Below are 115,343 nucleotides of genomic sequence, written 5' to 3' on the forward strand. Positions count from 1 at the left end.
CGGTGTCGTCGGTGACCGCGAGCGCGAGGTCCGCCACGGTCTGGCGCAGGAAGATGTCCTTGGAGGTCAACTTCATCCCGGCCTGCCGCGCCCGCGACACCACCTGCATGCTCAGGATCGAGTCGCCGCCCAGCGCGAAGAAGTTGTCCCGCGCGCCGACCCGGTCGACCCCGAGCACCTCGGCCCAGATGGCGGCCAGGTCCGCCGCGATCCCGGCGGCCGGGGCGACGTACCCGGCGTCGGTGAACGTCGGCGCGGGCAGCGCCCGGCGGTCCACCTTGCCGCTGGAGGTCATCGGGATGCTCTCCAGCGACACGAAGGCCGACGGCACCAGGTAGTCCGGCAGCCGGTCCTTGAGCCAGCCGGCCGGGTCGGTCGCGGTGCCCTCCGAGAACCTGGGCCCCACGGTGTAGGCGACGAGCCGGTTGTGCCCGTTGTGCTCCCGCGCCACCACGACGGCCTGCTCGACGTCCGGGTGCTGCTGCAACGCGGCCTCGACCTCGCCCAGCTCGATCCGGAAGCCGCGGATCTTGACCTGGTCGTCGTCCCGCCCGAGGTAGTCGAGCCGGTCGCCGACCCACCGCACGCGGTCGCCGGTGCGGTACATCCGGGAACCGGGCTCGCCGAACGGGTCGGCCAGGAACCGGGAGGCGGTCAGGCCCGGCCGGTTCAGGTAGCCGCGGGCCACCTGGGCGCCGGCGAGGTAGAGCCCGCCGGGCACACCGGTCGGCGTGGGCTGGAGGTTGTCGTCCAGCACGTGCGCGACGAGGTTGTCCAGCGGCCGGCCGATCAGCGGCCGGTCGCCGACCACGGGCGTGGAGACGGCGTCGACCGCGGTTTCGGTGGGGCCGTAGAAGTTGTACGCGCGGGTGGGCGCGTCGGCCAGCTCCTGCCACAGCGAATCGGGCAGGGCTTCGCCGCCCAGCATCAGGATCTTGGGCTTGTGCTCGCCGTCGAGCAGCCCGGCGGGCAGCAGTTGCCGCACGTAGGACGGCGTCAGGTCGAGGAAGTCGATCCGGTGCTCGCGCACGTAGTCCACCAGCGCGGTGGGCTCCAGCCGCACGTCGTCGGCCAGCACGTGCAGCTCGTGCCCGTCCGCCATGAGCAGCGGACCCTCCCACGACGTGTCGAACGAGAACACCGCCGAGAGCGCCACGCGCAACGGTTCACCGGCGAAGTCGTGGCGGTGGTTGTGCAGCAGGTTCACCAGTTGCCGGTGTTCCACGACGACGCCCTTGGGCCGGCCGGTGGAGCCGGAGGTGTAGATCACGTAGGCCGCGTGGTCCGGGCGGAGGTGAACACCGGGCCGGGTGTCCGGGTAGCCGGCCAGGTCCGGCCACTCGTCGAGGACCAGGGCCGGTTCGGCGTCGCGCAACAGGAAGTCCACGCGGTCGCGCGGCAGGTCCCGGTCGATCGGCAGGTACACCGCGCCGGCCTTGTGCACGGCCAGGATCGCCACGACCACGGCGGCCGAACGCGGCAGCATCACCGCGACCGTACGTTCCGGGCCCGCGCCCTGGGCGAGGAGGTGGTGGGCCAGGCGGTTCGCCTGCGCGTCCACCTCCGCGTAGGTCAGGCGCGTGTCGTCGTGCACCAGCGCGGTCGCGTCCGGCGTGCGGGCGGCCTGGGCCTCGAACAGCGCCGGGAACGTGGTGTCCGGCACGGCTCGCCGCACGCCGTGGCCGTCCGGCTCGTCACCGAGAACCAGCGGGATCGCCGCCGTCGGCCGGTCCGGGTCGGCGGTGACCGCGTCCAGCAGCGCCACCAGGTGCCGGGCCAGCCGGTCGACGGTGCCCGCGTCGAACAGGTCGGTGCTGTACTCGACCGCGCCGAGCAGCTCGCCGTCCGCCTCGCCGAACTCGAAGGTGAGGTCGCAGGTCGCCGTGGACAGCGGCAGCGGCAGTTCGACCGCCCGCAGGCCGGGCAGCTCCGGCAGGTCGGTCCCGGCGTTCTGCACCAGGACCATCACGTCGAACAGGGCGTTGCGGCTCGGGTCGCGGTCCGGGCGGACCGCCTCCACGACCCGCTCGAACGGCACGTCCTGGTGGGCGAGCCCGTCCCGCACGGTCGTGCGGACCTCGCCCAGGAACTCGGCGAACGTCCGCTGAGTGTCCACAGTGGACCGCAGGACGACGGTGTTGACGAACAGGCCGACCACGTCGTCCAGCTCGGCCCGACCCCGGCCGGACACGGCGGTGCCGACCGCGATGTCGTCCTGCCCGGTGTAGCGGGCGAGCAGCACCTGGCAGGCCGCGACGAGCGTGGTGAACAGCGTGTCACCTTGTCGCCGCGCCAGGTCGCGCAGCGCGTCGGCGACCTCGGCCGGCACCGTGAACGAGTGCATCGCGCCCGCCCCGGTCCGCACGGCCGGACGTGGCCGGTCGGTCGGCAGTTCCAGCGGTGGCACGTCGGCCAGCCGCTCCGACCAGTAGTCGATCGGCGGATCCTGCCGCCACGCGGTGAAGTCGACGTACTGCACGGCCAACGGCGGCAGGTCGCCACCGGAGTAGAGCGCCGCGAGGTCGCGCATCAGCACACCGGTCGACCAGCCGTCGGTGATGATGTGGTGCAGGGTCAGGACGAACACGTGGTCGTCCTCGGCGACCCGCACCAGCCGCGCCCGCAGGAGCGGACCGCGCCGCAGGTCGAACGGCGTGCCGGCCTCCTGGCGCAGCACCGCCTCCCACGGGCCGTGCTCGACCGCCAGCGCGACGGCGAAGGGTGCGTTGACCACCTGCACGTCCTGGTCGAACGTGGTCCGCAGCGACTCGTGCCGGTCGATCAGGCCGCTCACCGCGCGCCGCAACGCCTCGACGTCCAGCGGTCCGTGCAGCCGCAGCGCGGTCGGCGTGACATATTCCGTGCCGCCGGGCTCGAACTGGTCGAGGAACCACAGCCGGCGCTGCGCCGGGGACTGCGGCCACGCGGCGGAGTCCCGTGCCACCGCCGGGATCGCCTCGACCGGCGACTCCCCGGAGATCGCGGTGGCCAGCCCCGCCACCGTTGGGTGCTGAAACAGCGCCCGGGGCGACAACTGCGCGCCGAAGGCCGCGCGCAGCCGTGACGTCACGTTGATGCTGAGGATGGAATCGCCGCCCAGCGCGAAGAAGTTGTCGTCCGCGCCGACCCTGGGCAGGCCCAGCACCTCGGCCCACACCTCGGCCACGGTCCGTTCCGCGTCGGTGCGCGGCGCGGTGAACCCGCCCGTGAACTCCGGTTCGGGCAGCGCGCGGCGGTCCACCTTGCCGCTGGGGGACAACGGGAAGGCGTCCAGCTCCACCACCGCCGACGGCACCAGGTAGTCCGGCAGCGCCGCACCCAGCACGGTCCGCGGGTCGCTGTGCGGAGTACCGGTGACGTAACCGATCAGCCGGTTGTCGCGCACCACGACGACGGAGTCCCGCACGCCCGGCACGGCCCGCAGCGCGGCCTCCACCTCGCCCGGCTCGATCCGGAAGCCCCGGATCTTGACCTGGTCGTCCGCCCGGCCCAGGTACTCCAGCCGCCCGTCGACCCACCGGACGCGGTCACCGGTGCGGTACATGCGCCGGCCGGCCGCGCCGAACGGGTCGGGCAGGAACCGTTGCGCGGTGAGGCCCGCGCGCCCCAGGTAGCCGCGAGCCACCTGGGCGCCGGCCACGAACAGCTCGCCGACCACACCCGGCGGCACCGGCCGCAGGTCGCCGTCGAGCACGTACGCCTGGACGTTGTGCAGCGGTCGGCCGATCATCGGCTGCCCACCGGTGATCTCGGTGGACACCGCGTCGACCGTGGTCTCGGTCGGGCCGTAGTAGTTGAAGGCCGCCACCGAGGAGTCCGCGAGGTGCCGCCACAGCGCGGCGTCGACCGCCTCGCCGCCGACGAGCACCTGGCGGACGCCGGAGTCCAGCAGCCCGGCGGTGATCAGCCGGTGCGCGTAGGACGGCGTGAGGTCGACGGTGCCGATGCCGTGCGCGGTGAGGTAGTCGACCAGCGCGGCCGGGTCGAGCCGCAGCTCGTCGTCGATGACGTGCAGTTCGCTGCCGGCGGCCAGGAACAGCAGCCCTTCCCACGACGTGTCGAACGAGAACGTGGCGGTGACGGCGAACTTGGTCGGCGCGGCCATGAGGTCGTGCCGGTTGGCGTAGAACAGGTTCGCCAGTTGGCCGTGCTCGACCACGACGCCCTTGGGCCGGCCGGTGGAGCCGGAGGTGTAGATCACGTACGCCGCGTGCTCCGGCCGCAGGGCGACCGGGGGAGCGGTGTCCGGGAACCCGGTCAGGTCGGGCAGTTCGGTGAGCACCAACGCCGGTCGGGCGTCGGCCAACAGGAAGTCGATCCGGTCGGCCGGCAGCTCCGGGTCGACCGGCAGGTAGACCGCACCGGCCTTGAGCACGGCCAGGACCGCCACGACCAGGTCGGCACCGCGCGACAGCCGCACGGCGACCGTGCGCTCCGGACCCGCGCCCGCACCGACCAGGTGGTGCGCCAGCCGGTTCGCGCGGGCGTCGAGCTGGGCGAACGTCGCGGACTCGCCGTGGAACACCAACGCGGTCGCGTCCGGCGTCCGGCGCGCTTGCTCGGCGAACACCTGCGGGTAGAGCACGTCCGGGGTGTCGAGCGCGGTCTCGTTCCACGCCACCAGGACCCGGTTCTCGTCCTGCGCCGAGAGCCACGGCAGGTCGGCGATCCGGGCGCCGGTGTCCCGGGCGATCGCCGTGACCAGGTCGCCCAGCCAGCCGGCCAGGCGTTCGGCGGTGGCCCGGTCGAACAGGTCCGGGTCGTAGCCCAGTTCGAGGTTGAGCCGGTCGGTGACCGACGCGGTGAGGGTGAGCGGCAGGGTGGTGTTGTCCACCGCGTCGATCTCGACCACCTGCGGCCCGTCACCGGCCTGGTCGAACGGGTAGTTCTCGAACACGATCACGCTGTCGAACAGCCTGGTGCCGACCCACGACTGGATCTCGGCCAGCGACGTGTGGTCGTAGCGGCGCGCTTCGCCCTGTGCCGCCTGGAGATCCCGCAGCCACGCCCCGACCTCGGCGGCCGTGTCGACCGAAACCCTGGTGGGGACGGTGTTGATGAGCATCCCGACCATGGACTCCACGCCCGGCAGCTCGGCCGGGCGGCCGGACACGGTGCTGCCGAACACGACATCGCGTTCGCCGGACACCCTGGCCAGCAACATCGCCCACGCACCCTGCACGACCGTGTTGACGGTCAGGCCCGCGCGCTGTGGCGCGTCACCGAGGTCGGCGGAGATCCGCACGGACTCGGAAGCCTCGGCCCGGTGCGCCTCGGCCGGCGACCGGTCGAAGGGCAGCGGCGTCGGGCCGTCGATGTCGGACAGCGCGGTGCGCCAGTAGGTTTCGGTGTCCTCCTGGTCGGCCAGCCAGCGCAGGTAGTCGCGGAACGGCCGGCGGGCGGGCAACCGCGCGGGCTGCCCGGTCGTGATGGCCCGGTAGTGCTCCAGCACCTCGCTGAACACCTGGCCGGTGCTCCAGCCGTCGAGGATCACGTGGTGCGACGACCAGACCAGTTCGACCCGGTCCTCCGCCAGCGGCGTGACGCGCACGGTCAGCAGCGGCGCGACCCCGAGGTCCAGTTCGCCGTCCGAGCTGAGCGTGACCTTGCGGTGCACGACCTGCACCGGCTCCGCGACACCGTCCCAGACGATGCTGCTGCGCAGGACGGGCGTCCGGTCCACGACCCGTTGCCACGCCTCGAAGAGCGCGTCCGCGTCGGAGACGCCGTCGAGCACGAGCCGCATCCGGTCGACGTACGCGCCGGGCTCGACCAGGCTGTGGAACACCATGCCCGCCTGCAACGGCGTGAGCCGGTAGACGTCCTCGACGTCCGGCCCGGCGATCCGGTCCACCTGGTCCTGGGTGAGCCGGGCCAGCGGGAAGTCCGACGGCGTGTGGCCGCCGGCGTCCGGCGACGCGCAGTGCGCCACGATCTCGCGCAGCGCGTCCAGCATCCGCTCGGCCAACCGCCGCACGGTCTCGCCGTCGTGCACGTTCGGGGAGTACTCCCAGGTCAGTTGGAGTTCCCCGTGCTCCACCAGGCCCGTGACGTCGAGCAGGTGGCTGCGGTTCTGGTCGGGGGCGAGGTCGTCGCCGGCCGCGTCCTGGCGCGCGCGGTAGAACCCGCCGTCCGCGACCTCGAACCGGCCGTGGTAGTTGAACGAGATGGGCGGCAGTCCGCCACCGACGTCCAGCGCCTCGTAGCTCAACCCTCTGTGCGGCACCGCCCGCAGGGCTTCCTTGACGGCCTTGAGCGTGCCGCCCCACTCGTCGGAGGTCGGCAGCACGACCGGGAACTGCGTGGTGAACCAGCCGACCGTGCGGGACACGTCGGCGTCGAACAGCTCTTCACGCCCGTGGCCCTCCAGGGCGACGGCGACGGCGTCACGTCCGGTCCACTCGGCCAGCACCCGCCCCAACGCGCTCAGCAGCACGTCGTTGACCTGGGTCCGGTACACCGGCGGGACCTGGTGCAGCAGGGCGTCGGTCGTCTCGCGGTCGAGCCGCACCGACACGACCTGGGCCGACTCGGCGGTGTTGGGCCCGTCGCCGTCGACCGGAAGCGCGACCGCTCCGGGAAGTGCGCGCCAGTGCGGCAAGGCGTCGTCCAACGCGCCGGACCGCACGTGCTCGGCCAACCGGTGCGCCCACTGCGTGAACGACGTCCCGACCGGCTCCAGCGCGACGCCCCGGTACGCCTTCTCCAGGTCCTCCAACAGGATTCGCCACGAGACGCCGTCCACCGCCAAGTGGTGCACGGTCAGCAGCAGCTTCGGCTGTCCGCCGGGGAAGAACACGCCGCGCAGCAACGGCCCGTCGGTGATGTCCAGGGCCTGCCGTGCGGTGACAGCCTCACTGTCTACATCGGACCCGACGGTGAGGACGTCGTCCTCGACCGGGGCCACGTCCTGCGTCCACCGGCCGTCGACCTGGCGGAACCGCAACCGCAGCGCGTCGTGGTGGGTGACGACGGTCCGCAGCGCCGCCCGCAGCACCGACTCCTCGACCTCGGGCTCCAGCTCGACCAGCAGGGTCATCGTGAAGTGCGCCAACGGCCCGTGCTCGGCGAAGAACCACCGCTGGATCGGCGTGAGCGGCGCGGGGCCGGTGAACACCCGAGCCGGTGCGGCCTCCGGGGTGTTCGCCGACACGAGCGCCAGCTCGGCGACGGTCTGGTGCCGGAACACGTCGCGCGAGGTGAGCCGGAACCCCGCCTGCCGCGCCCGCGACACCAGCTGGATGGACAGGATCGAGTCGCCGCCCAGCGTGAAGAAGTTGTCGTGCACGCCGACCCGATCCGCGCCGAGCACCTCGGCCCAGATCCGCGCCAGCTCCGCCTCGGCGGGGCTGGACGGCGCGACGAAGTCCTCGTCCCCCTTGACCTGAGGGGCGGGCAGGGCGGCCCGGTCGAGCTTCCCGTTGGGGGTCAGCGGGATCCGGTCCAGCTCCACGAACGCGGCCGGCACCTGGTAGTCCGGCAGCAGCCGGCGCAGGTGCTCGCGCAGCTCGACCGGACCGGCCGTGACGACGTAGCCGACCAGCCGGGTGTGCCCGTTGTCGGTGCGCGCGACGACCGCGGCCTCCGCCACGTCGGGGTGGCTCAGCAGCGCGGCCTCGACCTCGCCCGGCTCGATCCGGAACCCGCGGATCTTGACCTGGTCGTCGGTCCGGCCCAGGTACTCGACCTGGTCGCCGACCCACCGCACCCGGTCGCCGGTGCGGTACATGCGCGATCCCGGCGGACCGAACGGGTCGGCCAGGAACCGGGACGCGGTCAGGCCGGGCCGGTTCAGGTAGCCGCGGGCGACCTGCGCCCCGGCGACGAACAGCTCACCGGGCACGCCGACCGGCTGCGGCTGGAGGTTGGCGTCGAGCACGTACAGCGCCAGGTTGCGCAGCGGTCGGCCGATGACCGGCCGGTCGCCGGTGACCGGGGTGGAGGCCGCGTCGACGGTGGTCTCGGTAGGGCCGTAGAAGTTGTAGGCCCGGGTGGGCGCGTCGGCCAGCTCCCGCCACAGCGCCGCGCCGAGCGCCTCGCCGCCCACCATCAGGAACTTGGGCTTGTGCGGGCCGTCGAGCAGCCCGGCGGGCAGCAGCTGCTGGACGTAGGACGGCGTCAGGTCGACGTAGTCGATGCGGTGGTCCTGGACGTACCGGACCAGCGCGCCGGGCTCCAGCCGCACCTCGTCGGTGAGCACGTGCAGCTCGTGGCCGTCGGCCATGAGCACCAGGCACTCCCACGACGTGTCGAACGAGAACACCGCGGTCAACGCCACGCGCAGGTGACCGGACGCGAAGTCGTCGCGGTGGTTGTGCAGCAGGTTGGCCAGGTGGCGGTGCTCGACCACCACGCCCTTGGGCTTTCCGGTGGAGCCGGAGGTGTAGATCACGTAGGCCGCGTGGTCGGAGCGGAGCGCGACCTCGGGCGGGGTCGACGGCAGTCCGTCGGTGTCCACCGGGCCGTCGAGCACCCGCACCGCACCGGAATCGCCGATCAGGTGCGCCCTGCGCGACTCCGGCAACGACGGGTCGACCGGCAGGTACACCGCGCCGGCCGTCATCACGCCCAGGATCGCCACCACCGCGTCCACGCCGCGGGGCAACGAGATCGCCACCACCTGCTCGGGCGCGACGCCGTCCGCGACCAGCCGCCGGGCCAGCCGGTTCGCCCGTGCCTCGACCTCGGCGAAGGTGAGCCGGACGCCGTCGCAGACCACGGCGGTCGCGTCGGGCGTGCGGGCGGCCTGCGCGCGGAACAGCGCGGGGAAGGTGGTGTCCGGCACGTCCAACGCGATCCCGTGCGCGTCCGGCTCGTCACCGAGCAGCAGCGAGACCTCGGCCAGCGGCCGGCGCGGTTCGGCGACCACCCGGGCCAGCAGGATCTGCAGGTGGCGGCCGAACCGGTCGACGGTCTCCGGGTCGAACAGGTCGGTCGCGTACTCGACCAGGGCGTGGATGCCGTCGCCGGTCTCGGTGAAGTCGAGGCTCAGGTCGAAGTTGGCCCGCCGCCGGGTGAGCGGGTGCTCCGACACCGCCAGGCCGGGCAGCTCGGGCAGGTCGCCGCCCACGTTCTGCATCGCCACCATGACGTCGAACAGCGGCGAACGGCTCGGGTCGCGTCGCGCGCCGACGGCTTCCACGACCCGGTCGAACGGCACGTCGTCGTGCGCGAACGCGTCCAGCGCGTCGGTCTTGGTCGACTCCAGCAGCTCCTCGAACGTCCGCGAGGTGTCCACAGCGGACCGCACGACGACGGTGCCGACGAAGAACCCGACGAGTCCTTGCAACTCCGGGCGGGCCCGCCCGCTGGTCACCGTGCCCAGGGCGATGTCGTCCTGCCCGGTGTAGCGGGCCAGCAGGGCCTGGCACGCGGTGAGCAGCGCGGTGAACAGCGTGGTCTCGTGGTCGCGGGCCAGTTGCGCGAGTCGGCCGGCCAACCCGGCGGGCACGGTGAACTCGTGCGTCGCGCCGGCGGTGGTCCGTTCGGCGGGACGCGGCCGGTCGGTCGGCAGCTCCAGCGGCTGGACGCCGGTCAGCCGGTCGCGCCAGTACTCCACCTTCACCGGCTGCTCGCGCTGCCACACCGCGAAATCGGCGTACTGCAACACCGGCAGAGGTAAGGTCTCGCCCCGGTAGAGCGCGCCGAGCTCGGCACCCAGCAGGCCCAGCGACCAGCCGTCGACCACGATGTGGTGCGAGGTCAACAGCAGCACGTGGTCGTCGTCGGCCACCCGCACCAGGACGGCGCGGAACAGCGGCCCGTGCGCCAGGTCGAACGGCCGCTCGACCTCGGCGCGCAGTGCGCCGTCCAAGTCGTCGGCGTCCACGACGGGAACTTCCAGCCGCAGGTCGTCGTGCACGACCTGCACGGGCTGCCCGTCGACCTCGGTGAAGGTCGTGCGCAGCGACTCGTGCCGCTGCACCAGCCCGCGCAGCGCGTCGGTCAGGCGCGTCAGGTCGGGCACGCCGCGCAGCCGCAGCGCCAGGGCGCTGTTGTACTCGGTGTCACCGGGCTGGAACTGGTCGAGGAACCACAGCCGCTGCTGGCCCGGGGACAGCGGCAGCGGCCCGGTGCGCGGCACGGCGGGGATCGTCTCGGCGGGCGCGGCGTTCCCGGCCAGGCGGGAGCGCAGGCGGTCGCGCAGGTGGGCGGGAAGCGCGGAGATGCGGCTTTCCTTGGAGGTGGTCATGGTTCACGCTTCCCGGTCGATGAGGGCTTCGAGGTCGGCCAGCACCAGGTCCTCGACCAGGTCGGCGAGACAGGACACGGTGCGGGCGGTCAGCACGTCCCGCGGGGACAGCTCGACGGCGAACGCCGCCTTGGTCCGGGACGTGATGCGCAGGCTGCGGATCGAGTCGCCGCCCAGCGCGAAGAAGCTGTCCTCGACACCGACCCGGTCGACGTCGAGTTCGTCGGCCCAGATGGCCGCGATGGCCTCTTCGGTCTCCGTGCGGGGGGCGACGTACTCGGTGGAGGTGACCGCGTCGCGCTCGGGCGCGGGGAGCGCGACGCGGTCCAACTTGCCGTTGGCGTTGAGCGGCAGACGATCCAGTGCCACGAACGCCGTAGGAACCATGTGTTCGGGCAGCGCACTCGAAGCGTGACCGCGCAGTTCCGATACCTGCACGTCCCCGTTCGGCACGTAGTACGCCACCAAACGCTGTTCCTGCTCCAGCACAACGACCTGGGCGACGGCAGGATGCGCACCCAGGACGGTTTCGATTTCGCCGAGTTCGATCCGGAAGCCGCGGATCTTCACCTGCTGGTCCGCCCGGCCCAGGTAGTGCAGCTTCCCGTTGAGCCATTTGCCGAGGTCGCCGGTCCGGTACATGCGAGTACCCGCTGTGCCGTAAGGGTTTGCGAGGAACCGCGAGGCGGTGAGCCCCGGCCGGTCGAGGTAGCCCCGGGCCAGGCCCGGCCCGGCCACGTACAGCTCACCGGTCACACCCGGCGGTACCGGTTCGAGGTCGTCGTCGAGCACGTAGACGCGGAGGTCGGGGATGGGTTCGCCGATACTTCCGTCGGCCTCGGTGTAGGTGACGTGGACGGTGGTCTCGGTGATGCCGTACATGTTGATGAGGGCGCCGCTGCCCTGCCAGTCCTTGACCTTGTGCAGGTCAAGGGCCTCGCCGCCGAAGATCACGTACCGCGGGTCGGGCTGCTCGGGCACCAGTTGGTAGAACGCGGAGGGGGTCTGGTTGAGCACGGTGACGCCTTCGTCGCGCAGCAACCGGGCGAACTCGGCGGGCGATCGGGAGATCTCGTACGGCACGACGACGAGTCGTCCGCCGTGCAGCAGCGGGCCCCACAGCTCCCAGACGGAGAAGTCGAAGGCGTAGCTGTGGAACAGCGTCCAGACGTCGTTCTCGCCGAACCCGAACCAGTGACTGGTCGCCGAGAACAGCCGAATGACGTTGCCGTGCGGGATGACGACGCCCTTGGGCCTGCCGGTCGACCCTGAGGTGTAGATCACATAGGCCGCGTTGTCCGGCGTCAGCCGCACGTCCGGCGCCACCACCGGACATCCGGACACATCGGGCATCGCGTCGAGCACGGCCACGGGCTTCGCGTCCGCGATGGTGCCCGCGATCCGGTCGGCCGGGTATGCCGGGTCGATCGGCAGGTACGCCGCCCCCGCCTTCAGCACGGCCAGCACCGCCACGACCAGGTCGGCGCTGCGCGGCAGCACCAGCGCCACGAACCGCTCCGGCCCCGCGCCCAGCCCGACCAAGTGGTGCGCCAGCTGGTTCGCGCGCTCGTCCACCTGGCGGTACGTCAGGGAAACGCCCTCGAACGTGACCGCGGCGGCGTCCGGCGTCCGGGCCGCCTGGGCGGCGAACAGCTCGGGGATGGTCGAGGACGGCTCGCCGGCCGCCTGCCCGTTCCACTCGACCAGCACCTGCCGGCGCTCGGCCTCGGACAGCCACGGCACCCGCGCCACCGGCCGGTCCGGGTCGGCGACCAGGCCGACCAGCAGCGTCGTGAGCCGCTCGCCCAACCGGGCCACGGTGTCCGCGTCGAACATCGCCGGCTCGTAGCCGAGCAGCACGCCCAGCCGGTCCGCCGGGTAGACGGTGGCGCTGAGCGGGAAGCTGGTCATCTCGACCGCCTCCAGCTCCCGCAGGCCCATCCCGTCGGCGAGGTCGGCCGGGTAGTTCTCGAAGATCACCGCGCTGTCGAACAGCCCGGTGCCCGCCTCGACCCCGCTCCACGCCTGGAGGCTGGTCAGCGGGACGTGCTCGAACCGGCGCGATTCCGCCTGCGCCGCCTGGAGGTCGCGCAACCAGTCGGCGACCGGCCGCGCGCCGTCGACCTGGACCCGCACCGGCAGCGTGTTGATGAAGATGCCGGTGATGGCGTCCACGCCGGGCAGGTCCGGCGGCCGGCCGGAGACCGTCGCGCCGAAGCACACGTCACGCTGCCCGGACGACCTGGCCAGCAACAACGCCCACGCACCCTGCACGATCGCGCTGGGCGTGACCCGGTGCGCGCGGGCGAACTCGTAGAGCCGCGCCGAGTCCGCCTCGGTCAGCTCCACCGAGAGGCGGGCCGACGACGTCGCGGAGCCGGTGCCCGGCCGGTCGGCGGGCAGCGGCGTGGGGGAGTCGAACGAGCCGAGCACCTGCCGCCAGTGCCGTTCCGCCGCCTGGTCGTCCTGCGCCGCCAGCCACGCCACGTAGTCCCGGAACGGCCGCCGCTCGGCGGGCTCGCCCAGCACGTCGGACAGCACCTGGAACACGCTCCAGCCGTCCAGCAGCACGTGGTGGAAGGTCCACAGCACCCGCACCGACTCCGCCGACAGCCGCACGATCGCGACCCGCATCAGCGGCGCGACCCCGAGGTCGATCCCGGCCGCCTTGTCCTGCGCCAGCAACGCGGTCAGCCGCGCGGCCCGCTCGGTCTCGTCCAGCCCGCTCCAGTCGAGGAACGTGAACGGCACCTCGGCGCGCTCGTGCACGACCTGCAACGGCTCGCGAACGTCCTCCCACAGCACGGAACTGCGCAACACCGGCGTCCGGTCCACGACCCGTTGCCACGCCGCCGCGAACGCCCCGGAGTCCGGCACGCCGTCCACCACGAAGGTGGTCTGCTGGAAGTACACGCCCTGCTCGCCCAGGCCGTGGAACACCATGCCGGCCTGCATCGGCGTCAACGGGTAGGCGTCCTCGCCGGTGATCCGGTCGACCTGCTCCTGGGTGAGCCGCGCCAGCGGGAAGTCCGAGGGCGTCCGCCCGCCCGCGCCCGGCTCCGCGCAGTGCGCCAGGATCGCCCGCAACGCCACCGCGAACGCCTCGGCGAGCCGCTCGACCGTGGCGTCGTCGTGCACGGCGGAGCTGTAGTACCAGGAGAACTCCAACCGGTCGTCCTGCACCTTGCCGACGACGTCGAGCAGGTGCGGGCGCGGCATGTCCGGGTCCGCCAGCAGGTCGAGGTCCCGCTGACCGGTGAACCGCCCCAGGTAGTTGAAGCTCACCGCCGGGTCGCACCCCGGGCCGTCCGCCAGGTAGCGCAGCGCCCCGTACCCGACGCCGCGCCCCGGAACGGCCCGCAACTGCTCCTTGATCGACTTCAACGCCGAACCCCAGTCGCGCGGAACCTCCAGCGCCACCGGGAAGACCGTGGTGAACCAGCCGACCGTGCGGGACAGGTCGACGTCGTCGAACAGCTCCTCGCGCCCGTGCCCCTCCAGGTCGACCAGCACCCGGTCCCGACCGGTCCAGTCCGCCAGCACGCGCCCCAGCGCGGTCAGCAGGACGTCGTTGACCTGCGTGTGGTAGACCTCCGGCACGTCACGCAGCAGCGCCGAGGTCTCCGCCTCGGTCAACCGCACGCCCACCTCACGCGTCGTGGCGAACGTGTTCGCCCCGTCCCGGTCGACCGGGACCCCGTCACCGGACACCGCCGACCAGTAGGGCAGCTCGTCAGCGAACCCCCCAGCCACCGCGTGACCGTGCAACCTCCGAGCCCAGTCCCGGAAAGAGGTGGTCTTGGGTCCGATGTGGACCGGCGATCCCTCCACCACCTGCCGATAAGCCGTCATCAGATCCTCGGACAGGATCCGCCACGACACCCCGTCCACCACCAAGTGGTGCGCCACCAGCAGAACCGACCGCGCACCGAGCACCTCGGCCCGCAGCAACGGCTTCCCGTACCCGACCGCCTCGTTGAACTGCCGATCACCGTCGAACCGCATCCGCAACGCGTCGTGGTGGGCGATCAACGCCTCGACCGCCACCTTCACCGCGCCGACGTCCAAGTCACTGTCGAAGTCCACGACCAACGTCTGGTCGAACAACGTGGATCCGGTGCCCACGAACCACTTCTGGATCGGCGTGAGCGGGGCGTCGCCGGTGACCGCTCCCTGGTCCGTGACCGGCGGCAGGTCCCGCCGCACGTGCGGAGCCAGCGCCGCGATCGTCTGGTGGGCGAAGATGTCCCGCGAGGTCAGCACCAACCCGGCCTGCCGGGCCCGCGTGACGACCTGGATACCCAGGATCGAGTCCCCGCCCAGCGCGAAGAAGTTGTCCCGCACCCCGACCCGCGCCGCACCCAGGACCTCGGCGAAGATGCCGGCCAGCGTGGCCTCCACCGGCGTGCGCGGCGCGACGTAGACCCGAGGCTCCTCCGGCGGGGCGGGCAGATTGTCCCGGTCGAGCCGGGCCAGCCCCACGAACGTCGTGGGCACGCTGTGGGCCGGCAGCACCTGAGCCAGGAAGCCCTGCAACGCGGCGGGGTTCACCTCCGGCGTCACGTACGCCACCAGCCGCCGGTCGGTCGCCACGACCGCCGCGTCGGTCACCTCGTGGTGCCGCCGCAGTGCCTCCTCGACGGCCTTCGGGTCGACCCGCACGCCGCGCACCCGGACCGTGTCGTCCGGCGGGAAGTCCAACGCCACCAGCCGCCGCAACTCGCGATCGGGGTCCTCGACGACGTCGTGCAGCAACGTCTCCAGGTCGTCCGCCAGCACCTCGACCGTCGAGAGGTCGAACAGGTCGGTGTTGTACTCGATCGTCAGGGCCAGCGAGTCATCACGCGGCCAGAACTCCACCACCAGGTCGAACCGCGCGTTCGGGCGCGGCAGGTCGTGCTCGGCCACCACGAGATCGCCGAACCGGCCGTCGCGCACCAACGGCGGCTGCAACGCCACGACAGCCTGCACCAACGGCGTGCGGCTGGGGTCCGGGTCCACGCCGACCTCCGCCACCACCCGGTCGAACGGCACGTCGTCGTGCGCGAACGCCTCCAGCACGGTGTCCCGGACGTGGTCCAGGAACCCGGTGAACGGCAACTCGGGGTCGACCCACGACCGCAGCACCAGCGTGCGCACGAAGAAACCGACCGCGCGCTCCAGATCCGCGTGGTCCCGCCCGGACGTCACCGTGCCCAGCACGATGTCCCGCTGCCGGCTGCGTGCCGACAACAACACCTGCACCGCGGCCGTCAAGGTCATGAACAGGGTGGCGTCGTGCGCCCGCCCGACTCCGGCCAACCGCGCGACCAGGTCGGCCCGCAGCGGCCGCCGCAACACCGCTCCCGCCGAACTCCGCAACGCCGGCCGAGGCCGATCGGTCCGCAGGTCCAGCGCCTCCAGGCCGGCCAGCTTCGTCCGCCAGTACGCCACGTCCCCGACCGGTCGAGCCGCGTCCCACACCGCGAAGTCGGGGTACTGCGCCGTGACCGAGGGAGGCTCCTCCCCGGCGTACAGCGCGGCCAGCTCCTCCACCAGCACCCCGACAGACCAACCATCGGTCACGATGTGGTGCTGCACCAGCACCAGGACATGCTCATCGGACCCCGAAGCCGTCAGCACGGCCCGCGTCAACGGCCCTTGCCGAAGGTCGAACGGCACCGCCAGGTCCTGCGCGTCCCCGACAACCAACGGTATGGATCCCTGTGCCGCGACAACCTGCACCGGCACACCGTCCACGACGTCGAACGTCGTCCGCAGCGCGTCGTGCCGCTGTGCCAACGCATCCAACGCCCCGGCCAACCGAGGCACGTCCAGCGCCCCGGTCAACCGCAACCCGACAGCCGTGTTCTGCTCCGCCGTGCCGTCCAACGAGAACAACCGACGTTGCGCCGGCGACAACGGCAACGCCTGCCCGCGCGGCACCCGAGGTATCGGCGAGTGCACGGGCAGCGCCAGCGCCAACGCCTCCACCGTCCGGTGCTGGAACATCGCCCGCACCGGCAACCCGCCGAGGCGTCCCAACGCCCGCACGGCCAGGATGGAATCCCCGCCCAGCGCGAAGAAGTCGTCCTGCGCGCCGACGTGCTCGACACCGAGCACGTCCGCCCACACCTCGGCGACCCGCCGCTCCTCCTCGGTGCGAGGCGCGACGAAGTCCTCCGGAACCTCGCCCACGACCGGAGCCGGCAACGCCGCCCGGTCCAGCTTCCCGTTGGGTGTCAACGGGAACGCGTCGAGCTCGACGAACGCCGACGGCACCAGGTAGTCGGGCAGCGTGGCCGCCAGGCCCTCCCGCAACCCGTCCGTCGACCCCACCACGTACGCGACCAGCCGCTTCGGCTCGTCCCGGGGCACCACCACGACCTGGCGCACACCGGGGAACCCCGCCAGCACCGCCTCGATCTCGCCCGGCTCCACCCGGAACCCGCGGATCTTGACCTGGTGGTCGGCCCGCCCGACGAAGTCCATCGTGCCGTCCGCCGACCGCCGCACCACGTCGCCGGTCCGGTACATCCGCGACCCGGGCGGCCCGTACGGGTCCGCCACGAACCGCGACGCCGTCAACCCCGGCCGCCCCAGGTACCCGCGGGCCAACCCGAGCCCGGTGACGTACAACTCGCCCTCGTCGCACGCCGTGAGGTCCGCGTCCAACACGCGGACCACCGTGCCCGGGATCGCCTTCCCGATCGGCGGCGACGCCCCGCCGGGAACCAGCGCCTCGCTCCACGACGTGACCACGGTCGACTCGGTCGGCCCGTAGGCGTTGATCATCCGTCGCCCCGGCGCCCACTGCTCCACCAGGTCCGCCGAGCACGCGTCGCCGCCGACGATCAACGTCCGGAAGCGGGGCAGGGCCCGCCGCGGCACCGTGGCCAGCGCGACCGGCGGGATCAGCGCGTGGGTCACGCCGAACTCCTCGATCACGTCCGCGAGCTGGTCGCCCAGCAGCGGCCCCTCCGGCGGGACGACCAACGCGGCCCCGGCGGGCAGCGCCATGCACAGCTCCAGCACCGACGCGTCGAAGCTGGGGGAGGAGAACTGGAGCACCCGGTCACCGGGCCGCACGTCGAAGTGCAGCACCTCCGCCGCCGAGAACGCCGGCAGCCCCCGGTGCGTGACCACGACCCCCTTCGGCCGCCCCGTCGAGCCGGACGTGTAGATCACGTACGCCGGCTGGTCGGCGGAGATCTCCACCCCCGGGTCGACGTCCGGCCACCCGCCCACGTCGACCGGCCCGTCGATCACCAGCAGCGGCTGGGCGTCGTCGACCATGAACGAGATCCGCTCCGCCGGGTAGGCGGGATCGACCGGCAGGTAGGCCGCGCCGGTCTTGAGCACCGCGAGCCGCGCCACGACGTTGTCCACCGAGCGCGGCAGGGCGACCGCGACCACCTGTTCCGCGCGGGCGCCCTTCGCGATGAGCAGGTGGGCGAGCCGGTTGGCCCGCGCCTCCAGTTCGCTGTAGGTGACCGTCTCCGTCGCGGAGACGATCGCCGGCGCGTCAGGTGAGCACGCGACCCGCGCGCTCACCAGTCTCGGCAGGTTTTGGGCAGACGTCATCGCGAGCAGAGCCTTTCCTGGGTTGGTGCCGGGCCGCCGCTTACCCGCGACGAAGGACGTTCAAACGTGATTCTTCAGACCATTTCCGGGACCCGTCGGCGGGCCAGCCGGCCACCGATCTGGATCCACTGGATGCCGCCCCCGCGGGGGTCCCGCAGGAAACGGCCGGTCTGACTGGTGTCGCCGGTGTCGGAATCCCGCATCGCGAACACCAGCCCGTCGAACATCGACAGGTCCGCGAACGGCTCGCCGTCCACCGTGAGCTTGAGCACTTCCCGCTCCGTGGGCTGCACCGAATACTCGACATCACCGTTGACGAAGCTCCCGGTGCAGTCCTCCGGCGGCGTGATCGGGTCCCGCAGGGTGCCCAGCCCGTCGTAATCGCCGACCGGCAGACCGGCCTCCGCGAATTCCGGCACCAGGTCCCGCCACAAGGCGAACCCGCTGCTCCCGTTGGTGGTGAGCGCCACCACGGTGCCGTCCTCGGGATTGATCCGGAGGTGGCAGGAGGTGCCGTCGGCGGTGCCGTCGTGGCCGACCCAGGCCACCCCGTCGCGTTCGTAGAGCGCGAGCCCCAGCCCCCAGCCGTCGGCCATCCCGAAGGGTTCGGCGTGCCGTACGGGGGTCCGCATCAGCGCCAGGTCCGCCTCGTCCACGAGGTGCGGTGGCGTGCCCGCCAGCATGCGGCCGAACGTCACCAGGTCGGTGGCGCTGGCGGCGAGCGCGCCGGCCGGCGCGTCGACGAGTTCGAGCGACTGGCGCACCGGGACGACCCGGCGCTGCGGCAGGTTGACCGCGTGCCCGCTGACCACGCCGCGGTCCGCCTCGGGCCCCACGGTGAAGTGCGGGCGCAACCCCAACGGGCGCAGCAGGACCGCGTCCACGGCTTCCCACCAGGACATTCCCGTCGCCACCTCGATCAGGTGGCCGACCAGGACGTAGCCGATGTTGGAGTAGGAGAAGCCCGCGCCGGGGCTGTGCAGCGGGACCAGCGTGCGGCCCGCCTCCAGCGCGTGACGGCGCAGCGAGGTGGTGCGGACGTCGTCCGGGTCGGACGGGAGCCCGCCCGTGTGGCTGAGCAGGTGGCGCAGCGTCAGCGGGTGTTCGACGTCGGGCAGGGGGGTGTCGAGGTCGAGGTCTCCGTCCGAGACGAGGGTCATGGCGACGGTCGCGGTGAACGTCTTGGTGATCGAGCCGATCGGCACGGCCGCGTCCGCGGGCAGGCCGACCGAGGTCGTCCAGAGGCCGGCACCGGGTCGGTGGACGGCCAGCTGCGCGCCGGGCACGAGGTGGTCGCGCACGAGTCCGGCTAATCGTCGCGCGAGGTGATCGGTATCCATCGAAGGTCCTTTACAGGAATGAGCCCATTCGGCTTCGATCCAAGTTGACGGCCGTTCCAGGATCATCGCGACCGCCAAACGGAGCATCTGCGGAATATAGATTCCCCGGTTTGTCGAGACGTAACCACGCGTTCTTGGATTGATCTCCGCGGTTCACTCGAACGGCCTGGTTTGGACCAGTCAGTTCCGTAATGAGGGGACGTTTGCGAGGATTATTCGCACTCGCCTGGCATGGAGTTCTGTCAACGGGTAATCTGACCACAGGGTAACCCGCCGAAGGCTATTCAACCCAGCCCGGGGGTATTTCCGAAGATATCTCCAAGATCCCGTAACCAAAGCTCCACGGCCTCGTTTGCCGGATGTCAGCCGTGCTCCCGCGAAGTGACCCGCCGGTAGTGCCGAGCGGCCCGCACCCGGTTCCCGCAACCGGGCGAGCACCATTCACGTCGAGGGTGGTCCTTCACGAAGTAGAGGACGCACCCCGGCGCGTAGCAGGCCCGCAGCAGCGACCGCCGCTCCCCGCCGAACAGCTCGACGCCCTCCGCGGCGATCGCCGCCAACACCCGGACGACCCCCGGCGCGGCACTGGCGGTGCGTCGAACAAGCTCCCCGCCCACCACCTCAAGCTGCGGCCAAGCCGCCGTCTGCCGCACGGCCGCGTTCACCTCGGCGACCGCCCGCGCAAGATCACGGTCGCCCGAAACGTCCCGAGTGTCTTCCGTCACGACTCCGGCAAGATCCCGCAACGCCCGCCGCAACCCCCGAAACGCCTCAAGATCACACTCACCCACGTGGCCAACATCACCGCCAGCCACACCGGTCTCCCCGGCAACACCGGTTTCCTCGGCCGTGTCCCTCGCCAGGCCGACCCGAGAAGCTTCACCACCACGGCCACCTTCGCCCACCCGGCGGGCCTCACCACCACCGTCAACCCCATCGCCCCTGCCGACCCCGCCGCCACCTTCAGCCCCGCCGCCGGCGAGGTCGGCGGTGGCGACGCCGTCACCTTCAGCCCCGCCCGCACCTCGAAGCCACGCGACAAGACCGTCCACAGACGACAGGTCATCGTGCACACCTGACCGGTCCGCCCAGATGGTGTTCATGAGTCGGACGGGACGAGGCTCGTTGGGCGACACATCTAACGCTAACACGCACTTGCATCCGTTAGCATGTGGTTCTAACGTCAAAACCACTACTCAACCGTGAGAAGGATGCCGACGTGACCCCGGTCCCACCGTTCGACGAAGACTCCGCCCGCCGCAAGGTCCGGGCGGCGCAGGACGCCTGGAACACCCGAGACCCGCACCGCGTGGCGGCGGCGTACACAGAGGACTCCTTGTGGCGCAACAGATCCGAGTTCGTGACCGGCCGTCAGGAGATCATCGCCTTCCTCGCCCGCAAGTGGGAGCGCGAACACGAGTACGTTCTCCGCAAGTCACTCTGGGCTTGGACGCCCAACAGGATCGCCGTCCGCTTCCAGTACGAGTGGCACGACGACGAAAGCCAGTGGTGGCGCAGTTACGGCAATGAGAACTGGGAGTTCGCCGAGAACGGCCTCATGCGCCGTCGGGAAGCCAGCATCAACGACGTCAAGATCGCCGAAGCCGATCGCCGAATCGATCCGAACTCAACCCACGACCTACCGCTCGAATAGCACCGACTCGTCCCACTCAATACCCCTGCCGCGTCGTGTCATCCCCGTATGGCCCGCGCGCAGCGAACCGCGCTTGAGCAGTGAGTGCAAGCACGCCTTTCGCTTGCACTCACTGCTCAAGGGTGGTTGTCTTCAGACCGGGCCGTACGGGGATGACACGACGCCCACCGCACCAGTCATCCTTGGCGGCTCGCCCGTCCGGCGAGGACTCTTTTAGCTTGTTTCCGCAGGTCACCCCGCCCGCTGCCTTGCCCAGCCCGGCCGCCGGCCCCCGATCACCATTATCCCACGCACCACCGACAATTCGGCCGCCCACTCACACCCACACCACACCACACCGCACCACACCATACCCACACAACTATCACGCGTGAACGCGCATCCGTCAGTCGCGCTGAACCTTCAAGTGCAGCGATTCCATTCGCGCATCCAATTCCGCCGCGATAGCCGCCGTGTTGGTGAGTTCGTCCACAAATCCGGCTGGCACCTGATCGTCGTACTTGTAGTACAGCTTGTGCTCCAGCGTGGCCCAGAAGTCCATGGCTATGGTTCTCAACTGGACTTCCACCTTCACCTGCTCCACCCGGTCCGACAGGAACACCGGGATTCGCACGATCAGGTGCAGGCTCCGGTACCCGTTCGGTTTGGGTGTGGCGATGTAGTCCTTCGTCTTCAGGATCTCCACGTCGCTCTGCCGCGCCAGCATGTCCCGCACCCGGTACACGTCGGTCACGAACGGGCAGACCACTCGGACGCCGGCGACGTCGTCCAGGTGCTCCGCCGCCAACGCCAGGTCGGCCGGCAAACCCTTGCGGCGCAACTTGTCCAGGATCGCGTCGGGTCGCTTGACCCGTTGCGTGACGTGCTCGATCGGGTCGTGCCGGTGGACGAGGTCGAACTCCTCGCTGAGGATCCGGAGCTTCGTCATCAGCTCTTCGACCGCGAACTTGTAGACCAGGAGGGACCGCCGCAGCAGGTCATCCGCGACGCCGATGTCCATGATCCCCAGAATACCGGCCCCGGGCTCCGCTACGATGCAGGTCGTGAACACCCACTGGCACGTCGTTCTCCCGCCGCCCGCGGCCTGACGGGCGCACCTGCGGCCTCGTCGGCGGCACCTCGCACAACCAGCTCCTTGAACAGCTACCGAGAGGCATCCCGGGCACAGCTCCCGAACAGCCTCACGTAGCAGCTCTCCGAGCGACCTTGCGTAGCAGCTGCCCGAGCATGCCCTGCGGAGCGGCTCCGCCGAGCGGTACTCAAGGTTGTTCACCCGACCTGTTCCGTCGAGCTGCCCACCTCACCGCCCCGTGCGCCCGTTCGCGACCTCGTCACTTCCGCGAACGGAGAACCGTACCCGTGTCATCCGCTGTCGTACGAACACGTCTCGCCCAAGGCCCGCTCCCGATCCTCGCCGCCTGCTTCCTGTGGGGCACCACCGGCACGGTCAGTTCGCTCGCCCCGTCGTCCGCTCCCGCTTCAGCGGTCGGCGCGGCAGGTCTGGTGATCGGCGGCCTTCTGCTCTTCCTCACCGCCCGTGGCACTCGCGACGTGCTGCGCACCGCCGACCGTCGGCTACTTCTCCTGGGTGCCGTCACCGTGGCGGGTTACGCGCTCGCGTTCTACCCGGCCGTGGCACGTACCGGGGTCGCGGTCGCGACCACGGTGGCGCTGGCCACCGCGCCGATCGTGCTCGGCATCAAGACCCGCCCGCTGGTCACGCTCACCGCCGTCACCGGGTGCGCGGTCCTCGTGCTCGGCGGGGGCGATGCGCACGTCGATCTCGTCGGGGTGGCGTTGGCGCTGGTGGCGGGATTGTCCTATGCCGCCTACTCGGTGATTTGCGCGCACCTGATCGCCTTGGGACACCCGTCACGGGCCGTCGTGGGCACCGTCTTCGGCGGGGCTTCCGTGATCACCCTGCCGGTACTTCTCCTGCTCGGCGTTTCCTGGCTCGGCACCTACGGCGGTTGGGCCGTCGTCCTGCACCTGTCGGTGTTCACGACGTTCGTCGCCTACCTGCTGTTCGGCCACGGCCTGCGCCACACGACCGCCGCTTCGGCAACCACGCTCACCCTCGCCGAACCCGCCGTCGCCGCAGTGCTCGGCGTGCTCGTCCTGCACGAACGGCTACCGCTCGTCTCCTGGTGCGGCATGGCCTTGCTCGGCGTCGCGCTCCTCACCCTCGCCCGACGCTGAGCCCCGCCCCCAACCCGACGCCTCACACCCCACGTCTCACGCCCCACGTCTCACGCCCCGCCCCACCTCGCGACACCGCGGTCGAGCGGCGTCCCGGCACCTAGTCGGGCCGCCGCTCCTTCGCCCCGCCCAACCCGTACAAGATGCGCTGGATGATCTCCGGATCCACGTCCGGCTCGTCGCCGAGCTTCTCCGCCGCCGGCGAGCGGCGCGGCTCGCGTCGGGGGAGGGGCACCGCCGCGGCGCTCATGCCGGACGGCAACGTCAGCTCGCACCACACCAGCCGCCCACCGGCGGTCAGGTCGACCAGCCCGGCCCGGCCTCCGGCCAGTTCCGGCGGCAGCGCCACGCGGTAGCCCTCGACCTCGACCACCAGGTGGCTGCCGCTCAACCGCAGCCGCACCAGCAGGAGTCCGGGCGCACGCGGGTCCGCCACGTCGACCGCCGCGCCGACGAGCCGCCGCACGGTCTGCGCGGCCTCGTCCTGCATCCCGCGCAGCCGCCACTCGGTCAGGGAGAAGCGCACGAACATGTCCGCGACGTTGACCGCTGTGGGCAACGCGACGAGTCGAAGGTCGTCGACCTGCTCGGTCTGGGCGTTCACACCGGTCCCTCCTCGCCTGCGTCCGGCGCGTGTCGCGTCGGATAGTGCCATGAGTACAGCCCTTGTCACCCACGTGGTCTAGACCCCGTAAGCGGACCGTGTCCGGATCGAGTCACCTTGCTCCGGTCTCGACCTGCGACTCACGTCCTAGTACGGGGCTCGTGGGTCAACGGTTCACAGCTAGTCACGGCGGTGACCGGAAAAGTACCGAAATGCTAGGCCGAAGGGAATCTCAAGTTCCACCCGATCCAGGTACCACCCCACCCCGCACCACCCACCATCCCGCACCACCCACCACCGCACCGCGAGAGGCGTCCTCGCCCAACGCCGCACAGCACTCGTCCCCCAACACCGCGCAGCACTCAACCCTCAACGCCGCGCAGCGCGCGCCACCCCACCAGCCCACGCCCCACCAGCCCACCCCGCAGCTCACGAACCCGCCGCCCGCCGCCCCCAACCCCACGAACCGCCTGCCACACAACCGAGGAAGCGCCCGCAGCCCGACGACAGGAACGCGAAGAGGGCCCGCCGGTCAGTCGGCGGGCCCTCTCGTCGGTGCTCCTCAGGCCTGGAGCGCGGCCTCGATCTCCAGCAGGATCGTGATCTTGTCGCCGACCGCGGCACCCGCCGCGCCGCCGGTCACGCCGAACTCCTTGCGGCTGATCTCGGTGCTGGCGGAGAAGCCCGCGACCTTGGCGCCCTCGAAGCCGTCGCCGAAGCCGTTGAGCTCCAGCTCCAGCGTCACGGCCTTGGTGACGCCGCGCAGGGACAGCTCACCGTCGACGAGGAAGCCCTCGCCGTTGGCGCGCACCGCGGACGAGGTGAAGGTCAGCTCGGGGAACTTCTCGACGTCGAGGAAGTCCTCGCCCTTGACGTGGGCGTCGCGCGACTCGTTCTTGGTGTTGATGGACGCGGTGGAGATCTTCGCGTTCACCGTCGACTCCAGCGGGTTCTCCGCGGTCACGATGGTGCCCTCGAACGTGTCGAAGTGGCCGCGGACCTTGGAGACGCCCAGGTGGCGGACGACGAAGGAGACGTCGGAGTGCACCGGGTCGATGGCCCAGGTGCCCACGAGGTAGCCGGGGATCTGCGCAGTCTGCGAGGTCATGGTGTCCTTCTCGATCGGTCTGGTTGAACTCTCAACCGAACATAGCGCATCCTGGTTGAACTCTCAACAACGCCCGTATGATGGGAGCATGAGCGACGTGCGGTGGCTGAGCGCCGATGAGCAGCAGGTATGGCGTGGGTTCAGGACCGCCGTGACCAAGTTCACCGAGCACCTGGACCGGCAGTTGCAGCGGGACTCGGGGATGCCCATGGCGTACTACGAGATCCTCGTCGCACTGTCCGAAGCGCCCGAGCGCTCGCTCCGGATGAGCGAGCTGGCCCTGAACTGCCACTCGTCACGGAGCAGACTCTCCCACGCGGTGGCCAAGCTGGAGAAGGAGGGCTGGGTGGAACGCCGGGCGTGCGCGTCCGACCGGCGCGGCTCCGTCGCCCGGCTGACCGACCGCGGCTTCGCCGTGCTGGAGGCCGCCGCCCCGGGGCACGTCACCGCCGTGCGGGAGCAGCTGTTCGACGTGCTGACCCCCGCGCAACTGGCCTCCCTCGACGAGATCAGCCGCGCCATGGAGAACGGTTTGCAGACCGAGTGCGCCCAGGTGCGTGCCGAACTCGATGAATTCTGAACGGCCCGCGAAAACCGAATCGCGTTCCGCCTGCACAATCACACTCCTGCCCGACGCGACCTCCTCACGTCCCTCGCGCACCACCTGACACCCCGGCTGAACCCCTCCGGACCGCCCGACCCCCGGGATCCGAACGTCCCACGTCCGGGCCTGGTCACAGGCTCGGAGGTAACCCGACCGGGGAGGTGTGCGGTCCGATGTGGACGCATCCGGCCGAGGGGCCGTTGGGCCGAGCGGAGCATGTTGCCGGCTCTCGCCGGAAATGTCGTACCACCGCGTTAACATCCGCGCCGTGGGGTTGAAGCTGGGTGGAATTGCGCGCCGGGTGATCGGCACGGGTCGACGTGAGTCGGCCAGTTTCGGCGCGGCCGTGCTGGGTGTGCTGCTGTTGGCCGGAGCCGCTTTCGGTCAGGGCATCGCGCGCACCGCCGTCGACGTGACCGACGGCCTGACGTGGCTCAACGACGACCAGCGCGGCGAGGTCGTCCAGGTCAACCCGAGCTCCGGCACACCTCAGACCAGGCTCCAGGTCAGCGGCGGCGACGCCCAGCTGGAGATCGCGCAGTCCGACGACAAGCTGATCGTGCTGGACCGGCGCACCGGCCAGATCACCGTGGTCGACCTGGCGACGCTGCTGGCAAGCGGCCGCCGGCAGGCCCCGCCCGGGTCGACCGCCAAGGTCCTCATCGTCGGCGACCGCGTGTTCGTGATCGACCGCGCCGCCGGCACCGTGCACAACGCCGACCCGGTGACGCTGGCCGACATCGGTGACGCGTGGCGGGTCGGCCAACCGCTGGCCGACGTCGTCGCCGACGACAACGGCGTGGTGTGGGCCGTCGACCACGGCGGCAACCTGCACGCCCTGGAGTGGAGCGACGAGGACAACAGGTTCCGCGAGCGCTCGAACCGGCCCGTGCCCGGCGCGGGCCCGCGCACCGCGCTGGTTCCGCACGAGCGCGGCGTGACGCTGCTCGGCCTGGAGGGCGGCGTCGTCGTCCGCGACGGCACGAACCGCGACCTCACCGCCAACACCTCCTCCCTCTCCGGCGAGGTCCTCGCCGCGCAGACCAGCCCGACCGGCCTCACCCCGGCCGCCGTGCCGGACGCCGGGACCGTCGTGCTGGTGTCCGACAACGAGGTGATCCGCGTCGACATGGGCCGGTTCTCCTGCTCGCGGCCGGGCCGGCCCGCCGTGTTCCGCGACCGCGTCTACGTGCCGTGCCGCGGCGGCGGCAAGGTCGTCGTGCTCGACCGCTCCGGCGGGCGCGGCGCGGAGGACGTGCGAACCTCCAACACCGGCGACCCGGAACTGGTCTTCGACGACGGCAAGCTGTTCATCAACACCCCCGGCGCGGACTCCGGCGTGATCGTCGACTCCGACGGCCGCACCCGCAGCGTGCAGGTCCGCAGCCCCGACCTGCCGGTCACCGACCCGGACCGCACGCCGATCCCGACCGTGCCCAGCCCGCCGCCGCCGCGCCCGGACCCGACCACCCGGGACACCCCGCGCGGCGGCCCGAACGGCGCCGGCCCGACCACCACCACCACCGACGCGCCGGTCACCACGCCCAGCGCCGGGCAGACCGGGGTCGCGCCGGGCCGTCCGCCCGGTGTCACGGTCAGCCAGGCCGCCAACAGCGGCAGCGAGGTCGCCGTCCGGGTGACGTGGGGCGCGGCCGCCGACAACGGCGAGCGGATCGACGGCTACTCGGTCACCGCGACCGGGGCGTTCAGCGGCGGCACCAAGACCTCGCAGGTCGCGGGCACGTCGACGGACCTCACGCTGCCCTGCGCCGGCACGTCGTTCTGCACCAGCGGCCGGGTGGACGTCTCCGTCACCGCCTACAACAAGCTGGGTGCGGGCGAGGCGGGCACCGGCACGTTGACCGTGCGGCCACCGGTCGTCGCCCCGACCACCACCACGACGACGGTCCCGCCGGTCGTGCCGCCGACGACCACGACCACCACCGTCCCGCCGGTGATCCCACCGACGACGACCACCACCACGACGACCACACCGCCCCCGCCGAGCCTGCCGACGGCCGGCGCGGTGGTGATCACCGGCCTCACGCAGAACGGCGACATGTTCTCCCGCCAGGTCACCATGGCCCCGCCGCCGGACTGGGCGAACCACAACGGGTCGTGCGAGGTCGTCAACCTGACGTTCGGCGGCTCGGAGGCCATCGCCTGCAACGCCACCTCGGCGACGATCTACGTGGACGTGGGCATGAACCAGATCGTGGTGCGCGCGCACGCGGCCGGCGGCGGTGCCTCGGTCGACTCGAACGTCCGCTCCACCCGGGTCATCGACCGCGAGCCGTGCCCCGGTGGCACGATCTGCCAACCGCGCCGCCTGCCGTCCCAGGAAGCACCCCTCGTGGGCGGCGGCATCGGCCTGCTCGCCACCGCGTGGCTGCTCCGCATCCGCAACCGGCGCAGGCGCGCATGACCTCCGCGCAGCGCAACCAACCCGCGCCGCAGACGGCCCCACCCGGCCGGATCCTCGACGCACCGGGTCCGCGACACAACCAGATCTGCGACCCAACCGGATCCGCGATGCAATCGGATCTGCGACGCAACCGGATCCGCGACGCGAACGGATCTGCGGGCGAAGAGGCGAATCTCCGGTGGAACGGCCGACAAGGCGTTTCGGCGGCCGTACGTCGGCGGCGTGCGGTCGGATCGGGTGACTGAGGGGTACGGCGAACAGTGACGACAACGGCAGTTCCGGCCATCGGCGAGGATGAGATCGCCGCCTTCCGCGCCCTGCACGGCAAGCTCGGCGACGCGGTCGAGGCCGCCGTGCGCGGCAAGCGCGGTGTGGTCGACCTCGTTCTCGTGTCCATGTTCGCCGGGGGTCACGTGCTGCTCGAAGACGTGCCCGGCACCGGGAAGACGACCTTGGCGCGTGCCGTCGCCGGGGCGCTGGGCGGGGTGTCCCGGCGGGTCCAGTTCACCCCCGACCTGCTGCCCTCGGACGTCACCGGCACGTCCGTCTACGACCCGCAGACCGGCGAGGTCCGGTTCCGGCCGGGTCCGGTCTTCGCCAACATCGTGCTCGCCGACGAGATCAACCGCGCCGCCGCCAAGACCCAGTCCGCGCTGCTCGAGGTGATGGAGGAGCGCACCGTCACCGTGGACGGCGTCGCGCACGCCGTGCCCGCGCCGTTCCTCGTCGTCGCCACCCAGAACCCGATCGACCTGGACGGCACCTACCGGCTGCCCGAGGCGCAGCTGGACCGGTTCATGCTGCGCACGTCCATCGGCTACCCGACCGCCGAGCACGAGCTGGACGTGTTGCGGCCGGGCAGCGGCGCGGGGTTCGTCGGCGCGGTGCCGACCGTGTCCAACCCGCACGTGGTCGCCGAGTACGGCCGCCGGCTCCAGTCGCTGCACGTGGCCGAGCCGATCCTGCGCTACATCGGCGAGCTGGGCACGGCGTCGCGCTCGGACGACCGGCTGCGGCTCGGTGCGAGCACGCGCGGGCTCAAGGCGCTGGTGCGCTGCGTGCAGGTGTACGCGGCGGCGCAGGGCCGGCACTTCGTCGTCCCCGGTGACGTGCAGGCGCTGGTCGTGCCGGTGCTGGCGCACCGCCTGGTGCTGACCCGCGAGGCCCAGCTGGCCGGCACCACCACCGAAGAGGTGCTGGCGGACGTCCTGTCGGGCGTCGCGGTGCCCCGACCGTCCGCGCGATGACCAGCGCCGGGCCTGCTCGCCCCGCGACGACCAGCGCCGGGCCGGCCGTTCCCGCGACGACCAGCGCCGCGTCTGCTGTCCCCGGGACGACCAGCGCCCGGCTCACCGCCCGCGCGACGACCAGGGTCCGGCTCACCGCTCGCGGTCTGGGTGCGGTCCTGGTCGGGGTGCCGTTGGTGGCGTTCGGGCTGTGGTGGAGCTACCCCGGTCTCGCGGCCCTGGGGCTGGCGCTGGTCGCGCTCGCCCTGGCCGGCGTGCTGTCCGTGCTCTCCCGCGCGCAGGTCAGTCCGAAGCGGACGGTCCGGCCCCGGACCGTGCAGCGGCTCGGCACGTGCACCGGGACGATCGAGCTCACCGGCACCAGCCGGCGGTTCCCGGTGCTGTTCGACGCGACCGACGAGGTGGCCGGGAACGTCGTGGCGGTCGACATCCCGCCGCTGCACCCCGGCCAGAGCACGAAGGTCGAGTATCCCATCCCCACCCACACCCGAGGTCTGCTCCGGGTCGGCCCGCTCACGCTGAGCAGGCGTGGCCTGGCCGGTCTCGCGCACGCCCGCACGGTCGTCGGCGACGTCGTGGACGTGCGGGTCGTGCCGCGCGTGCTGCCGGTGCGCGGCCTGCCCGGCGGGGTTCGGCGCGGTCACGTCGGCGCGGACGAGCGGGTCGAGCGCGGCGGCACGGACCTGGTGGGGCTGCGCGAGTACGTGCCCGGCGACGACCTGCGCCGGCTGCACTGGGCGACCTCCGCCCGCACCGGCACGCTGATGATCCGCGAGGACGCCGACCCGGCCCGCCCGCACCTGGCCGTGGTGCTGGACGACCACGCCGACGGCTACCCCGACCCGAAGGACTTCGAGGACGCCGTCGAGGTGGCGGCGTCCCTGGTGACGGTGGCGATCGCCGAGGGGCACCCGGTGCGGCTGCTGTCCGCGTCCGGCTCGGTGGACGTCGAGCTGCCGCCGGGCGCGGTCGACGCCGACGCGTCCGCCGTGCTCGCCGCCCTCGCCGACCTGACAGCCGCGCCCCAACGTCCCGCCGTGCCGCGCCCGGTGCCGATCCGCGACCTCGACGTGGTCGCGGTGGTGGGCGGGGCCGGTTCGGACCTGTCGGCGTTGACGTTGGAGGCCGGGCGCGCGTCGGTCGGCGTGGTGCTGGCCGTCGACCCGTTGCCGGACGTGCCGATCTCCGCCATCGGCACCGTGCTCGTGCTGCGCGCGCCGAAGGCCGAGGCGCTGCTGTCGGCGTGGAACACGGCGGTGTCCCGGTGACGGCGCGGCTGAGCTGGTCGGCTCGGCTGAGTTGGACGGCGCGGCTGTCCTGGTCGGCACTGCTGATCGTGGTGGCCGCGATCCACCTCGGGGCGGGCTGGCAGGGGTGGTTGCCGTCGGTGGTGTTCGCGCTGTCGGCGCTGGTGGCGTTCGCGTGCGCGCCGCTGCTGCGGTGGTCGAAGGTGCCGACCGGGCTGGCGTTGTTCGGCGTGCTCGTGCTCGCGCTGACCGCCGGGTACTGGGTGGCCCGCGACACCGCCGAGTCCGCCGACCCGACCGCCGTGCTGCTCGACCTGGTGCCGCGCGTGCTGACCGCCGCACGGCCCGCGCCCGCCACCCCCGAACTGCTCGTGCCGGGTGCGCTGCTGACCTTCGCGGTCGCGTTCGCGGTGGCCGTTTCCGTTGCCGGCAGAGGACGTTCGCTGCTGGCCCCGGTGATCGGCACGGCCCTGCTCTACACCGGCACCGCGCTGCTCACGGCCGGCGGCGCGGACCGGAACGGCCTGGTCGCCGTCGGCCTGGTCGCGCTGATCGCGCTGGGCTGGCTGCTGGTCGACCGGCTCGAAGCCGGCGGCCGGGTGCTGCTCGGCCTGCCCGCCGTGCCGGTCGCGGTGGTGGCGCTGCTGGCGGCGCTGCTGCCCGCGACCGACGCGTTCGAGCCGCGCGAACTGGTCGAGCCGCCGGTGACCGACCTCGGTGTGGCCAGTCCGCTGCCGCAGCTCGCGTCGTGGGCGAACCTCGGCGACGTGGAGCTGTTCCGGCTCAAGGGGCCGGAGCGGGCGGTGCGGCTGGTCGCGCTGTCGGACTACTCGGGCGCGGCGTGGCGCGCGGCATCGCTGTACGGGCCACTGGGCGCGGTCGCCGCACCGGACCTGCCGCCGGGCAAGCGGGTCGAGGAGGCCGAGATCGAGGTGACGATCGGCGAGCTGGGCGGGAGCTGGGTGCCCACGGTCGGCCGACCCACGTCGGTCACGCTGGACCGGGCCGTGGTCGACCCGAACTCCGGTTCGCTGGTGCTGCCCGACGCGCTGACCCCGGGCCTGACCTACCGGTCGCGCGGCGTGGTCGACGTGCCCGACGACAACGACCTGCTCGCCGCCACCGTGCCCACCGACGGCCGGTCGCGCCGCTATCTCGCGCTGCCCGGCCTGCCGTACTCGCTGGCCGAGTACGCGCGGCAGATCGCGCGGAACGCCCGCACGCCCTACGAACGCGCGGTCGCCATCGAGCAGGTCGTGAAGACCGGCCGCACGCCCGACGCGCAGGCCCCGGTGGGCTCGTCCTACGCTCGGCTGGAGCGGTTCCTGTTCGGCAACCCCGGCGAGCCGGGGGCCAACGCCGGCACCGCCGAGCAGTTCGCGTCGGCGTTCGCCGTGCTGGGCCGGGCCGTGGGCCTGCCGACCCGGGTCGTGGTCGGCTTCCAGCCCGCGTCGGGCGAGGAACGGGTGGTGCGCGCCGCCGACGCCACCGCGTGGCCCGAGGTGTACTTCGACGGCTGGGGCTGGGTGCCCTTCGACCCGGTGACCGGCACGTCGTCGGGCGGGTCGAGCGCCGCCGCGAAGCGCGAGGTGCTCGACCGGCTGGCGTCCATCACGGCCACCCCGACCACCGCCCTGTCCGCACCGCCGCCGTTCGTGCCGCCGACCGACGTCCCGCAGGCGCAGGCCACGGCGCAGTCGTCGCGGCAGTGGGTGGGGCTGCTGGCGTTGGCCGCGATCCCGTTGCTGGTGGTGCTCCTGCTGGGCGCGCTGCGCGCGGGCCGCCGAGTGCGGCTGCGCCGGGCGGGCGCCGCCGGGGCGTGGGACCACGTCCTGGACCTGCTCCTGCTCTCCGGCCGCGCCCCGCGCCGGGACCGGACCGCCCCCGACATCGCCCGCGACCTGGCCCTGGCACCCGCGATCCGGCTGGCGGACCTCGCCGACCGCTCCGCGTTCGCCCCCGAGCGCGGCGGCGTCTTCCGCCGCCCACCACCGGGCAGCACCGCGACGCTCGACCAAGCCGACGAAGCCTGGCACCTGGCCCGAGAGGTACGCGCCGGCCTCCGCAAGGTCGTCCCATGGCACCGCCGCCTGTTCTGGCCCATCGACCCCCGCCCCCTGTGGCGCCGCTGACCTCCCCGCCCCGCTCGCTCCCCGCCCCGCTCCTCCCGACGCACACGCTCCACCGCTCACTGATTGCCGCACGCACGCACGCGCTGCGCCCGCTCGGCGATGCCCGCCGGCTCCGCCGTCGTGCTGGACCGGGCACTCGCATCACGTCAGGGCTGGATCAGCCAGGGTCACGGCGTGCCGCTCAGGTGAGCGGTGGAGGGTGGGTCAGCGGTTGCGGACGGCGCAGGCCGGGGTGGAGGCACCGCGTTTGCCGTCGCCGTTCACGCTGAACGCGAGGACCTGGTAGCAGTACTCGCGGGCTTGCGGGTCCAGTCCGGTGACCGTGTGCCGGGTGACCCCGGCGACCACCGTCACCACCGGGTCGTGCTTGCCGCCCGTCACGTCCATCAGCACGAACTGGGCCTGCCCGTCGGTCGGGTCGGTCCAGAGCACGTCGATGCTGGAACCGTTGTCCTCCAACCGGTTCAGCGTCGGGGCGAAGGTCGGGTCGATGCCCGGGTCCTCGGCCGCCGTCACGCCGGTGGTCACGCCGGTCGTCACGATCGGGGCGGTGGTCGTCGTGGTGGGGAGTGTCGCGGTCGTGCCGCCGCGGTCCTGGGTAGCCCACAGGGCGCCCGCCGCCACCGCCGACACCACGGCGATCGCCGAGAAGACCAGCGCACGGGGGTTGCGGCGGTGCTTCGGCGGTGGTTCGGGCAGGGTGACCAGCGGCGGCGCGGGTGGCGGCAGCACCGGGCGGGGCCGGGCGTCGTGCCGGACGGTCAGGTCCGCCAGGTCCTCGGTCCAGCTGCGCACCGGCTCCGGCGCGACCTCCGCGGGCTCGGCCGGCGCGGGCTCGGCCGGCGGGCGCGGGCCGAAGTCCGGGATCGCTGTCGGGCCCTCCGGGATCTGCTCCCGCACCTCCCGGCGCACCGCCGCGGTGTGGTCCGGGTCGACGCCCGCCTGCGGTGTCCACGTCGGCACCGCCGCCAGCGCGGCCCGCAGCGCGGCGGCGTCCGGGAACCGGTCCTCACGTGCCTTGGCCAGGCACTTCACGATGATCGCGATCAGCTCCGGCGGCACGTCCCGGCGCAGCAGCGACCTCGGCGCGGCCGACCGCACGCGTCCCAGGTAGCCGAGCATGGTGTCCTGCTCGGGCGTCGAGGACGCGAACGGCGGCTGCCCGTCGAGCAGGGTGAACAGCGTCGAGCCCAGCGACCACAGGTCGTCCGACGCCGCCGGCGGGTGCCCCTCGACCATCTGCGGCGCGGCGTGCCGGTAGCTGACCAGTTGCAGCGACGCCGAGTGCCCGGCGTCCGCGCCGCGCGCGATGCCGAAGTCGGCCAGCACGTAGGACGTCGGCAGCACCAGGATGTTCTGCGGCTTCACGTCCCGGTGCAGGATGCCCTGGCCGTGCGCGAACGCCAGCGCGTCGGCCACCGCGATGCCCGCGGCGATCACGTCGGCGACCGGCAGCGGGCCGCGCTCCCGGAGCCGGTCGTGCAGCGAGCCCAGGTCGTAGTACTCCATCACGATGCACGGCCGGCCGGCGACCGAGCCGGTGTCCAGCACGGTCACGACGTGCGGGTGCTGGCGGCCCAGCCGGACGGTGATCTCCAGCTCCCGGCGGAACCGGGCGAGGGTGTCCGGGTCGGTCACGTCGAGGACCTTCACCGCGACGTCGCGCCCGAGGCCGTCCTGGCTCGCCCGGTACACGGTGCCCTCCCCGCCGTGCGCGACCAGCCGGAAGTCGCTGTAGCCGGGCAGCGAGATCGTCGGAGCCGTGGCGGCGGAGGGCTTCGGTGCCCAGGCCTGGAGGTCGTCGGACGGGTCCACCCGCGGATCCTATCCGGCGGGCCGGCGCGGGATCGACACCTCCGAATGGGGGTGGTGCGGCGCGGCTCACCGCCCCAGGCTCGGGTGATGAGCTTCCGCGACGCCCGTGACCTGCTCCTGCGCCACGCGACGGACTACGCCGCCGCGCGCGAGGCGTTCACCTGGCCCGAACTCGACGAGTTCAACTGGGCGCTGGACTGGTTCGACGTGATCGCGCGGGACAACGACCGGATCGCGCTGTGGATCGTGGAGGAGGACGGGTCCGAGGGGCGCTGGACGTTCGCGGACCTGGCCCGCCGCTCGGACCAGGTGGCGAACTGGTTGCGGGACAACGGGGTGCGCCGGGGCGACCGGGTCGTGCTGATGCTGGGCAACCAGGTCGAGCTGTGGGAGGTGCTGCTGGCCGCGATGAAGCTCGGCGCGGTGGTCATCCCGGCCACCACGCTGCTGGGGCCGGTCGACCTGCGCGACCGGGTCGGGCGCGGGGGAGCGCGGCACGTGGTGACGGGGTCGGCGGACGCGCCGAAGTTCGTCGACGTGCCCGGCTCGTACACCCGGATCGCGGTCGGCGGCCGGGTCTCCGGCTGGCTCGACCACGCGGACTCCGCTGCCGCGTCGGCGCAGTTCACGCCCGACGGTGTCACGCGCGGTTCGGACACGTTGTTGCTGTACTTCACCTCTGGCACGACCGCGCGACCGAAGCTGGTCGAGCACACGCACGTGTCGTACCCGGTCGGGCACCTGTCCACGATGTACTGGATCGGCTTGGAACCGGGCGACGTGCACCTCAACATCTCGTCGCCGGGGTGGGCGAAGCACGCGTGGAGCAACGTGTTCGCGCCGTGGAACGCCGAGGCGACGGTGTTCGTGCACAACTACACCCGGTTCGACCCGGCGCGGCTGATGTCCGAGATGGACCGTTGCGGTGTCACCAGCTTCTGCGCGCCGCCGACCGTGTGGCGGATGCTGATCCAGGCCGACCTGACCGCGTTGCGCACGCCGCCGCGCAAGGTGGTCGGCGCGGGCGAGCCGCTCAACCCCGAGGTGATCGAGCGGGTCCGCGCGGCGTGGGGGGTGACGATCCGGGACGGGTTCGGCCAGACCGAGACCACCGTGCAGATCGCCAACACCCCGGGCCAGCCGGTGAAACCGGGCTCGATGGGCCGCCCCGCGCCGGGCTACCCGGTGGTGCTGGTCGACCCGGTGACCGGGGAGCCGGGCGCGGAGGGCGAGATCTGCCTGGACCTCGCGCACCGGCCGCTGGGCCTGATGGTCGGCTACCACGGCGACGCCGAGCGGACCGCCGAGGTGATGCGCGACGGCTACTACCACACCGGTGACGTCGGGTCGGTGGACGAGGACGGGTACCTGACCTACGTGGGACGCACCGACGACGTGTTCAAGGCATCGGACTACCGGATCTCGCCGTTCGAGCTGGAGAGCGTGCTGCTGGAGCACGAGGCGGTGGCCGAGGCGGCGGTGGTGCCCGCCCCGGACCCGCTCCGGCTGGCCGTGCCGAAGGCGTACGTGGTGCTCGCGGCCGGGTTCGAGCCGGGGGAGGAGACGGCGCTGGCGATCCTGCGGCACGCGCGCGAGAACCTGGCCCCGTACAAGCGGATCCGCCGGCTGGAGTTCGCGGAGCTGCCGAAGACGATCTCCGGCAAGATCCGCCGGGTCGAGCTGCGCGGCCGGGAGACCGGCGAACGCCCGGCCGGCGAGTACCGCGACGAGGACTTCCCGGCCTTGCGCCACCCCTGACCCCCACCCCCTCACCGCTCCACCGCCCCCGCTCCGCCTCGCCGCTCCACTGCCCGGCGCTCCACTGCCCGGCGCTCCACCTCGGCGCTCCACCGCTCGGCGGCGGCCTCGCCGGTTCCGCTCGGCGGTTCCGGCGGCGGCCTCACCGGTCCCCACGTTCGCTGTTCGACGCCGCCGGCGGGACTAGCGGCGGACTAGCGGTCCTCGCCGGTGGTCTGGTCGCCGCGCCACGCGGCGAGACCGGGTTCGGTGGGGCGGGTGCCGGGGAAGGCGTCGGCGAGCACGCGGGCGTAGCGGCGGCCGTCGGGGGTGGTCAGGTCCGGTGGGCGCAGCCACGGGGCGAGGTGCACCCGGGTGCCGGTCGCCTCGCCGCCGACGACCAGGACGTCCGGCGCGTCCGGCACGATCGCCCGGCCGCCGCGCGCGGCCTCGTCGCGGACCGCCGCCGCCGCTTCCGCCGACCGCGTCGACGTGTCGGCGACCAACGAGAACTCCCGGGGCAGCGCGGAAACCTGTGCCCGCAGCGCGCGGGCGTCGGTGTCGGTCAACCGGGGCCACGGCGGTTCTGCTTTGCCTGCCAGCAGGGCGGCCAGGGCGGCGTCGGCGTACTCGGTGCCGTCCGGGCCCCGGACGTCCGGCCCGGTCCACGGGTCGCTGCCGGGGTTCACCGGCACGGTCGCGCGGGCGCCGTCACGGCCCAGCCACAGCGAGCCCCGGCCCGGGTCGAGCCACACCAGCGCCCACCGGCCGGACGCGCCGGGCCGCTCTTCGGCGCTCACCAGGGCGTTCTCGGCGTTGCCGACGCGCAGCGGGGCGTCCGGCACGCGCACCACGTTCCAGCCCGGCCGGTGCGGGGCGACCAGGACGTCCACCGGTTCGCCGGCCACGGCGACCCTGGTCAGCATCGGGCCGGACGGCGGCGTGGCCAGGTGGCCGGCCAGCGTCACCTGGGCCAGGCCGGCGAGCAGCGCCACGGCCAGTCCCGCGCCCACCACCCGCACGACGACGGTGGGCGGGCACAGCGCGGCCCACCCGACCCCCGCGAATCCGGCCATCAGCACGAGGTGCGCCCCGGACAGCGGCGGTCCGGCGAACCACAGCGCGGTGGCCACCGCGGCGAGCACGACGGCGGCCAGCACGGCGTGGGCGAGCACCGGGATCTTCTCGCGCAGCAACGGGGGTGCCAGCAGGGCCGCGATCAGCGCGACCGCCGCCGGGCCGGGCAGCCACGTCGCGTCGGCGACCAGCAGCGCGACCACGCCACCGGCCGCCGCGACGGCGGTGACGACGCGCCGGGTCAGCGCGCCGCCGGAGGTGAACGGGCGGGCCAGGGCCCAGCCCGCCACGATCGTCACCGTGATCAGCAGCAGCAGCCGCAGGATCGTGAACCCGAGCGGCAGGGCTACCGTTCCGTGCTCGTGCACGGCGTCACGCCGCGGTCGGGACCGCGCACGTGCACCGCATCTGCTCGCGTTCGGCCGGCGTGGGGCGCAGGTGCATCACCATCGCGACCACCATCGGCACGAACACCACGAAGTTGTAGAACAGGTGCAGTTCCACGCGTGGCACGATGAGCTGGATGACGCTGGTCGGCACCGGGCGGCCGAGCAGGTTGGCGCCGGTGGACGACTGGACGATCAGCAGCAGGTGCTCGATGTGGTGCCAGAACTGCAATCCCAGCGCGACGCCCCACCACGTGCGGGACCGACCGGTGAAGCCCTTGCGGAGGGCGAACAGCCCCACCAGCATCACCAGCGCGAAGCCGTAGTGCAGGACCTCGGAGCTGATCAGCCAGGGGAACGGGATGCCGAGCACGCCCCGGGACTGGGGCGCCGGCCACCCCAGCACGTAGATCTGCACGGCTTGGGCGATGTGCTCGGCCCAGTGCGCGATGACGACGAACATGAACGAGTACAGCGCCGCTTTGTGCCAACGGGTGTTGAGCCCGTCCAGCAGGCCGGTCGTGCCGCCCACGGCGTGCGATCGGACTCCGGTGTGTGCCACAGATCCTCCCGTGTGTCCGGCGGGTGGGTTTCCGGGTCCGAGCATAACGGTGTTACGGCTGGATTTGGCCCTGGCCGGGGCACAACTGCGGCACTGCGCACGAACCAAGAAACCGTCACGCACGAACCGAGAAAATTTCACGCAGGAACCGAGAAGCCGTCACGCACGAACCGAGGAAACCTCACGCGTGAGCCGGGATGCCGGCCCGCGACCGCTCCGCGTCAGACGGGTTCGGGGAGCGGGAACAGCCGGAGGAACCGCTCCACCCGCGTCCGGTCGCCGGTGACCGAGACCTCGGCCGCCGCCTCGGCGTCGGTCAGCACGCCGTCGTTCCACAGCAGTTCGGCCAGCGTCCGCGGGGTGGTGGCCAGCACGGCGTCCGGGGCCTCGGGCTCGGCGCGCCGGACGTGCAGGCCGTCGGCGAACCGCACGTGGAACCGGTCGTCGCCCAAGCGCACGGCCAGGTCCGCGGTGAACCCGGCGGCGATGTCCGGCCGGTACAGGGTCTTCACCGCCAGCATCACCGAATCGGGGCCCAGGTCCCCGTCGCGCGGCAGGCCGGGGGACCGCGCGCCCCACCGGCCCAGCGCGATGACCATGGGTTCCAGCCCGTAGCCCCACGGCGTCAACTCGTAGACCCGCGCGGAGGACGGCGGCGCGAGCTTGCGGCGGCACAGGACGCCCGACTCCTCCAGTTCGCGCAGTCGCAGGGACAGCACGTTCGGGCTCGCCCCGGGCAGCCCGGCGCGCAGGTCGGTGAACCGCTTGGGGCCGAACAGCAGCTCGCGCACGACCAGCAGTGCCCACCGCTCGCCCACGACGTCCAGGGCGTGTGCCATCGCGCAACGGTCGTGGTACTTGCGCTTGGTCACCATCGACTCACCCTACCCGCGGAAGTACGGAATTCTTATCTTCAGGTTGCCGGTGAGGACTTGTCCCCCGACCCCTGCGGCGATGACGTGTTCGGGGCCATCCCACGTCGCCCTTGACCCAGCGGACCCCGGCCCCGCCGCCGAAGCTTGCGGACGGGACTGCCCGGCTCATCCGCGCGGTGTGCCCACCCGGACGGGCGCGCGCAGCCGGGTGGCCAGCAGCGCGCCCAGGAACACCGATCCGGCCACGACGAGCAGCGCGGGCCGGGCCGCGCCGAGGAACGCCGCCTCGAACGCCTCGTCACGTGCGCCGAAGCCTGTCACGAGCGCCGACCGCACGTCCCGCGCGGGGTCGCCGTCGCGCAGCGCGTCGGCCAGCCGGTTCTGCAGCACCGCGCCGACGACCGCCGCGCCCAGCGCCGCCCCGATCTGCCGGGCGGTGGTGAGCACCCCCGACGCCGCCCCGGTGTGCTCCGGCGCCACCCCGCGCATCGCCTCGGTCGTGGTCGGCGCGATCGCCAGGCCCATGCCGACGCCGACCGCCGCCATCGGCGCCAGGAACGCGCCGGAGGACGCGTCGGCGCCCGGCAGGAACGCCACCCCGAGCACGCCGAGCCCGTAGACCGACAGGCCGACGACCAGCGGGACCCGCCCGCCGAGCCGGTCGGCCAGCCGCCCGCCGAGCGGGGCCACCGCGCTGAGCGCCACCGTCCACGGCAGCGCCGTCACCCCGGACACCAGCGGGCTCATGCCGAGCAGGACCTGGGTCTCCAGCACGAACACGAGCAGCAGCCCGTACAGCGAGAACGACGTGAGCAGCGTGATCAGCACCGGGACGCGGTAGCCGGGGTCGCGCACCAGCGCCGGCGGCACGAGCGGCTCCGGCCGGCCCCGCTCCCACCGCACGAACGCGACCGCGAGCACGACGCCCAGCGCGAGCACCCCGGGCACGGTCACCGGCCCGGCGATCGTGCCCCACTCGTGCCGTTGCCCCTCGACCAGCCCGAACACCAGGGCCACCAGCGCGGCGGTGGCGAGCACGACGCCCACCACGTCGAACCGGTGCGGCCGAGCGGTCCGCCGCTCCGGCACGAACCGCACCGCCAGGTACGCGCCGAGCAGCCCGAGCGGCACGTTGAGGTAGAACACCGACGGCCAGCCGAACTCGGTGACCAGCAGCCCGCCCAGGGTCGGCCCGCACACCGCCGCGACCCCGGCCACCGCCGTGAACACGCCGAACGCCGCCCCGCGCCGGTCGGCCGGGAACACCGCCGAGATCAGCACCAGCGCCTGCGGTGTCAGCGCCGCCGCGCCGACGCCCTGCACGACCCGGGCCGCCACCAGCACGCCGGGCGTCCCGGACAGTCCGCACAGGACGGACGCGGCGGTGAAGACGAGCAGCCCCGCGACGAACACCGCGCGCGGCCCGACCACATCGCCGACCCGGCCGAAGACGACCAGCAGCGCCGCGAACGCCAGCAGGTAGCCGTTGAGCACCCAGACCACGTCGTCCAGGCCCGCGCCGAGGTCGGCCATGATGTCCGGCGCGGCGGTGTTGACGATCGTGGTGTCCAGCAGGATCAGGAAGTTCGCCAGGCACAGCACCGCCAGCGCCCGCCACGCGGCGCGCACCTCAGACCGCCGCGGTCCGCGCGGTCAGGGCGGTCACCCGGCGCGCGGCGGTGAACGCCGCCCAGCCGGCCAGGTCCACCAGCGCCGCGTCGTCGCCGCCGAACGCCGCCACGGCCGCGTCGTCCACCTGGTACGAGGCGAACGCGACGAGCAGCGCCAGCACCGTGCCCGGCCGCTCGTCGGCGGGCAGCCCGGACACCGCCTCCCGCGCCCAGTCCCGGCCCAGGCCGGGCGGCGCCCCGTCCCACCCGGCGATCCGCGCGGCCACGAGGTCCCGCGCCTCCTCGGACAGCACCCGCGCGCCGGCCGCGTCGAACGCCGCCGCGGTCCGGCCGAGCGCGTCCCCCACCGCGGGGTCGTTGCCGGCCCAGTCGAGGTCGGGCGGCAGCGGGGCGGCCGGCAGCAGGTCCAGTGCCGCGCCGCGCGGGTACTCGCGGCGCGCTCCGGCGGCCATGAAGCGCCCGAGCAGCTGTTCGGCGAACGCGGGCGCGCCGGCGGGCAGCGGCGAGTCGTCCAAGAACACGTTCACCACCCGGTTGAGGTAGTGGAACGCGAGCACGACGCCGAGCAGCTCGGGGGTCTGCTCCTCCGGGATCGGCCGGTCGTCACCCGAGCGCCCGGCGGCCGGGTGCGCCGCCAACCGGTCCGCCCACGCCTCGACGGCGGCGAACGACCCGCCGAGCCGGTCCAGGGTGGCCTGGTGGACGGTCACGCAGTACGGGCAGGTGTTCTGCCGTGAGACGGCGGCGGCCACGGCCTCCTTGGTGGCCCGCGACGCCGATCCGGACGCGATCAGCGTCTCGCGCAACAGGACCCAGCACGCGGTGAGCGCGGTCGGCGAGGGGGAGTGCAGCGCGACGGGCGCGGCGAGCATCCCGAAGTCGGCTTCCGCCTGCCGGTAGACGGCGGCGACCGGTCCTCGCGCGGCGTGCGGCGGGACGGGGGTGACGTACCGGATCGACTTGAGGGATCGGCGGAGCGCGGTGCGGACGATGCCCATGGGGACTCCCGGGTTGCGTGCGCCGGTGAACGGCGTGACGGGTGGGTTTCTTCACGCAACTCGTGGCTACCACGGGCCGGCGCCCGGTCGCACGCACGACGGCCGGAGCTGCTCCATACCCCGCACGCTTGAAGTGGTCGGGGGAGCGGTGGGCGCGGTCGATCGTGAACTACGCGCACGACCGAGGCAGGCCGCAGAGGGCTGTCGACCGGGCGGGGCGTCCCCGCCCGGTCCGGCGCGCCGGGTCAGACGCCGAGCGCCTTCTCGGCCAGCCTGGTGCCCTCGACCCGGGCGGCGATCTTGGCGAACGCGACGTCCCGGGAGGTCGACGTGTCGTCGGCGAACGGCGAGAACCCGCAGTCGTCGCAGGTGCCCAGCGACTCGACCGGGACGAACTCGACGGCCTCCAGCACCCGGTCGCGCACCTCCTCCGGGGTCTCCACGCGCGGGTCGATCGGGTCGGTCACGCCGATGAACAGCCGTCGCTCCTCGGGCAGCGAGTCCTTGATGACGCCCAGCACCCGGCGGCGGTCCGGCTCGCCGGCCAGCTGCACGTAGAACGAGCCGGCGCGCAGCGTGAACAGGTCGGGCAGCAGGTCGGCGTAGTCCACGTCGGCGCTGTGCGTGGCGTCCCAGTCGCCGCCGGGGCAGGTGTGCACGCCGATCCGGGCGCGCTCCTGCTCCGAGAACCGGTCCAGGACCTGGTTGTTCACCGCGATCAGGTCGTGCAGCACGCCCTTGGAGGGGTCGAGCTTGAGCGACAGCCGGGCTTCGGTGAAGTCGAGCTGCACGCTGTGCGCGCCGCCGTCCAGGCAGGTCCGGATGTCGGCCTCGGCCTCGTCGAGCAGGTCGGCCAGGAACCGCTCGCGGGGGTAGCCGTCGATGCCGTCCTGCGGGTAGAGCAGGCTCAGCGCGGACGGCGCGATCACCGCCTGCTTGACCGCCGCCGACGTGTGCCCTCGCGCCGCTCGCAGGTGGTCCGCGGCGTGCGCGGCGTACCGGAACGGGCCGCTGGTCAGTCGCGGCAACTGCCGGGTGTGGCCGTCGGAGAACGGCACCACCAGGCCGTCCGGGGCGAGGTCGGCGATGCCGGAGACCGGGTAGGTGAGGAAGCTCGGCTTGGCCTGCTCGCCGTCGGTGACCACCGGCGAGCCGGTGGCCTCGAACCGGCGGACGGTGTCCGCCACGGCCCGGTCGGTCAGCGCTCCCAGCGCGTCGGCGTCGATGGTCCCGGCGGCGAAGTCGTGCTGGGCCTGGATCAATTCCGCAGGACGGGGAATGCTGCCGATGGGCTCGGTCGGAATGGTCATGGTTCTCCCCTGGAACGAGTGTCGGGCAGGGTCGGCTGCTAGGCGACGCGGGGTGGAACAGTAGGGCGATGATCAGCGCGGGGCGTACCGGCTGAATGGTGAAGCGGGTCCGCCGAAAAGGGGACACCCGTTTCAACACAGCGTTACCCGACGTCGTTGGCGCACGCCGTCGGGCCACTGCCCGGCGACGCGGTCAGCGCACTCCGCGAGGGCGGAACTGGATGCTGATCCGGGGGCCCGCCGGCCGGGCGGTCTTGGGCACGGCGTGCTCCCACGTGCGCTGGCAGGACCCGCCCATGACGACCAGGTCGCCGTGGCCCAGCGCGTACCGGACGGTCGCGCCGCCGCCGCGCGGCCGCAGCGCGAGAGCGCGCGGCGCGCCCACCGACAGGATCGCCACCATCGTGTCCTCGGCGGAGCCGCGACCGATCGTGTCGCCGTGCCAGGCGACGCTGTCCCGGCCGTCGCGGTAGTGGCACAGGCCCGCCGTGCGGAACGGCTCGCCCAGCTCGTCCGCGTACCACCGGCTCAGCGCGTCGCGGGCGTCGGTGAGCACCGGGTGGGGCAGGGGTGTGCCCTCGCCGTAGAAGCACAGCAGGCGCGGCACGTCGACCACGCGCTCGTACATCTGCCGGCGCTCGCCCCGCCAGGGGACGCCGGTCGCCAGGTGCCGGAACAGCTCGTCCGCGCCGGTGAGCCAGCCGGGCAGCACGTCGATCCACGCGCTGCCGTCCAGCGCGGTGCGGCGGACACCGGTCAGCGGGCGCAGGCCGAGGGGCTCCGCGCCGCCGTCGAACAGCGACACCTGCATGACGCGAAGCCTAGCCGAGGTCGAACACATGTTCGACCGCAGCGAGCACTATTCCTTCAGTGCATACTGAAGATCAGCCCGGCCGGTGGTCCGGCCGACGATCACGCGTCCGGTTCGGGCTTACGCCGACGGCCGCCCGTGCGGACCGGCTTGGCCGGGTCCTCCACGGGTTCCGCGGCGGCGGTCTTCGCCTCGGGTTTCACCGGTTGGTCGGCGAGCAGGATGGCAGCCAGCTCGTCGTAGATCGGTGTGCTGCTCATGGGCGGTCACGTACCCCTTTCAAGCGAAAGCTACACGCGCCTGCGAACAGGGGAACGGCCAGGGTTGGCAAACGGATCAACGCCTGCCGGAATTCGCCGGCCCCGGATCGACCAGCGCGGAGGGTAATGGTTCCACAACGGACGGAGCACGCGCGGCAGTGCACCCCATTTCGGGGTCGGCGTGTCGCGCACCGACCCGGGCCGTCCCAGGTGGGCGGGGTCGGACGGGCTGTTCCGATGAGCCCGCACCGGCCGCGCCGCACCCGCCGCCGGCCGTCCCGGGCATGCCGATCCGTTCGTAGTGGAACGATCCCTGACAAGGCGACCGCGGAGGGGTGCGGCGGTGTTAAGTTGGGGAAAGGTCCCGAGGTGGGCCGGAGTGCGAAGGAGCCTGGGATGCCGACCGTGCGCCGACCTGCCGCGCAGACCCGTGAGCACGTGCTCGCGATCGCGCACGACCTCTTCTACTGGAACGGCATCCGGGCGGTCGGGGTGGACCGGATCGCGGCCGAGGCGGCGATCGCGCCGACCACCCTCTACCGGCTGTTCGCCTCCAAGGACGACCTGGTCGCCGCCTACCTGGAGCGGGCCGACGAGCGCCACCGGTCGTGGTTCCTGCGGGCGTCGGCCGACGACGGGCGGGGCGTGCGGGAGCGGATCCTGGCGGTGTTCGACGAGCTGGTGGTGCAGGTGCAGCCGGAGCGGTCGCGCGGGTGCCCGTTCCTGATGGCGCTGGCCGAGTTCCCCGACCCGGCGCTGCCCGCGCACCGCAACGCGATCGCCACCAAGGCGTGGGTGCACGGCCAGTTCACCCGATTGGCGCAGGAGTTGGCCGAGACCGGCGGGGTGGCGGACGCGGAGGCGCTGGGCGCGGAACTCGCGCTGGTCATGGAGGGTGTGTACGCCACCGTCCAGTCGATGGGGGTCGGTGGTCCGGCGCGCCGGTCGCGCGCGTTGGTGGAGTTGCTGCTCGCCGGCTGACCCGGCTTACCGGTACCGTCCGGCGGCGGGTGAGCCGACACACACGACACTTGCACTTCCGATAGATGGATGTCCTAGTAATCTGAGGACAGTTCCGCGATGCCGAAGGAGCCGTCGTGTCCGCTGCTGCACCGTTGCACGTTCCCGCGCACCCGGTCCGCTTCGTCACGGCCGCCAGCCTGTTCGACGGCCACGACGCGGCGATCAACATCATGCGCCGCATCCTCCAGTCGCAGGGCGCGGAGGTCGTCCACCTGGGTCACAACCGCTCGGTGCGCGAGGTCGTCGCCGCCGCCGTGCAGGAGGACGTCCAGGGCATCGCCATCAGCGCCTACCAGGGCGGGCACGTCGAGTACTTCAGCTACCTGGTGGAGCTGCTCGCCGAGCGCGGCGCGGAGCACATCAAGGTCTTCGGCGGCGGTGGCGGCGTCATCGTGCCGGAGGAGATCGAGCTGCTGCACTCGCGCGGCGTGGCGCGGATCTTCTCCCCGGCCGACGGCCAGCAGCTCGGCCTGGCCCGGATGATCAACTCGATGATCGAGACGTGCGACCACGACCTGGCCGCCGACACCCCGTCGTCCTGGGACGGCCTGTTCGCGGGCTCCGAGGACGTGCTGGCGCGGGCGATCACGCTGATCGAGGCCGGCCGGCTGCCCGCCGACCTCAAGACCCGGCTGGAGCAGGCCGCCCGGCCGGTGCCCGTGCTGGGCATCACCGGCACCGGCGGCTCCGGCAAGTCCTCGCTGACCGACGAGCTGGTCCGCCGGTTCCGGCTGGACCAGGAGGACAAGCTCCGGATCGCGGTGCTGGCCATCGACCCGACCCGGCGGCGCGGCGGTGGCGCGCTGCTCGGCGACCGGATCCGGATGAACTGCCTGGAGGGCGACCGGGTGTTCTTCCGCTCGCTGGCCACCCGGCGCGCGGGCAGCGAGGTGCCCGACGGCCTGTCCGACGCGATCCTGGCGTGCAAGGCGGCCGGCTTCGACCTCGTCGTGGTGGAGACGCCCGGCATCGGCCAGGGCGACGCGGCCATCGTGCCGTTCGTCGACCACTCGCTGTACGTGATGACGCCGGAGTTCGGCGCCGCGTCGCAGCTGGAGAAGATCGACATGCTCGACTTCGCCGACGCGGTGGCGATCAACAAGTTCGAGCGCCGGGGCGCGGAGGACGCGCGCCGCGACGTGGCCCGCCAGCTGGTGCGCAACCGCGAGGCGTTCGGCGTCTCGTGGGAGCAGATGCCGGTCTTCGGCACGTCCGCGGCGACGTTCAACGACGACGGCGTGACGGCCCTGTACCAGCACCTGCGCGACGAGTTGGTGCGGCGCGGGCTGGAGGTGTCGCCGGGGGCGCTGCTGCCGGTGTCCGGCAAGGTGTCCACCGCCGCGTCGACCGTGGTGCCGGCGTCCAAGGCCCGGTACCTGGCGGAGATCGCGGAGACCGTGCGCGGCTACCACCGGGCCACCGAGACCCACGTGGACGCCGTGCGCCGGGCCGCGCACCTGCGGGCCGCGCGCGACGAGCTGGCCGCGGCCGGGCACGACACGGAGCCGATCTCGGACCTGCTGGCCAAGGCCGAGAAGCACGTGGACGGGGTGTCCGCGGAGCTGCTGGAGGCGTGGCCGAAGGTGGTCGAGGACTACAGCGGCGACGAGCTGGTGGTCCGGGTGCGGGACAAGGAGATCCACACCCGGCTGACCCGGGAGACGTTGTCGGGCAACAAGGTCCGTCGGGTGGCGCTGCCGCGCTACGACGACGAGGGCACGCTGCTGCGGTTCCTGCGCAAGGAGAACCTGCCGGGCTACTTCCCGTACACGGCGGGCGTGTTCCCGTTCAAGCGGGACGGCGAGGACCCGGCCCGGATGTTCGCCGGCGAGGGCGACGCGTTCCGCACCAACCGCCGGTTCAAGTACCTGTCCAAGGGCTCGGAGGCGACCCGGCTGTCCACGGCGTTCGACTCGGTGACGCTCTACGGCCGTGACCCCGACACCCCGCCGGACGTCTACGGCAAGATCGGCACGTCCGGCGTGTCCATCGCGACCCTGGACGACATGAAGGCGCTCTACGACGGCTTCGAGCTGACCGCGCCCACCACGTCGGTGTCGATGACCATCAACGGTCCCGCGCCGACCATCCTGGCGTTCTTCCTCAACACGGTGGTCGACCAGCGGATCGACGCGTTCCGCGCGGCCGAGGGCCGGGAGCCGACCGCGGAGGAGGAGGCGCGGCTCAAGGCGTGGGCGCTGGCGAACGTGCGCGGCACGGTGCAGGCCGACATCCTCAAGGAGGACCAGGGCCAGAACACCTGCATCTTCTCCACCGAGTTCTCGCTGCGGATGATGGCCGACATCCAGGAGTGGTTCATCCAGCAGAAGGTCCGCAACTTCTACTCGGTGTCGATCTCCGGCTACCACATCGCCGAGGCCGGCGCGAACCCCATCAGCCAGCTCGCGTTCACCCTGGCCAACGGGTTCACCTACGTCGAGTCGTACCTGGCGCGCGGCATGTCGGTCGACGACTTCGCGCCGAACCTGTCGTTCTTCTTCTCCAACGGGATGGACGCCGAGTACAGCGTGATCGGCCGGGTGGCGCGGCGGATCTGGGCGGTGGCGATGCGCGAGCGCTACGGCGCGAACGACCGCTCGCAGAAGTTCAAGTACCACGTGCAGACCTCGGGCCGTTCGCTGCACGCGCAGGAGATGGACTTCAACGACATCCGCACCACGCTCCAGGCGTTGTGCGCGCTGTACGACAACTGCAACTCCCTGCACACCAACGCCTACGACGAGGCGATCACCACGCCGACCGAGTCGTCGGTGCGCCGGGCGATGGCCATCCAGCTCATCATCAACAAGGAGTGGGGCCTGTCGTCGAACGAGAACCCGTTGCAGGGCTCGTTCGTCATCGACGAGTTGACCGACCTGGTCGAGGAGGCCGTGCTGCTGGAGTTCGACCGGCTCTCCGAGCGCGGCGGTGTGCTGGGCGCGATGGAGACCGGCTACCAGCGCGGCCGGATCCAGGACGAGTCGATGCTCTACGAGCAGCGCAAGCACGACGGCTCGCTGCCGCTGATCGGCGTGAACACGTTCCTGCCGGACAGCGGCGAGCGCGAGCACGTGACGATCGAGCTGGCGCGCGCGACCGAGGACGAGAAGCGCTCGCAGGTCGACCGGACCCGCGCGTTCGCCGCCGCGCACGCCGAGCAGGCCGAGCCCGCGCTGCGCCGGCTCAAGGAGGCCGCGCAGACCGGTGAGAACGTGTTCGCGGTGCTCATGGACGCGGCCCGGGTGTGCACGCTGGGCCAGGTCACCGAGGCGTTCTTCGAGGTGGGCGGGCAGTACCGGCGCAACGTGTGAGCCCGCGGTGTGAGCCCGCTTCGCGTTGCCGGCCGGCGTCGATCCGGTATTCGCGCCGTCCGGCAACGGAACCGGCGGGGCGGGCCCGCGTCGAGGTCCAGGGGGAGCGCGGCGTGGCGAGACCGGTCATGGTGTTCCGGCGGATCGCCGTGGGCGTCCTCCTGCTGGTGATCCCGGTCGGCGCGATCTTCTTCGTGGCCAAGGGGCGCATGAGCTACCTGGCGTCGGAGGGCACGACCGTGCGGGAGTACCTCCGGGCGATCGGGTCGGGCAAGCCGGCGCAGGCGTGCGCGATGCCGGCGGAACAGGCGCGGATCAAGCTGATGGCCGAGCGCAAGCCGACACCTGCGGCGCCGACCGTGGAGGGCGACCGGGAGCGGATCGTGGACTGGGGTCTGGACTCGGTGATGTTCGAGTGAGGCGTCACAGGTAGACGGCGACCGGCACGACGGCCAACTCCCGTCGTTCCGCGTTCCACCCGTTGACCCTGCCGAGGCACCGCGCCTTGAAGACCCCGGACGGCAGGTCGATGCCGCGCAGCGACTCCACCGCGCACGACACCCGGACCTTCGCGGCGTCGTCGGGGTCGTCCGGGTCGCCGAACGGCGCGAGCAGCACCACCGTGTCCCGACCGCGCACGTCGACCCGGAACCGGCCCCGGATCGAGACGTAGGAGTCCAGTTCGCTCAGCGCGACGGGCTCGTCAGCCTTCCGACCCCCGGTGACCTCCTGCCGGACCAGGTCGACCTCCGTCACCCGGCCGACCACATCCGCGTGGAGCTTGTCGTCCAGGTAGACGACCAGGCCGTCGGCCCGGTCGCGGCGTCGCCGCCACAGGCGTACCGCCGGCAGCGCCAACGAGACGAGCAGGAGCGCGGCGGTCGCCGTCCACAGGACCATCCACGGCCACCAAACGCTCCACCACAGAGCCGGGTCAACCCCCACCGGAACCCCCGCAGTCGCCCACGACCCTGACCATCTCCCGAAACACGTCCGGCTCCGGCAGCACGGCGAACCGGTCGTCGCGAACGGCGTCCGGTCGGGCGACGCCCTGCTCGTCCCGCGCCTGGTCGAACAGGCCGTCCGCCGGCGGGTAGGCGCGGTAGCCGGACCTGGCGGCGGCGCGCAGCAGTTCCGGGTCGGAGACCAGCAGGTCGCCCAGCCTCTCCGCCTCGGGGGTGAGGGCCGTGTAGGTCTGCCGCAGGCGCAGCGGGGTCCTCGGGTAGACGAGGGCGACGCTGCCGAAGGGGTTGGCGAAGTACCGGTGCTCCGAGGTCACCACCAGGGGCGACTCGTCGCTCAGCGGGACGGCCGGTGCGGGCGTGCCCTGCTGCTGGACCAGCGGTTTCAGCCGGGTCGCGATGGACCGGGCATCCTCGAGGGTGGCCGGCACCGAGCCGACCGCGAACGCGGCCAGGCCCAGGTAGCCGGCGGCTGTGCCCGACCGGCACACGTCAGCGGTTCCCACCGCCACGGAACGGGCGTCGTCGGGCGTCACGCCGAGGTCGTTCCACGTCGGCTTCCGGGCGAGGAGGTCGAGGAACCGCTGCACGTCGAGGCTGTAGAACTGGGGGTTCTCCTGGGGGTGTCGCGACACCCGCGCTCGCGAGCGCCGCCACGTGCTCATGGCGTCCGGCGACCACGAGGAGGCTGTAGAACGGTTCGTAGCTCTTGCTGCTGCGGCCCGCGGATTCGAGCTGACTGCGGAGGGCGTCGGTGGAGAGGGCGCCGGTGGTCATCACGAACGCCGCCGAGTCGAGGTCGACCGGGGACTCGGTGCGGTCGCCGGCCTGGGTGATGCGGACGCTGAACCCGCGCCGGAGCAGGATGCGCTGGACCTCCGGGTTGTCGAAGTAGCCGGTCTGGGCCGCTCCGGCGAGCACGATCGTCTGCCGGAACGGCAGTGCCACGTTCTGCGACACGAGCAGGGTGATCGTCCCGACCAACGCGATCGCCGACGTGATCAGGTGGGCCACGGGCAGGAGTCGGCGTCGTCGGCGCAGGACGGTCAGGCGGGGTTCGTCGGTGCGGACCCGTTGCGCCGGGGGTTCGGTGGGCAGGCCGACCACCTCCGCGGCGTTGGACAGGCCGTTCTCGATCAACTTCGCGACGGTGTGCAGCGCGTAGCCCAGGGACTCGGGGTCGGCGGCGTCGTCGGAGCGCACGGGGAGGCGTTCGCCGAAGCTGAAGTACGCCACGTACGGCAGCTTGGTGCGTTCCAGGATCTGCCGGGGACGAATGCCCCTGGGCAGCCAGTCCTGGTAGAACGGCTCGAACCGGTCGGCGAAGATCTCCAGCCACTCCTGGGCCGAGCGGCGTTCGGTGCGGCCGTCGAAGCGGGCCGGGAGGGGCAGCACGACCAGCGGCGGGCGGTCGTAGTCGAGGGCTTGGCGGCCGGCCTGGGCGCGGTGCATCACGTCCACCACGCCGTCCACGCTCTGGTGGTTGGCGGTGAACACCGGGACGACGATGTCGGGCAGGGTGATCGTGCAGACGCCGCCGGTGTCGGTGATCCCGGTGCGGCTGTCGACCAGGACGAAGTCGTACTCCGCCGACCAGTCCGCGCGCAGCCGCTCGAAGAACTCACCGCCGCCCGCCCGGAAGAACTCGCCCCAGTCGAAGCCGAGCACGCGCGCCGGGTAGTCGCGGTCCTGGTTGCCGCCGGCCAGCAGCGACAGGTTCCGCTCGATCGGCACGACGTGGTCGCGCCAGTCCGGGCCGCCCGGTTCGGCGGACTCGGCCAGCAGCAGGTCGATCAGGCCGGTGCGGGGCGGTTCGGGGGTGATCTCCTCGAAGTACCTGGCCAGACCCGGCGCTTCCAGGTCGAAGTCGACCGCGAGCACCCGGTGGCCGGCGCGGGCCAGCACGACGGCGATGTTGGCCAGCGCCATGGTGCGGCCGGTGCCGCCCTTGTACGAGTAGAACGTGACGATCATCCGGTCAGCCCCAGGCTGGGCGGGCCGGCCGGCGGGTTGCGCCGGTGGAACAGGCCGGTGAACTCGTCGATCGCCAGGTCGCGCCACGCCGGGTCGTGCTCCGGGGCGCGCTCGATCGCCTGCCGGACGTCGCCCGCCAGCTTCATCACCTTGTCCGAGAGCAGCTCCGCCTTCGGGCTGCCGGCGGCGATCCACGGGCTGGCGCAGTCCTGTAGCGGGAACTGCTGGATCTCGCCGAGCAGGACCGGGAAGTCCTTGCCGTCGTGGATCACCACGGCGAGCACCAGCGGCAGCGGGTCGTTAAGCCGGCTGACCGCGTTGCGGCGGGCCAGCATGTGGCCGAGCTCGGCCTTGCACCAGTCGCTGGCGAAGTACTCCCGCGACCACAGGCACACCATGACCTTGGACGACGAGACGCCCGCCGCCAGCCGCTGCGGCCACGCCGCGCCGGTCTCCAGCACGTCGGCGTCGTAGAAGATCCTCGGCTCCTGGCCGAGTTCGGCGGCCAGCCAGTGGTCGAACTTCGGCAGGAAGTGCCGGCGCACGAACTCCGGCCACTCCTTCATCCGCCGGTAGCTCAGGAACACGTCGAACTCGTAGGCCACTCATCCACCCGGTGGCTGTGTCCGGGCGATCACCGCCCGTTGATCGGGAGCGCCAGAATAGCCACGGGACGGGTGTCGCGGGCCGCAATTCGCGGAAGGTGAGCGCCCGTCGCACGGGGGAGCGCCCGTCGCACGGGGGAGCGCCCGTCGTTCGCGGGTCGCGTGCAACCCGCACGGGTGGGTTCACGTCACGAGATCGTGGTCCAGGGGAGGAGGGCGCGTGATCGTCGTGCCTCGGTACGAGCCGGACCCGGGACCGCGTGCGCTGGCCCGTCGGCTGGCGGCGCTGGCGTCGGCGGGCGTGCCGGTGCGCTGCCCGGTGTGGTTGGGGCTGCGCGAGCCCGGCCCCTGGTCGTCGCGGCTGGCCGAGGTCACCCACACCATCGCCCGGCACTACGCGGACGGCACCGGAGACGCGCTGCCCCGCTTCAACACCAACCCGTACCCGGCGACCCGGGTGTTCGCGGCGGCCGGTCACGGCCGGGTGGACGCGCTGGGCCCCGACATGGCGGCCTTCCCTCCCGACCTGGCCGCGCCGCTGTGGTGGCGGGTGCTGGACCGGGTGCGGGCCGGGCACGACCCGGTGGTCGCGGCCGACCTGCTGCTGCGGCTGGGCTACCAGCGGCACGCCGCAGACGTGCTCGATCCGGCGGGGTTCGCCGGGTTCACGCCGGGCCGCGCGGTCAAGCAGCTGGCCGTGCTGTTCTGGTCACGGCCGTCGTCGGCCGAGGTGGAGGCGGCGGCGCTGGCCGGCGCGCGCTCCGGGCTGCCCGCCGGCGAGCGGCACGCGCTGGCGCTGTTCGTGCTGGTCCGCCACGGCCGCCGAGGCGCGGACACGCCCGCGCTGCGCGAGGCCGCCGCGATCGTCGAGGCCACCGCGCCCGACGAGCCGCTGGCCCGGCAGGCGCACTACCGGGCGCTCGCGTTCGTGCCGTTCCTGCGCGGCGACGTGGCGGGCACGTGGGACCTGCTCGACCGGGCGCTGGCGTGTCAGCGGTCGGTCCGCCCGGACACCGCGCTCGACCGCCTGGCTCGGGACGACTACGCCTACCCGCTGCACGAGACGATCGCCCGGACCCACCTGCGGACCGGGCACGCCGACCGGGCGGTGGACGCGACGGGGGAACTGGTCGCGCTCAGCCCCCGGGACTCCCGCACGTGGGCGATCCGGGGTGACGCGCTGCTCGCCGCCGACCGCCCGGACGAGGCCGCGGACGCGTTCGGCGAGGGGATCGCGCTGGGCGGGCTCCCCGCGGCGCGGGCGGCGTTCTACCGGGGCTGGGCGCTGGCCCGGCTCGGCCGCGCCGACGAGGCCGCCGAGTCCTACCGGCTGTCGCAGCGGATCGACCCGACCGCGCCCGCCGTCGCCGAAGCCCTCGCACACCCGTGACCCGCTGGTCCGCCTATGTGCCCGTGATCCCCTGGTCCGCCCACTCACCCGTGGCGCCCAGGTCCGACCACGCGCCCGTGCCCCGCCGGCCCGTCCACCTGGCCGGTCGTCGCCGCGCTGTCCGCCGACGGGCGCGGCCGGCACCGGGGGACGGGAGTCCGGGTGCTCGACCTGCCGGTGTGGTCAGGCGTTGGCGCGGGCCGCGTTGCGCAAAGCCACGGCGGCCCGTTCGAGGCTGCCCAGCACGCCCTGCGGCAACTCGTGGTGGCGGCCGACGACCTCCTGGACCATCACCTGCATCGGCGCGGACTCCTCGGCCTCGACCACCGCCAGCACCTTGAACGCCGTGCCCGGCGGGAACACCACCCGCTCCTGCACCAGGCTGCCGAACGAGTCCACCACGTTCACCTGCCGCCCGGTCACCGACCAGATCACGAACTCGACCCGGCCGTCCAGCGGCACCGTCGGCCCGGCGACCGTGCTCAGCAGCCCGTGCTCGACCAGCACGTCGCCGGTGCGCAACGAGCGCGCCTCGCCCCAGCACACCGTCACGCCCTGGTGCACCGGCAGCCGCCGCAACCCGGACACGACCCCCGCCGCATACGGCCACAGCCGGCCCAGCCGCCCCGAGCGCAGCGCCTCGACCACGACCTCCTCGTCCTGCTGGAGGCACGCCGACACCGCCGCCAGGTCGGTCACCACCGCCTCGAACGCCTCCGGGTCCTCCGGGCGCTCCTCGATGTGCCGGCACGCCACCGCCGCGTGCTCGCCGTACCGGTCGCCGAGCATCCGGCGCAGCGCGTCACGCTCCGGCTCGGTGCTGCGGTGCTCCGGCGGCACGACCTCCTCGCCGGACGCCTCGCCCCACACCGGGGCGGGCGGGGGCGGCAGCGGGCCGTCCAGGCTCAGCGGCACCGGGTCGCCGTCACCGGTCGCCGGCGTGGTCGCCTCGTCCTCGGCCACCGGCGGGCGGGGCAGCGGCGCCGGGTCGCAGAACACCACCTTGAGCAGTCGCCGCACCTCCGGCTCCAGCCGTTCGACCAGCGACGCGCCCGCCACCGCGACCGCGCCCGCGGTGGTCTTGCCGGGCGTGCCCACGGTCAGCCGGGCCCACTCCGGGTCGACCGGCAGCGCCCGGACCTCGGGGCCGTTGTCCTCCGCGTCGCGCACCCACAGACCGGACGGCACGACCTCCAGCACCACCCCGCCGCCCAGGTCGAACACCCCCGGCCCGCGTTCCACCAGGCCCGGCACCGGCACGCGGTAGCCCGACACCGCCGGCACGCCGTCCGCCCGGTACCCGACCTCGGTCACGTAAGGCCGCCACGTCTGCTGCCCGCGCGGGTTGACCGCCACGACCGCCGCGCCGTTGCGCAGCGAGCCCACCGGCAACCCGGTGTAGAGGGCGATCGGCTCGCCCATCTGGTCGGCGACCGCCTGGCCCTGGTGCTCGCCGCCGTACCAGACCAGCCGCACCCGCGACCGGGCCGCCGACGGCAGCCCACCGAGCAGCCGGCACACCTCGTCGACCGGGATCGGCGGCTGGCCCGGACCGCCGACCACGACGGTCAGCACGTTGTCCCGGCACGGCAGCCCCACGATCGGCCGGGCGTCCGGCGCGGCGGGGTCGAACGGCGCCCGCTGCGCGCGCAGCCACAGCCCGGCCGGGATCGGCTCGGACACGCCCACGTCGCCGGTCGGCCACGGCGAGTTCGGGTCCACGGCCTCCCAGTGCGGCACCGGGAACCGCCGGCCCATCGGCATCGGCGACCCGCCGGGCACGAACCGCAGCCAGCACCCGTACCCGCCGGTGCCCACCACGAACGCCGCGCCGGGCACCGTGGTCACCGCGCCGTCCGCCGCGACCACCTCGGCGCCGAGCTGCTCGGTCAGCCACTGGGCGGGTGCGGTCGGCCGCATCGTGCCCGCGTGCGAGGTCATCAGCCGGACCGGCCCGCGCCCCTGCAGCGCCGCCGCCACGGCCGGCCAGAACGCCGCCTCGTCACCGGGCGGGAAGTCCACCACGACCACCGTCCGCCCCCGGTCCACCGGCAGACCGCGGGCCAGGTTGGTCGCGGCCGGGCCTGGTCCGGACGGCGGCCCCACGACCAGCGTGGCCCCGGCGAACGAGGCCGAGAACTGCGCCGGCGCGGGCACGGGTTCGCGCTCGACCGGGAGCGGCTCGGGCGGTGGGGCCGCCACCACAGGCTCCTTCGGCACGGCTGCGGCACGTCGGAACATCACGGCGCCCGATCACCTCCATGCAGACTGCGCGGAACGCCCGCACTCTACGCGGAACGGGGGTGGGTGCGGCCAGGCACGAACAACCCGACCTCGGGATACGCCCGCCCCCGTGTGGCCCCCGCCACCTCGCACACCCCCGCCACCGCGCCGCACCCGCCCGCAGTTGTCCACCGCCGGCCCGACGGCGCTCGGCCTCGGCCGCACTTGCCCCCGACCCGGCGGTGGTCCGCCAGCGGGCCTGTCCGCAACGCCCGCCCCGCTGCGCCCGCCCCGCTGCGCCCGCACCGCCTGTCCCTGCCAACCCGGCCGACCCCGCGCGGCGCTCGCTGTCCCGCTCGCCCTCCGGGTCCGCCGTTGCTCCTATCGCGACCGTCGGCGGTCGACCGGACCACCGGCCCCGCCGGTCCGGTCCACAGTGGACTTTCAGGCCAAGCGCGACGCCCGCAGCGAAGCCCCGACGAGCGCGCCGAACACCACGTGGTCCGCCCACTGCGGTCCGCGCGGCAAGGCCCGCACCGCCGGGAACAGGCGGCCGAGCACCACCAGGTCCAGCCAGGCGATCGCCGCGCCCGCCACCGCACCGCCCGCCGCGCCCAGCGGCCGACGCCGGTCGACGGCCGCCAGGGCGCAGGTCCAGACCGCCGACACGCCCACGTGGGCCAGAACACCCCGGACGACTCCGGGCGCGCCCAGGAGGGTTCCCGCGGCCCTGGTCGCCGCCAACGCGTCACGGCCGGTCAACAGCGCGTGTACGGTCGAAGGCGCGCCGCCGAGCACGGCTGCGCGAAACCAGGTCCGCACCAGTCCCATGACGCGATCCTCCGCCGTCTGGTCGGCACATTGTCGGACCCGGAAGTTACCCTGCTCTACCGTGAACCGCTTCAAGCACGCCAAGACCTGGGGAGAACGACCCGGTGACCGCTGAGATCCTTTACGGGGCCGACGACCTGACCCACCTGGAAGGTCTGGAAGCGGTTCGCAAGCGCCCCGGCATGTACATCGGGTCCACCGACAGCCGGGGGATCAACCACCTGTTCACCGAGGTGGTGGACAACTCGACCGACGAGGGCGTGGCCGGGTACGCCACCAAGATCGTGGTCACCCTGCACGCCGACGGCAGCGTCCAGGTCGACGACGACGGCCGCGGCATCCCGACCGGCACGCACGCCAAGTCCGGGCTCTCCGGTGTCGAACTGGTGCTGACCCGGCTGCACGCGGGCGGCAAGTTCGGCGGTTCCGGCTACAAGACCTCCGGCGGGCTGCACGGCGTCGGCGCGTCCGCGGTCAACGCGCTGTCGCACCGCTACGACGTGACGGTGATGCGCGAGGGCAAGAAGCACGAGATGTCCTTCGCGCACGGCGTGCCCGGCGTCTTCGACGGCCCCGGCCCGATGGCGGCGTTCACCCGCGAGTCCGGCCTGCGCGTCACCGGCCGCACCAAGCGCACCGGCACGTCCACCCGCTACTGGTACGACGCCCGCTACTTCGAGAACGGCGCGAAGCTCGACGTCGAGGCGGTCCGCGCCAAGCTGCGCAACACCGCGTTCCTGGTGCCCGGCGTGACCTACGTGCTGCGCGACGCCACCGGGAGCGCGATCGCCGAGGAGACCTTCCACTACCCCGGCGGCCTGGCCGACATGGTCGACTTCCTGGCTCCGGCCAACGACAAACCGGTGTCCGGCACGCTGCTGATCAACGGCACCGGCATCTACCACGAGAACGCGGCCGACGAGAACGGCGTGATGCGCTCCAAGGTTGAGCGCCAGGCCGAGGTCGAGATCGCGCTGCGCTGGGGCACCGGCTACGAGCGCACCGTGGAGTGCTTCACCAACACGATCCGCAACGTGCACGGCGGCACCCACCGCCGCGGCTTCGAACGGGCCGCGCTCAAGGCCGTGCAGGAGGCGATCGCGAAGACCCGCGGCCTGCTCAAGCCCAAGGAGGACCCGCCCACCCTGGAGGACGTGCTGGAGGGCATGACCGCGGTGGTGCACGTCCGCATCCCGGAGCCGCAGTTCACCTCCCAGACCAAGGACGAGCTCTCCACGGCCGGCATCACCAAGGTCGCGCTCGGCGTGGTCGAGAAGCACATCAAGGCCTGGACCGAGGACCGCCGCACCAAGTCCGAGGCGAAGGTCGTCCTGCAGAAGGTCGTGGACGCCTCCCGCGTCCGGCTGACCCAGAAGCAGCAGAAGGACGCCGCCCGTCGCAAGACCGCGCTCGAAGGCGCGGCCATGCCGCCCAAACTGGTCGACTGCCGCACCACGGGCGTGGCGCGCAGCGAGCTGTTCCTCGTGGAGGGCGACAGCGCCCTCGGCTGCTTCACGGGCGACACGCGGGTCGCGCTCGCGTCCGGCGGGTCGATGTCGTTCGCAGACCTGGCCGCCGACTGGCAGCGCGGGGTCCGGCACTTCGGGTACACCACCGACCGCGCCGGCCGCGTGGTGGTCGCGCCGCTGGTGGAGCCGCGCCTCACCAAGCGCGACGCCGCGCTGGTGCGGGTGACCCTGGACGACGGCCAGTCGGTCCGGTGCACGCCCGACCACCTGTTCCGGCTGCGTGACGGCTCCTACCGCCGGGCCGACCTGCTCCAGCCCGGCGACTCCCTGATGCCGCTGCACCGGTCGCTGTCCTCGAAGGCCGCGGGCGACAAGCTCGAAGGCCACGAGCGGGTCTGGCTGAACGACCGTGCCGAGTGGGTCTACCCGCACCACCTGGCGGACGCGCACAACCTCCGGCACGGGCTCGACGACGCCGCGAACGGATCCGTCCGCCACCACGTCGACGTCGACAAGCACAACGACCCGCGCAACCTGCGCCGGATGACGTGGAACGACCACGCGGCGCTGCACGCGTCGATGATGGGCGAGCACGTCCACGCGGGCTACCGGGCCTGGCGCGGTGCCGGTGGCCCGGAGTTCGAGTCCGCGATGATGTCCGCCCAGTGGCGGGACCAGGGGTTCCGGCAGGTCTGCCTGGCCGGACTGGCCGAGCGCAACGCTGACCCGGCCTTCCGGCGGCGTGTCGAGCAGGGCTTCCAGGACTGGTACGGCTCACTGGGCGACGACGAGCGGGCCGAATACGCCGACCGGGTGCGGCAGCGGCAGGCCGACTACCGGGCCGACGCCGGGCATCGGGCCGAGGCCGCCGAGCGCGTGCGGATCTTCTTCGCCGATCCGGCCCGCCGCGCCGAAGGGCGGGACCGGTCGCCGGCCCAGTGGCCGGAGCCCGATCTGCCCGTCTGGCGTTCGCGGGTGACGACCGGGCAGTGCGCCGACCCGGCGGAGTGGGACCGGCAGCGCGCCGCCGTCGTCGCCTGGCACCGGGAGAACCCGGAGTTCGGCCGGCGGCACGCCCCGCAGATGAAGATCCGGGTGCTCGACGCCGACCCGGGGCAGCCGGCCAAGGCGCAGGCGGGCCGGGCGCCCTACGTGGCGTCCGTGCCGCGTGCCGAGCGCGTCGCGCAGCAGAACGAAGGCTCCCGCGTCGCCGCTCTCCAGCGGCTCGCACCGTTCCTGGCGCTGGACGACACCGTGCTCGCCGACGCCTGCGAAGCCGAGCGCCTGCGCAACGCCCGCACCGGGCTGCGGTTCGACCGGCCGCTGACCGCGTTCGACGGCGACGTGGGCCGGCTGCGCGAGGCGGCGGCCGACGTCGACCGCACCGTGGCGTCCGTGGAGCCGCTGCCCGACACCGCCGACGTCTTCGACCTCACGGTGGACGGCTACCACAACTTCGCGCTGGAAGCCGGTGTGTTCGTCCACAACAGCGCGCGCATGGCCAGGGTCTCGGAGTACCAGGCGCTGCTGCCGCTGCGCGGCAAGATCCTCAACGTGCAGAAGGCCAGTCTCGCCGACACCCTGCGCAACGCCGAGATCGCCTCCATCGTGCAGGTGCTCGGCGCGGGTACCGGGCGGACCTTCGACCTGGCCACGATGCGCTACGGCCGGGTGATCCTGATGGCCGACGCGGACGTGGACGGCTCGCACATCCGGACCCTGCTGATCACGCTGTTCGCCAAGTACATGCGGCCGGTGATCGAGGACGGCCGGCTCTACGCCGCGATGCCGCCGTTGCACAAGGTGGTCACCAAGGGGCGCAACCCGGAGACCCACTTCACCTTCACCCAGCGGGAGATGGAGAAGACGGTCGCCCGGCTGGAGAAGGCGGGCAAGACCATCGTCAAGCCGGTGCCCCGGTTCAAGGGGTTGGGCGAGATGGACGCCGAGGAGCTGTGGGACACCACGATGAACCCGGCGACCCGGTCCGTCCGGCGCATCACCATGCACGACGCGGAGGCCGCGGAGGCCGCGTTGGAGCTGCTGATGGGCGAGAAGGTGGAGCCGCGCCGGGCGTGGCTCGTCGAATCGGCCGCCCGGGTCGACCAGTCCGCGATCGACGTCTGAACGCAGGAGAGACTCCAGTGGCACGCCGCAAGACCCCCACGACCAGGGTCGACCCGTCCGCCTTCGACCGCGCGGGCGCGCAGGTGTTCGACAACTCGCTGACCACCGAGATCGAGGACTCCTACCTGGAGTACGCGTACTCGGTGATCCACTCGCGGGCGCTGCCGGACGCGCGCGACGGCCTCAAGCCGGTGCACCGCCGCATCCTGTTCTCGATGAACGAGCAGGGCCACCGCCCGAACAGCCCGTACGTCAAGTCCTCCCGGGTGGTCGGCGACTGCTTCGTGCGCGGCGCGCTGGTGTCCACGCCGGACGGCCTGCGCCCGATCGAGCGGATCGAGGTCGGCGACCGGGTGCTGGACGGCGCGGGCCGCCCGGTTCCGGTCGTCGAGACCTACCGCAACCCGGTGTCCGAGCTGGTCCGGGTGACCTGGGCGAACGGCGACGCGATCCGGGTGACGCCCGGCCAGCGCTTCCGCACCGGCCCGGACGAGTGGACCGACGCCCGGGACCTGGCGGGCCGGCACACCGTGGCCTACGGCGCGGACCGGCACGCGACCCTGGTCGCCGACGGCGGCGACGTCGAGGCGTACGTGCTGGGCCTGGTGGCCGCGGCGGGCGTGGTCGAGGACGGCCGGGTGCGGTTGACGCTGACCGACGCCGAGCCGCTGGACAGCGCGCACGGGTGGGCGATTGAGCGCGACCTCACGGTGTCGCGCGACAAGTACGAGGCCGACGGCGTGGACCACCACGTGCTCACCTTCGCCCCGGACGCCGCGCTGGCCGCCGCGACCACCCGCACCCCGGTGCCGGTGCTGTCCGCGCGCGCCCGCTGGACCCCGTTCCTGGCGGGCTTGTTCGACGCGGCCGGGCACGTCCACGACGGCCGCGAGATCGGCTTCGCCGACCTCGGCGACGAGGTGTACGCGGTGCTGGCGGACGCGGGCCTGCGCGCGGAGCGGTCGGTCGACGGCCTGTGGGTCGCGGGCCGGCACGCGTCGGCGCTGGCGGCGGCGCTGCTGCGGTGGACCAAGACCCGGCACGAGCAGCTGGTGGAGGTGATCCGCAGCGCCCGCGCGGAGGACCCGGCCGAGCCGACGTCGCGCTGCGCGGTGGTGTCGGTCGAGCCGGTGGAGCCGGCGGAGACCTTCGACATCCAGGTCGGCACCGACGAGCACGCGTTCGTGGTGGCGGGCCAGGTCGTGCACAACTGCATGGGCAAGTACCACCCGCACGGCGACACCGCGATCTACGACGCGATGGTCCGGCTGGCCCAGGACTTCTCGCTCAACGCCCCGCTGGTCGACGGCCACGGCAACTTCGGCTCCCCGGACGACGGCCCGGCCGCGAGCCGCTACTGCGTCGTGGGCGACACCCGGATCCGCCTCGCGGACGGCGCGAGCCCGCGGATCGCGGACCTGGTGGCACTGCCCGCCGACGCGGAGGCCGACGCGGACTTCGAGGTCCTCGACAAGGACGGCAAGTCCGTCCAGGTCGACAAGGTGTTCAACTCGGGCGTCCACCCAACGATCCGGATGACCACGAAGTCGGGTTTCTCGCTCCGCGGCAGCGAGAACCACCTAATGCTGTGCCTGGAAGCGCCGATGGGCGTGCCGCTGTTCCAGTGGCGCCGGCTCGACGAGCTGCGACCCGGTGCGGTCGTCGCGGTCGCCCGCAACGCGTGGTCCCAGGTGGTCCCGACCGCGCGCGAGCACATGGTGGGCGTGCTCGCCGGGGCGTGGGTCTCACAGGGGTTCGCGAACGAGACCCGAGCGGGGTTCAACACCACCGACGAGCAGTTCTTCACCGAGGTCCTGCACGCCTACGACCAGGTCGTGGGTGGCCACCGGTACGTCGCCGAACGGCACACCCGGCAGGCCCGCGAGCTCATCCGCGAACTTGACGTCCAGGAGTGCGCGGGTGGCATGGACGCGTTCCGGGCGAGTCCGCTCGCCGAGTTCATCGGCCACCAGGCCCGGGACAAGTTCGTGCCCGAGTTCGTCTGGAACGGCGGGTGGGGCGTCAAGCGGGCGTTCCTGATGGCCGCGTTCGAGGGCGACGGCGGGTGCCGGGAGGCCGACAACTCCTGCACCGTCGAGTACTCGACCTACAGCGAGGTCCTCGCCGGTCAGGTGCAGGAGCTGCTCGCCGAGTTCGGCGTGATCGCGGTCCACCGCTCCTCCCGGCGACCGAACGGGTCGGTCGAGCACCGGCTGGTGGTGTCCGGCCTGCGCGACGTCCGGGCGTTCGCGGAGCGGGTCGGCTTCTTGAAGACGAAGCAGGCGGAGCTGTCCGCGCTGCTCGGGCACGCCCCGCTCAACGCCCATCGGCCCAGCTCCGACCACGTGCCGTTCGTGGCCGACTACGTGCGTGGCGCGCTCGACTTCGACCGGCGCGGCAGCGGGCGGAAGTGGCTGACGACGCACGACTTCGACCGCGTGGAGCGGTGGGAGACCGACCGCCTGCGGATCATCGACCGGATCAGCGACACCGAGGTCCTCGCGACGATCCTGCCGATCATGGACTCGGGTTACCGGTTCGAGGCGGTGTCGGCGGTGGCGGCCGACGAGCCGGCGGAGGTCTACTCGGTCCGGGTGCGGTCCCAGGACCACTCGTTCCTGGCCGGCGGCTTCGTCAACCACAACACCGAGGCGCGCATGTCGCCGGCGGCGATGTTGCTGGTCGGGGAGTTGGACGAGGACACGGTCGACTTCCGGCCGAACTACGACGGGTCGTTGCAGGAGCCCTCGGTGCTGCCCGCGTCGTTCCCGAACCTGCTGGTCAACGGGACGTCGGGGATCGCGGTCGGGATGGCGACGAACATGATCCCGCACAACCTGGGCGAGGTCGTCGCGGCGGCGCGGTGGTTGGTGACGCACCCGGAGGCGTCGCTGGACAAGCTGATGGAGTTCATCCCCGGCCCGGACCTGCCGACCGGGGGCGTGCTGCTCGGCCTGGACGAGGTGCGCAAGGCCTACGAGACCGGTCGCGGCGTGGTGCGGATGCGGGCCAAGGTGGAGACCGGGCTGCTGGAGGGCAGCCGGGGGCGGCAGGCGATCACGATCACCGAGCTGCCCTACGGCGTCGGGCCGGAGAAGATCATCGAGAAGATCACCGACGAGGTGACCAAGTCCAAGCGGCTGACCGGGATCTCCGACGTCAAGGACCTCACCGACCGGGAGAACGGCGTCCGGGTGGTCATCGAGTGCAAGGTGGGGGTCAACCCGCAGGCGCTGCTGGCCGACCTGTACCGGCTGACGCCGATGGAGCAGTCCTTCGGGATCAACAACCTGGTGCTGGTCGGCGGCCAGCCGCAGACGCTGGGCCTCAAGCGGCTGCTGGAGGTGTTCCTGGCGCACCGGTACGAGGTGGTCACCCGCCGCACCCGCTACCGGCGGCGCAAGCGCGAGGACCGGCTGCACCTGGTCGAGGGCCTGCTCAAGGCACTGCTCGACATCGACAAGGTGATCAAGCTGATCCGGGGCAGCGAGAACGCGCAGGCCGCCAAGGAGGGCCTGATGAAGTCGTTCGCGCTCTCCGAGGTGCAGGCCACCTACATCCTGGACACGCCGCTGCGCCGGCTGACCCGCTACGACGCGATCGAGCTGGAGGCCGAGCAGGAGCGGCTGCGCGGCGAGATCGCCGAGCTGTCGAAGATCCTCGACGACGACCGCGAGCTGAAGAAGGTCGTGTCCGGGGAGCTGGCGAAGGTGGCCAAGGACCTCCAGCAGGAGCGCCGCACGGTGCTGCTGGACGGCGACCTCAAGGAGGTGCTGGCCGCCTCGAAGCCGGCCGGGCCGCTGGAGGTGGCCGACGACCCGTGCCAGGTGGTGCTCTCGGCGACCGGGCTGGTGGCGCGCACGGCGGCGGAGTCGGAGGAGGCCTCGGAGGCCCGCCGGCGCAACGGGCGGGTCAAGCACGACGCCGTGGCGGCGACGGTGCACACGACGGCGCGCGGCCAGGTCCTGCTGGTGACCAACCGGGGGCGGGCGTTCAAGACCGACGTGCTGCCGCTGCCGGTGTTGCCGGAGCAGAGCGGGACGGTGTCGCTCAGCGGCGGCATGGCGGCCAGTGAGCTGGTCGGCCTGGACAAGGGGGAGCGGGTGGTCGGCATCGCCCCGCTGTCGGACACCGGCTCGCCGGGGTTGGCGCTGGGCACGCGGCAGGGCGTGGTGAAGGTGTGCGCGCCGGAGTGGCCGGTGCGGTCGGACGAGTTCGAGGTGATCACCCTCAAGGAGGGTGACGAGGTGGTCGGCGCGTCCTGGCTGGGCAGCGCCGAGGAGACGTTGGTGTTCGTGTCGTCGGAGGCGTCGCTGCTGCGCTACAGCGCGTCGCTGGTCCGGCCGCAGGGGCTGCGCGGCGGCGGCATGGCGGGGATCACCCTGCCGGGCGAGGCGCACGCGGTGTTCTTCGGCGCGGTGCGGACCGACGACGACGAGCACGGCGAGCCGATGGTGGTGACCTCGACGGGGCAGAGCGTGAAGGTGACGCCGTTCGCGGAGTACCCGGCGAAGGGCCGGGCGACCGGCGGGGTGCGCGCGCACCGGTTCCTCAAGGGCGAGACCGGGTTGGCGCTGGCGTGGGTCGGCCCGCGGCCGGCGGGCGCGGCGGACAACGGGTCGCCGGTGGAGCTGCCGGAGGTGGACGCGCGCCGGGACGGCTCGGGCCACGCCCACCCGGGCCCGGACGTGGTGGGTCACCTGGTCGAACGAGGCTGACCGGCGTCGAACGAGGCTGACCGGCGAGCGAGGCCGACCGGCGTCGAGCGGGCCGGTCCGCGAGGTGGTGCCGAACGCCCTTCTCCCGTGCGGGAGGAGGGCGTTCGTCGTGTCCACCGGATGGCGGTGGGTGCCCGAGGTGACGTCCACCGGATGGCGGTGGGTGATCGGTGGGGCGTCCACCGGATGGCGGTGTGCGATCCCCCGTTTCGGGCTTGATAACGACTCTCATATTCAGTAAGTATGGCACCCTCACCCGCACGAGTGAAGGGCGCCCATGATCACCGCAGGATTGGCCTCGGTCACCTTCCGGGGCAGGCCGGTCGACCACGTCGTCGGTCTCGCCGCCGACGCCGGGTTGGGGGTGGTCGAGTGGGCCGGTGACGCCCACGTCCCGCCCGGCGACCTCACCGGCGCGGCCCGCGCCGCCCGGCTGTGCCGGGACCGCGGGCTGGCCGTCGGCACCTACGGCTCCTACTACAAGCCCGGCCACAGCGACCCGGCCGACTTCGGGCCCGTGCTGGCCGCCGCCGAAGCCCTGGGCGCGCCCCGGATCCGGGTCTGGGCGGGCGTGAAGGCCTCCGCCGACGTCGCGCCGGCCGAGCGCGGGGCGATCACCGACGACCTGCGCCGCTGCGTCGAGCTGGCCGCCGCGCGCGGCCTGGCGGTCACCGCCGAGCACCACGTCTGTTCGCTGACCGACGAGCTCGGCTCGGCCGTGCGGCTGCTGGCCGAGGTCGACCTGGTCGCGCACTGGCAGCCGCGCGAGTCGCCGGACGTCGCGGTGTGCCTGAGCGAGGTCGCCGCGCTGCTGCCCCGGCTGGCCGCCGTGCACGCGTTCTCGTGGGGTGCGGACGGGTTCACCGAGCGGCTGCCGCTGGCCGCCCGCGCCGACCTCTGGCAGCCGGTGCTCGCGGTGCTGGCCCAGGACGGGCGCGACCGCGACGTGCTGCTGGAGTTCGTGCCCGACGACTCGCCCGAGGCGTTCCACCGCGACGCCGCCACCCTGCTGTCCTGGCTGGAGAACGCCCGATGACCAAGCTCGTCCCCGTCGCCCTCGCCGCCGTCGCGCTGCTCGGCGCGTGCACGCCGGCACCCGCCGCCCAGGAACCCGCGAAGGCCACCGAGGTGGTGCGCACCGCCGCGCCGCTGGAGAACGCGCTGAGCGTCACCGACCCGCACGGGCAGCGGATCACGCTGACCAAGCCCGCCGAGCGGATCGTCTGCCTCAACGGCCTGTGCGACGACATCGCCGCCGACCTCGGCCTGACCCCGGTCGGCACCACCAACCCGGTGCTGATCAGCCACCCCGCCCTGCTCGGTGACGCGGGCAAGGCCGTCCCGGTGGTGCCCGGCACGTTCGGCGGCGAGGACGTCGAGGCGATCGCCGGGTTCAGGCCCGACCTGGTGATCGGCCTGCCCGGCGTGCACGACGCGCTGCGGCCCGCCATCGAGAAGTTCGCCCCGCTGTGGACGGCCGAGCCCGCCACCTGGGAGGAGTCCGTCGGCTACCTGCGGGCGCTGGGGTCGCTGACCGGGCGCGCCGACCGGGCCGTCCGGGCGGAGGAGGAGTTCCGGGGCCGGCTCGCCGACGCGGTCGCCCGCAGCCACGCCGGTCCCCAGGCGGCCAGGAAGGTGCTGCTGATGTACGGCAGCGTCGACGCGATCGGCGTCGACACCACCACCTCGCTCAAGGGGCACCTGCTCGGGCAGTTGTTCGACTACCCGTTCCCGGCCAAGGGGACCGATGTCGACACCGCGAGCAACTACAGCGTCGAGGAGCTCCTCGCCCGGCAGCCCGACGTCGTTTTCGTGTACTCACTGCTGTTCTCCGCCGACGACAAGACCTTGAGCAGCCAGTTGGGCGACAACCCGGTGTGGCAGCAGATCCCGGCCGTGCGGCAGCAGCGGGTGTTCGAGATGCACGCCAAGCTGTGGGGTTCCGGGCGCGGGCTGCGCAGCCTCGCGGCGGTGGTGGACGAAGCTCTCGCCAAGGTCCCCGCTTGAGGCTGCTCGCGGCTGTCGCCGTGGTGGCCGTCCTCGGCTCGCTGATGCTGGGGCAGCCGGTCGTGCTGTTCACCGGCACCGAGTTGGAGCACGTCGTCGTCTGGCAGCTCCGCGCACCCCGGCTGTTGCTCGGCGCGGTCGCCGGCGCGTGCCTGGGGACCGCGGGCCTGCTGTTGCAGGAGTCGCTGCGCAACCCGTTGGCGGTGCCGGAGCTGCTGGGCGTGTCCAGCGGCGCGGCGGCGGCCGTGGGGACGAGCGTCGCGTTCGGGATCGCGCTGCCCTTCGCGCCGCTCACCCCGGCGTTGCTCGGCGCGGCGGTCGGCGGCGGTCTGACGTTGCTGGCGGTGCGCGGTGCGACGGGGCCGGCGGCCGTGCTGCTGATCGGGGCGGCGGTCGGGTCGGCGTGCCAGGCGGTGATGCTGGCCGCCACCGCGATGACCGACTCGCGGGAGCAGGGCGTGCTGGTGCGCTACCTGCTCGGGTCGCTGACCGGTACGACGTGGCGCACCCTCGGTCCGGTCGCGGTGGGCCTGGCGCTGGCCGTGCCGGCGGTGCTGTTCGTGCTGCCCCGGGTGCGGGTGCTGCGACTGGGCGACGACGAGGCGATGTCGGCGGGCCTGCGTCCCGGCCGGGTCCGGATGGCCGTGCTCGGGGTGGCGTCGCTGCTGGTCGCCGTGGTGGTCGGGCCGGCCGGTCCGGTGGCCTGGGTGGGGTTCTTCGCACCCCGCCTGGCCGCCCGGCTCGGCCGGCCCTCGCTCGCGGTGACGGCGCTGGTCGGTGCTGTCGTGGTGGTGGTCGCCGACCTCGTCGCGCGGACCGCGCTGCACCCGGTCGAGCTGCCGGTGGGCGGGCTGACCGCGCTCGCGGCGGTCGCGGTCGGGCTGCTGGTGCGGAGGCGCGCGTGAACCGCGTCGGTCGCCGGCTCGGCGGCCTGGTCGCGGTCGTGGTGGTGTGCGCGTTGGCCCAGGTCAGCGTCGGCTCGACGGGGGCCACGCTCGGCGCGCTGTTCGGCGAGGACTGGCACGCCCGGATGGTCGTGCTGGAGCTGCGGGCGCCGCGCGTGCTCGTCGGGCTGTGCGCGGGCGCGTGCCTGGGCGTGGCCGGGACGATCCTCCAGTCCGCGATCCGCAACCAGCTCGCGTCGCCGGAGATCACCGGCGTCGGCTCGGGAGCGGTGCTCGGCGCGGTGCTGGCGACCGTGGCCGGCGCGTCCCAGCCGGTGCCGATGGCCGCCGCCGCGCTGGTCGGCGGGGTGCTCGGCGGTGGTGTGCTGTGGGTGGTGGCCGGTCGGTCCGGTGACGTCGCGGTGCGCGGCGTGGTCGTGTCGGCGGTGCTGGTCGGGACCACGCTCGTGCTGCTGACCGCGCGGCCCCAATTGGCGGGCGCGGTGTCGCGGTGGCTGCTCGGGTCGCTGGTCGGCCGCACGTGGGAGCACCTCGCGCCGCTGTGGCCGGTGCTGCTGGTGGTCCTGGTGGCCGCGACGCTGCTCGGCGGCGTGCTCGACGTGCTCGCCGTGGACGACGACCACGCGCACGCGGTCGGCCTGGCGGTCGTGCCGTGGCGCAGCGGGGTGCTGGTCCTGGCGGCGCTGGCGACGTCGGCGGCGGTGGCGGCGATGGGCGCGACCGCGTTCGTCGGCCTGCTCGCGCCGCACCTGGCGCGCCGGCTGGTCGGCGCGGTCCACCGCGACGCGGTGCCGGCCGCCGCGCTGACCGGAGCGGCGTCGGTCGCGGCGGCGGACACGGTGGGGCAGTTGGCGCACGTGCCGGCGGGAGCGATCACGGCGTTGCTCGGCGCGGGTGTGCTGATCGTGGTGGCGCGGAGAACAGGAGGGATCGGGTGACACCACTGCTGTCCCCGCTGCGCGCCGAGGGCGTGCGCGTGCGGTTCGGCGACAACGAGGTGCTCAAGGGCGTGGACCTGGCCGTGGGGGCGGGGGAGTGGCTGAGCCTGCTGGGGCAGAACGGCAGCGGCAAGACGACGTTGCTGCGCGTGCTGGCGGGCCTGCTCGAACCGTCCCGCGGTGCCGTGCTGCTCGACGGCGGACCGCTCGAAGCGTTGTCGCGCCGGGACATCGCGCGCCGGATCGCGTTGCTGCCGCAGACGACCCCGTACGTCCACGGGCTCACCGTGCGCCAGTTCGTGCGCCAGGGTCGTTACGCGGCAAGGGGTCCGCTGGGGATGCTCGGCGAGTCCGACGACGAGCAGGTGCGGGCGGCGTTGCGGGACACCGGGGTCGCGGAGTGGGCGGACACGCCGCTGGAACGGCTGTCCGGCGGTCAGCGCCAGCGCGTCCGGCTGGCCCTCGCGCTGGCCCAGGACGCGCCGGTGCTGCTGCTCGACGAGCCCACGACGTTCCTGGACATCCGGCACCAGATCGACGTGCTGAACCTCGTACGGGCGCTGCAGCGGGAGCGCGGGCTGACCGTCGTGGCGGTGCTGCACGACCTCGCGCAGGCCGCGCGGTACTCGGATCGTGTTGTGGCGCTTCGGGAAGGTGTCGTGCACGCGGACGGCGCGCCGTCCGAAGTGGTCGACGCGGCGTTGCTGCGCGAGGTCTACGGCGTCGCCGGCGAAGTGCTGTGGATCACCACCAACGGGGTATTGAAAATGGTTGTCGTTCCAGATTAGGTTGGTGGAGGTCGATCCGACCGCAACCCACGAATGAGAGGAACGTCCCATGGAGCAGGTCTTCGTGAGCGTCGAGGCCGAGCGCGAGCTGCCGCACAACTCCGCCAGCCACAGCAACGCCCTGGTGGAGAACCCGTTCGACGGCGGCGACGACGAGTGACCCACTCCGGGGCCGCCGTCCGGCGGCGGCCCCGGACCCCTTCCCGGCCCTGGAGGACCGCGTGGAAACCCTGAAGCCCGGCACGGCGCTGTTCACCGGACCGTCCGGCGCGGTCCTGCGGGACGCGGCCGGCGAGCTGTTCGCCGTCGCGCTGTCCGACGAGGCGGTCGGCGGCGTCCGCGCGGCCCTGACCCGGGCCGACGCGCCGGTCCCGCCGGAGCTCTCGGCGTTCGACCGCGCCGGGCACCTGGGCCGGCGGGCGAGCTGGCCGGTCGACCGGCGCACGGTCGCCGTGCTCGCCGGGCCCGGCGCCGCCTTGGTCGACGCGCTGCGCCTGGCCGGCGCGAACCCGGTTGTGCTGCCGGGGGAAACCGGTCTGGACGAGCTGCTGGAGCGGCGCCCGGCGGCGGTCTGCGGGTGGCACGACGGCCCGGCCCCCGACCGGTGGCTCGACCTCGACCCGCTGGCCGGGCATGGCATCGGCTGGCAGCGGATCAGCCGCGAGGGCCGGCACGTGCTGCTGGAGCCGATCGGCGTGTCCCACCGGGACGTCCGCGCCCGCCGGCTCGCCGCTGCCGGCTCCGGCCACCGCCACCTGCGGGCCTACTGGGCCGGGGAGAACGCCGTGCTCGGCGACGAGACCCCGGACCCGGCCGAGCTCCTGCTGGTCGCCGCGCTCGCCGTGAAGGACCTCGCCCGGTGGGCCGCCGACCTGCCGGTCACCCGCAACTCGCTGACCCCGGACGCGATCCCGGCGCACCGCCGGCTGCGCGTCCTCGACCTGGACACCGGCGCGCTGGCCGACCACCCGGTGCTCCCGGTGCCCGCCAGTGCCCCGTGAGTTCACCGTGGCGGGGTTGGCGCACACCCTCGTCGCGGCCGACCCGGACGCCCCGCTGGTGCTCATCCGCACCCCCTACGGGCGGCACCACCACCTCGCCGAGGCCGAGGCGTGGCGGCGGCGCGGGTTCTCCTGCGTCGTCGGCGACGTGCGCGGCCGGCACGGCTCGGCCGGCCGCTTCCGGCCCTACCGGGACGAGGCCGACGACGGCGCGACGGTCGTGGACGCGGTGCGGCGGCTGGGTTTCCGCCGGATCATCACGGCCGGCGCGTCCTACGCGGCGTACTGCGCGGTGACCGCCGCCATCGTCGCGCCGGACGCCGTGGTCGGCGTGCTGGCCGCCGTCCCCGCGCTCGGGCTGGGCGAGACCGCCCGCGAACCCGGCGGCGCGGCCCGGCTGGCCTGCCGGGTCGGCTGGTGGGGCGAGCACGCGGCCACCGCCGTGTCCGCCGACCTCGCCGCGACCCCGGTGGTCGACCTGGTGACCGGCTGGGACGACCTGTGGACCGCGCCCGAGCGCACCGGCGAACTCTGGGACGCGTTGCCCCGCTTGAGGATGCCGCTGCTCGCGGTCGGCGGTCTGCACGACCCGTTCGCCGCCGACACCGAACGGCTGGCGCGCGGCTGGGGCGGACCCACCCGGCTCGTCCTGGGTCCGTGGGCGCACGCGCTCGACGCCGCCGAACCCGGCGCGGCCCTGGCCGGCCGGCGGATCGGCGCGCTCTACCTGGCGTGGGCCAGGGCGTTGGACAACCTGAAGGGGGACAAGGTCTTCTACGCCGTCGACGGCTGGCGGCGGCAGACCGCGTCGGCCGTCCCGGTCGACCTGGAGGTGGTCCGGGCCGAGTTCCGCGCCGACCCGGCCCGCCCGTTCCGGTCGGTGCCGCCGGGCGCGCCGATCACCGACGACCCGAGCGGCGTGCTGCTCACCCCGCCGCTGCCCGGCGGCGAACTGCGCGGCGCGGCCACCGTGCTGCTCGACGCGGTGGCCGACGTGCCCGACGCGGACTGGGTGGTCCGGCTGTCCCACGACGGGATCCACCTCGCGCACGCGGTCACCCGGGTCCGGCACCGGCCCGGCGTGCCCCGGCGGGTCGTGCTCGACCTCCCGCCGGTCGGCCGGTCGCTGCCCGAGGGCACCCGGCTGCGGCTGGAGGTCGCCGGGCACCACTTCCCCCGGCACGCCCGCAACCCGCACACCGGCGAGGACCCCGTGCGGGCCGCCGCGCTGCACCCCAGCCACCGGGCCGTGCGGCACGCCCGCGCCCGGATCCCCTGGCACCCCACCGGTTCCGGCGAGGTCCGGGCCGCCGACCTACCCGAGGAGATTGCATCGTGACCGCGCCGCTGCTGGTGGACCCGCTGACCGGGATCGTGCGCAGGCTGGTCGACGTCGAGGCGGTGCCCGGCGCGCCGCGCCGCTACCGGGCCGTCACCGCCGAGGTGGCCGACGCCCGGCGGCTGGGCGCGTGGCCCGCCGACCGGGTCAGCCTGGGCACGACCTTCGGCGACGTGGACGCGGCCCGCGCGGCGGCGGTCGGCGAGGCCGTCGAGCGCTACTGCGGCAACCGGGTCGCGCCTGGCCTGCGCAGGGCGAGCGCCGATGAACTGAAAGCGGCCGGAATCCCGCATTTCGGCCCGGCCGACCTGCCGTTCTTCACCGCCCGGCAACACGCCACCCGGGGTTTCCCGTATCGACCGTTCACCGGTGATGTGCCGATCGCGTGGGTGGAAGGCGAGGAATCAGGTGAAATATGCCTCCTTCCCGCTTCGTGGGCGTATCTGAACTACCACTCCGGCGAACGCAGAACCGAACCCCGGCTGCACCACCTGAACTACGCCGGTATCGCCACCGGCGTCAGCACCGAGGACGCGTTCACCCGCGCCCTGCTCGAACTCGTCGAGCGCGACGCCCTGGAGCGGTGGTGGCACCTGGGCGCGCCGACGACCGGCATCGCCGTGGACGACGTCCCCGGCCTGGCCGCCGAACTCGCCGACTGCCCGCTGGAGGTGCACCTGGTGGAACTGCCCACCGAGCACCCGGTGTCGTGCGTCGGCGCGGTCGTGGTGGACCGGACCACCGGCATCGTCGCCGGCGGGGGAGCGGCCCGGTTCGACCCCGTCGAGGCGTGCACCAAGGCCGTGCTGGAGGCCGTGCACACCTGGATCTTCACCCAGGGCCTGCTGGAGGCCGACGGGTGGGTGTTCCGCTCGATCGAGGCCGGGATCCTCGCGCGCGGCCTGTACCTGCCGCACCGCGCCGACCGGCGCTACCGCGACGACGCAGGCGCCGAGTACGCCGAGGTGCGCGACCTGGGCGCGCAGGTGCAGGTCTGGCTGGACCCCCGGGTGCAGGCGGAGTTGTTGCCCCGCTTCACCCGGCCCGAGCGGATGACGAGACCGCAAACGCGCGGAGATCTCCCCGCGCTGCGCGAAAGCCTGGCGGGCAACCGGATCGCGACGGTCGACCTGACCACCGAGGACGTCGCCGAGGCCGGCCTGCGGGTGGTGCGGGTGTGCGCGACCGGTCTGGTGCCCAACGCGCCCGCCGCGTTCCGCTACCTGGGCCTGCCGCGCTGGGGCGACCCGGCGTCGGTGCTGCTCGACCCGCCGCCGTTCCTGTGATCACCCTGCCCGAGCCGGAGGAACCGGCGATGACGCTGGCGGAGGCGTTGCTGTCCCGCCGGTCGCGCTACTCCTATGGGCCGTTGAGCCGACTGGAGCTGGGTTCGCTGCTGCACTACGCGGTCGGCGTGCAGCGCCGCGTCCACGCGGACGTCCCGGGCGTCCAGCACGTCCTGGGCACCAACCCCACCGCCGGCGGCCTGCCGTCGCTGCGCGTCCACGTCGTGCTGGACGGCGACGTCTTCGAGTACCTGCGCGAGCCGCACGCGTTGTGCCCGACCGGAACCACCGACCTGGCCGGGGTGTTCGCCCAGGAGGAGTTCGCCCGCCGGGCCCGCGCCGTGATCGTCCTAACCGGACGGATGGGGCCGGGGCTGGCGAAATACGGTCCTCGGCATTACCGCACCGCGCACCTGGACGCGGGCGTCGCGGTGCAGAACCTGTACCTGGTGGCGACCGCCCTGGGGCTGAGCTGCTGCGCCGTCGCCGGATTCGCCGACGACGCGGTGAAAGCCCTTGTCAGGGGTGGAGAACAGGACGTGGCGCTGGCCCTGTTCGTGGTCGGCGGATCGATCCCACCGGCATCCGGGCATAAGAAGTGTCCATAAGGCCATTCCCCCCGAACGATCCGCGCAATACCGTTGTGCGGGCAGCAAGGGGGAGTTGCTATGGACACAGCGAGAACGGACACATTCGCCGGGGCCTTACGGGCCGCCATCGCGGAGCGCGGGCTGGGACTGGAACGCATCCGCGAGCACCTCGCGCAGCACGGGGTGAAGGTCAGCCTGGCGACGTTGAGCTACTGGCAGTCGGGCCGCAGCAGGCCCGAACGCCGCTCGTCACTGGCCGCCATCGGCCACCTGGAGGAGATCCTCGCCCTGCCCACCGGCTACCTGGCCGGTCTGCTGGGCCCGCCCCGGCCGCGCGGCCGGTGGCTCAAGCGGGTACCCGACCAGCCGGTCCCGATCAGCACGCTCTGGTCGGACCCGGACGAGGTGGACTGGGCCATCCGGCAGGTCGACACGAGCTGGGACGCCCGGCTGACCAGGCTGAGCCAGCACGACTTCGTCACCGTCGGCCCGGATCGCGGTGAGCGCGGCATCCGGTCGCGGCACGTGCTGCGGGCGGAGGCGGACGGCGCGGACCGCTGGGTGGTCGTCGTGCACGTCGACGAGCGCGACCGGCCGCTGCCGCTGCTGCGCCCGTTGCGGCACTGCACGGTGGGCCGGTTGGTCGCCCAGCCCGCCGCCGGGCTGGTGGTCGCCGAGCTGCTGTTCGACCGGGCGCTGCGGTACGGCGACAGCATCGTCATCGAGCACGAACTGGTGAACCGGCCGCCGTACCCGGTCGCCACCGAGTGCGGGCGGAAATTCCGGCTGCCGGTGCGCGAATACGTGTTGGAGGTCGCGTTCGACCCGTTGGCCCGGCCGGTGGAATGCAAGTCGTACCGAAATACCGGCGGCCCGGACGAGGACGTTCGGCCGGTGGAAATGGACGCCGGCGGGTCGTTGCTCGGGGTCGCGCTCGATTTCGGTCCGGGCGGCTACGGATTCCGCTGGAAATGGCCTAGCCCGCATCACCGGAGCTAGCCGCGCGGCGCAGCGTCGGGGTCGCCCAGGCCAGGGCGACCCCGACCAGCAGCACGCCGGTGCCGGCCGCCAGCCCGGCGCGCGGCCCGGCGAGCACCGCCGCCGCGCCCGCGAGCGCCGCGCCCGCGGGCTGCCCGAGACCCCACGAGAGCATCCGGGCCGTCGTGTTCACCCGGGACCGGAGTTCGGGCGGGCACATCCGCTGGCGGTAGGTGATGGAGTTGAGCACGACGGTGGAGTGCGCCGCGCCCCAGGCGATCGCGCCCAGGCAGGCCGGCACCCAATGCGTGCTCAGCAGCACCGAACCCGCGCACAGCAACGACACCGGCAGCCCGCCCAGCGCGAGCCGTGCCCCGCCCCACCGCTCGGTGAGCGCGGGCAGCAGCCGGGAGGCGAGCCACGCGCCCGCGCCCCAGCAGCCGAACAGCACCGCCAAGCGCAGGTCCCCGGACGGGGCGACGCCGAGCACCCGGTCCGCCCACGGGACCATCATCGCCACCCAGGCGCCGGCGGCGGCCGAGTGCGTCGCGCCGACCAGGGTCAGCGTGCGGATGATGCTGTGCTGCCACAGGAAGCGCAACCCGGTGCCGATGTCGCCGGCGACGGTGGTGGAGTCGGTGCGCGGGGTGGACAGCGCGCCCCGGATCGCCCGGACCAGCATCGCCGACCCGGCGGCGGTCACCGCGTTGACGGCGAGCAGGGTGGCCGGGGCCACGACCGTGACCGCCGCGCCGGCCAGCGCGGGCAGGACGGTTTCCAGGATCGTGCTGCGGCCGAACAGCTTGGCGTAGGCGGAGGTGATGTTCTCCTTGCCCACCAACGAAGGCAGCGCGCCGAAGTTGGCGGCGTCGAAGAACGCGAACGCGCTCTGCACCAGGAACGCCACCACCACGACGTGCAGGGCGGTCAGCGCGTCGAGCCACCACGCCACCGGGACGGTCACCATCGCGACCGCCACCACGACGTCCATCGCCACCATCAACCGCTGCCGGTCCACCCGGTCGGCGACCGCGCCGGCGAGGAGCCCGAACACCAGGTACGGCAACGCTTCCGCCATCGCGACGGCCGCCGTCCACGCGGTGGAGCCGGTGAGCTGGTAGACCAGCACCGGCAGCGCGACGACCGCGACGATGCTGCCGGCCACGGACAGCAGCCGGGCGTTCAGGTAGCGCCGAAAATCGCGCGCGGGCGCGTCGAGGGTCACGGTCACCACATCATGCTAATGAATGCCATGTTCATCTAACAACCCGCCCCGTCCCGCACCGACCCTCGTCCAGCCCAGACCTGCGCCACGTGGCGTTGGCGGACCAGGTCGCTGCGGGCGATCACCCCGCACTGGCAGCGCAGCCGGCCGGTCCACCGGATTCGAGGGGATGGCCGGCACGCGCGTGCCGGTCGGGAACCCTTCCACGGCAAGGCGTCCGCCGGTCGCGAGGCCCACCCGGACGGTGCCGGGCGGGCCTCTGCGGTCACGGGCGGTGGAGGAGCTGCTCGAACGGCACCACGTCGGCGAACTCGTCGGCGGGCCTGGCGGGCGCACGGCCCGCCAGCACGCCGGCGAGTTCGGCCGCCGCGCGGTCGACGCGGTCGGACAGGCCCTGCGGCGAGCCCCAGTCGGCGGACGCCGCGTAGACCGCGGTCGGCACCACGGCCGCCCGCAGGTAGGCGAACAGCGGGCGCAGCGCGAAGTCCAGCACCAGGGAGTGCCGCTCGGTGCCGCCGGTCGCGCCGATCAGCACCGGCTTGCCGACCAGCGAGTCCGGCTCCAGCACGTCGAAGAACGACTTGAACAGGCCGCTGTAGGACGCGTTGAACGTCGGCGTGACGGCGACCAGCGCGTCCGCGCCGACCACGTCGTCCACGATCGCCTTCAACCGGGCGCTGGGGAACCCGGCGACGAGGTTGTCGGCGATGTCCCGCGCCACGTCGCGCAGGTGCACCGACCGCACGGTGACCGGCGCGAGCGCGCCGACCCCGGCGGCGAGCCGGTCGGCCAGCAGGTGGCTGGACGACGGCTCGCCGAGACCGGCGGACACCACGGCGAGCGTGGTCATCGCACGGCCGCCGTGAGCAGCGAGCCGTGGGTCGGCGCGTCCGGCACGTCGGCCGGGCGGCCCTCGGCGAACTCGGCCCGCAGCACGGGCACGATCTCGCCCAGGTGGTCGAGCTGCTCCAGCACGGTCTTGAGCGGCAGGCCGGCGTGGTCCACCAGGAACAGCTGGCGCTGGTAGTCGCCGAAGTGCTCGCGGAAGGTCAGCGTCTTGTCGATGACCTCCTGCGGGCTGCCGACGGTCAGCGGGGTCTGGTCGGTGAACTGCTCCAGCGACGGGCCGTGGCCGTAGACGGGGGCGTTGTCGAAGTACGGGCGGAACTCGCGCACGGCGTCCTGCGAGTTGGGCCGGATGAACGCCTGACCGCCCAGGCCGACGATCGCCTGACTGGCCGTGCCGTGCCCGTAGTGCTCGAAGCGCTCGCGATAGAGGGTGATCAGCCGCATGAAGTGCTCCTTGGGCCAGAAGATGTGGTTCGCGAAGAACCCGTCGCCGTAGTAGGCGGCCTGCTCGGCGATCTCCGGGCTGCGGATGGAGCCGTGCCAGACGAACGGCGGCACACCGTCGAGCGGGCGCGGCGTCGAGGTGAAGGACTGCAACGGCGTGCGGTGCTTGCCCTCCCAGTCGACGACGTCCTCCCGCCACAACCGGTGCAGCAGGTGGTAGTTCTCGATCGCCAGGTCGATGCCGTCGCGGATGTCCTTGCCGAACCACGGGTACACGGGTCCGGTGTTCCCTCGGCCCATGATCAGGTCGACCCGGCCGTCGGCCAGGTGCTGGAGCATCGCGAAGTCCTCGGCGATCTTGACCGGGTCGTTCGTGGTGATCAGCGTGGTCGCGGTGGACAGGATCAGCCGCTCGGTGCGCGCGGCGACGTACCCGAGCATCGTGGTGGGCGAGGAGGGCACGAACGGCGGGTTGTGGTGCTCGCCGGTGGCGAACACGTCCAGCCCGACCTCCTCGGCCTTGAGCGCGATCGCGACCATCGCCTTGATCCGCTCGGCCTCGGTCGGCGTCCGCCCCGTGGTGGGGTCGGGCGTGACGTCCCCGACGGTGAAGACCCCGAACTGCATAGCCGCTCCTCGATCCAAGTAGTTGCGAGTTCAACTACCTGTCCCAACAGTACCCCAGCCGGGTCTATTCCGCCGTTGCCGGGTGGCGCGGCCCACGCCACGGCGGGGTCGGGCACCAGGGGCGGGGCAGAGGGGCGATCCGGTCCGGCGCGCCGCCGCCATCGTCGCGCTGCTGCGCTGACCGGCGCGGGCGTGCCCCGGCTGCGGGCACCCGTCCGGCAGGCTCCGCACTGGTGCGTGCGCCGCCTGTTCCGCGGCGCGCTCGCCTGCGTGACCCTCGCTTCCGGCACCGGGCGCTCCATCCCATGGACCATCGCCCTGCTCGGTCGCGGGGTCTCCGTCGACGACGCACCCGCGACCCTGCGGTGCCTCGCCGACGGACCCGACTGGCCCGCCCGACGCACCGCGCTGCACCGCATCGCCCACCACTTCGACACCCACGGCAGCCCGATCGACCACGCCCGCCGCCGCACCCTCGACTACACCACCCCGCTGCCCGCCCCACGCTGGAACACCCTCGCCGCCCGCACCGGGATCCGCCGCCCGCCGACTACGCCTCCGCCACCGCCGACCACCGCAATGCCGTCGTTTCTGACCCGGTCCCTGCAGTTGTCGCGGCAGAGCACCGATCCGCTGGGGGAGGCACACGGACGACTTCCCGGCAGGGCGGCCCTGTGTCACAGCCGATCGGCTGCTTGCAACGGCTCGCAGCGCACCATCCTCGTGACGCGGCCGCTGATGGGGCAGACGTTGGTGCGTTCGGAACCGATGATCGCGCCTCGCGCTGCCCGACGCCGGATCGCACGCCTCGACCTGGTTCTTGATCCCACCGTGCGCTACATCGGCCTGGGGCGTGCCCGTACCGAGCCTTCTGGCCGTCCCGACGACGACTTCGGGAAGGGCACGCGCGAATACCGGCACTGGTGGATCGTGCGGGCGCTGGCGCAACCAGTACTGCCCCAGCCGAAACGACCACCGCCCCATCCTGATCGACCCGTACTTCGCCGGTCCGGAGGACAAGCCGTTGCTGGGCGGCGGGCGCGTGAACGTCCTGCGCCGATCACACCACTCCCTCCGCTCGACCACCGACCTCGAAGTTCGCGCCGACGTGCGGTTGACCGCGTCGGAGAGCGGGTCGTCGTGCGGGGCACGGTGCTCCCGGTGTGACGGGTCAGCAGCGTTGTGACGTCGTCGGGGCCGCCGCTTGACATCGTTTGTAATACAAACCATACTGGGTTTAGTTGGTAATACAAAGTATCGCTACGTGCCCGGAAGGTCCCCATGCGACGAAGTATCGGAACCAAACTGGCCGCTGCCGCGGCCCTGGCAGCCATGCTGGGTTCGACGGTCAGCTCACCTCTGGCAGGAGCCGACGACAGGAACCCCGCACCCGCGGGGACGGTTGTCGCCAGCGGGATCCCGGCACTGGTGGATCCGGCCGCGGATCTCGGCGCCAAGACGCCGGGTCCGGAGGACGACTGGGCCGACTCGATCTACTTCACCAGTCGAGTGAACTCCGGGGGTCACGACATCGGCCTGCTGGTGCACACCGTGCGCATCCCGAAGGGGCCGGGCAACCTGCTGCTGTTCTCCGTTCACGACGCGACCACCGGCTGGTACAAGAGCCACGCCACCAGGGTCGACGCCGGGGACTACGCCTGGAGCACGACGGGCCTCGACATCACGGCGCCCGGTCTCAGGTGGACAGGGGACGCGCAGCGGATGTCCGTCTCCCTCGACGTGCCGTGGGGCTCCCTCGACGTCGTGCTTCAAGCGCGTGGACCGGCCCTGAACTACGGCGGCACCGGAGCGTTCTCCCTCTTCGGCCAGACCAACTACGAGTTCGCCCTTCCCGACCTGCGGACGACCGGCACCCTCACCCTCGACGGGCGCTCCCGGCAGATCACCGGCCAGTCCTGGCTGGACCGTCAGTGGGGGCCGACCGACGGGGCACCGGGCAATCACTGGAGCTGGATGAACCTCAACATGCCCAACGGTGATGCGGTGGCCATCTGGGACGCCGTCCGCGCCGACGGTGACACGCACACCTGGGCAACGGTTCTGCGCAAGGACGGCTCCTACGAGGTGGCATCCGTCGTGCCGCTCGCTGACGACGCGAGTGAGCACTGGACCAGCCCCACGACCGGACAGAGGTACCCGACCCGGTGGATCGTCAGCATCCCGGCGTTGAAGACCCGTCTCACGGTGCGAGTCACCGGCAACCCGGGGCAGGAGATCCTCCTCGGCGGCAACGGGCGTCTGGAGGCCACCGCCGCGTTCGAAGGCACCTACCACGGCACCAAAGTCGCCGGTAGGAACTTCGTCGAGATGTTCGGCGACTGGCACTCCTGAATCTCCAGCGGCGCCGGGTGTTCTCTGCTGTAGCCGACAGGCGGCAGGGGCCGCCCGGCGTCGCCGGCTGTGTTGCGCACCGGCCAGCCTGAACAGGCCTGATAGGAGCTTGGTCCGGAGCCGTTCATCAAGACCATGTCCTACATGGTGGCTTTGAGGAAACGCTTCCAACAGGGCAGGGCCGCAGCCAAGCCCAGGAAGGCCAGGTAGTTGAAGGGATGCCGTTCGTAGCAGGGCGAGAGGCGGCGGTAGCCGGTCAGCCAGGACATGGTGCGTTCGATGGCCCAACGGTGACGACCCAGGCGTTGGGAGGACTCGACGCCCTTGCGGGCGATACGGACTCCGATCCGCTTGCCGCGTAGCCATCGCCGCAGCTCGGCGGTGCCGTATGCCTTGTCGACGTGCAGTTTGCGAGGCTTGCCGTGACGGCTGCGGACGGGATCGTGCCGCGAGAGCAGACCCGCCACCATCGGCTTCAGACCGTCGGCGTCAACGACGTTGCCACGTGAGATGCCGACCACGAGCGGCATTCCCGAACGGTCCGACAGGACATGCAACTCGTACCCGCCTTGCCCCGGTCCACAGGACTCGGACCCGTGTGCCCGCCCCCTTTTCGCCCTCACGTGCGCGGTGTCCAGCAGCACGCGGGACAGATCGACCAGCCCCGCTCCGGTCATTCTCGCCGGCACCGCGCGATGCAGACGGGCCCACACCCCCGCCCCGGCCCAGATCGCGAACCGGCGATGCACCGTCGGTGTCGGCGGCCGTGTCGGCGACGAAGGGGTTGCCGTGGACCATCGGCGTGTCGTTGACCCAGAAGCTGTGCAGGTCCCACTCCTCGGCCGGCACGGAGAGGTCCTCGACACCGGGTTGTGCTCGGGTCGCGGGCAGCGGTGGTTCAGCGGCTGCCGAGTTCTCCCTTGGCGAACCCGTGTTCGCGTGCCGTGAGCACAGTGGCGAGTGCGGGGACGAGCAGTGCGAGCGCGACCCAACTCAGCCATGACGCGTCCGATCCGCTGAGGACGATGCCTCCGATGATGCCACCACCGGCGATTCCGACGTTCCACCCGGTGGTGAGGAGCGCTTGGGCGACGTCGCCGGCGTCGCCTGCCGCTTCGGCGACTGCGGTCTGCAACAGGGTGGAGGTGCCGCCGAACGCGAGCCCCCAGAGCGCTGCGCCGGCGTAGACGAGCGCAGGCGCGCCGGAGAAGGCGCCGAGCAGCAGCGTGCATGTCGCGAAGAGCGCACACGCGAGGATCATGAGGAGGCGCAGGTGCCGGTGGACGAGCGCTCCGGCGATCCAGATGCTCACCAGCGACACCAGGCCGAACGTGAGCAGCACGGCGTCGACCTGACCTGCCATGCCGAGCGGCGTGAGGAACGGGGCGATGTAGGTGTAGAGGATGCTGTGGGCGAGCACGAACGTGAGGGTCACGAGGAGCACGGGCGCCACGCCGGGAATGCGGAAGGTGCGGGCGAGCGGGAGCCGTGAGCCCTTGGGCTGTCCGGGGAAGTTCGGCACCGCCGCGATGACCCACGCGATCAACGCGAGCGTGAGGACGGTCATGATCCCGAACGCGTACCGCCATTCGACGAGCTTGGCCGTGAGCGCCGCAGCGGGAACTCCGACGGACAGCGCGACGATCGCGCCCGCCATCGCGATCGCCATTGCCTTGCCGCGCTGATGTGAGGGAACCATCCGTACCGCGTAACCGGCCAGCAACGCCCAGAGCAACCCGCCGACGATGCCGCCGAGGAACCGGGCGGCCAGCGTGAGCGCGAAGCTCTCGGAGAGCGCGGTGACGGTGTTGACGATCGCGAAGCCCGCGATCGCCACCAGCAGCAGGTGTCGGCGCGGCCAGCCGATCGTCGCCTTGGTGAGCGGGATCGCGGCGAGGATCGCGCCGATCGCGAAGACGGTGACGCTCTGCCCGGCAGCGGTCTCGCTCACGCCCAGGTCTCGGCTCATCTCGGGAAGCACCCCGGCGGGCATCGTCTCGGTCAGGAGCGTGATGAACCCGGTGGTGGCCAAGGCCAGAAGACCCGCCAGCGGGAGCCGGGCGTTCGTCATCGAGCGAGGTGGCAGGGCATCTGATCGTGTCATAGCCTTATCATCGATGGGTGACATCAGTGTGAAGGTCAACTCGGCGTCTGCCGAGTCGCAGAACGCCGGCCACACCAGGGCGAGGAGAGGGACATGCGGATCGGTGAGCTGTCGACGCGCACGGGGACTCCGATGAGGTTGCTGCGCTACTACGAGGAGCAGGAGCTCATCGAGTCGAATCGACTGCCCAACGGATACCGGGACTACGAGGAGTACGTCGTCGACCGGGTTCTCCAGGTGCGGGGCCTGCTCGACGTAGGGCTGCCCACACGGATCATCAAGCAGATCCTGCCCTGCCTGAACACCCCACGCACGATCCACATGCCCTACGTCACGCCGGACATGATCGCAACGCTCGAACGCGAACGCGATCGCATGGCCGAGAAAATCGAATGCCTCACCAAGAACCACCGAGCCATCACCAACTACCTCGACGCCGTACGCCGCAATATCCGAGCCTCATAATCGACGTCGGGTCCGCTGGGCCTGTTGCCGGTCGAATTTGAGACCCCACGTGTAGGGTCTCACCGCTGATGACATCTCGATCTTCTGCGAACTACGGTTTTCCGGCTGTCTCACGGCGATGTCATCACGATCAGTCTCAAGAACGTGGCATCTCCTCGCGCAGTCTGGACGGCCGGGCGTTGCAGATGTTGGCGGACTTCCGCCGCACGTACTGGTACAGACGCGTGTTCCAGTGTCGCGTGTTCGTGCAGGTTGCCGGCGTGTCTGATCGGGCTGACCGGCTTGCTTCGGGGCGGCGTTTCTGCGCCGGCTGGGCCGGTCGGATCGCTTGAGGGTGCTGTGCGCGTTCGCTGGTCGGCTTGTCCGGAGGAGGTGGCACACCTACCGGTGGCAGGCGTCCAGAAGACGGTGCCCGGCCGGGGTCACTCGATGGGGTGGAGCGGTCCGGGTGCGGGGTGGGGATAGGGGAGCGACCGTCGGGGCTGGTGGCGTCCGGCCACCCGGAACCACGACGAAGGGGAATCTCCCTTCTGCGCCCGATGCGCCGAGCGGCCGTGGCCGTGTCCGTGCTCGCCCTTGCTCCGATTTGGTGACGGCTCCTTCCGCGAGTGCCGCCGAGGACATACCGAAGACCGTGCGCGATCACGATGCTCCACAGCTACACGCAGGGCTTCTGCGTCGACAGCGACCGGCAGGGCAACGTGTACGCGAAACCCTGCGACTCCCACAACGACCACCACCAGTGGCAGTGGTGGAACGAGGGAGACAACACCTTCATGCTCATCAGCCAGGGCACCTGGAAATGTCTGGCCGCGAAGGAAGGCTCGTCGGGCAGCGACGGCGACGTCGAGACCGTCACGTGCTACAACCACGAAAACGTGCGCAGGCCCCGGACCCTCTGGCAGGTCGACACCGACCGGTACTCCCTCCGCCTCAGGAACACCGAGTCGGAACCGGGCACCTTCCTGGCCGCCAGGCCGGACCAGGCCGACGGGGTCGGCGTGGGCTGGTTCACCCGGGAAACCGGCTGGAATGCCACTCCGGTTCCGGATCCGGACCGCGTGACCCGCACGACGGGATGACAGGAGTGCGTGTCGGTCCTCTCGTGCGCCCGCTCATTCGGATCGTGGGCGCCGTGAGGTATCGGACCGACACCGAGTAGACCCGTCCTGCCAGCAGGCGGGACGGCGGCGGTGCGCGATGCGCGTAGGTTCGACCGGCATGAACCCCGTCGGACGTTGATCTGTGCGCATGCTGCCGGAAGGCCGCTCAGGTGCGTCGTGGTGGCGGGCGTAGCCGGCGAGCGCGTCCGGATCGAGTGCCCAGGTCTCCAGGAGTACCGGCACGACCTCGACCACGTCGCAAGAGCTACTCGGCCTGCCGTCCGCGCACGACGGCCTTCATCTCCTCCAGCGTCACCGCCGCAGGGTTGGTGCCTCGACGCTGGATCTGCTCGGCCTTGGCCGGCATCCGGTAATACGAACCCGGGCCACGAGGTTCGCGGTAGGCGATGTGCCGCCACTTGCCCAGCAGCTCCCGTACCGGGGCCAGGTCCTTGGCCCGCTTCGCCTCGTCCAGGGCGAGGTCCCACTCGCGGTCGAACTCGGCGGTCAGCATCGGCGTCAGGCACGCCCGGATCGCCAGCGGCTCCGCGGCAGGTGCCACGGGCGGTTGGTCGAGGACAGGCATCAGGTGCATGGCCACTGCCGAGATCAAATATCACTTGCCCTGCGGTGTGGCCTGCAACTGGAACGCTGGGGGTCTCTCGGAACTGAAACAGCCGGTTGATCAGCTCCGCGCGCTCCCACCCGGCGTAGCGTGGGTTGCGCAGGATAGTGGTCACGGTCTCGGCGGTCCAACGGCGCCGCGTGCGGTGGGCGTTGCGTTCGGGGTCGTGTTGGGCAGGGCATGGGGTGCGTCGCTGGTTGTGGATCTCGACCAGGTCCTCGATGCTGCGTCCGGCCAGGCGTTCGGCGAACAGCCACCGCACGGTCGGCGCGGTCCGACAGCGCGCATGACGCGGTCTTGCCCGGCAGCGGCAGCACCCCAGCTTGTGCAGCTCCTCCAGTCGCTTGTGCGCCCGTCTCGACGATTTCCCAGGGATGGGAGGGCCGTATTTCCGTGTGCTGACATCGCTCGCTATGGCGTTCCTGATCGGCCCGACGATGACGTCGATCAAGTGGATTACCTCCACCGGCGAAACGGAACGACTCACGGCGCGTTGAGCCGGCGCCACCGAGTCCTCGGACGACAGGCTTCTCTCATGTCACCGCCTACTGGTCATCCGAGACTCCGGAGCTGGCATCATCGTGCACCTACTCGTCGCGGTTTACGAGGTGAGTGCGCACCTCCACAGGCGGATACCAAGCGTCGGCGTCGTCGCCAACGTCCGGACCTCGGCAAATGCGGACGTTCCAAAATGCGCACTGCATTGAGGCGGCGGGCGCGAGTCGATGCCAGGCGGCACGACGTCCTGTCGGAGGCGGCGGTCCGTGTCACGGTCGTGGACTGGCCCATGTGGGGTGGCGTTTTAGTGGAGGTGTGGTGTGATCTTCGGTCATGGTCGGAGGAAGTCGTTCGGGCCCGGTGATGATGAAGGCCGAGGTGTTGCCTGCTCGCGCGGCCTACCTCATCCGTGAGGGCAGCGTGGACGGGTTGCGTCGGGTGGTCAGGGAAGCGTCGACCCGGTGGGGTGGTGTAGCCGAGCCGGTCGTGCCGGTGCGCCCGGATGGTGAGGTCGATGGGTGGTGGCGGCAGGTGGTGGCCACTTCTGCCGTCGAGGGGTTGGTGGATGTCGATGCGGGCACGGACCGGGCCCGTCGTGTGTCGGAGTCGTTCGGCCTGCCCGTGACCACGCTGGCCGACATCGACCGTTCGGGGCCGACGCGGTTTACCGTCCACCCTTTGTCGTTGAACGATCGGGGCGGCCCCGATGGACAGGCACCTGTTGTGTGTTGTGTGGACGGACCGTTGTGGCAGGCGGTTCTCGCTGGAGACTTCACCGCTGAACATGAGCAGGAGCACGGCGACTTGATCGGCCATCGGCGGCCGCGGACCGGGGACGAGGTCGCCCGCGCTGCTTTGTGGGGCGGGACGTTCCTGGATCGCACGGGTGACAGCTTCGGCGAGAACCATGCCGCGGGCGCATGGCCTGTGCCTGCGCTCGTCTGGGTGGTGGGTGAGGACGAGTTCCGCGACTGCTTGTGGTTCTGGAACATGAGAGCGTTGAGTTCCAGGCGATTCGAGCCGTGTCCGATGGTGCTGGTGCCGGCCGCGGGGGTGGAGCATTGGGTGGGCTTCGGTCGCGACCTGGCCGGGCAACTGTCGCGGCTCGACGAGTTCGCGCCGGACGTGGTTGTCAGCAGCGTCTCGGTACCGGAGGACGTGCTGCACGGGTTGGCCGAGCACGTGCTGGAGCTGCACCCGACCGGCGAGAAGTTGCGGACCGGGGTCAGCTCGTCCGCCAAGCCGCGAGTCCCGCCGTTCACCTATCGGGTGAACCTCGAAATCCGGGACCTGTTGATCTTTTCTCGGCGCTACGGACAGGTCGAGGAACGGGAAGTGTTCGCCACCGACGGGCGCGTCCAGTTGCGAACTCCCTCGCCGGTGGCCTTCAACGGAGCTGGTCGGGTCCTTCTCCGTCTGACCAGTCCGCTTTTCGATGGCCTGCCCGTCCGGGACGTCCTGGCCGGAAAGATCGTCGACAACGCCGTCTGGCGCGACCGCTCGGTACAGATTGCCACGAACACGATGGGCGTCCACCCGTTGAACCTCGCCGTCCCCTCGCTGGGAGACGCCACGGACGTGCTCATCGGAGAGAAGACATCGACCTGGGGTCTGTCGGAGAAGGGCAGGCTCGCCGCAGCCTTGACCGACGGAACGGACCTGTCGGTGCTGCTGCGGCCGACCGTGTACGAGGCCGTCGTCCACTTGACCACCCCACGGGCCACCGCCTACCGGCGTGAGATGGAGAAGATGCGTTCGAACGGCATGTCCGACGAGGAGATCGACGAGTTCGCCGCACGGTGGGGCGGACGCGGCGAACGTCGCTACGACAGCGCAGCCGGGCTGGTGGAACGGATCGGCCAACTAGCGGTGGACCCCGTCGACGCCCTGGAAACGCTGTGTTCCATCGGCTGGGCCGAACGTGGATTCGAGGCAGATTGCGCCCGCTGCGGGGTACGCAGCTTCGTCCCCCTCCCCGCTGCGGAGACAGCGGCCAAGTGCCCCGGCTGCCGGGCGACCGCGACCTACACCAAGACCACATACAGCGTCGCTCTTCACTACCGACTCAACACTCTTGTCGACAGGGCCAGCGACCAGGGAGTGGTGCCGCACCTGTTGGTCATCGCCGCGCTGACCCGGCGCTCCGCGCAAACCCACCTACTCGGCGGAGCCCTGGCCACGTTCCACGATGGCACCAACCGGGAGATCGACGTTGTCGGAATTCACGACCAGCGCTACATCGCAGGTGAAGTGAAGTCGAAGGCCCGCGACTTCACCTCTGAACAACTCGATCGGGACTTCGACACCAGCGCCCGCCTCGGCGTCGACACCCACCTGATCGCCGCCGTCGACACCATCCCAACCGACCTCGAACTGTCCGCGCACGCGCGGGCACAGGCGGCTGGACTGGACCTCATCAACCTCTCGAAGGAACAGCTTCGCCCCACCCAATGACCCGATCCCGGGATGCCCATACGGACCATCGGGCACAGCTGCATCGGATCCCTGCCGCAGTCACCGACAGCGGGCGGGACCGCTCATCGGCAGAAGCGGGCGTTCGTCTTCTTTGCCGGGTGGAGGATGTGGGCGTGGAACGTTTCCAGGACGACGACGCCGGATACGAGCGGTGGTTGGCCGGTCATTCCGACCTGTACGTGCTCAACACGACCCGCAACCCCACGCCGGGCTACCTGAAGCTGCACCGGGCCACCTGCCGGACGATCGCGGGAGCCCCGGCGCGCGGCGACCGGTGGACCGGGGAGTACATCAAGTTCTGCGGGCCGAAAGCCGAGCTGGAACGGTTCGCCCGGACCCACGTCGGCGGCGAGGCATCACCCTGCGGCCTCTGCCATCGACCGGCGAAGGGCAGTCCGCGTTCGTAGATCGCCGGCCCGTGGTGACAGACGGCACGGTCGCCGTGTTGCCGGCAGGGAAACGGACGTTCCGAACGCGCGGCTCGCGGCAGAAGTGTGTGTTTGGTGGTGTGGCTGTCCGTCTGTCAGGTGTAGGTGGTCGAGGCCTGGTGAGAAACCGGTGACGTGGTCGGGTGTGCCGTGGTGCGGTCGGGTCGGGGTGAATCGGCCTTCGGTGACGGCCACGTCGTACGAGCCGCCGATCGGGTACTCCGTGAGGATTCCGGTGACGTGGTGGCGGGCGGCCCAGGCGAGCCCCTCCGCGCGGGTGGTGAACACGCCTGCCGCGAAACGTGCGCGATCATCGTGGAAGATCCAGATCGTCGGTCGTGCCACGGTGTCGTGACGACGCGTTCCCTCGTCGCGGTCCCTCACCACGTCGTTGTACCCGAGCACCCGCATCGCGACGGAAGCGGGTGTTCCTGGTGTCGGGCCTGCGGCGGGGGAGTCGGTGCGGCCGCGGGTTCTCCTGGTTCGTGTTCGTGTCGCGCACGAAAAGGACGAAGGGCCCGCGCGGCGACCAGTCGGTACCGCCGGGCTCGGACTGGAAGCCGTTCCTGCCGGCCGCGGTGATCCTGGTCGTGAGGTACCGGGTGCCCTGGGTGAACGCCTTGCCCTCCACCGAGTGGGTGCCGCCGGTACCGTTCTTGGGTGCTCACCCGCCTCACCCACGAAGCCGAGCCCGGGTCGTATCGCAACCACCGCAGTCCGAGCACGGCGGCGCGCGTCAGCTCGGGAAGAGCCAGGCGCTGGTGATCACCGAGGAGTCCCGGATCTCGTCCCACACGGCGGCGTTCTGGTTGAGCCGCGTGGTCACGCTCGCCTCCTGGTCGTTGGCCGGGCGGATGGCGGACGTGGCGGTGCACCAGATGTTGATCTCGTCGCCCCGGAGGTCCTGCTCGTTGAACAGCGGGCCGCCGAACAGCCGGTTCTCGTCCGGATGGGCCCGGAACGGCTGCGTCCGCTGTTTGTCCGTCATGTGGTGTTGTGCGATGTCCCGCAGGTGACGGACGAGGTCGGCTGTCTGGATGGTCGTGGTGCCCGCGTGCGACGCGCCCGCGAGCGAGTCCGCGAGGGAATAGCTCCCGATGTAGCTCTGGAGGATCCGGCACTCCGGCCCGCGCCGCTCGACGAAGAACGTGTGACCGTTGGTGTGGATCTCCAGGTTGGCGTCCCCCGCTTCGGACACCCGGCCGAGCACCTGGTCCAGGCCGTAGATCCGTTGCGGGGCGCCACTGTCCGGGTAGCTCGTTTCGCGGAGGATGTTCACCGTCTCACCGCAGACGCTCGTGAAGTTCTGCGTGAGCCACGTGTAGGCCTGGTTCAGCGGCAGGCCCATCATCTCTTCGTCGTCGATGAAGCTCAGCAGGACCCCGTGCGGGTCGAACATGCGGAACTCCAACTCGCGCAAGGGGATGCCGAACCGTCGGAGGATGTCGCCGAGCTGCGCGGCGGGCAGCGGCACGGGCACGGGCGCCGCGAGCGCACTGGACCCCGACTGCCCGCCGGACCGCCGACCGGACCGACCGGACCGACCGCCGGACGACTGCCCGCCCGGTCGACCTCCGGACCGCCCATCGGGCCGCCGGGTGGGTAGTGGGACGTCCTGGTCGGGTTCGTTGGAGAAGCAGTTGCCCATCCGCTGTACGGTCAGGTCCCCGTCGCCGGTCGCGGCCGGTGCGCGCTGGACGTCGGCAGCCACTCCTCCGGACGCGGACTCGGACGCGGACGTGCCCGGCTGCGGTGTCGGGCTGTCCATGACCCGCGTCGCATTGGCCTCCGCCGCCCGCTCGAACCGGTCCGACGGGTCGCTGATGCTCGTCCCGTCGCCCCGGTCGGTCCCCGCGACGGGGCCTTGGCCTTGCTGGATCACGTGAGTGAGTTCGTGGGCCAGTGTGTGCCTATCGGCCCCACCCGACCCGATGACCACGTGGTTGCCCGAGGTGTAGGCGCGGGGCGTCGATCCCGGCGGCCGACTCGCGGGCCTCGGCGCCGGTGTGCAGCCGGACGTCGGAGAAGTCTGCCCCGAGCCGGGACTCCATTTCCTGCCGGACCGCCGCGCCCAGCGGGGTGCCGGGCCGGTCGAGCACGTCGTGGATCGCTGACCGCTGCACGGCTGTGTCCCGGTCCCGGTCGTCGGCGCACTCGGCAGGGGGCTCGTGCCGGGCCTGGAGCATTCGGGTCACCGCGGTGTTGCCCACCGCGCGTTGGAGCGCCAGCACCCCCTCGACGGCCGGGGTGGCCGGCTGCGAACGCGCAGGCCCGGCCACGTCCCGACGTGGATCGACTTCCCGGCCCTCACCTCGGCCGCGAATGCGCATGGCTCCTCCAACAAGAGATCCGGGCGGACCTCTCATGCCTACCGGGCACCCGCCCGGCGTTGCAGAGGAGCCAGGGCAAGGTTCGTGTCCCTGTCCTGCCCTTTCGACCCGGGCCGACCACGACACCGGCAAAGCCGGCGCGAAGACCTCGACGGAGGCGACGTGCGCATTCGAACGACGCCTGCCCAGCGTCGTCTACGACCGAATGACCGCCGACCACGGGACGCACGACAAGTCAGCCGAGGCTCCCTCCTCGCCTAAGCCTGAGTTTTACCCTTTGGTGGTTGTTGTCGGGGTCTTGCCGGGGTCGTGGTGTCGGGCTGGATGCAGGTTTCGTGCGCGGACCACCTCGTCGCCATGCTCAGGACGACCACATGATCTTGGCCGCCTTCGGGGCACCCTTCGGCGTGCGGGATCGAGGTCGGAACGGCCAGGCTGCAAGGCGGTGGTGCCGGGATGCGCCGAGTCCACTCTGCGGACTGCGCCGGTCGTCGATGTCTGACAGCACTGCGAAGGTGTCTGGGCGAGTCGCCGCCGGCGACCGGTCCGCCTCGCGTGCGTGAAGGTGGTGCAGGTGCCTCGCCGCACTCTCCACGCGGGCGACGGTCGGGTTCGGGCGGTGGATGAGGGGATAAGCGTCATCGATGTCCGATGTGACCTGACCTGGGGGTGCTCGGCCGCGTCGTGGCTACTCTGCGCCATCAACGCGCAGAGTAGCTCTCAGTGTCACCTCATCGAGGTTGGGCCCTGACCCCGGACGTTGGACACCAGACACACTTGGATCCTGACGATCCGGGTGGACAGGAGTCCCGTTCAGATGGTGATGAAGCACTACCCGCCGGAGTTCCGGGCCGATGCGGTCGCGCTCTGCCGGTCCCGCCTGGGCGCGACGATCAAATCGGTGGCCCAGGACCTGGGCGTCAACCACGAGACGCTGCGCAACTGGATCCGGCTCGACGACGCACAACGCACCGAGGCGTCCGCCTCCACCGCGAGCGCCTCGGCTCCGGCCTCGCCGGAGGAGGAGAACGCCGCACTGCGCAGGCGGATCCGCGAGCTGGAGGAGGAACGCGACATCCTGCGCAAGGCGGCCCGGTATTTCGCAGGGGAGACGCGCTGGTGAGGAGCCGTAAATCAACTACTGCCTGCTTTGATCATGTTTTCGTGGTGTTCGATCGCGGCTTTGAGGGCTTCGAGCGTGCGGGGTGGGTGGGTTCGGCGAGGCAGGCCGAGGACCGCGGCGGTGTTGGGTCCGGCGAAGGCCAGCAGCGGCCTGGTCCGGTGTGCGTGGTAGCTCAGGGTGTAGCGGTCCCGTTGGAGTAATCGGGCCGCCAGGGTCAGGGTGATTGTGTTGCGGCGACTCAGGATTGCCGCCAGTACGCGGTGACGTGGTCGAGGAACCCGAATCCGGGGTTGTATCCGCGACGGTCGATGCCCTGCCTCTTCTGACGCTCTGCTTCGGCCAGAAGCTTGCGGCAGGGTTCGAGTTCGTCCACGAGCCGGTCGAAGCGTTCGCGGGTCATGCCGGTCAGGGCGGGATGGGTGAGCAGGAAGGTGGCTTCGGCCGGGATCGCGGGCAGTCGACGTGTCGGCTCGGTCGGTGCTTCCGCATCGGGATCGCGCGGAGCGATGGCATAGTTCCATTCACCGTGGAACTCCTCGCGTTCGACGCGGTGCGCGACGGCCTGGCGTTCGGCCTTGGTCAGCGTGCGGCCGGTGGGGTAGTCGTTGTGGTCCAGCGTGGCCTTGACGGTCAGCCCGGTGCGGGTGGTCGAGATGCTTCGAAGCAGCACCTCGTAGCTGGTCGAGGGTTGCCCGCGCAGGCTGTGGGTGATGCGGGAGAACAGTCGGTGCTCGACTTTGTTCCACTTCGAGGTTCCCGGCGGGAAGTGCTTGACGGTGATGGTGAGCCCCGACTCGTCGCAGAACGTGGCGATGTCCGTCTTGAACAGGGTGGAATCGGCGGAGTTCGCCCCGTCGGCGTCGGCGGTGACCAGCAACCCGGTGGCGGCGGGGTAGTCGAGGCGGCCCTGGTCGTTCCACCAACGGCGCAGGGACTCCACCGCGAACGCGGCGGTGTTGCGGTCGGTGCCGACGTTCACCCAGCCGCTGTCGCGCCCGATGTCGTAGACGCCGTAGGGAATGGCGATCGGGGTGTCGGAGTAGGTGAAGTCGTGGTCCGGGGCGGTGATCGGTCGTCCGTGGGGGCGCCAGGTGCGGCCGGCGCGGGCGAAGTCGCCGATCGGCTCCTTCTTCTTGGCATCCACGCTCACCACCGGCAAACCGGCCGCGAGGAAGGACTCGACGGCCGCGTCGATGTGCCGGAACTGGGCGTCGCGGTCCGGCACCTGGCTGCCGGCGCGGATCTTGGCCATGCCCTGCAGGCTGAACCCCATCCTGTGCAACAGCCTGCCGGCCACCGGGGCGCTGACCGGGTGCCCGGCGGCGGTCAACTCCCGGGCCAGGTCGCGCAGCGAGGCGGTGGTCCAGCGCAACGGGGACACCGGGTCGCCGAGCTCCCGCGGCTCGATCAACGCCTCCAGCGCCGGCACCAGACCGGGATCGTTCTCGGCAGCGGACTTGCGCCCACCACCGGGCCTGCGCACCCGCCTCAGCGGTCCGGCACCGCCGGCGAGTTCGGCACGGCCACGCGTGATGGTCGACTGCGACACCTCCGCCAGCCTGGCCACCACGCCGACCCCGCCGTGTCCCAACGCCTCTGCCTCGGTCGCCAGATACAAACGCCGCCGCCGCTCGTCCAGATGCGGCAACAACGCCACGAACTTCACCCCCAGCACCGCCAGGACCCGGCCCGATATCCCCACGACAGCCATGTACCACAGAGATGATCATGATGAAGTCGAACTATCAGTAATTTCGTTACGGCTCCTGAACCGCTTCCAGTTCGTCGACGATCACCGGCGCCGTCACGGCGTGAAGCGGTTGTGCCAGGTCATCAGCCTCGCCCGGTCCAGCTACCACCACTGGAAGGCCACCGCACCCGACCGGACCGCCCGCGCTGCCGACGACGCCCGCCTGGCCGCCCGCATCCGGGTAATCCACCGCGAGTCGGCCGGCACCTACGGCGTCCCCCGGATCACCGCCGAACTGCACGACATTGGACAGGTGGTCAACCACAAGCGCGTCGCCCGGGTGATGCGCGGCATCGGCTTGGCCGGGCTGCGGCTGCGCCGCCGGCACCGCACCACCCTCGCCGACCCGACGGCGGTGAAGGTCCCCGACCTGCTCGAACGCGACTTCACCGCCCAGACACCGAACACCCGCTACGTCGGAGACATCACCTATCTGCCGATCGCCGACGGCAGGTTTCTCTACCTGGCCACCGTGATGGACCTGTGCTCGCGCCGCCTGATCGGCTGGGCGGTGGCCGACCACATGCGCGTCGACCTGGTCCTCGACGCCCTGCACGCGGCGGAGCGGACACGGGGCAGCCTGGCCGGGGCGATCTTCCACAGCGACCACGGAGCCCAATACGGTGCCGAATCCTTCGCCGACGCCTGTCGCACCGCCGGGGTCACCAGGTCCATGGGCGCGGTCGGCAGCTCCGCCGACAACGCCGCCGCCGAAAGCCTCAACGCCTCCTTCACACGCGAAACACTGCAAGGCGCCCGGAGTTGGGGCAGCGCAAGGGAAACACGCCTGGCGGTGTTCGGCTCGGCACACCGCTACAACACCCGACGCCGCCACTCCCACCTCGGCCAGACCTCCCCGATCGACTACGAGAACAGCCTGCTACCAACACCGGCTACGCTGACCCACGCCGCATAACCCCGTGTCCAACATCCGGGGTCAGGGCCCATGCTGGTTGTACGCGGACGGTGTGACCGCGTCGTTCACCATGGCCGCGTTCACCGCCCGCAACGCGGTGACGACCGCCTGCCAGGTATCGGCTTTCTCTGCCCGCAGATCGACGTGTAGGCGCAAACCCAGCAGTGCCAACGAGTTCTGTAGATCCATGTATCCCCAGGAGTGTCAGCGGCAGAGCCTATCGCGGATGTAGAGACGTTGTAGGCGCCATGTAGAGCCCCCTCGACAAACTCACCTGATGCAGGGGGAGGCGGCATGGCAGAGATGACCAGCGTGGTCGTCGACGACCACCCCGCGATCGTGGCGGGCGTCGAGATGTGGTGTGCGGCAGCGAATCCACCGGTGCGCGTGCTCGACGCGGGCGCCAGGGCGGCGGTCGCGTGGACGGCTCCCGGCAGCGACGCCGACGTCGTCGTCTTCGACCTCCAGCAGAGCGGGCAGGTTTCGATGTACCGCGACCTGCGGCAGCTGGTTGAGGTCGGCAGGCTCGAAATCACCGTGCGGACGGTGAACAGCTACATCGACCGCGCCAGGATCAAGTACGCGGACGCAGGCCGCTCGGCACCGACGAAGGCCGCCTTGGTCGCCAGGGCGATCCAGGACGGCTTCGTGCGGCTCGAAGACCTGTGAACGGCTCAGCCCGTCATGTGCGCGAGGTAGACCCTGGTGCTGGGACTTCCCGCCAGAACCTTCTGAAGGTGCCGGTACTTCAGCTTGGGCTGGTGCTGTGCGTACCAGACGTGGTAGCCCTGCACGTTGGTAACCACGGCAGCGTGGTCGATCTTCCCGTCGTTCTGGAAGTCGAAGTAGAGGATGTCTCCGGGCACGGCCTGGTTGGTGTGGCTGCGGAAGACCGCGCGGTTCTTCTTCCACATGTGGTTGAAGCTGTTGTGGGCCGCGTACCACGTCCATGACCCGTAGATCGGCCAGGCGCCGTTGTACCACCAGACGCTCTCGGACCGGTACGGCCCGAGCCTCCTCGGGAAGTAGCCGTGACGCAGCGCCTGGGAGATGAAGTTCGTGCAGTCGTTGCCCTTGATCTTGTAGTGCGGGTTGTCCTTCAGAGCCCACACCCGTGCGTAGGAGGAGATCCTGGCGTGGTTGACCGCAGCGGCGGCCGACACGATCTCCGGGCCTTCGGTGAAGCCGTTCTCGTCCATCTCGACCGGCTTGACCGTCGGGGTCTCCACCACGGCGTCGGGCTGCCCTTCACCCTCCTTCGGCGTGGTCACGGACGTCAGCTTCGACGCACCGCTCTTGACGACGAACGTGAAGGTGAAGCGGCGCAGGCGCTCCTCCGGCAACTTGACCTTCTCGGTGGAGCTGACCACGGCCTCCTGGTCGAGCTTCTCGAAGACGTTTGCGTGCACGGTGACGGTCTCGCCCTGGCCGGGGACGACCGCGACGTCCGACACCTCCGCGGCGTGCGAGGTGACGAGCACGTTCTCCTTCACCAAGTGCTCGCGCTCTTTCACGTCGGCGGGACCGTCGGCCAGCACCGCCTCGCGGATGACGTCGGCGTGCGGACTCTCGTCAACCGCCCGCGAAGGGCTGTTCGTGGCACCGCTGGACAGCTTGCCGCGCGCCGTGATGTAACTGGTCGCCATCGCCGTGAACGTCGCGGCCGGCAAGGGCGCCGCGGCCGGACGCAGTGCACCGGATCCCGCACCAGGACCGGAGTTCCACTCGTTGTGCGCAGTGACCCCGAACCTGTACTCGAACTGGTCAAAGAGCCCGCTCACCACAGCGTGGTCCTCGGTCGCCGCCACGACCACCTCGGCCGCCGGTGACCCGCCGCCGTCAGCACGCCACGCCTGCACCACGTAGTGCGTCACGATCGCTCCAGGACCACCGTCAGCGCCCTGCCAGGTCAGGTATGCACCGCCAGCGGCAGGCGTCACCACGAGCCCGTCGACCGCACCAGGGCTCGGAGGGCTCGAAGGCAGGGCCACTCCGTCCACCGAGTCCGTCACAATGGGATGGAGCTCGGACCAGTTGCCCACCTGGCCACCGCCGACAGCCCTGCTGCGCCACGCGTACTCGACCGCGTCGGCGAGCACCCCGCTCGGCACCGTCCAGCTCGCCCTGCCGTCAGGACCGACTGTGCCGGGCCCGTCCGCGAGCCGCGTCGTCTGCTCGGCGTTGTAGAGCTCGAACTCGACCGACCCGAGCTGGCCCGGGTACACCGACACGGTGGGCGTCAGCGACCTGCTCGCCGTGTCGTCGACCGGGTACGGACTGGTGGTGTTCAACTGCAGCGGCGTCTGCGCCATGGCAGGTGCCACGACCAACGGAAGGGCCAGCGCGAAAGCGACCGCGCTGACCACGGATCTGCTCAATAATCGTTGTATGGACACGCTTCGACGCTAGGAGCGGCGCCGGAAACTGCTGCCGGTCGTTCGACCCACAAATGTGCTACATCCGGCCGCACCGGTCTCCTTCCCGTCCCCGCGTGACCAGCGGCGTCCGCCCCCGCAGACCTTTTGGCGGATTGCCTCGGGGTGGTGCGGCGATGATGCTTGTCTGGCTGAGCCGATCTGATCGGCCTGACCTGGGGGGTCTCTGCATGTCACCACCTCGCGGTGGCGCGCGCCCGCGCGCCCTCATTATCCTTTCGCTGTTGCTGATCGCGCCGCTGCTGCCGGTCATCACCGCCGCACCAGCCGCGGCCACACCAGCCGCGGCACCGGTTGCACAGCCCAAGCGCGTCACCGAGGCTCCGGACATCCCGTCAGCCCGGCTCGCCGCCCGCCTGTCCGGCCGTCGGGTCGAGGCGTTGTCCGAGCGGTCCGAGTCGACGACCACGTGGGCCAACCCGTCGGGCACGTTGACCTCGGAGCTGTCGTCGGGACCCCAGCGTTTCCAGCGCGACGGGAAGTGGGTCGACGTCGACCTCACCCTGCGCGCGCAGACTGACGGTTCTGTGGCCGCGCCGGCGCACCCGCGCGGTGCTCGGCTGGCGGGTGCCGGTGGCACCCGCGCCAAGGCGCTCGGCGCCGCGGAACCCGCCAGGGATCTGGTCACCCTCGGGTCCGGAACCGAAGCGATCACCCTGCAATGGCCTGGTGGGCTGCCCGCGCCGCGACTGGACGGGCCGACCGCCACCTACCCCGACGCCGTGCCGGGCGCCGACGTCGTGGTCTCGATGACCAGGGACGGGTTCGAGCAGTTCGTCGACATCAAGCAGCGGCCTGCTGGGCCGGTGAGCTACACGTTGCCGCTCAAGGCCGAGGGGCTGGTCGCGACCGCCCAGGCCGAAGGCGGCGTCGCGTTCACCGACCGCAAGTCCGGCAGGCAGGTCGCGACCATGCCCGCGCCGGTCATGTGGGACTCCACTGTGGACGAGCGCTCCGGCGAGCACACTCGCCGCGCGCCGGTGCGGATGACTGTCGAGCAGCGCGGCGGGACCATCGAGCTGGGGTTGAGCCCGGACCCGGCGTTCCTGGCCGACCCGGCGACCACCTTCCCCGTGCGCGTCGACCCGTCCATGACCCGACTGGGCAACGTCTTCGACACCTTCGTCGAGTCCGACGTCACCACAGACGAGTCCGGCTCGGTCGACCTGAAGATCGGCTGGCCGGGCACCTACGACGACGCGGCGCACACGAAGAAGACAGTGGCCCGCTCGTTCGTCACCTGGAACACCGCGCCGATCTCCCGCGCGCTGGTGACCGACGCCAAGCTGCGGCTGTTCAACTACCACTCCTGGTCGTGCGACCAGAGGGAGTGGCAGGTTTGGGCGGCTGACGAGGCGACCAGCACCACCCGGTGGACCAACCAGCCCGCGATGCTGACCAAACACGCGAGCCCCACCGAGACCCGCCGCTCGGGCGGGACCTGCAACAACCCCGGCTACTCGACCGTGGACGTGACCAGCCTGGTCGCGTACTGGGCGGGCACCCAACGACCGCAGTCGAGCATGGGCCTGCGCGCGGGCAACGAGGCCGACACCTCCGGCTGGAAGCGCTTCTACTCCGGCAACGCGGCGGCCAACCAGATCCCGACGCTGGAGGTGACCTACAACTACAGGCCCAAGGACGGCACCGACGCCCAGGCGGGTCCGCCGTTCTTCTCATACGGTGGCGAGTTCCGCGTCAACACCACCACTCCGACCCTGCGCGTCCGCACCGGTGACGCCGACAACGACAAGCTTCGCGCAACGTTCGAGGTGCAGAACAGCGCGGGCACGGTTGTCGACACGCAGGTCGTGAACGACGTGCCCGCCGGTCAGGTCGCCACCGCGACCGTCGCCACGGGCAAGCTCACCAACGGACAGACCTACAAGTTCCGCACGACCGCCTTCGACGGCACCCACTGGAGCACCACGTGGTCGCCGTTCACCTCGTTCGTCGTCGACACGACCAATCCGTCCGCGCCCACCGGCCTGAACTCCACCGACTACCCGTCGACCCAGTGGGTCAAGGGCGGCGGGCAGCCCGGCACGTTCACCGCCACTCCACCCGCGGCCGACCACCACTGGCTGGAGTGGAGCTTCGACGGCGACACCTGGACCAAGGTGCCCACCGGCGGCGCCGTCGGCACGGTGTCCTTCACCGCTACCCCGCCCAAGGACGGCACCCACACGCTCAAAGTCCGGTCCGTCGACCGCGCGGACAACAGGTCCGAGGCAGTCAACTACACCTTCCACGCGGGACCCGGCGGCTTCGACACCCCGTCGGACGGCACCCACACCGCCCGACGTGTCGCGGTCGCCGTGGAGGCGGACAGCAAGTACGACCAGGCGACCCTGCTCTGGCGGCGCTCCGACGCCGACCCGTGGACGACCGTCACGCCCGGCCACGTCACCAAGGACGGCCAAGCGCTCACGTCGTGGCCGGTCGCGATGACCGCGGGCCGGACACCGACGCTGGTGTGGACCGCCACCGACACGGTCACCCCGGACGGCGCGATCCAGGTCAAGGCGGACTTCACCGGCCCCAACAGCGCCCAAGGCGCCACCGAACCGCTCAAGCTCGTGGTCGACCGCGACGCCGACGGCGCCACCAGCGAGGAGATCGGACCAGGGGCGGTCAACCTGCTGACCGGCAACCACTCCCTCGAAAGCAACGACGCCTCCTTCTTCGGCCTCTCCTTCACCCGGTCCGCCGACTCCCGGGCACCGCACGCGGGGTCCGCGCAGGAGGGGCAGGCGGCCATCCTCGGTGATGAGTGGATGTCCGGGATCAGTGCGGAGTCGGGCAAGTCGCAGTACACCCACATCCGCCGCACCACCGACACCGCGCTCGACGTCGTCCTGGAGGACGGCTCGGCGGTGTCGTTCACCGCGAACGCGACCAGCACCGGCTGGGTGCCGCAGATCGGTGAGGAGTCGTTGACGCTCACCGGCGGCTTCGGTGCCGGGTTCACCCTGACCGACACCATCGGCACGGTCACCACGTTCGGCAAGGTGGACGCGGCGGCCGTGACCTGGCAGGTGACCAGTTCGCTGGTCAACGGGCTCACCGACAGCACCACCGTGGTCGTGTCGGAGAAGGTCGTGGTGAACGGGACCACGCTCGCCAGGCCCAAGCGGCTCATCGCACCGGGTGCGGCGACCGCAGCGTCCTGCCAGACCACCCCGGCCGCCCAGGGCTGTCGGGTCCTGGAGTTCGGCTACGCAACCGCGACGACCGCCACCGGCTCTGCGTTGGGCGACTACGCGGGGCAACTGCGCGAGTTGACGCTGTGGGCCACCCCACCCGGCGGGACCGCTTCGACCGCCACGGTCGTCTCCGCGTACGCCTACGACGACCAAGGACGGCTGCGGGAGGTGTGGGACCCGCGGATCTCCCCCGCGCTCAAGACCGGTTACGACTACGACGCCGCCGGTCGGGTCACCACGCTGACCCCGCCAGGGCTGCTGCCGTGGACCTTCGTCTACGGCTCGGCGGGCGGCTCGGCGACCTCGGGCGACGGCATGTTGCTCAAGGTGACACGCCCCGCGCTCCAGCAGGGCAGCCGGGACGTCGTCTCGGGCACCTCGGTCACCACCCTCGTCTACGGCGTGCCGACCACCGGCTCGGCGGCGCCGCGCCAACTGGGCACGACCGAGGTACGGACGTGGGGCCAGCACCAGGCACCAACCGACGCGACCGCGATCTTCCCCGCCGACTCGGTCCCCACCTCCTCCACCGGGTCGGACCTGCCCGCGAACGGCTACGGCCGGGCGACGGTGTACTACCTCGACCCGTCGGGTGAGCGCGTCAACACTGCCGACCCCGCGGGCAACATCACGACCAGCGAGTACGACAAGTTCGGCAACCTGGTGCGCGACCTGACCGCTGCGAACCGAGCGCTGGCGACGTCCACCGACGCACGGCTCACCGCGCTCGGCATCGCGGGCCTGTCGAGCGCGGAGCGGGCGGAACTGCTGTCCTCCCGCTTCACCTATTCCCCCGACGGGACCCGCAAGGTCGAGGAACTCGGGCCCCTGCACCACATCGGGCTGGTGAACGCGCTCGTCGACGGCACGACCACGGTGGCCGCGGCAGGCAGCCGCGTCGCCGCGCGGACCAGGACCGTCACCGAGTACGACACAGGCAGACCGACCGACGGCTCGGCCACCGTCCGCGACCAGGTGACCGCGGTGACCGTCGGCGCCCAGCTGCGGGAACAGCCCGTGCTGCACGCCGACACACGGGTCACCGCGACCGGGTTCGACTGGACGAAGGGGGTGGCCACCTCCACCACCCAGGACCCCGGCGGTCTGGCGATCACCACGTCCACGCAGTACGACGCGCAGGGCAGGGTGGTCAAGACCCTGGCACCCGACTCGACCGGCACCGACGCGGGCACGACGGTGACCTCCTACTACACCGGCACCGGCACCGGCCCGTGCGCCGGACGCCCGGAGTGGTCGGGGCTGACGTGCTCCACCGGACCGGGCGGAGCCATCACCGGCGGCGGCACCAACCCGTCGGCACTGCCGGAGAAGACCACCGAGTACGGGCTCTTCGGTCAGGTGACCAAGCTCGTCGAGACCGCGAACGGCAGCACCCGCACGGCGACCACGACCCACGACCCGGCGGGCCGGGTCACCCTGGTGTCGATCACCGGGTCGGCGGGTACGGCAATCCCGGACGTGGCCACCGGATACGACCCTGCGACGGGGGCGGTCACCAGCACGACGTCGACAACCGGCGGGACCATCACACGGGTCAAGGACAAACTGGGCCGCCAGGTGTCCTACACCGATGCCGACAACGGGGTGTCCACCGCCGAGTACGACCTGCTCAACCGCCCGGTTCGGGAGACCGAGTCCACGCCGGCGAACGCGCTGTCCAGCTACGACACATCCATCGACCCCCGCGGGGTCGTCACGGGGCGGACGGACTCGGTCGCGGGCCAGTTCGGCACCCGGTACGACGCCAACGGATCCGTCTCCGAGCAGCGGCTGCCTGGTGGTCACACCATGCGGCAGTCGGCCGACCCCACCGGGCAGGCGGTATCGCGGGTCTACACCCGCGACTCCGACGGGGCGGTGCTGCTGAGCGACTCGGTAACCCTGTCCGTGCACGGCGAACGGCTCAGTCATGTCGGTTCGCCGGGCCGCGTGTCGTCGCAGACCTACCAGTACGACGCCGTCGGCAGACTCGCCGGTGTCGACGACACCACTGACGCGGTGTGCACGCGGCGTACCTACACCTTCGACAAGCACTCGAACCGCAAGTCGTTGACCACGGCGGCGGCGGTGCCGGACGCACCTTGCCCCACCTCGGGCGGCACGCAGAAGACGCACACCCACGACTCGGCCGACCGCCTGGTCGACACAGGGGTCGTCTACGACGCGTTCGGTCGCACCACCGCACTCCCCGGTGGCTCCACGTTCGCCTACTACGCCAACGACCTCGCGCAGCGGGCGACGGCGGGCGACCGCAGGCAGACCTGGACGCTGGACACCGGGTCGCGGGTGCGGACCTCGGCGACCGAGTCGAACGTGGGCGGCACGTGGCAGCCGACCGGCACCAAGGTCAACCACTACGACGGCGACAGCGACAGCCCCCGGTGGATCGTGGAGAACTCCAACGGCGACATCACGCGCAACGTGCTGGCGCCGTCTGAGGGTCTCGCCGCGACCACGGGCACTGCGGGCACCGTGCTGCAGTTGACCAACCTGCACGACGACGTCGTGGTGGCCCTCCCGCTGACCGCGGGGCAAGCACCGACGGTGCAGAACTCCGATGAGTTCGGCAACCAGAACTCCGGCGCTCGGTACGGCTATCTCGGCACGCACCTGCGCTCGGCCGAGGCCCTCGGCGGCGTGGTACTCATGGGGGTTCGGCTGTACTCGCCGTCGCTGGGCCGGTTCTTGCAGACCGATCCGGTGGCGGGCGGATCCGCCAACGCCTACGACTACGCCAACCAGGATCCGGTCAACAACCAGGACCTCGACGGCAGGTTGTGGTCACGGCAGTTCAGCAGGTGCAACGCGACGGCGTGCGCGGGTATGCAGCGGGTGTGTGACGGGAATCGGTGCTCGATGCAGTGGTGGTTCCGGTTCCGGGGCATGTGGGCGTGGGCATACATCCGCGCCGGGTTCGGGTACTCCTTCACCGCGAACGGGTGGCGCATCGGCGGTGGCCGCTACTCCCATGGCGAGCTGGGGATGTACACCTTCCACGGGAGCTGGTACTCCAACCTGGCCTCCAGGGCCCGCGGTGGGTATCACTGCTGGGGCTTCTGGACCTGTTATCTGGGACCATGGGACCGGATGACGTTCTCCGCGTCCGGCACCCTCACCCTCTACGGCAGGTTCGGTTATTGGTACGTCGGAATGATCTGGTGAGTTCCTGGGTCGTGGACCTCGAACCCGTGCTCGGGTCCGAGGTCCACGACCCACTGGTGCGCCCGTGGCTGGAAGAGGTGTTCGACCGTCACGGGAGCGCACCTGCCTGGTACGTCGAGGAACTGGCCGCGCAACGGCGGCAGGAACTGGTGGCCGAACTGGTGCCGTTGGTACTCGACCAGGCCGAGGCGGCGCTCGGCCACCGGCCGGAGATGCCCGCGGAGGACAACACCGTCGGCCACGACCAGGTGTGGGCGGTGGCCCGTGAGCCGGCCCTGGTCTCGATCGCCGACGCCGTTCAGTCGCTCATCGCGTCGCGCGATAGTGTCGTGTGGCCGGTATGTCCGCAGCACCGGGTCGGTCAACACCCCGAACTGCGGGACGGGATCGCAGTGTGGGTGTGCCAGGCCGGGGGTCACCTGGTCGACCGGATCGGCTGACACCGCCACCGGTCCATCGAGTCCTCCAAGGACACCGAAGCGCCCGTGGTAGGCAGCCGGGGTCAGGCCTGTGTGCTTGCGCAGCCGAGCGCGGGAACCTGCGCTCGCGGGCACATGCGAGCGTCGAGGCGGCGCGACCAGCGGCATGAGAGTGCATTCGTTGTGTTGTGGAATGTTGGCGTGTCGGGTAGCGGTTGGCCGTCGGGGGGCGATGGATCGGTGCAGGCTTGGCCGGTTCCGGCCGGGCACGGTGTGGCCTGGGTTTCCGGTGGGTTTGGGGTGGAGTGGCGGGTTGTCCGAGGTCGTCAGGGTTGGTGGTGCGGGGTCGGCTGTGTTGGATGTGGTGTTCCTGTGAGGTTCCCCCGATAACCCGAGGTGGTTGTTACCTGGATCGGGTCGGTGATGCCGGGATGGTAGTCGGTTCGGTCTGGGCGGCGTGCCAGGCGGTTTCGTACTCGTCGGGGCTGAGCCAGGCGAGGTCCTTTTGGATGCGTTCGGTGTTGTAGAACCCGTCGATGACCCTGTTGCCCAATTCCCATGGCCCTCATCCCGGTGTGATCGTCGTGGTGCATGATCAACATGTTGGTCTTGTCCCGCATGCGAGTGGAGCTGTTAGTGTCGCTGCAACCACGGGCGTGGTCGGAAGTCCCTGAGTTGACTGCCCAAGTGGCTCGGGCGGCGTTTCCCAAGGGATGCTTGGCGATGAACGTCCGTGACCGGTTGGGGCCGTTGTTCGACGACGAGGTCTTCAGGTCGGCGTTCGGTGTACGGGGCAGGCCGGGAATCTCGCCTGGACAGTTGGCGTTGGTCAGCGTGTTGCAGTTCGCGGAGAACCTGACCGATCGCCAGGCCGCGCACGCGGTCAGGTCGCGGATCGACTGGAAGTACTTGCTGGGCTTGGAGTTGTCGCATACGGGCTTCGACTTCACAGTGCTCACCGGTTTTCGTGACCGCCTGCTCGCCCACGACCTGGAGGAGACGGTCCTCGACATGCTGTTGGGTCGCCTGACGGAACTGGGCTTGGTGGTGGGCAGGGGCAGACAGCGGACCGATTCGACCCATGTGCTGGCCGCGGTCCGGTCGCTCAACCGCTTGGAGTTCGTCGGGGAGACGCTGCGGGCGGCGCTGGAGGCGTTGGCCGCGGCGTCACCGGAGTGGCTCGGTGGGTGGATGGAGCCGGTGTGGCGGCAGCGGTACGGAGTACGGACCGACGCCTACCGGCTGCCTCGGGCCGAGGACGAACGGGCCGCCCAGGCTCGACAGATCGGCGACGACGGTTACCGGCTGTTGGAAGCGGTCTTCTCGCCCGCCGCACCGACATGGCTGCGCGAGATTCCCGCGGTGGAGATCCTGCGGGCCGTATGGCTTCAGCAGTACCACCGAGTCGGCGACGGCGACGAGCAGACGGCATCCTTGCGGGGAAAGGACGATCTCCCACCCAGTCGGGACCGGATCACCTCCCCGTACGACACCGATTCCAGATACGGGATGAAGCGAGGGATGGGGTGGGACGGTTACAAGGTCCACCTCAGTGAAACCTGCGACGACACTGCCGAGACCGGACGGCCCCACCTGATCACCGACGTCCTGACCACCGACGCCACCGTGAACGACGCCGTGGTCCTCGATCAGATCCACAACCGCCTCCGCGACAAGGACCTACTGCCCGCCGAACACCTCGTCGACGCCGGCTACACCTCCGCCGAGCTGCTGCTGGAATCCCAGGCCGAGCACGGCGTGGCCGTTGTCGGTCCGGTGCGATCGAACACCACGCGACAGGCCAACGGACACAAGGACTTCAGCACGGAAGCCTTCGAGATCGACTGGTCGGGCAAACAGGCCACGTGCCCGACCGGAGCAACCAGTAAGTACTGGACCGAAGGCTTCGACAGCGGCAAGCGTCCGGCGATCCGGATCCGGTTCGCCACCGGCACCTGCGCGCCCTGCCCTGTGCGCGACCAGTGCACCAGCTCACACCGCTACGGCAGGCAACTGACCATCCGTCCTCAGGAGCAGAACGTTCTGCTCGAACGTGTCCGGGCAAAGCAGGCCACCGAGGAATGGAAGCAACGCTACGCCACCCGTGCCGGTGTCGAGGGCACCATCCACCAAGCCGTCGCCGTCACCGGAGTACGCCGCTCACGCTACACAAGCCTGGCCAAAACGCATCTTGCGCACATCTTCACCGCTGCCGCCGTCAACCTGATCCGGCTGGACGCCTGGTGGAACGGAACACCACTCGCGCCGACTCGAATCTCCTACGTGGCGGGGCTCGACCTCCCTCATGCCGCATGAAAATTGGGCAACAGGGTCCGTCGATGTAGGCGAACAGGTCGTTCTCGGCTTCGTCGCGGGTGCGCCAGGACCGTCGGTAGACCAGTTCGATCTTCAGCGTGGAGAAGAAGTTCTCCATCAAGGCATTGTCGTACGAGTCGCCGACCGACCCCATCGACGGCAGGATTCCGTTGTCCGCCAACCGTTCCGCGAACCGGAAGGCCGTATAGGTCGACCCGCGGTCGCTGTGGTGGATCAGCTGCCCGTCGCGCACGTCGCGCGACCAGATCGCGTACTCCAGGGCGCCCAGGACCAGGCCGGTGTCACAGCGGTCGCTGGTCTTCCAGCCCACGATCCGGTTGGAGAACGTGTCGCGCACGGCAGCGAGCCAGAACACGCCCTCGCCGGTGCGGATCCGGGTGGCGTCGGCCACCCACAACCGGTCCGGCGCGGGCGCGGTGAAGTCCCGGTTCACCCGATCGGGCGCCGGTGCGGCCCGCGGATCCCGCCTGGTCGGCGGCATCCGCCCCCCTGTTTGCGCAGGAAAGCGCCCTGCAGGCCGGCCTGGCGCATCAGCCGCTCGACACGCTTGCGCGACACGCGGACACCCCGACGCCGCAGCACCTGGTGCACCCGCGGGCTGCCGTAGGTGCCGCCGGAGGCGGTGTGGATGTCGGTGATCTCGGCGGTGATCGCCCGGTCCTCGCGTTCGCGGTCCGACGGGTCGGCCTGTCTGGCCACCCAGCCGCGGTAGGTGGAGGAGGCGACGCCGAGGACCCGGAGGACGAACTCGACCCCGAAGCGGTCGCGAAGCTGCTCGACGAGCTTCGCGACCGTCGCCGGGTCGGGTCGGGTTCCGCCGCGAAAAACGCGGACGCGGTCTTCAGGATCTCGTTGGCCCGCTTCAGTTCCGCGTTTTCCTTGCGGAGGCGGCGCAGCTCCTTGGACTCGGTCGCGGTGGGCCGGTCGTCCCGCTCGCCGCGGTCGGCCTCGTCCTGCCGGATCCAGTTCCGCAACGCCTCCGGGTGCACGCCCAGCTGCCCGGCCAGGCGCCGGATCACCGGCTTCGGGTCGGACTCCCGGTACAACCGGACCGCACGGGCCCTCAACTCGTCGGGGTACTTCTTCGGTGGTGCCACGGACGACTCCCTTCAGGCCCCATCGGACCATGCCTGAAAAAACTCCGAGCTACCGGGGGAACCTCAGTGCGACGGGCCGGGGATTCCTTGTTCGTTGAGGTGTCGTGCGATGGCCGCCTTGCTGTGTCCGGCGAGGCGTAGGTGGAAGATCAGTTTTACGACGTGTGCTATGGCGGGGTCGGGTGCGAGTTGTTGTCGCCGTACTCCGCGTCGGGCCAGTGCGCGGTTGGGGTGGGGTCCGGCGTCGACGAGCCGGTAGCCGTAGGGTGGTCTGCCGCCGAGGTAGCGGCCCTGTTCGACGGTCTGTCTGCGCATGGCGATCATGACTCGGTGCCGGGCGCGCACCACCTCCGCTTGTGACCGCGCGGCCAGGACGGTGAGCAGGGCTTCGTGCGCAGGGGGTTGTCGAACTCGACGGGACCGTCGGCCTCGGGCAGCCACAGCCGTACCCGGAAGTGCTCCAGGAACGCGCGCAGTGCCCGCACCTGGTCGGTATCGAGGAACGCGCGTTCGTACTCGCCGACCACCACCGCGTCGACCAGGTGGGCGTTGGCCGCGATGTGGCGCAGCAGCGCCGGGGCTTGGGGTCGCTTGTGCCAGGGCACTTGTCGGGAACAGCCGTTCTCGAAGAACTACTCGCCGACGATGGTGCCGTGCCTGTCGACGAGTCGGTGTGCGACGTCCAGCTGCCACGCCCGCGAGGTCTGTGGGTCCTGGTGCTCGGAGGTGGAGGCCCTGGCGTAGAACAGGAACCGCAACGTCCCGGCCGGCGCTGGGTTCAAGGCGGGGATGCCCGGCTCGACGGTGGCGGCGATCCACGCTGCCAGCGTCGCGGGATGCGGCGGTGCGGACACGGTCATGGTGTGGTCGGCTCTCGGCGTCATGATCGGGTCGTGTGCCGGGGTGACGCCGCCCGACTTCCGCGATGACGATCGGCTGTGCGAGTACGCCTGGTCGGACCAGTCCTGCAGGGCATTCTTGGTGGACGCTCGCAACATCCGCTCGTCCCCGCCTCGACCACTCCGCGCCGGCCGTCCACACCGTGCCATCGGTGACAAAGGGCGGTTAAGGCCGCGTCACATCCGGATGGTTCGCCGCGCACACGCCTGGCCGCGGGGCGCACGTGGCTGCTCGGCCGATGCCGTGGTCTGACGGTCTGGCCCATCCGAGACGTGGGTGTCGTGTTCCGGGTCGGGTGTCTCGCATCGGGGTGGCGTTCACCATGCGGCGCGCCACTGTGCGCGGGTGCGGCCGTCGTCTTCTTGACCGTCCAGGTGTTGATCACCGTCATCGGGGTGAAGCACCGGGCAGCGGGTGGTCCCCCGCCGGCGGCCGGGACGCGGGGGTTCCCGATCCGAGGAGTGGCTGCATGGCGAACGAGCTCAAGTACGGTGACAAGATCCACCTGCAGAACGGGTACGCCGCCTGGACGGGTGGTTACCTGGACACCAACGGGCACAGTGCGGACGTCGGCGGCAAGTACGCGGTGTCGACCGCCGATACCGCCACCCGCGGGGTGGGCACCGGTACCTGGGAGATCCTGTCCGCCTCGGGCAAGGCGAACGGGACCCCGGTGGAGAGCGGGGACCTGGTGTACCTGCGCAACCTCTACGGCGGTGACGGCGGCTACCTCGACACCAACGGCCACGCCACCGCCGCGCAGAAGAGCGCCGGAGGCAAGTACAACGTCTCTACCTCCACGAGCAAGGACCGCGCCGCCGGCACCGGCCGCTGGCGGATCTTCGCTGAGACCTCCGCGCCGACCGACGGGTACGTCCGCAAGGGCGACGTGGTCCACCTGTGGAACACCTACGGCGACAACGGCGGCTTCCTGGAGACCAACCAGCACGCCACCGACGGCGGCAAACTCGACGTGGACACCAACGCCTACTACAACCGCAGCGACAACGTCGCCGACTGGAAGATCCACCAGGCCTGACCGCCCGTGACCGGCACCGGCGGCACCGAACCGGCACCGGTCCGGTGCCGCCGGACAACGTCCTGTCAGGGCGGACCGGATCGCGCCGGTGCCCGGCCACCTCCGGGCGATCCCGGGGTGTCGACGCTGCGCGCGTCCACCAGGAGCTGCGCCACGGGCACGAATTGGTCGGTTAGAAAGGCCACCGCCCAAGAAGCGGACCGCCGCATTGGACCAACACATCCCGGCGGTTACCCGCGGGCTTCGGTCGTGACCCACTGTCGGGCAGGTCCATTCGCCACGGTCGTGTGATAGCGATACGCAATGCTGGCACCGGGGACGCCGGCGGCGGCTCCGCGCAGGTGATGGACGAGCTCGTTGTCACCTGATGGTGACGGACGACACCGACCCGCGACACTGGTGGCACCGAACACGCCGACGGGACGGGTTGATGCAGTGGAGCTAGTGGTGGTGCCGGGTCGCGGGGGCTCGGAGACCGTCGAGGAGTTCGACACCGACAAGACCGTCCGGCAGGCACTGGCCAGGTACCCGGTCGACCTGGTCGACCGCTGCCGGGCGCGGATCGCGGCGTTCGAGGCCGCGCAGGTCGTCTGCTTCGGGCTGTACCGGTTCAACTACCTCAGGCGCGAGCACTCCATGGAGGACGTCGAGAGCGTGCTCGAACTGCTGGTCGACCTCGGCGAGCTGGCCCCTGGTAGACGCCGGTCCGTGTACCTGGTCGGCCGGTGGCGGTAGGCCGGGCCGGCGCACGGCTGGCCTCCTGGTATCTGGAATTCCGTTCAGCTGTCCGTCGAGGCGTTCGAGGATCTGGTCTCGGCCCGGGTCCACACGTAGGGCTTCGGATTGCTGTTCCGGGTGGCTATCCGGTCATGGATGTCGGCCTCCAGTGCCGCGGCCGAGGAGTGGACGCCTCGTCGGAGTCTTTTCGTGCTCAGTTCGGCGAACCAGCGTTCGACGCGGTAGAGCCAGGACGAGTCACCGGGATCGGAGCACTTCGACACAGCCCGCCTCACCGCAGCGACCGGACGTCGCAGTCATCACCGCGTGGGAGCGGCAGGGACCACGACGACCAGCCGCGGCTGGTCGTCGTGGTCCGGTGGGCTCCGAGGTGGCGGCACCGCCTGCGTCGCAGAGGCGATCGTCCGAGCGGTGCTGCCCGCGATCGCGCGGCCCGTGTGCGAGGAAGCGAGCGTCGCCGACGAGGTCCGCCGGGTCGAGAACGACCCGCGTCTGGACGGCACCACCAACCTGGTCGACGAGGGGCGCAGGACTGGTTCGCGTCGTTCGGCGGGACCGCCCTCGTAGGTCGAACCGACCACCGGCAGCGGTGGGTGCCCGACCTGCGCTCCAGGTTGCGGACCATCACCGGTCCGCCCCGCCGTCTGGACCGGGAGTTGGACGCGCCCGAGTCGGTGGTCGCCGTCGGCGCCGGTAGCGCCGCAGTCGCGGCAGCGCGCGTCGAGGCCGACTGCGGTGACCCGGCGCTGTGGGTGCCCGACAACACCGGATGCCGACGTCTCGTTCCGGGCACTGTTGGACGCGGTGTCCCTCGCGCGGAGCGGCAGACCCGGCTGCCGTCCGACGACGACACGATCCGCACCGACGTGCTCGTGAACCCCGTACCTGCACATCCCCGTCGGCAGGACGAGGCGTGGATCGACGCCGCCGTCCCCAGGGCCGCCCTGCTCGCGACCCCGCTGCGTTGCGTCTCTCCTACCGCCCCGTCTCCGACCCGCGCTCCCACGTGGAACCGGAGACACCTTCCTCTCTGGTTCCGTTGTCTCCGCAAGGTCCTGTGAGCGGTTTCTGACCGTGCCGACGACCAGCGCGGCTGGAACCGCTTTACACCTCGTTCAGAGACGGGTGGTGGCGTGAGTTCGGCCGGCCCGCGCCTCGGCGAGCAGGCGCTGGGCGAGTTGGAGTGCGCGTGCGGCGTCCTCCCAGCCGGATGAGCCGGGACCGGCGTGTGTCGGGGTTTCGTCGGCGTGGATCAGCTCGATGACCCGGACCGCCGCGGCGACAGCCTGCTCGGCGGCGGCGAGCCTGGTCAACCACTGTTCCTCGGCGTTGCCGAAGGCGATGTCCGACAGCCGGTCTTCGGCCCAGCGCAGCTCCCACCGTGCAGCCGTACGGACGTCCTCGCCGGAAGTTCGATCATGCCGGGCATCGCGATGTACCCGCAGCCGGGAGCCTCCGGGATATTTGTGGCCAGGGCCGGCACCGGCCGGTTTCCCGGTAGAGCAAGCCGAGCAGACCCGCGATTTCGAGACGATCGCGGACGTCGTCCCGCCACCCCTTGTCCCCGATGTGTCGGGCAACCAGGTCGGGAATCATGCCCGATGCTGCGCTCGGCTGCTCGCATCCGGTCAAGCGTGGACAACGCCACGGCCGCCTTTCGCCGATGGTCGGGCTCGCGACGCCCGATCGTGCCGGCGTTGGCAGCGCGGCCGACGGTGTTCCGGTTCAGCCGGTTGGGTGATCCGCTGACGACAGCGAGGGAACATCCACGACGTATTCACCGAATCGGACACTCCCCGGCCGCGCCTCCTCACGTCGTCGGATGGATCTTGACAGCGCGCTCGTCGTGCACCTTTCTGCTCGGATGTGCCCTGCGCACCGCCAGATCAGCCGATCTCGACGGGCAACGATGCGATCGGGTTTCGGCTCGAATGGTGACGAGCGGGGTAAGCGCGGCACCGCTTTGGTCGAGCGAATGGCGGCCGGTTGGGGCGCTGCGCAGGTGGGGGTGGAGAACGTGGGTCATGTGCCGCGCATCAGGGCGATCACCGTCTGGGTCCGGTCGGCCACGCCGAGCTTCTGGAAAATTGAGTTCAGATGGTTCTTGACGGTGCGCTCCGAGATGTCCAGGCGGCGCGCGATGATACGGTTCGACATGCCCTGGGTGAGCAATTCCGCTACCTCGGTCTCACGTTCGGTGAACCGGTCCCACACATCTCCACCAGGACAGGGCGGCGGGTTCCGGGCCGCAGCGTGCCCCTGTCGGCACAGTTCTTCCGCACGGGCTATCAACTGTTGGGCTGCCCGCTGGTGGGCGTGCGCCTGCCGGAGCAATTCCACTAGGTCACAAGCACTCTCGTCGTCCTGCTCGGAGGCGTTTGGAGACATGTGTGAAATCTCCCTGACCGCAAATGACCCGTTCTTGTCCTGGTCGAAGAAGTGTCCCACACCAGCAGGAACCGAGTAAACCTCCATTTGGTTGTCCGCATAAAACACTATGACCCGCCACGGCGAATGACCGGGCCGGTCGGCAGACGTCCAGGATCCCTCGAAAACGGTGCCGCAAAGGGCGGTCAAGCATTTCTTCCGGGCGCGTCCGGAAGTTGCGGCACGGTCGCGAGGTCGGCCGGTGTCACGGTCGCACACGTCGTTGTCGCGCCCGATGGGCCGGTCCAGTTGCCAGGCGGTGAGCAAACCCTCGCGGAAGGGCGATCCGGCTTGCGTGGTTACCGGGTGCACCGCGTCCGCCAAGCGGGCCGCCGGTCCGGCCTGCACACCCGTGCGCGCCTCGTCCACGGCTTCGAGAGCGAGTCTGAGAATGCCACTGGCACCAGGGGCGTTCACCGGCCCTCCGGCAAGGGGTCACTTGGCGGCCGGCGTCCGGGTCAACGAAGGCGGCGTTGGTGACGGCGTCGCGGGAGAGCATCTGCGCGCCGCAACCGCAGCACCCGCGGCCAGCCGTCGAACTCCGGGTCCGGCAACGAGCCCGTGTGCCCGATGCTTCGGCGTTCTTGACCAGCAGGTCCAAGCCGTCGGACTCGGCCGGCACCGTTTGGGCGGCGGCCCTGATCTGCTCGCCGGTGTTCATGTCGCAGGCGAGCAGGAGCACCCGGCGGCCAGCTGCTCGACCTCGCCGGCCGCGGCCCCCAGGCTCGGCCGGGCCGGTGGCGATTGCCCTGCCGATGCCCTGGTGACGAGCGCTGTCCTACCTCGCAGGTCGAGCAGGTACAACGGGGATGAGATCGGTCCTCCAGGCGGTCGTGGTGGTGGTCACCCGGTCAGGGGCGCGACGCGGTCGCGCGGGGCGAGCGCGAACAGCTCCTCGAAGCTCTCCCTCAGTGCGGCGACGAAGGCGTCCGGATCGGTGAACGCGCCGGTGTCCAACGTGATCCCGATGTGGCAGCGGTCCTGGTAGGTGGTCAGTGCGATGCTCGTCGCGCCGCACAGCAGCGGCGGGAACGGCAGAATGCCCAGCACCTGTGATCCCGCAAGGCCGAGCCGGCCGGGTGGTCCGGAGAAGTTGGTGGCGATCAGGTCGTTGCCCCGGAACATCTGGCTCAGGGCGAACCTCACCACCGGGCCAGGCAACGGCGCGAGCGGCCGGGTGAGCAGGTCCAACGCCCGCAGCGTCGACTTGCTGCGCACGGTGGCGATCCGGCGGCCGGCTTCGACGATCCGTGTGACCGGGTCCAGGCCGGACACCGGCATGGCCAACCTCGTGCTGGCCAGCCGGTTTCCCGCCGGGAGGTCGTCGTGCTTGCGCACGCTGATCGGGATCAGCATCGGGAGTTCGGGCAGGTCCACCCCGAAGTGGCGGTGGTAGCGGTCGACACCGCCCATCAGGCCGGCCACGAAGACGTCGTTGAGGGTGCCGTCTCCCGCTTTGCCCGCCGCCCGGAACGCCTTCCGGGGGAAGTCGAGCGCGTCGAGGTGGACGGCGTTGCTGCGTTCGCGCAGCAACGGCGACGCGGGGGCCGGGGGCACGAGCGTCGTCCTGGCGAACGACACCACGCGCTTCACGACTCGACCGGCCGACGGCACCTTGAGCCGAGGGAAGCCCGCACGGGTTCCCCGTGCGGCGCGGGTCGCGGCCGAGGGCAGCGCGAGCAGCACCTTGGCCAGGCGTCCGGCGAGCAGCGTGGTGGCGTGCGCGGCGCGGCGGTGGGCGGGCGGCAGCGCGGGCTCGGCTGCGGAGGCAGCCGCCTCGCCCAGCAGCACGGTGATCAGCTGCACCGCGCCCATCCCGTCGCACAGGCTGTGGTGCAGCTTGAGCAAGTAGGCGGCCTTCCCGCCGTGTCCGTCGTCCCAGTCCTCCACCAGCGTCGCCTCCCACAGCGGGCGTTCGGGGGCCAGGGGACGTGACACGACCGCGCCCACCAGGTCGAGCAGTTGGCGGGTCGTGCAGGGGGTCGGCAGTCGCACCCGGTGCACGTGGTTGCGCACGTCGAAGGTCTCGTCCGGGACCCAGAACGGCCGGCCCAGCCGCAGTGGCGGCTCCAGCGCCCGGTGCCGCAACCGGGGGACGACGCGCGTGCTCCACTCGTGCCTGCCCACGAAGCGCTCCCAGTCCGGGCATCGGTCGAGCACGAACACACCCACCATGTTCGACCGCATTCCCGGGTGGTTCTCCGCTCGCCAGAACAGTGTTTCCAGCGCATTCATCTCGCTCGGCGAGCGCCAGATACCGCGTTTGGGAAGATCGCTGCTGCGGTGGGGCATGGTTGTCCTCGCACCCTCGGTTGGAATGGATCGTCCGCCGTGGCTCGCGGCTGATGACGTGAACACGGCAACGTTCGCATCTCACATACATTCGCCGTCTATGTGTACCCCCGTTGGTGTGACGGAATTCTGGTCCGACGCCGCATCGGCCGGTCGGCAGGTACTTTTGGGCATGGGCCATAACGTGGTGTGCGGCCAGTGATCACCGCCCGAACGGGTCATCGGTCGACCGATTTCCTCACGTTCCGTGCGCATCGCGAGACTGACCGGTGTTGTAAGTGGCGTGCGAGTGAAAACTGTTGAACCCGACGACTGCTCCGCTGTCCTTCCGATCAGTCGACCGGTCCGCGTGGTACGAAGGTCCCGTGGCCAGGGGGCCAGTTCCCACGGCAGGCTCAACCACGGCAACCGGTGCTCGCGCAACGGTTGGCGCGGCACCGGCTCGGGAGCGGTGTCCGGCAGTGGTCGATGCGGCTGCCGATGATTTTCTCCGCGGGTCGGGAATGTGGTGGAGTCGCCACGCCCGACGTGTGGGAGCCCGGGGCAGTGGGCCGGACGAATCTTCCGGAAAGGGGTGAGAGTCGGCCCTGTCGGAACGGCTGCGGAACAGGTGTTCGCGGCGCAACCTTGAGAAGTGCTGAGACGGAGGCAGTGATGGGTCGGTACAGGCGGCGCAACGGGGTCGGGTTCTTCCGGTACCTGGGCGATGTGGTCGACGACACCAAGGACTTCGTGGACGACATCCTCGACCGCGACGGCGACTCCTACAACGGCATCCGGGGAGGGCTGGAACAGGACGACCGCAGTGCCATCCACCGGGACCTGCAGGCGTTGAAGACCTCACTGGACGAATTGTCGGCCAAGCTGGACCAGCTCGGCACCCGGCAGCTCGCCGACAAGAAGTAGGCGCGAGCCGGCCAGAGGTCCACGCGGCGGCGACCGGTCGTGGTACGGGTGGCGGAAGCGGTCGCGGAACGGGAGTGCCACGTCGTGCCTGCCAAGCGCTCTGACCTGCACCCGGTGTTCGCCATGGCGTCGGCCGGGCTCGCGTTGCTCGACCTGGCCGCGCCCCGGTGGTGGCCGGCCGTCCTCGGCTGGACCGCTCTGGTCGCGGTGCTCGTGGCCTGGTTCGCATACTGGCGCGCCGCCGGTGGGTCCGCGTAGGTCGCCTCCTTGGCAAGCGCCGGCACAACCGCGGCGGATCCGACACGTCCCCTCGGCGCGACGGGGCGCACATCGCACAGCGAGGAGGCGGGTGGCATGGGCCGGCACCGCGTCGGTGAACTCGCCCGAGCGCTGCTGGCGCTGCTGAGGCCGGAACCAGCCCCCGGTGCCGGACGCGGGACCTCGGGCGGGCCCGGGGGTCGGTCGGTGGACAGGACGCGCGCCCGCCGGGTGCGGGCGACGCTGGAACAGCTCGGACCGTTCTACATCAAGGTCGGGCAGATGCTGTCGACCCGCCCGGACATCGTCTCCCAGGCGACCGCCGAGGAGCTGCGCGGATTGCACGACAGGGTCGAAGCTCGCCCGTTCGGCGAGTTCGAACCGGTCCTGCGGGCCGGCCTCGGTCGGCGGTGGCGCGGGATGTTCACCGACTTCGACACCGAGAACCCGATCGGCTCCGCCTCGCTGGCCCAGGTCTACGCGGCCACCCTGACCGACGGCCGGCCGGTGGCTGTCAAGGTGCAGCGCCCGGACATCGCACCTCTCATCG

General features: G+C 71.6%; 80 protein-coding genes and 10 pseudogenes (2 of these 90 running past the window's edge). 45 read left to right on the forward strand and 45 right to left on the reverse strand.

The genetic code is table 11. The features are described 5' to 3' along the window. From BN6_RS15850 to BN6_RS48765, 4 genes and pseudogenes are all read right to left on the reverse strand, one after another. A protein-coding gene (locus tag BN6_RS15850; protein ID WP_015100673.1) for a non-ribosomal peptide synthase/polyketide synthase crosses the window boundary here: on the reverse strand, window positions 1-10,192 show its 5' portion. 8,393 nt of this gene lie to the left of the window's left edge; only the first 10,192 of its 18,585 coding nucleotides appear in the window; its start codon is at window positions 10,190-10,192; its stop codon lies off the left edge, out of view. Window positions 10,193-10,195: 3 nt separating this feature from the next. Beyond that, window positions 10,196-17,737, reverse strand: a pseudogene (locus BN6_RS15855) (amino acid adenylation domain-containing protein); the annotation flags it as partial. A gap of 92 nt (window positions 17,738-17,829) precedes the next feature. Next, window positions 17,830-19,095: a serine hydrolase domain-containing protein gene (locus tag BN6_RS15860; protein WP_063641807.1), complete on the reverse strand. Its 1,266-nt coding sequence runs from the start codon at window positions 19,093-19,095 to the stop codon at window positions 17,830-17,832. A 362-nt stretch (window positions 19,096-19,457) separates the two neighbouring features. Then, a complete protein-coding gene (locus BN6_RS48765; RefSeq protein ID WP_084672666.1) occupies window positions 19,458-20,198 on the reverse strand; it encodes a CGNR zinc finger domain-containing protein in 741 nt (246 codons plus the stop codon). Between the two features lie 116 nt (window positions 20,199-20,314). Here BN6_RS48765 and BN6_RS15875 point away from each other — a divergent pair, with 116 nt between their 5' ends. After that, window positions 20,315-20,749, forward strand: coding sequence for a nuclear transport factor 2 family protein (locus tag BN6_RS15875; RefSeq protein ID WP_041312899.1), 435 nt, complete (start codon window positions 20,315-20,317; stop codon window positions 20,747-20,749). A 385-nt stretch (window positions 20,750-21,134) separates the two neighbouring features. Here BN6_RS15875 and BN6_RS15880 read toward each other — a convergent pair whose 3' ends face one another. Continuing rightward, a complete protein-coding gene (locus BN6_RS15880) occupies window positions 21,135-21,749 on the reverse strand; it encodes a GTP pyrophosphokinase (RefSeq protein WP_041312901.1) in 615 nt (204 codons plus the stop codon). A 359-nt stretch (window positions 21,750-22,108) separates the two neighbouring features. On the opposite strand from BN6_RS15880, the gene BN6_RS15885 reads away from it, so the two are divergent. Continuing rightward, entirely contained in the window at window positions 22,109-22,948 is an 840-nt protein-coding gene (locus BN6_RS15885; protein WP_015100680.1) for an EamA family transporter, read from the forward strand. A gap of 100 nt (window positions 22,949-23,048) precedes the next feature. On the opposite strand, the gene BN6_RS15890 is transcribed toward BN6_RS15885, so the two are convergent. Together BN6_RS15890 and BN6_RS15895 are read right to left on the reverse strand one after the other, a co-directional pair. Further along, window positions 23,049-23,552: a hypothetical protein gene (locus BN6_RS15890; RefSeq protein ID WP_041312903.1), complete on the reverse strand. Its 504-nt coding sequence runs from the start codon at window positions 23,550-23,552 to the stop codon at window positions 23,049-23,051. A 562-nt stretch (window positions 23,553-24,114) separates the two neighbouring features. Then, window positions 24,115-24,660 carry a YceI family protein gene (locus BN6_RS15895; protein WP_015100682.1) on the reverse strand — a complete coding sequence of 182 codons (546 nt, stop codon included), beginning with the start codon at window positions 24,658-24,660 and terminating at the stop codon, window positions 24,115-24,117. An 88-nt stretch (window positions 24,661-24,748) separates the two neighbouring features. On the opposite strand from BN6_RS15895, the gene BN6_RS15900 reads away from it, so the two are divergent. The 5 genes from BN6_RS15900 (at window position 24,749) to BN6_RS15920 (ending at window position 32,315) form a co-directional block, all read left to right on the forward strand. Then, window positions 24,749-25,240 carry a MarR family winged helix-turn-helix transcriptional regulator gene (locus BN6_RS15900; RefSeq protein ID WP_041312904.1) on the forward strand — a complete coding sequence of 164 codons (492 nt, stop codon included), beginning with the start codon at window positions 24,749-24,751 and terminating at the stop codon, window positions 25,238-25,240. A gap of 292 nt (window positions 25,241-25,532) precedes the next feature. Beyond that, entirely contained in the window at window positions 25,533-27,689 is a 2,157-nt protein-coding gene (locus tag BN6_RS47835; RefSeq protein WP_197540276.1) for a fibronectin type III domain-containing protein, read from the forward strand. 260 nt (window positions 27,690-27,949) lie between these two features. Then, window positions 27,950-28,936, forward strand: a complete 987-nt coding sequence (locus BN6_RS15910; RefSeq protein ID WP_015100685.1) for an AAA family ATPase — start codon at window positions 27,950-27,952, stop codon at window positions 28,934-28,936. Continuing rightward, window positions 28,933-30,204, forward strand: a complete 1,272-nt coding sequence (locus BN6_RS15915) for a DUF58 domain-containing protein (protein ID WP_084672667.1) — start codon at window positions 28,933-28,935, stop codon at window positions 30,202-30,204. The genes BN6_RS15910 and BN6_RS15915 overlap by 4 nt, the downstream gene beginning before the upstream one ends. Then, window positions 30,201-32,315 carry a DUF3488 and transglutaminase-like domain-containing protein gene (locus BN6_RS15920; protein WP_015100687.1) on the forward strand — a complete coding sequence of 705 codons (2,115 nt, stop codon included), beginning with the start codon at window positions 30,201-30,203 and terminating at the stop codon, window positions 32,313-32,315. The genes BN6_RS15915 and BN6_RS15920 overlap by 4 nt, the downstream gene beginning before the upstream one ends. A 204-nt stretch (window positions 32,316-32,519) precedes the next feature. Here the strand turns inward: BN6_RS15920 and BN6_RS41955 are convergent, their stop codons facing one another. After that, entirely contained in the window at window positions 32,520-34,130 is a 1,611-nt protein-coding gene (locus tag BN6_RS41955; protein ID WP_015100688.1) for a protein kinase domain-containing protein, read from the reverse strand. A gap of 87 nt (window positions 34,131-34,217) precedes the next feature. Between BN6_RS41955 and BN6_RS15930 the strand changes: the two genes are divergently transcribed. Continuing rightward, complete coding sequence (locus BN6_RS15930) at window positions 34,218-35,888, forward strand: AMP-binding protein (RefSeq protein WP_015100689.1); 1,671 nt, start codon at window positions 34,218-34,220, stop codon at window positions 35,886-35,888. A gap of 194 nt (window positions 35,889-36,082) precedes the next feature. On the opposite strand, the gene BN6_RS15935 is transcribed toward BN6_RS15930, so the two are convergent. The 8 genes from BN6_RS15935 to BN6_RS46675 form a co-directional block, all read right to left on the reverse strand. Continuing rightward, window positions 36,083-37,312 carry a DUF6239 family natural product biosynthesis protein gene (locus BN6_RS15935; protein WP_015100690.1) on the reverse strand — a complete coding sequence of 410 codons (1,230 nt, stop codon included), beginning with the start codon at window positions 37,310-37,312 and terminating at the stop codon, window positions 36,083-36,085. A 4-nt stretch (window positions 37,313-37,316) separates the two neighbouring features. After that, window positions 37,317-37,892 (reverse strand): hypothetical protein, encoded by a 576-nt coding sequence (locus tag BN6_RS15940; RefSeq protein ID WP_015100691.1) that lies wholly within the window; start codon window positions 37,890-37,892, stop codon window positions 37,317-37,319. 221 nt (window positions 37,893-38,113) lie between these two features. Continuing rightward, window positions 38,114-38,767 carry a winged helix-turn-helix transcriptional regulator gene (locus tag BN6_RS15945; protein ID WP_015100692.1) on the reverse strand — a complete coding sequence of 218 codons (654 nt, stop codon included), beginning with the start codon at window positions 38,765-38,767 and terminating at the stop codon, window positions 38,114-38,116. Between the two features lie 165 nt (window positions 38,768-38,932). Next, window positions 38,933-40,396, reverse strand: coding sequence for a DHA2 family efflux MFS transporter permease subunit (locus tag BN6_RS15950; protein ID WP_015100693.1), 1,464 nt, complete (start codon window positions 40,394-40,396; stop codon window positions 38,933-38,935). A 1-nt stretch (window position 40,397) separates the two neighbouring features. Beyond that, window positions 40,398-41,396 (reverse strand): carboxymuconolactone decarboxylase family protein, encoded by a 999-nt coding sequence (locus BN6_RS15955; protein WP_015100694.1) that lies wholly within the window; start codon window positions 41,394-41,396, stop codon window positions 40,398-40,400. A gap of 245 nt (window positions 41,397-41,641) precedes the next feature. After that, window positions 41,642-42,706 carry a cobalamin-independent methionine synthase II family protein gene (locus tag BN6_RS15960; protein ID WP_015100695.1) on the reverse strand — a complete coding sequence of 355 codons (1,065 nt, stop codon included), beginning with the start codon at window positions 42,704-42,706 and terminating at the stop codon, window positions 41,642-41,644. Between the two features lie 193 nt (window positions 42,707-42,899). Next, window positions 42,900-43,517 (reverse strand): alpha-ketoglutarate-dependent dioxygenase AlkB, encoded by a 618-nt coding sequence (locus BN6_RS15965; protein ID WP_041312911.1) that lies wholly within the window; start codon window positions 43,515-43,517, stop codon window positions 42,900-42,902. Between the two features lie 101 nt (window positions 43,518-43,618). After that, entirely contained in the window at window positions 43,619-43,777 is a 159-nt protein-coding gene (locus BN6_RS46675) for a hypothetical protein (RefSeq protein WP_015100697.1), read from the reverse strand. Window positions 43,778-44,173: 396 nt separating this feature from the next. Between BN6_RS46675 and BN6_RS15970 the strand changes: the two genes are divergently transcribed. From BN6_RS15970 to BN6_RS15980, 3 genes are all read left to right on the forward strand, one after another. After that, the gene (locus BN6_RS15970; RefSeq protein ID WP_015100698.1) at window positions 44,174-44,758 is read left to right on the forward strand and encodes a TetR/AcrR family transcriptional regulator; all 585 of its coding nucleotides are present in this window, start codon (window positions 44,174-44,176) and stop codon (window positions 44,756-44,758) included. Window positions 44,759-44,874: 116 nt separating this feature from the next. Continuing rightward, window positions 44,875-48,111 (forward strand): fused isobutyryl-CoA mutase/GTPase IcmF, encoded by a 3,237-nt coding sequence (gene icmF, locus BN6_RS15975; RefSeq protein WP_041312914.1) that lies wholly within the window; start codon window positions 44,875-44,877, stop codon window positions 48,109-48,111. A gap of 113 nt (window positions 48,112-48,224) precedes the next feature. After that, the gene (locus tag BN6_RS15980) at window positions 48,225-48,530 is read left to right on the forward strand and encodes a hypothetical protein (RefSeq protein ID WP_015100700.1); all 306 of its coding nucleotides are present in this window, start codon (window positions 48,225-48,227) and stop codon (window positions 48,528-48,530) included. 4 nt (window positions 48,531-48,534) lie between these two features. Here BN6_RS15980 and BN6_RS41960 read toward each other — a convergent pair whose 3' ends face one another. The 4 genes from BN6_RS41960 to BN6_RS16000 are packed head-to-tail and all read right to left on the reverse strand — an operon-like array spanning window position 48,535 to window position 51,652. Next, on the reverse strand, window positions 48,535-49,011 hold the full coding sequence (locus BN6_RS41960; RefSeq protein WP_051075585.1) for a hypothetical protein: 477 nt from the start codon (window positions 49,009-49,011) through the stop codon (window positions 48,535-48,537). Window positions 49,012-49,045: 34 nt separating this feature from the next. After that, window positions 49,046-49,609, reverse strand: a complete 564-nt coding sequence (locus BN6_RS46680; RefSeq protein ID WP_158509386.1) for a hypothetical protein — start codon at window positions 49,607-49,609, stop codon at window positions 49,046-49,048. Next, window positions 49,566-51,047, reverse strand: coding sequence for a tyrosine-protein kinase family protein (locus tag BN6_RS41965; RefSeq protein WP_051075586.1), 1,482 nt, complete (start codon window positions 51,045-51,047; stop codon window positions 49,566-49,568). The genes BN6_RS46680 and BN6_RS41965 overlap by 44 nt, the downstream gene beginning before the upstream one ends. Next, complete coding sequence (locus tag BN6_RS16000) at window positions 51,044-51,652, reverse strand: TIR domain-containing protein (protein ID WP_015100704.1); 609 nt, start codon at window positions 51,650-51,652, stop codon at window positions 51,044-51,046. Before BN6_RS16000 ends, BN6_RS41965 begins: the two co-directional genes overlap by 4 nt. A gap of 220 nt (window positions 51,653-51,872) precedes the next feature. Here BN6_RS16000 and BN6_RS16005 point away from each other — a divergent pair, with 220 nt between their 5' ends. Continuing rightward, a complete protein-coding gene (locus BN6_RS16005; RefSeq protein WP_015100705.1) occupies window positions 51,873-53,042 on the forward strand; it encodes a tetratricopeptide repeat protein in 1,170 nt (389 codons plus the stop codon). Between the two features lie 183 nt (window positions 53,043-53,225). Here the strand turns inward: BN6_RS16005 and BN6_RS16010 are convergent, their stop codons facing one another. After that, window positions 53,226-55,244 carry a hypothetical protein gene (locus BN6_RS16010; RefSeq protein WP_148302893.1) on the reverse strand — a complete coding sequence of 673 codons (2,019 nt, stop codon included), beginning with the start codon at window positions 55,242-55,244 and terminating at the stop codon, window positions 53,226-53,228. A gap of 465 nt (window positions 55,245-55,709) precedes the next feature. Then, on the reverse strand, window positions 55,710-56,096 hold the full coding sequence (locus tag BN6_RS16015) for a hypothetical protein (RefSeq protein ID WP_015100707.1): 387 nt from the start codon (window positions 56,094-56,096) through the stop codon (window positions 55,710-55,712). Between the two features lie 104 nt (window positions 56,097-56,200). On the opposite strand from BN6_RS16015, the pseudogene BN6_RS50005 reads away from it, so the two are divergent. From BN6_RS50005 to BN6_RS16075, 15 genes and pseudogenes are all read left to right on the forward strand, one after another. Continuing rightward, window positions 56,201-57,604 (forward strand): annotated as a pseudogene (locus BN6_RS50005) (ATP-binding protein); the annotation flags it as partial. After that, a pseudogene (locus BN6_RS50010) lies at window positions 57,581-59,047 on the forward strand (ATP-binding protein); the annotation flags it as partial. The pseudogenes BN6_RS50005 and BN6_RS50010, both read left to right, overlap by 24 nt. Window positions 59,048-59,053: 6 nt before the next feature. Beyond that, window positions 59,054-59,692: pseudogene (locus BN6_RS50015) on the forward strand (toprim domain-containing protein); the annotation flags it as partial. A 119-nt stretch (window positions 59,693-59,811) separates the two neighbouring features. Further along, window positions 59,812-64,410 (forward strand): annotated as a pseudogene (locus BN6_RS48770) (DNA gyrase subunit A); the annotation flags it as partial. A gap of 277 nt (window positions 64,411-64,687) precedes the next feature. Continuing rightward, complete coding sequence (locus BN6_RS16030) at window positions 64,688-65,446, forward strand: sugar phosphate isomerase/epimerase family protein (RefSeq protein WP_015100710.1); 759 nt, start codon at window positions 64,688-64,690, stop codon at window positions 65,444-65,446. Further along, the gene (locus BN6_RS16035) at window positions 65,443-66,417 is read left to right on the forward strand and encodes an ABC transporter substrate-binding protein (RefSeq protein ID WP_015100711.1); all 975 of its coding nucleotides are present in this window, start codon (window positions 65,443-65,445) and stop codon (window positions 66,415-66,417) included. The genes BN6_RS16030 and BN6_RS16035 overlap by 4 nt, the downstream gene beginning before the upstream one ends. After that, the gene (locus BN6_RS16040; RefSeq protein ID WP_015100712.1) at window positions 66,414-67,322 is read left to right on the forward strand and encodes a FecCD family ABC transporter permease; all 909 of its coding nucleotides are present in this window, start codon (window positions 66,414-66,416) and stop codon (window positions 67,320-67,322) included. The genes BN6_RS16035 and BN6_RS16040 overlap by 4 nt, the downstream gene beginning before the upstream one ends. Further along, window positions 67,319-68,260 carry a FecCD family ABC transporter permease gene (locus tag BN6_RS16045; protein ID WP_015100713.1) on the forward strand — a complete coding sequence of 314 codons (942 nt, stop codon included), beginning with the start codon at window positions 67,319-67,321 and terminating at the stop codon, window positions 68,258-68,260. Before BN6_RS16040 ends, BN6_RS16045 begins: the two co-directional genes overlap by 4 nt. Next, a complete protein-coding gene (locus BN6_RS16050) occupies window positions 68,257-69,048 on the forward strand; it encodes an ABC transporter ATP-binding protein (protein WP_015100714.1) in 792 nt (263 codons plus the stop codon). Before BN6_RS16045 ends, BN6_RS16050 begins: the two co-directional genes overlap by 4 nt. 49 nt (window positions 69,049-69,097) lie before the next feature. Then, the gene (amiA, locus tag BN6_RS49605) at window positions 69,098-69,208 is read left to right on the forward strand and encodes a streptamidine family RiPP (RefSeq protein WP_015100715.1); all 111 of its coding nucleotides are present in this window, start codon (window positions 69,098-69,100) and stop codon (window positions 69,206-69,208) included. 61 nt (window positions 69,209-69,269) lie between these two features. Further along, window positions 69,270-70,049, forward strand: coding sequence for a hypothetical protein (locus BN6_RS16055; RefSeq protein WP_015100716.1), 780 nt, complete (start codon window positions 69,270-69,272; stop codon window positions 70,047-70,049). Continuing rightward, window positions 70,039-71,388 carry a CocE/NonD family hydrolase gene (locus tag BN6_RS16060; protein ID WP_015100717.1) on the forward strand — a complete coding sequence of 450 codons (1,350 nt, stop codon included), beginning with the start codon at window positions 70,039-70,041 and terminating at the stop codon, window positions 71,386-71,388. Before BN6_RS16055 ends, BN6_RS16060 begins: the two co-directional genes overlap by 11 nt. Next, window positions 71,385-72,674 (forward strand): YcaO-like family protein, encoded by a 1,290-nt coding sequence (locus BN6_RS16065; protein ID WP_015100718.1) that lies wholly within the window; start codon window positions 71,385-71,387, stop codon window positions 72,672-72,674. Before BN6_RS16060 ends, BN6_RS16065 begins: the two co-directional genes overlap by 4 nt. Before the next feature lie 29 nt (window positions 72,675-72,703). Then, a complete protein-coding gene (locus tag BN6_RS16070) occupies window positions 72,704-73,282 on the forward strand; it encodes a SagB/ThcOx family dehydrogenase (RefSeq protein WP_015100719.1) in 579 nt (192 codons plus the stop codon). Window positions 73,283-73,342: 60 nt separating this feature from the next. After that, window positions 73,343-74,263 carry a hypothetical protein gene (locus BN6_RS16075; protein WP_015100720.1) on the forward strand — a complete coding sequence of 307 codons (921 nt, stop codon included), beginning with the start codon at window positions 73,343-73,345 and terminating at the stop codon, window positions 74,261-74,263. Here BN6_RS16075 and BN6_RS16080 read toward each other — a convergent pair. The 3 genes from BN6_RS16080 to BN6_RS16090 form a co-directional block, all read right to left on the reverse strand. Continuing rightward, window positions 74,241-75,473 carry an MFS transporter gene (locus BN6_RS16080; protein ID WP_231905306.1) on the reverse strand — a complete coding sequence of 411 codons (1,233 nt, stop codon included), beginning with the start codon at window positions 75,471-75,473 and terminating at the stop codon, window positions 74,241-74,243. The genes BN6_RS16075 and BN6_RS16080 overlap by 23 nt on opposite strands. A gap of 259 nt (window positions 75,474-75,732) precedes the next feature. Then, on the reverse strand, window positions 75,733-76,317 hold the full coding sequence (locus tag BN6_RS16085; RefSeq protein WP_015100722.1) for an FMN reductase: 585 nt from the start codon (window positions 76,315-76,317) through the stop codon (window positions 75,733-75,735). Beyond that, entirely contained in the window at window positions 76,314-77,387 is a 1,074-nt protein-coding gene (locus tag BN6_RS16090) for an LLM class flavin-dependent oxidoreductase (RefSeq protein ID WP_015100723.1), read from the reverse strand. Before BN6_RS16090 ends, BN6_RS16085 begins: the two co-directional genes overlap by 4 nt. Window positions 77,388-77,624: 237 nt before the next feature. Between BN6_RS16090 and BN6_RS45680 the strand changes: the two genes are divergently transcribed. Both BN6_RS45680 and BN6_RS16095 read left to right on the forward strand, forming a co-directional pair. Continuing rightward, window positions 77,625-78,554, forward strand: coding sequence for a hypothetical protein (locus BN6_RS45680; protein ID WP_148302895.1), 930 nt, complete (start codon window positions 77,625-77,627; stop codon window positions 78,552-78,554). Between the two features lie 261 nt (window positions 78,555-78,815). Beyond that, window positions 78,816-79,739 (forward strand): lipocalin family protein, encoded by a 924-nt coding sequence (locus BN6_RS16095; RefSeq protein WP_231905307.1) that lies wholly within the window; start codon window positions 78,816-78,818, stop codon window positions 79,737-79,739. A gap of 140 nt (window positions 79,740-79,879) precedes the next feature. On the opposite strand, the gene BN6_RS44890 is transcribed toward BN6_RS16095, so the two are convergent. Together BN6_RS44890 and BN6_RS16105 are read right to left on the reverse strand one after the other, a co-directional pair. Beyond that, window positions 79,880-80,740, reverse strand: coding sequence for an IS5 family transposase (locus tag BN6_RS44890; RefSeq protein ID WP_231905308.1), 861 nt, complete (start codon window positions 80,738-80,740; stop codon window positions 79,880-79,882). Continuing rightward, the gene (locus BN6_RS16105; protein WP_041312922.1) at window positions 80,638-81,810 is read right to left on the reverse strand and encodes an MFS transporter; all 1,173 of its coding nucleotides are present in this window, start codon (window positions 81,808-81,810) and stop codon (window positions 80,638-80,640) included. Before BN6_RS16105 ends, BN6_RS44890 begins: the two co-directional genes overlap by 103 nt. 126 nt (window positions 81,811-81,936) lie before the next feature. Between BN6_RS16105 and BN6_RS16110 the strand changes: the two genes are divergently transcribed. Both BN6_RS16110 and BN6_RS16115 read left to right on the forward strand, forming a co-directional pair. After that, window positions 81,937-82,308 (forward strand): MerR family transcriptional regulator, encoded by a 372-nt coding sequence (locus tag BN6_RS16110; RefSeq protein ID WP_015100728.1) that lies wholly within the window; start codon window positions 81,937-81,939, stop codon window positions 82,306-82,308. Between the two features lie 647 nt (window positions 82,309-82,955). Next, on the forward strand, window positions 82,956-83,390 hold the full coding sequence (locus BN6_RS16115) for an RICIN domain-containing protein (RefSeq protein WP_015100729.1): 435 nt from the start codon (window positions 82,956-82,958) through the stop codon (window positions 83,388-83,390). 286 nt (window positions 83,391-83,676) lie between these two features. Here the strand turns inward: BN6_RS16115 and BN6_RS16120 are convergent, their stop codons facing one another. Continuing rightward, window positions 83,677-83,973: a DUF6247 family protein gene (locus BN6_RS16120; protein WP_231905309.1), complete on the reverse strand. Its 297-nt coding sequence runs from the start codon at window positions 83,971-83,973 to the stop codon at window positions 83,677-83,679. Window positions 83,974-84,124: 151 nt separating this feature from the next. Continuing rightward, window positions 84,125-84,544, reverse strand: a pseudogene (locus BN6_RS50025) (recombinase family protein); the annotation flags it as partial. A gap of 350 nt (window positions 84,545-84,894) precedes the next feature. On the opposite strand from BN6_RS50025, the gene BN6_RS16125 reads away from it, so the two are divergent. Further along, the gene (locus BN6_RS16125) at window positions 84,895-86,988 is read left to right on the forward strand and encodes a hypothetical protein (RefSeq protein ID WP_041312925.1); all 2,094 of its coding nucleotides are present in this window, start codon (window positions 84,895-84,897) and stop codon (window positions 86,986-86,988) included. 134 nt (window positions 86,989-87,122) lie between these two features. Next, the gene (locus tag BN6_RS16130) at window positions 87,123-87,416 is read left to right on the forward strand and encodes a hypothetical protein (protein ID WP_015100733.1); all 294 of its coding nucleotides are present in this window, start codon (window positions 87,123-87,125) and stop codon (window positions 87,414-87,416) included. On the opposite strand, the gene BN6_RS50390 is transcribed toward BN6_RS16130, so the two are convergent. The 3 genes from BN6_RS50390 to BN6_RS49610 all read right to left on the reverse strand — a co-directional run bounded on the left by BN6_RS50390 (window position 87,366) and on the right by BN6_RS49610 (window position 89,767). Next, on the reverse strand, window positions 87,366-87,848 hold the full coding sequence (locus BN6_RS50390; RefSeq protein ID WP_015100734.1) for a DUF7710 domain-containing protein: 483 nt from the start codon (window positions 87,846-87,848) through the stop codon (window positions 87,366-87,368). The genes BN6_RS16130 and BN6_RS50390 overlap by 51 nt on opposite strands. A 325-nt stretch (window positions 87,849-88,173) precedes the next feature. After that, complete coding sequence (locus BN6_RS47860; RefSeq protein ID WP_015100735.1) at window positions 88,174-89,376, reverse strand: eCIS core domain-containing protein; 1,203 nt, start codon at window positions 89,374-89,376, stop codon at window positions 88,174-88,176. Beyond that, window positions 89,348-89,767 (reverse strand): eCIS core domain-containing protein, encoded by a 420-nt coding sequence (locus tag BN6_RS49610; RefSeq protein ID WP_015100736.1) that lies wholly within the window; start codon window positions 89,765-89,767, stop codon window positions 89,348-89,350. Before BN6_RS49610 ends, BN6_RS47860 begins: the two co-directional genes overlap by 29 nt. 817 nt (window positions 89,768-90,584) lie before the next feature. On the opposite strand from BN6_RS49610, the gene BN6_RS16140 reads away from it, so the two are divergent. After that, window positions 90,585-90,890, forward strand: coding sequence for a transposase (locus tag BN6_RS16140; protein WP_015100737.1), 306 nt, complete (start codon window positions 90,585-90,587; stop codon window positions 90,888-90,890). 490 nt (window positions 90,891-91,380) lie between these two features. Here the strand turns inward: BN6_RS16140 and BN6_RS16145 are convergent. Next, window positions 91,381-92,601: pseudogene (locus BN6_RS16145) on the reverse strand (ISAzo13 family transposase); the annotation flags it as partial. A gap of 52 nt (window positions 92,602-92,653) precedes the next feature. Here BN6_RS16145 and BN6_RS16150 point away from each other — a divergent pair. Then, a pseudogene (locus BN6_RS16150) lies at window positions 92,654-93,556 on the forward strand (IS3 family transposase); the annotation flags it as partial. Between the two features lie 21 nt (window positions 93,557-93,577). Here BN6_RS16150 and BN6_RS46685 read toward each other — a convergent pair. Continuing rightward, window positions 93,578-93,745 carry a hypothetical protein gene (locus BN6_RS46685; RefSeq protein WP_158509387.1) on the reverse strand — a complete coding sequence of 56 codons (168 nt, stop codon included), beginning with the start codon at window positions 93,743-93,745 and terminating at the stop codon, window positions 93,578-93,580. Window positions 93,746-93,859: 114 nt separating this feature from the next. Here BN6_RS46685 and BN6_RS16155 point away from each other — a divergent pair, with 114 nt between their 5' ends. Further along, a complete protein-coding gene (locus tag BN6_RS16155) occupies window positions 93,860-94,225 on the forward strand; it encodes a helix-turn-helix domain-containing protein (RefSeq protein ID WP_051075590.1) in 366 nt (121 codons plus the stop codon). 5 nt (window positions 94,226-94,230) lie between these two features. On the opposite strand, the gene BN6_RS41975 is transcribed toward BN6_RS16155, so the two are convergent. Next, complete coding sequence (locus BN6_RS41975; protein WP_015100741.1) at window positions 94,231-95,952, reverse strand: amidase domain-containing protein; 1,722 nt, start codon at window positions 95,950-95,952, stop codon at window positions 94,231-94,233. Between the two features lie 263 nt (window positions 95,953-96,215). Between BN6_RS41975 and BN6_RS16165 the strand changes: the two genes are divergently transcribed. The 3 genes from BN6_RS16165 to BN6_RS16175 all read left to right on the forward strand — a co-directional run bounded on the left by BN6_RS16165 (window position 96,216) and on the right by BN6_RS16175 (window position 105,115). Continuing rightward, entirely contained in the window at window positions 96,216-102,380 is a 6,165-nt protein-coding gene (locus tag BN6_RS16165) for a DNRLRE domain-containing protein (protein WP_148302897.1), read from the forward strand. After that, window positions 102,377-102,820, forward strand: coding sequence for a hypothetical protein (locus tag BN6_RS16170; RefSeq protein WP_041312927.1), 444 nt, complete (start codon window positions 102,377-102,379; stop codon window positions 102,818-102,820). Before BN6_RS16165 ends, BN6_RS16170 begins: the two co-directional genes overlap by 4 nt. A 615-nt stretch (window positions 102,821-103,435) precedes the next feature. Then, window positions 103,436-105,115, forward strand: coding sequence for an IS1182 family transposase (locus BN6_RS16175; RefSeq protein ID WP_041316446.1), 1,680 nt, complete (start codon window positions 103,436-103,438; stop codon window positions 105,113-105,115). Here the strand turns inward: BN6_RS16175 and BN6_RS16180 are convergent. The 6 genes and pseudogenes from BN6_RS16180 to BN6_RS47875 form a co-directional block, all read right to left on the reverse strand. After that, entirely contained in the window at window positions 105,018-105,569 is a 552-nt protein-coding gene (locus BN6_RS16180) for an IS3 family transposase (RefSeq protein ID WP_231905310.1), read from the reverse strand. The genes BN6_RS16175 and BN6_RS16180 overlap by 98 nt on opposite strands. Further along, entirely contained in the window at window positions 105,566-105,835 is a 270-nt protein-coding gene (locus BN6_RS48785; protein ID WP_084672670.1) for an IS3 family transposase, read from the reverse strand. Before BN6_RS48785 ends, BN6_RS16180 begins: the two co-directional genes overlap by 4 nt. 182 nt (window positions 105,836-106,017) lie before the next feature. Next, window positions 106,018-106,233, reverse strand: a pseudogene (locus tag BN6_RS50225) (transposase); the annotation flags it as partial. Between the two features lie 63 nt (window positions 106,234-106,296). Continuing rightward, window positions 106,297-106,557, reverse strand: coding sequence for a recombinase family protein (locus BN6_RS50230; protein ID WP_197540278.1), 261 nt, complete (start codon window positions 106,555-106,557; stop codon window positions 106,297-106,299). After that, window positions 106,554-106,838, reverse strand: a complete 285-nt coding sequence (locus BN6_RS47870; protein WP_015100748.1) for a hypothetical protein — start codon at window positions 106,836-106,838, stop codon at window positions 106,554-106,556. The genes BN6_RS50230 and BN6_RS47870 overlap by 4 nt, the downstream gene beginning before the upstream one ends. Window positions 106,839-106,865: 27 nt before the next feature. After that, window positions 106,866-107,117: a hypothetical protein gene (locus tag BN6_RS47875; RefSeq protein WP_197540279.1), complete on the reverse strand. Its 252-nt coding sequence runs from the start codon at window positions 107,115-107,117 to the stop codon at window positions 106,866-106,868. Between the two features lie 485 nt (window positions 107,118-107,602). Here BN6_RS47875 and BN6_RS16190 point away from each other — a divergent pair, with 485 nt between their 5' ends. Beyond that, window positions 107,603-108,172 (forward strand): hypothetical protein, encoded by a 570-nt coding sequence (locus BN6_RS16190; protein ID WP_041312929.1) that lies wholly within the window; start codon window positions 107,603-107,605, stop codon window positions 108,170-108,172. Window positions 108,173-108,607: 435 nt separating this feature from the next. Then, window positions 108,608-108,907, forward strand: coding sequence for a hypothetical protein (locus BN6_RS46695; RefSeq protein WP_158509388.1), 300 nt, complete (start codon window positions 108,608-108,610; stop codon window positions 108,905-108,907). Window positions 108,908-108,990: 83 nt separating this feature from the next. On the opposite strand, the pseudogene BN6_RS48790 reads toward BN6_RS46695, so the two are convergent. Continuing rightward, a pseudogene (locus tag BN6_RS48790) lies at window positions 108,991-109,155 on the reverse strand (IS630 family transposase); the annotation flags it as partial. A 166-nt stretch (window positions 109,156-109,321) separates the two neighbouring features. Between BN6_RS48790 and BN6_RS46700 the strand changes: the two are divergent. Continuing rightward, window positions 109,322-109,477, forward strand: coding sequence for a hypothetical protein (locus BN6_RS46700; protein WP_158509389.1), 156 nt, complete (start codon window positions 109,322-109,324; stop codon window positions 109,475-109,477). 548 nt (window positions 109,478-110,025) lie between these two features. On the opposite strand, the gene BN6_RS16200 is transcribed toward BN6_RS46700, so the two are convergent. From BN6_RS16200 to BN6_RS16210, 3 genes are all read right to left on the reverse strand, one after another. Continuing rightward, entirely contained in the window at window positions 110,026-110,223 is a 198-nt protein-coding gene (locus tag BN6_RS16200; RefSeq protein WP_041312933.1) for a hypothetical protein, read from the reverse strand. A gap of 709 nt (window positions 110,224-110,932) precedes the next feature. Further along, window positions 110,933-111,706: a helix-turn-helix domain-containing protein gene (locus BN6_RS49615; RefSeq protein ID WP_269454336.1), complete on the reverse strand. Its 774-nt coding sequence runs from the start codon at window positions 111,704-111,706 to the stop codon at window positions 110,933-110,935. A 474-nt stretch (window positions 111,707-112,180) separates the two neighbouring features. Further along, window positions 112,181-113,629, reverse strand: a complete 1,449-nt coding sequence (locus BN6_RS16210) for a wax ester/triacylglycerol synthase domain-containing protein (protein ID WP_015100755.1) — start codon at window positions 113,627-113,629, stop codon at window positions 112,181-112,183. A gap of 654 nt (window positions 113,630-114,283) precedes the next feature. On the opposite strand from BN6_RS16210, the gene BN6_RS16215 reads away from it, so the two are divergent. The 3 genes from BN6_RS16215 to BN6_RS16225 all read left to right on the forward strand — a co-directional run. Further along, entirely contained in the window at window positions 114,284-114,535 is a 252-nt protein-coding gene (locus BN6_RS16215; RefSeq protein WP_015100756.1) for a hypothetical protein, read from the forward strand. 48 nt (window positions 114,536-114,583) lie between these two features. After that, on the forward strand, window positions 114,584-114,793 hold the full coding sequence (locus BN6_RS16220) for a hypothetical protein (protein WP_041312937.1): 210 nt from the start codon (window positions 114,584-114,586) through the stop codon (window positions 114,791-114,793). A gap of 207 nt (window positions 114,794-115,000) precedes the next feature. Continuing rightward, window positions 115,001-115,343, forward strand: the 5' end (the start) of a protein-coding gene (locus tag BN6_RS16225) for an ABC1 kinase family protein (protein ID WP_158509391.1). 1,091 nt of this gene lie beyond the right edge of the window; 343 of the gene's 1,434 nt are visible here — the first part of the coding sequence; its start codon is at window positions 115,001-115,003; its stop codon lies beyond the right edge, outside the window.

This window comes from Saccharothrix espanaensis DSM 44229, assembly GCF_000328705.1.
GTDB classification, from domain to species: domain Bacteria; phylum Actinomycetota; class Actinomycetes; order Mycobacteriales; family Pseudonocardiaceae; genus Actinosynnema; species Actinosynnema espanaense.

Excerpts from the sequence above, each read along its gene's own strand:
- BN6_RS46685 (WP_158509387.1), bottom strand. The coding sequence starts at position 93,745 with ATGGATCTACAGAACTCGTTGGCACTGCTGGGTTTGCGCCTACACGTC.
- BN6_RS15895 (WP_015100682.1), bottom strand. The coding sequence starts at position 24,660 with ATGACCTCGCAGACTGCGCAGATCCCCGGCTACCTCGTGGGCACCTGG.
- BN6_RS16155 (WP_051075590.1), top strand. The coding sequence starts at position 93,860 with ATGACCAGCGTGGTCGTCGACGACCACCCCGCGATCGTGGCGGGCGTC.
- BN6_RS15900 (WP_041312904.1), top strand. The coding sequence starts at position 24,749 with ATGAGCGACGTGCGGTGGCTGAGCGCCGATGAGCAGCAGGTATGGCGT.
- BN6_RS46675 (WP_015100697.1), bottom strand. The coding sequence starts at position 43,777 with ATGAGCAGCACACCGATCTACGACGAGCTGGCTGCCATCCTGCTCGCC.
- BN6_RS15965 (WP_041312911.1), bottom strand. The coding sequence starts at position 43,517 with ATGCAGGTGTCGCTGTTCGACGGCGGCGCGGAGCCCCTCGGCCTGCGC.
- BN6_RS47875 (WP_197540279.1), bottom strand. The coding sequence starts at position 107,117 with ATGACGCCGAGAGCCGACCACACCATGACCGTGTCCGCACCGCCGCAT.
- BN6_RS41960 (WP_051075585.1), bottom strand. The coding sequence starts at position 49,011 with ATGGTCCTGTGGACGGCGACCGCCGCGCTCCTGCTCGTCTCGTTGGCG.
- BN6_RS15955 (WP_015100694.1), bottom strand. The coding sequence starts at position 41,396 with ATGGGCATCGTCCGCACCGCGCTCCGCCGATCCCTCAAGTCGATCCGG.
- BN6_RS15960 (WP_015100695.1), bottom strand. The coding sequence starts at position 42,706 with ATGACCATTCCGACCGAGCCCATCGGCAGCATTCCCCGTCCTGCGGAA.
- BN6_RS16105 (WP_041312922.1), bottom strand. The coding sequence starts at position 81,810 with ATGACGAACGCCCGGCTCCCGCTGGCGGGTCTTCTGGCCTTGGCCACC.
- BN6_RS50230 (WP_197540278.1), bottom strand. The coding sequence starts at position 106,557 with ATGATCGCCATGCGCAGACAGACCGTCGAACAGGGCCGCTACCTCGGC.
- amiA (WP_015100715.1), top strand. The coding sequence starts at position 69,098 with ATGGAGCAGGTCTTCGTGAGCGTCGAGGCCGAGCGCGAGCTGCCGCAC.
- BN6_RS48765 (WP_084672666.1), bottom strand. The coding sequence starts at position 20,198 with ATGAACACCATCTGGGCGGACCGGTCAGGTGTGCACGATGACCTGTCG.
- BN6_RS16190 (WP_041312929.1), top strand. The coding sequence starts at position 107,603 with ATGGCGAACGAGCTCAAGTACGGTGACAAGATCCACCTGCAGAACGGG.
- BN6_RS15860 (WP_063641807.1), bottom strand. The coding sequence starts at position 19,095 with ATGGATACCGATCACCTCGCGCGACGATTAGCCGGACTCGTGCGCGAC.
- BN6_RS15880 (WP_041312901.1), bottom strand. The coding sequence starts at position 21,749 with ATGGACATCGGCGTCGCGGATGACCTGCTGCGGCGGTCCCTCCTGGTC.
- BN6_RS15930 (WP_015100689.1), top strand. The coding sequence starts at position 34,218 with ATGAGCTTCCGCGACGCCCGTGACCTGCTCCTGCGCCACGCGACGGAC.
- BN6_RS15970 (WP_015100698.1), top strand. The coding sequence starts at position 44,174 with ATGCCGACCGTGCGCCGACCTGCCGCGCAGACCCGTGAGCACGTGCTC.
- BN6_RS16070 (WP_015100719.1), top strand. The coding sequence starts at position 72,704 with ATGACGCTGGCGGAGGCGTTGCTGTCCCGCCGGTCGCGCTACTCCTAT.
- BN6_RS16140 (WP_015100737.1), top strand. The coding sequence starts at position 90,585 with ATGGTGATGAAGCACTACCCGCCGGAGTTCCGGGCCGATGCGGTCGCG.
- BN6_RS15915 (WP_084672667.1), top strand. The coding sequence starts at position 28,933 with ATGACCAGCGCCGGGCCTGCTCGCCCCGCGACGACCAGCGCCGGGCCG.
- BN6_RS49610 (WP_015100736.1), bottom strand. The coding sequence starts at position 89,767 with ATGCGCATTCGCGGCCGAGGTGAGGGCCGGGAAGTCGATCCACGTCGG.
- BN6_RS44890 (WP_231905308.1), bottom strand. The coding sequence starts at position 80,740 with ATGGCTGAGTTGGGTCGCGCTCGCACTGCTCGTCCCCGCACTCGCCAC.
- BN6_RS16075 (WP_015100720.1), top strand. The coding sequence starts at position 73,343 with ATGGACACAGCGAGAACGGACACATTCGCCGGGGCCTTACGGGCCGCC.
- BN6_RS16035 (WP_015100711.1), top strand. The coding sequence starts at position 65,443 with ATGACCAAGCTCGTCCCCGTCGCCCTCGCCGCCGTCGCGCTGCTCGGC.
- BN6_RS50390 (WP_015100734.1), bottom strand. The coding sequence starts at position 87,848 with ATGCGGGTGCTCGGGTACAACGACGTGGTGAGGGACCGCGACGAGGGA.
- BN6_RS16210 (WP_015100755.1), bottom strand. The coding sequence starts at position 113,629 with ATGCCCCACCGCAGCAGCGATCTTCCCAAACGCGGTATCTGGCGCTCG.
- BN6_RS41965 (WP_051075586.1), bottom strand. The coding sequence starts at position 51,047 with ATGATCGTCACGTTCTACTCGTACAAGGGCGGCACCGGCCGCACCATG.
- BN6_RS16015 (WP_015100707.1), bottom strand. The coding sequence starts at position 56,096 with ATGGGACTGGTGCGGACCTGGTTTCGCGCAGCCGTGCTCGGCGGCGCG.
- BN6_RS16110 (WP_015100728.1), top strand. The coding sequence starts at position 81,937 with ATGCGGATCGGTGAGCTGTCGACGCGCACGGGGACTCCGATGAGGTTG.
- BN6_RS16085 (WP_015100722.1), bottom strand. The coding sequence starts at position 76,317 with ATGACCACGCTCGCCGTGGTGTCCGCCGGTCTCGGCGAGCCGTCGTCC.
- BN6_RS16090 (WP_015100723.1), bottom strand. The coding sequence starts at position 77,387 with ATGCAGTTCGGGGTCTTCACCGTCGGGGACGTCACGCCCGACCCCACC.
- BN6_RS16115 (WP_015100729.1), top strand. The coding sequence starts at position 82,956 with ATGCTCCACAGCTACACGCAGGGCTTCTGCGTCGACAGCGACCGGCAG.
- BN6_RS16215 (WP_015100756.1), top strand. The coding sequence starts at position 114,284 with ATGGGTCGGTACAGGCGGCGCAACGGGGTCGGGTTCTTCCGGTACCTG.
- BN6_RS15945 (WP_015100692.1), bottom strand. The coding sequence starts at position 38,767 with ATGGTGACCAAGCGCAAGTACCACGACCGTTGCGCGATGGCACACGCC.
- BN6_RS16030 (WP_015100710.1), top strand. The coding sequence starts at position 64,688 with ATGATCACCGCAGGATTGGCCTCGGTCACCTTCCGGGGCAGGCCGGTC.